Origin of the sequence: Ochrobactrum sp. Q0168, assembly GCF_016427605.1 — a bacterium.
GTDB lineage: Bacteria > Pseudomonadota > Alphaproteobacteria > Rhizobiales > Rhizobiaceae > Brucella.
This window is the reverse complement of sequence record NZ_JAELXQ010000011.1, coordinates 1-114279: the sequence shown is the minus strand read 5'-3', so window position 1 is coordinate 114279 and position 114279 is coordinate 1. Positions and strand designations below refer to the sequence as shown.

Here is a 114279-nt window from a genome sequence, read left to right as displayed (position 1 = left end):
GAGGCGCTTCGGGAGCGAATCTATGCGGGCGTATATGCGCCGGGCGCGATCCTCCGGCAGGAGCACATAGCCACAGAATTCGGCATCAGCCGCACGCCTTTGCGTGAGGCTCTGCGCGTTCTGGAACGTGACGGGCTGGTCATCCATCTGCCGGGCCGCGGGGTGCGTGTCGCCTCCGCCGATCTCACCCGCCTGATCGATGCCTATGCTGTGCGTGAAGTGCTCGACGGTGTGGCTGCGCGCTTTGCCGCCGAGCGGGCGAGCGATGCGGATATCGCCCGGCTGCGTACCCATGTTGCAGGCCAGTCGGCGGTGGTCGATCCATGGGATGCCAAGGCCTATACCCAGTCCAATGTCGATTTTCATATGGCGGTGATGCACACGGCGGGCAACGCCTCGCTGATTGCTTTTGTGCCGCTGCTGCGTATGACATCGCAGGGTTTCGCGCCGTCCTTTTCGCTGTCGGTAGACCGTGCGCGCGACGCCATCCGCGAGCATGGCGCCATCGTTGAGGCCATCGCCGCGCGCGATGGCGAACAGGCTGAGCGGCTGGCGCGGGCGCATATTCGCGCCACTACGGCAAGATTGGAGGCGGAACAGCCTCTCCGGGAGAATCAACATGAAGCATGAGAATCAGACGGGAGGAGCGGGTTTGCTCCGTTATGGCAATTTTATCGCGGGTCAGTGGCAGGATACGGCTTCCGGCGAGCATATCACCGTCAAGAACCCGTCCGATGGCAGCGATCTGGCGCTGATCGCGCGCGGCACCAAGGCTGATATCGATCAGGCCGTGGCGGCTGCCCGCAAGGCGCTTTCCGGCGATTGGGGCAAGCTGACCGCAACGGAGCGCGGCCGCGTGCTGCACCGCATTTCGGAAGAAGTGTTGAAGAACATCGACCTTCTGACCGATCTGGAATCGAAGGACGTTGGCAAGCCGGTCAGCCAAGCCCGCGCCGATGTGGTGGCGCTGGCGCGTTATCTCGAATTCTACGGCGCATCCGCCGACAAGGTGCATGGCGACACGTTGCCCTATCAGAACGGCTTTACGGTTCTGTCGATCTATGAGCCGCATGGCGTTACGGGCCATATCATTCCGTGGAACTATCCGATGCAGATTCTGGGCCGCAGCCTTGGCGCAGCACTGGCCATGGGCAATGCCGCCGTGGTCAAGCCTGCCGAAGAAGCTTGCCTGACCATTATGGAATTTGCGCGTATTGCCGAAAAGGCCGGTCTTCCGGTCGGCGCGCTCAATGTCGTCACCGGGCTTGGCGCGGAAGCGGGCGCAGCGCTTTCCGAGCATCCCGATGTCAACCACATCTCGTTCACGGGGTCGGTGCGCACGGGCGAGGCGGTGCAGGCCGCAGCGGCGAAGAACACCGTGCCGGTGACGCTGGAACTCGGCGGAAAGTCGCCACAGATCGTTTTCGCCGATGCCGATCTCGACCGCGCCTTGCCGTTTCTGGTGAATGCGGGCATCCAAAATGCCGGTCAGACCTGCTCGGCTTCGTCGCGCATTCTCGTCGAGCGCAGCATTTATGAAGATGTCGTGGCGCGCATGAGCGAACGCTACCGCGCGCTGAAAGTCGGCCCGGCTAGTGCTGATCCGTCGGTCGGTCCGGTCGTGTCGCAGCGCCAGAAGGCGATTGTCGAGAGCTATCTTGATCTCGCCAAGGAAAGCGGGCTCGCCATTGCTGCGCAAGGCGTGCTGACGGAAGACGCGCCGGAAGGTGGGGCCTATGTGTTGCCGACGCTGATCCGCGACGTGCCTGCCGATCATCGTCTGGCGCAGGAGGAAATCTTTGGTCCGGTGCAGGTCATCCTGCCCTTCGATACCGAGGAAGAAGCCATCGCGATTGCCAATGGGACTTCATACGGCCTCGTCTGCGGCATCTGGACCAATGACGGCGGACGCCAGTTCCGCCTGGCGCGGGCCATCCATTCGGGTCAGGTCTTCATCAATAATTACGGCGCTGGCGGTGGTATCGAACTGCCCTTCGGCGGCGTGAAGAAATCCGGCCATGGCCGCGAAAAGGGTTTTGAGGCGCTCTACGGGTTTGCCTCGCTGAAGACGATCTCCGTGTATCACGGTTAAGGAGAAGCATAGTGTCGCTTGAAGGTAAGGTCGCGCTCATCACGGGAGCAGGTTCGGGGTTTGGCGAGGGCATGGCGAAGCGCTTTGCCGAGGGCGGCGCAAAGGTTGTCATCGTCGACCGCGACAAGGCAGGCGCTGAGCGCGTCGCAGGCGAAATCGGCGATGCGGCGCTGGCCGTGGCCGCCGATATTTCCAAGGAAGCCGATGTGGATGCGGCGGTGGAAGCCGCCTTGTCGAAATTCGGCAAGGTCGATATTCTCATCAACAATGCCGGCATCGGTCACAAGCCGCAAAATGCCGAACTGGTGGAGCCGGAAGAGTTCGACCGCATTTTGGGCGTCAATGTGCGCGGCGTCTATTTGATGACGCGCAAGCTCATTCCGCATTTCAAGAGCAATGGCGAAGGCGTTATTCTGAACGTCGCTTCGACCGGCGCTGGTCGTCCGCGTCCGAACCTCGCCTGGTACAATGCCACCAAGGGCTGGGTCGTATCGGTGACGAAGGCGCTCGCCATTGAACTCGCTCCGTCGAAAATTCGCGTTGTGGCGTTGAACCCGGTTGCCGGTGAAACGCCGTTGCTCACCACGTTCATGGGTGAGGATACCGAAGAAATCCGCAAGAAGTTCCGCGATTCCATCCCGATGGGCCGCCTGTTGAAACCCGATGATCTGGCTGAAGCGGCGGCTTTCCTTTGCTCGCCCGCTGCCTCTATGATCACGGGGGTTGCGCTCGACGTGGATGGCGGGCGCTCGATTTAAAAGTTGGAGGGATAGGGGAACCCATGGGTAACTTACTGAAAGCCGGGCTTATAACGGCTACGATGCTGGCATCGATCAACGGTGCCTTCGCGAAAGACACGCTGGTGGTCGGCGAAGTGCTGGAGCCGCCGGGTCTGGACCCGACCGCCAATGCCGCCGCTGGTATCCGGCAGGTTACCTATGCCAACCTTTATGAAGGTCTTGTGCGCATTGTCGAGGACGGCTCGGTGAAGCCGCTTCTGGCTGAAAGCTGGACCGTCTCCGACGACAAGAAGACCTATACGTTCAAGCTGCGTCAGGGCGTGAAGTTTCACGACGGCACGCCGTTCGACTGCTCGGTGGTGAAGTTTTCCTATGAGCGCGCCGTCGCTCCGGATTCCACCAATGCGCAGAAGGGCCTGTTTGCGCCGATTGAAAGCACGCAATGTCCTGATCCGGCGACCGCCGTTGTCACGCTGAAGCGCCCGACCTCGAACTTCCTGTTCAATATGGGCTGGGGCGACGCCGTGATGGTCGCGCCGAATTCGGCTGGCGAGAACAAGACCAAGCCGGTTGGCACGGGTCCGTTCAAGTTCAAGCGCTGGGTGCAGGGCGATCGCGTCGAGCTGGAACGCAATGCGGATTACTGGGGTGAGCCTGCAAAGCTTTCCGCAGTCACGTTCCGTTTTGTCAGCGATCCATCGGCTGCGGCTGCTGCCATCCTGGCCGGTGACATCGACGTGTTCCCGATGTTTCAGGCGCCTGAGCTGATCGGCCGCTTCAAGAGCGACGACAAGCTGCAGGTTGAAGTGGGCGATACGGCGGGCAAGGTTCTCTTGTCGCTGAACAATGCGAAAGCGCCGTTCGACAATGTGAAGGTGCGCCAGGCGCTGGCCCATGCCATCGACAGCAAGGCGCTGATCGAAGGCACCTATTCGGGCTTCGGCACGCCAATCGGTTCGCATTACTCGCCAGTCGATCCGGGCTATGTCGATCTCTCGCAGACCTATCCTTATGATCCGGCCAAGGCCAAGCAGCTTCTGGAAGAGGCTGGTGTTCCGGCAGGCACGTCGATCACCATCACGCTTCCGCCACCGGCCTATGCGCGTCGCGGCGGCGAGATCATCGCGGCGATGCTGGCCGAGGTCGGCATTCAGGTCAATCTGGTGCCGATCGAGTTTGCACAGTGGCTGGATCAGGTGTTCAAGCGGTCGGATTTCGACGCGACGATCATCGCCCATACCGAAGCGCGCGATCTCGATATCTATGCCCGCGACAAGTACTACTTCAACTACAACAACCCGGATTATAAGGCGCTTTACAAGTCTTATGCCGAGGCTGGCAGCGACGAGGAACAGCTCGCACTCGTCAAGAAGTTGCAGGAAAAGCTGGCCGCTGATGAACCGAATGTCTTCCTCTATGCGCTGCCGAAAATCGGCGTCTGGAACAAAAACGTCAAGGGTCTGTGGAAGAACATGCCGATCCCGGCGGACGATCTGACACAAGCCTATTGGGCTGACTAACAAAGTTCGCCCCGTCGTCTGTTCGGCGGGGCGATTTCATGCGGATGGCCGTGCACCCCAATAAGATAAGGGGAGGGCGTGCGGCGAGTTGGAATGTGGAAAGCGGATATCCGTCTTTTCAAGGAGGTCGCTTTGCTGGCTTACATATCCGGGCGGTTGGTCTCGCTCTTGCTGACGACGCTTGCGGCTTCCGTCATCGTCTTTCTGCTGATGCAGGTGCTGCCGGGCGACCCGGCAGCTGTGATCCTTGGCATCAATGCGCAGCCTGAAACACTCGCTGCGCTTCATACCCAGCTTGGCCTCGACCAGCCGATCTGGTGGCGCTATCTCACATGGATCGGCGGCTTTCTCAAAGGCGATTTCGGCACGAGCTATACCTATTCCGTGCCGATCAGCGAGTTGCTCGGACCGCGCATCATGGTCACGCTGCCGCTGGCGCTGTTGTCCATGGTGCTGTCGGTCGCGGTCGCCATTCCGGTAGGCGTCTATGCGGCGTCGAAGCGCGGCAAGACCGGTGATGTGCTTTCCATGGGCGTGGCGCAGGTCGGTGTCGCCATCCCGAATTTCTGGCTTGGCCTGCTTTTGATCCTCCTGTTTGCCTTGCAGCTCGGCTGGTTTCCGGCCTCGGGTTTTGCGGGTTGGGAAGGCGGTTTCTGGAATGGTATGCGCTCGCTGTTTCTGCCCGCACTGGCGCTGGCGCTCCCGCTTGCCGCCATTCTGGCCCGCGTGACGCGCTCCGCCGTCATCGAAACATTGGGTGAGGATTTCGTGCGGACCGCGCGCGCCAAGGGCCTGACACGCAAGGCGGCACTTTGGCGTCATGCGGTGCCCAATGCGCTGATCCCGGTTGTCACCATCATCGGCCTGCAATTCTCCTTTCTGCTGGCGGGAACCATCATCATCGAAAACGTCTTCAATCTGCCCGGCCTTGGAAGGCTGGTGTTTCAGGCCATCGCGCAGCGCGATCTCGTCACCGTGCAGTCGCTGGTGACGCTGCTTGCCGCTTCCGTGATCGCGGTCAATTTCATCGTCGATCTCGTCTATGGCTTCATCGATCCGCGCCTTTCGACGGGAGGCAGCCGATGAGCCCAGCAAAGCAAGACGCGCAAATCCTGCCGAAGCCCGGTATTTTCCGAACGGTGCTCTTGAGCCGCAGCCTGACCATCGGCACGCTGATCACCGTTATCCTGATCGCGATGGCGCTCATCTCCTTTTTCTGGACGCCCTATTCGCCGACGGGCATGAATTTCCGCGACAAGTTGCAGGGGCCAAGCCTCAACCATCTCTTCGGCACGGATAATTTCGGTCGCGACGTGTTTTCCATGATCATGGTCGGCGCGCGCAACTCCATCGCCGTGTCGATCATCGCTGTGCTGGTCGGCGCGGGGATCGGCATTCCGCTTGGGTCGCTTGCAGCGGCACGCGGGGGCATGGTGGACGGTTTCGTCATGCGCATGACCGATTTGGCGTTTGCCTTTCCCGCGCTGCTCACAGCCGTCATCATCACGGCTGTTTTCGGTCCCGGTGCCGTGAATGCGATGATTGCCATCGGCATTTTCAACATTCCGGTTTTTGCGCGTGTCACGCGCGGCGCATCGCTCGGGCTATGGAAGCGTGAATATGTGCAGGCGGCGCGTTGCGCCGGGCGTGGCGATGTGTCGATCACGCTTTTGCATGTACTGCCCAATATCAATCATGTGCTGATCGTGCAGGCGACGATCCAGTTCGCGCTCGCCATCGTCGCCGAAGCGGGCCTTTCCTATGTCGGCCTTGGCACCCAGCCGCCGATGCCAAGCTGGGGCAAGATGCTCAATGACGCACAGACCTTTATTTACGACGCGCCTTGGCTCGCCATTTTCCCCGGCCTCGCCATCACATTCGCCGTGCTTGGCCTCAACATGCTGGGTGACGGATTGCGCGATGTGCTCGACCCGCGCGTCAGGAGGCAGAGATGACAGCTCCCTTGCTTGAGATGGACGATATGTCCGTCGAGCTGCCCTTTGGCGCTCGTACGGCAGACATTGTCTCCGGCATCACGCTCACGCTGAACCGTGGCGAACGCCTCGGCATCGTGGGTGAATCCGGCAGCGGCAAGTCGATCACGGCACTTGCCGCCATGGGCCTGCTGCCCGAGCGTATGCGCGTGCGCGGTCGCTTGCGTTTCGACGGCGAGGATCTGGCGAACAAGCCGGAAGCGGAACTGTGCAAGATGCGTGGACGGCGCATGGCGATGATCTTTCAGGAGCCGATGACGGCGCTCAATCCGGTCAAGTCCATCGGTGCGCAGATTGCCGAAGGTCGCCGTCTGCATCTGGGTGAAAGCCGCGCCGATGCGGAGCGGGAAGCACGCCGCCTTCTGGATCGCGTGGGACTGCCAGCGCCGCGCTTCAATCTCGATCTTTATCCGCACCAGCTTTCTGGTGGGCAACGCCAGCGCGTGATGATCGCCATGGCGATTGCCTGCGAGCCGGACCTGCTGATCGCCGATGAGCCGACAACGGCGCTTGATGTGACCGTGCAGGCGCAGATCCTCGATCTGATGGATGAGCTGATCGACGAAACAGGCACGGCTTTGATGCTGATCACCCATGATCTCGGCGTGGTTTCGGAAATGACCGACCGGATCGCCGTCATGTACGCGGGCCGCATTGTCGAGACGGGACGCACGGAAGCCGTGTTCCACCGCATGGCACATCCCTATGCCCGTGGCTTGTTTGCAGCCTCGCCCCATGGTGCGGCGCTGGTGCGCAACCATGGTACGGGGCGTCAGCGCCTTGCCGCCATTCCGGGTGTTGTGCCGGACCCGCTGGCGCGCCCGCCGCATTGCACCTTTGCCGATCGCTGCGCCTTTGTGCAGGACGATTGCCGCGAGGCGATACCGGGTCTGGACTTCATCGCGGAGAATGATGGCATCGTGCATCGCGCCGCCTGCCTGCATCCGCGTGAAGGCGAGGTGGTGTCATGAGCAAGATGATTTTGCAGGTGCGCGATGTGGTGCGCGAATATCAGCTTCCACGCGCATCGTTCTTTTCAAAGCCCAGCGCGTTGCGCGTGCTGCATGGTGTGAATGTCGAGATCGAAGCAGGCCAAAGCCTTGGCATTGTCGGCGAAAGCGGTTCAGGCAAATCCACGCTGGCGCGTGCCGTGATGGGGCTGGAACGCCCGCAATCGGGTCAGATTCTCATCAACGGGCAGGATATCTATGCGCTGGATCGCTCTGGCCTGCGCGAAGCGCGCAAGGGTTTTCAGGCGATCTTTCAGGACCCTTACGGTTCGCTTGATCCGCGCCATACGGTGAAGCGGATTATTTCCGAGCCGATTGTATCGCTGGAAAGCGGCACCAGTTCCAAAGAGCGCGATGACCGCGTGGCGGAAGTGCTGGAAGCGGTTGGTCTGCCCAAAGCATCGGCGGAAAAATATCCGCATGAATTTTCCGGCGGGCAGCGCCAGCGCATCGCCATAGCGCGCGCGCTGATCACCAAACCGGCGCTGATCGTCGCCGACGAGCCGGTTTCCGCGCTCGACGTTTCCATTCAGGCGCAGGTCTTGAACCTGATGATGGATTTGCAGGAAAAGTTCGGCCTTTCCTATCTTTTCATCAGCCATGACCTCGGCGTGGTGCGCGCGATTACCGACCGTGTTGCGGTGATCTATCGCGGCAATATTGTCGAGCAGGGGCCGACCAATGCGGTGTTCGACAATCCGCAGCACGACTATACGCGTGCGCTGGTCGATGCCGTGCCAAAGCCTTTCTCCGGTCGCCGCAAGCGCGTGCGGCGATCCGATGCCACACTGAAATTGCCTGAGTGATTTGAGGAAATATCCAATGTCGAATCTTGCCGATTTGTCAGCCGTCGAACTCGTGGCCGCCTATAAGGCGAAGTCGCTTTCGCCGGTCGAGGTCACGGAAGCCGTCATCAGCCGCATCGAGGCCTATGAGCCGAAGCTGAATGCGCTTTGGGCCTATGATCCGGATGCGGCGCGTGCGGCGGCCAGGGCCTCGGAAGCGCGCTGGTCGAAGGGGGAGCCTGCCGGTCCCATCGATGGTGTGCCGCTGACGATCAAGGAAAATATCGCAACCGAAGGCACGGCGGTTCCGCTCGGCTGCGCCGCCCTGCCGTTGAAGCCTGCTAGCGCCGACGCGCCGCCTGCGGCCCGCACGCGCGAGGCTGGGGGCGTGCTGCTCGCCAAGACGACGATGCCCGATCTCGGCATGTTGTCATCGGGCCTGTCGAGCTTTCACAAGCTTGCCCGCAATCCGTGGGATTTGAACACCAATCCGGGCGGTTCAAGCGCCGGTGCTGGCAGTGCGGGTGCCGCCGGTTACGGCCCGCTGCATATCGGCACCGATATTGGCGGTTCCATTCGTCTGCCTGCCGGCTGGTGCGGTCTGGTCGGTCTGAAACCGTCCTTCGGGCGCATTCCGATCGATCCGCCGTTTCTCGGTCGTGTTGCCGGTCCGATGACCCGCACGGTGGCCGATAGCGCGCTTTACATGTCGGTACTGTCGCGGCCAGACCGTCGCGACGCCATGAGCCTGCCCTATCAGGACATTGACTGGATGAACCTTGATATCGACGTCAAGGGTCTGAAAATCGGCCTTTGGCTCGATGCCGGCTTCGGCGAACCGACCGGCGATGAAACCCGTGCTGCCGTTGAAGCTGCCGCGAAAGCTTTTGCCGATGCGGGCGCGATCATCGAGCCGGTTGCGCCATTCCTCAATCGCACCATGATCGACGGTCTGGATCGTTTCTGGCGCGCGCGGTCGTGGTCGGATATCAAGAAGATGACGCCGGAAAACCGGGCGAAAATCCTGCCGTATATCTATCAATGGACCGAGACGGCGGAAGGACTTTCCGGCGAGGAAGTTTATCTCGGCTTCGCGCAGATGGACGCCATGCGCAATGCGGCGCTCGCCGCATCGAAGGATTTCGACTTCATCATTTCGCCGACTGCTCCAATGCCGACCTATCCCGCGGAATGGGCGTCTCCGATCAACGATCCGCAGCGTCCGTTCGAACACATCGCCTTCACCGTCGCGATGAACATGTCGGAACAACCGGCGATCTCGATCAATTGCGGTTATACATCGACGGGGCTGCCGATCGGCTTGCAGATTTTCGGCCAGCGTTTCGACGATCTGGGCGTGTTGCGACTGGCAAAGGCTTATGAAGATATGCGGCCTGCGCAGCGCCCTTGGCCGATTTTATAGATTCCGCCTCTGGCTGCCTGCAAATGGCGTCGCTCTGTGCTTCCGGTGCTCATGTACGTTAAGTACACTCCGCTCCGGTTCTCGAGCGCCACCATTTTCGGCTACCCATAGACGGAATCATTCGCGTCGCAAAAAAAAGGCCGCTGCACGCGGCCTTTGCTATTTACCGGGCCTGAGCGGCGCGCGTTCCTTATAGCGATCTACCGCCGTCAGCTTCTGGATCAGCGGCTCGGCGTCGCGCCAGCCGTAGATTTCGGTGCGCAGATAATCGAGTTCGGCGTCGAGTTCCTCTTCGCCGATTTCGGTCCACCATGATTTCGGGCGACCGTCGCTGCCATCCGACCAGCGATAGCGGCGCTCCTTCAGCTTGTCCTTCATCTCGAAGGGGCTGTTTTCCGCATAGATGCGCAGGCGCGATTTCTGGCTGGCTATCAGCAGTTCGGCAAAGGGCGTGGTCTCGCCCGACTGTTCCTTCAGCACGGCGAGCAGCGCGTGGCAATCATCTTCGGCGCGGTGTCCATTATGGAAATAACCGCTCTGGCCGATCAGATAGCCAAGCTTGGTGCCTTCGAAGCCGCGCGCCGTCCAGTCGATTTCCTTGACCGAACAGGCCCATGGCTTGTTGGCGAAGACCCGCGAAAACCGCTCCAGAAAGGGGCGGTCGAAACCGGCATTATGCGCGATGATCAGATCGGCATCGGCAATCAATGCTTCGAGCTTCGCCAGCGGAATTGTCTGGCCCTTCACCATTTCGTCGGTGATGTTGGTGATGCGGGTAATGTCTGCCGGGATCGGCTTCGACGGTTCCTGCAAGGCACTGATGGTGGCGCAGACATCGCCAATCGAACCATCGTCGGCATAGCGAAAGGCGACGGCGCCGATCTCGATGATTTCTTCCTGCGCGGCATTCAGCCCGGTCGTTTCCGTATCCACCACGACGCCGAGGCGCGGAAAGGCTCTCGTGTCGGCATCGGGCACGACGGGCAGGGGATCAAGGCGGCGCAAAATGCGATAGCGTCCGCTCTCCTTCAGCTGACGCACCATTTCGGCTTCGTTCAGCGCGGGTGCCTTGCCTATCTCCCGCTTGGGCTTCGCGCGGGCAGGACGCAGCTCCGCCCGTTCTTCTCCTGCCTTCGCAGCGGGAGCAAAAAGGTCGAACTGGTGGCGCATCGAAATTCTCCGCGAGAGCATTACCAGCGCGTCTGTCGGACGGCTTTGCGTTGGAAATGCAGGACAACAAACAGAGCGGTGCCAAGCCGAATTTGGGCTGGGGGCGTTCGCATAGCATGGCTATAGGATGGCATCTAGCCTTTTTCAGACCAAGCCTTCATTCGCATTAGTAACAGGTAATAATGGCCGGAAATCGCTTCAAGCGCCCGACGCTTGACTTCGACGAGCAATATCTGGGGATAAATATCATGCGCTTATCTAACAATAGAATTCAGCTTCTGCACCGAGGTCATTGTTTACAATTTTTTATTAGCGGTTCCTTTATTTCAATATACGAATAATTTATTCTGTAACCATTAATTGAGCGACAAAAGTTAATTTGACTTATATGTGCAATTGCACTTCCAGATGGGCGTCACTACTTGTTGAATTATAATTCAATCGATTATTGGTTCGGCTACTCGTGAAAATTGTTCCCTCTTTGCTGATCATGCTGTTTGCGGTCGCGATGACGAGTCTGTGGGTGCTCGACAGGCGGCGAAAGCACATGCTGCTGTTCGGCCTGAGCTTTGCAGCATTTTCGCTTGGGCATTTCGTGCAGGTTTCTCCGCTTCTGCCGGATCTGCGGCGGACATTCCTCTTGGCGACCCTGCTGCAACTCGCTGCAGGCTGGCTGTTCTGTCAGGCGGTGATGGTACGGCTCGGGCGCAGTTTTCCGCCGAAGACCGCGTCGCTGATCACCGTTTCGACACTGGCTGCCGTCAGCCTTCTTGCTTGGCAGGGCGCGATCTACAGCTATCTTGTCGTTGCCGCCAATATCGGTCAGGGAACGCTGGCCGCCGTTCTGTGCTTGAAAGCCCGTCGCATGCCAAGTGACCGGTGGATCGAAACGGCGTTGCGTCTGGTTCTGGCGGCGCTGGCGGCGCATTTCTTCCTGCGCAGCATCTTCACGATCCTCATGCTCGATGATGTGATGAGTTCCAGAGAATTGCTGTCCTTGCACTATTGGTCATGGGTCACGGTTGCCGCGTCGATGGGCGGTGTTCTGCTTGGTCTCTTCATTCTGACCGTCGCCGCACTCGATATTATCGACAAATTGCGCAATGAACGGGATGCCGATCCGCTGACGGGTCTTCTCAACCGGCGCGGCATGGAACTGCGCGCAAGACGCAAGCTGGCGAAGGCTCCGCCGGACGCGACCCATGCAGTCATCATTGCCGATATCGATCATTTCAAGGCGATCAACGACCAGTTGGGCCATGCAGTGGGCGACCGTGTGCTGATCGAATTCTCGCATCTGCTTCAATCGCTGGCCGGAAAGGATGCGCTTGTCAGCCGTGTCGGTGGAGAAGAATTCGTTCTGCTGATCACGGGCAGCGCCCAGCAATGCGAACGCTTTGCAAAGCGGCTCTGCAATCAGGTCAGTCGCCATGCATTTGCGGCGTTGCCGAGTGACCGCCATGTAACATGCAGTTTCGGCATTGCCATGCTGCGTCACGACGAAAAGCTATGGGAAACGGTGTCCCGCGCTGATCTGGCGTTGATGCGTGGCAAGCATCGCGGGCGCAATCGCGCGGTGACCGAGGGCAATGAATTCCCCGAATTGTCTGGCAATGCGCCGACCACTTTTCGCCTGACGGGCTGATGCTGTTTTCCTCTTCCGAAGAGGAATTATCAGTCAGACGCCGTTCGTAAAGACTTTGGTTACCATAATTCGCCATGCTGGAAGCGACCATTGCGGTCACTGCTTCGCTTCGGCCACTGCTTTGCCATGTCCTCTTCGCTTTTTTGCCGAACTGACATGCGAGGCGAGGCCAGAAGTGGGGCCGCGAAGTCGAATTCCAGTCGGGTTAGTATCATGGCGTGTGTGACAGAAGTGTATGGCCACGCGGCTCCGCGTAGCAGCCGCATCAGCGTTCCGTTCAGTTTGCGTGGCTTTCTGCGTGTAACGGCTTTTGCCGCGACAGGTCTTGTCGCAGGCGGCTGGATGCTGACCACTCTCGGCACGCTTGAAACGGTCATTCCCGCATTTGCGCCGGTCGCTCCGGTCATGCGGCGCATTCCGGCAGCCATGCCGCAGGCGCTGGCTCTTGTCGACCAGACCCGAACGCCATCGCGCAAAATGCGCGAAAGTTTCATCAAGGCTTATACGGCGGATGCTGCTTATTCCAACCTCGACTGGCGTCGCAACAAGGTGACCGATGATCAGCCGATCATTGCCGATATCGGCCCGAATTCGGTGATCGAGCCAAAATCCGTAGACGTTGCTTCGCTGATCGAACCCCGTGCGGACCGGGTTAAGCTGCCAGAGCCGGTTGCAGTTGCTTCTGCTGCCACGGTGACGGACAAAATGGGTGGTGCGGGGGAACCTTCGACAGCACCCGTTGCGGCGCTTGGCTATGCCAGCGCGCCGCAAACGCCTGCCGCACTTGTCGCGTTGGCCCAAATCCAGCCGCAGAGCCAGTCCGGCATTTTGCCACTGTCGCAGGCTGAAGAAGCCGATGCGGAAGGCGCTGACACGCCAAATCTACCGGTCGGCAATGCGATACCGTTGCCGCAATCCGCGCCCGACCAGAAAACGGATATGGCAGCTGACGACGACACCGATCGCGATATGTTCGTGCCGGACGATGTGCCTTTGCCGGGCGCCAAGCCGCCACTGCGCGCCTCGCGGATGCATCCGAAGACGCAGCTTGCCTATGCGCCAGAAAGCGGCCAGACAGACACGCCAGAGCCAGGTCTTTTTAGCCCGCTCATCAATCAGGCTGCGCGCAGCCGCGTAGCCATTTATGACATTTCCGCCGCGACCGTCTATTTGCCGAGCGGCGAGAAGCTCGAAGCCCATTCGGGCATCGGTCGCATGCGCGACAATCCCACCTATGTGAACCAGAAGAACCGCGGCCCGACGCCGCCGCATAGCTATAATCTGCGCATGCGCGAGGCGCTGTTCCACGGCGTTGAGGCGATCCGCTTGACACCGGCTGACGGTAACAACCGCTACAATCGCGACGGGCTTCTGGCGCATACATTCATGCTGGGACGCAACGGCGATTCCAATGGCTGCGTGGTGTTCCGGGATTATCCGCGCTTCCTGCGCGCCTTCAAACGCGGCGAGTTCAACAAGCTCGTCGTGGTGCCGCGAATGTCCTCGTCCAAGCCGGCGCGCATCGCTTCACTTTTCTGATCGAGGCATTTTCGCGCAAAGAATTTCCGGTATCGGCGGAACGCACGAAAAATTGCCCCCTATAATATTGCAGGGGCAGCGGGAACTGATAGAAATCCCGCGTTGCAATTCTTCGGAGACATCTTTCAGTGAAGCTCTATTACAAAGCCGGTGCCTGCTCGCTCGCACCGCATATCGTTCTCAGCGAAACCGGCCTGCATTACACGTTTGAAGCCGTGGACCTGAAAACCAAGGTCACCGCCGGCGGCGCTGATTTTCTGGCGGTCAATCCGCGTGGCGCCGTTCCGGCCCTGGAACTCGAACCGGGCGTCGTGATCACTCAGAACGCGGCCATTCTGCAGTATATCGGCGATCATTCGGATGTTGCATCGTTCAAGCCGGCCTATGGCACGATGGAACGCGCACGGCTGCAGGAAGCGCTTGGCTTTTGCGGCGATCTGCACTCTGCTTTCGGCGGTTTGTTTGCGCCGAACCTGACCGAAGAAGCGAAGGCGGGCGTGCTCGCCAATATCACGCGCCGGATGGGCCAGTTTGAGGCTATGCTGGTGGAAGGCCGCAGCTATTGGCTGGGCGAAGAACTGACCCAGGCCGACGTCTATGCATCCGTCGTGCTCGGCTGGGGAGTGGTGATGCAGGTCGATCTAAGCGCCTATCCGAAGGCGCTCGCCCTGCGCGAACGCGTCATGGCGCGTCCGGCGGCGCAGAAAGCGCTGAAGGAAGAAGACCTAATCTGATCGCCTTCCACAAAGGGCAGACAGTAACGCGATTCCCGTGGGTTACGGCTCACGGGGGTCAGAAAGCATAACCGAGCTGATGAGCTCAGGGTGCTTTCATCTCTGCTTTTGAAGTCGGGGAACTAAATGGCGGAGAGAGAGACTGTCGGATTCATAGAATCTCCTAAAATATTCAATAAAATCAACAATATAAAAATCACCCCCATAAAAAAATTGTAGCAAGTTTTGTAACAATTGTTGAGAGCATGATTTGCAGAAAATCGCGTCTCTAGAATTTGATTTTGGTTCAAAAATAGTGGTATTAAAAAACGTGGTTTAAACCGCGTTTTCTTTTGATTTTTAATTCGGTGGGGCGATGACTCGATTCAGTTTTGTAATGTCAGTAGCGGTTTCAATGGCTGCATTCTCAATCTCGGTTCCGGCTTTTTCAGCCGAATTGGACAAATCCATTATAGGTACATGGAAGGGACCGCACGTTGAGAGCTGCCAAGCTTTACGCGATCAAACAGCGGATGATTATCTCATTTTGGGCAAAAAGAGCTTAGAACGCCACGAGGGTAGCTGCGTTGTTATGAATTATTCCCGGAAGGGAAAAAGCCATGCGCTTCAATTCCTATGCGAGACGGAAGGCGAGTCGGTTCGCGGCAGCATGAAAATAACCGTCCTGAATGCGAACAAAATCTCGATAGCGGGAGCCGGTCAGTATGGTCGCTGCAAGTAAGCTCATTTGGTCAATCGGATTGGCTGCGATTGGCATTGTGATCACGGGTTCGGCCCATGCGCAGTTTTTCTCAAGTGGAGGTCGTTCCGGCTACGCATCGGAACTGTTTCTTCAAAAAGTCGAAAAGGCAGGAATAGAAGACAATTATATCGCGACGGTGATCACCTATGACAATCGTGCGCAGAAAAAGACCAGCGATTTCGTTGTCAATTGCAATCAATATATGCCGCAGGTTCTGACCAGTGATAATATCAATCATTCCATTGATATAAAGAATGACCCAAGCAGCGCCGGAAAAACGATTTGGGAGTTATGGCATGCCGTCTGCAAGAAAGACTTTGCCAAAATCTCAAAGAGGCCACCCCTTCAGGATAATCTTGCAAAGGTCGATATAACGACAGAGCCCGAATTCAACGGCACTCCGTATTCCCTGCATTATCAGTCGTTGGATTATTCAAAAAATCTGTCGAATATGGTGAAGGTGGACGCTTTTGAGGCTAGAAAGAAGCTCTTCGATACCGCCTACATTCATTGTGACGAGGACAGCGCCACCGTCTATTGGAAGCGGCAAAAACTACTGATCGGCGTTAATGATGCTGTCGAGTATGATCTGAATTCCAAGATCAAAGACGAAGAACTGATCGCGCTTTCAAAAAATCTCTGGAATGGTGCCTGTAAAACCGTCTCGACCAATGTCACAGGTCAGGGATATACGCCACAAGAGGTCTCATCAGACGAAGGTAATGAGCCTGAAATTGCGGCTCCGCGACCAGAAGCCATTTCCAAACCCTCTAGAAACAAAACTCCGAAGAACGCGGAGAAAGCTATCTCCGAAGCTTATGAAACCTACATGCTCACGAAACTGTTTTGTGAGTATCACTATGCAGGTGACAGGCAACTTGCCCCGCTGAAGACGAAACTGAAGCAACTTGATGCGGTCGCAAAATCACAGAAAATCGACGTTGACGCGCTTTGGCAAAAGGCCACGAAGACGTCTGAAAATGATGCTAACTACAAGCTTATGCAGGCCTACAAGGCGTTTCCAATCGAATATCAAGATCGCATCAAGTTTTCGAATGGTTGCGAGCAAATGACTCGGTTGCTTTCTGCGGGAATTGACCGCTATCTTGCTGAAAGCAGCGGCGGGAAAAAAACGGATACCGAGAAAGACTTCTAAAATTCTTCCTTCTCCCGGAAGCCCTTTCTTCCGGGTGGCAGCGTACTTCTATCGTATTCCATTCCTTCGACATCTTCGAAAAAATCGCGAACCCGACATTGCAGGCCAATGGAAATCTTCTCCAAGGTCTTCACTGTCGGGTTTTTTGCGCCTCTTTCTAGATGACCGACATAAGCACGCTCAACACCTGAAATCAGCGCGAGCTCATCCTGCGAGATTCCACGCGCTACGCGGATACGCCTCAAATTGATTGCGATTTGTTCCTGAATTTCCATTGGCGAACAAAAACACCTTGGATTTCCAATCACCACGTATTAATAAACGTGGTGTTTTCAAACGTGTTTTAAAAGAACACATTGATTTGACGTTTGCTTTTGGGGGATAAATGTACAGGAGATTTGCAGGCATTTGCCTTGCCGCAATTGCATTAACTGCATGTGATCAAAACGTTTCCGCGAAACTTTATGTCCGCGATGTCCAGGATATCACGTCGTCTACAGCCGCAACTGGGATACCGGTCGATCTAACAATCGAAATCCTTGAATCTGGATTGGTTCAGAAGTGCGAAAAGGCAGAAGGACAAGAACTGGTTGAGGCTGTCGCAGCGGTGTTTGAGAAGGCTTCTCTGCTCGGCTGTGAAAGAGTTTCCGGAAGTCTGAACGACCGAATGACAATCAAGGCGACGACCTCCCTTTTCTCCGTAAATGGGGATCAAAACATGCCGATTAGTAACCTATTGGCTTTTCAGGCTGCAAAAGCGGACGATGGGTCATCCTCAGTGCATGTTCGATTCAATCCCGAAAAATATGAAGAAGTCCAGAAGCGGTTGCGTCGGGTGAACTCCATGGCGAGCATTAAACTGACAGATGCTTCTCTTTCAATTGTGGTTACAAACGACCTTCGAGAACCCGCGACCATTATCTATTCCCGGGGCGTTTTTATCGATGGTCATCCAGCGGATATCCCTCTGCAACAGCAACTGAATCCGCGTCAAGAAGCCACGATTAAGCTTGGAGATGTCAAGTTCACGCACCTTGCCCAAAAAGGCTTTGCGCTTGTCTTCGGCATCGATAAGCAAAGCAATCAATCTACCTCAAACTAAAGGAATTGAAGAATGCAAAAAGCAGGCGGCGTAATTGCGCTTGTTGCGGGGATTTTTGGTGTCTTCGCAGCTATTATTACACTACTAATTGGTGGTGTCGGTGCTGGTCTAGAAGCAGAAGGCGCTTCGCAGGTTGTCGGGCTTGGCTGGGGTGGCGTTGGATTCTCATTTCTAATCATCGTTCTTGGTGCCGTTGCTCTCGGTGCAAAGGGCAGACTTCCCGGTATTCTGCTGATGGCCTGTGCTATCGCAGGCGCTATTCTTGGCGGCACTATCGTCGCCATCTTTATGGCTCTGGCTTTCGTTGGCGGGCTTATTGCGACTTTCGGAGCGAAAAAACAGGCCCCGAAAGCCGTCGCCTAAAACTGTATGTAAATTGATAACTGCCCGCGAGGTAATCGGGGGCGGTTTTTTTTAATAATTGTGCTCAAAGCAGTCAATGCGCTGGTGAAATCTAGCAATACGGATAAGCAGGCAGTCGTTGAGTTTATCTGGAGAGATTTGCGGATGTCTTCTCGAAGGCGAAAGCGAAGTCCAGAGGCGATTGTGCGTCCTTATGGGTTTAAAGCGATTTCGACAGTCCAGTCATCAACAGACGATGCAAAGATCGTAAAGCTGTGGGGACGCGCAACAATCGCTGCTATGGCCTAGCGGTGCTAGTATTGATCATTGGAAGCATTGATGTTGAATATTAGTTCTGCAGACTGCTGCTCGTTATTCTGTTCGTCGCGATGGCAAAAGAAATAAAATCGACCGACAAGAAGCTCAATCATGTTTTATATAAAGTAAAAATTATCGTATATTGAGTTAAATATTGAAAAAAGATAACAATAAGAACTTATGAAATATACTAAAAATTTCGTCAGGTGTGATAATGTCGTCATTAATTTATAATTTAACGCTTTCTATATTAAATTATTATTTATCTTAATTAATGGAGATGGTTTTATTGATGGAGAAATATATCTATTTTACAATTAATGCGCACCGTCCAAAAAAGAGACGGTGCGCAAAAAAGGGTGCCTTGAATGAGAAATAACATATTAAACAATTGCGACTTCAGTAGCCTTCAAGGCCGCCAACTGCTGATTGCATTCGTTTAGGAATTCAACCCATTGTTTTTGCTCTGGAATTTTACACTCTTTAACTGCATTAAAACACTCCTCATAAAATGTATTAACCTTTGCGGTATCGCCATGACGGCCAAAAACCCCGCTTGGCTTGTCCAGCAAAAGGTGGAGAAAGGTGCTATCTGATAAGATTTCCTTTGTTTTGGGTGCGTTCGGACTTGGTGCCGGATCAAAGTATAAATCTTTATTATCAGAAGCATAAACGAAATAGAATACCAAATCCATCAATCTAGCTATCATTAAATATGGGTCTATTTGAGATTTATATGGATGTTCTGGAAAGCCATTGTCTATAATTTCTTCAGGGCAATCCCTTTTATAAGCTTTCGCTATAATCAAGAATTTCATAGGATCGGTTAATATCTTGGGAGCGCTCTCAATAAAGCCATCCGAAAGATATTCGAATGTACATAAACCGCACCAGAGTACTATAGAAAGTTCTCCTTCTAGGTTTTTCCAGTCTCCCGGTCGGGCATAGTTTTCTCTGTACATTATATCGACAAAGTCTAAAATATCAGAAAACAAGGAACCAACCGACTTGAGTCGAAACACGGGAGTAAGCTCTCTCGGAATATGAGAGGAACCGGGTCCTGAATTATAAACTATATTAATATCTGAGGTGTCATTGTGTAGTTCACCGCCGGGCTTAATGCCCGCGTTGAGAATTCTCCAGAATTCGGAGCACACCCAATTCCGTTCAAGAAAGCGACGTCTCTCAAGTAATAGCCCGCCAGCGACTGCGATATCGCCTAGACTTCTTCGGTTCTCGATAAAGTTCTGAACATCTAGCTTTGCTGCAATACCTGCCCAAAGAAAGACAACTGTATTCCAACGGTCTGAAAGGCAATGTTGGTCCAGCGTAAATCGATCCATACGTGTCCCGTTCACTGCGATTTGGATACCATCATTGCACGCTTGTGCAACTAAGAACTCCCCTATGGATTTGTGGGCAAATGTGTATTGTCCTGGTCCAATCAGAAGTCCAGAGCGCTCCCGCAAATGATCTAATACAGCGCGCGCGTCTGACGCAATCGCTTGATCAGAAATATAGTTGGATACCCAATCAAATACCTCTTCTTCATCCGCAGCATCTATTTCAAGAGAAATCATATTCACGGCTATAAGTTCGAGAACTTTCTTCTTCTGCTCTTTCGTAAGAGCTACTTTGGGTTCGTCTAACTCTTTATTGATCTCCCAGAGACCAAGCATCCCGTCGATATACCTTTCATACAGCTTTGATCTATCGTCTGGCAATTCCCCGTCCATATGATGGACGATCAAAAGCGTTGAGAGTAACAATGGGTTGCCGGTTAGAGGTGCGAGAGTCGTATCACTCAGCCATTGTGCAGCCAGTTCCTCTGGACGCTGTTTCTTGGCACCTGTCATAATTGCAGGGCCATACTCCTGAAAATTTGAAATGTACTGAACGACCCGACTTTGATCGAAAGCCAAGAGCTTCATAGATCGCCAGTTCTCAAATCCATTTAGCCGGTCTAAATGATCCGTAGAAAGTGGGCGTGACGTAACAATAACCATTAAACCTGGATGAGCTTGAGGGAGCGCGGTAATCCACTCTAAGTATTTTTCCCGTTTAGATTCGCTAATCTCATCAAACCCATCGAGTATTAGTATAATTTTTCCTTCTGAAGCCCACATTCCTACTTTTTGCGTTGATACACGGTCCTTGAATGCTGGCGATATTACAGACAGAATACTATCTGTTAGAGTTGGAAAATCTCCCTTTCTGTTTATTTGACGCAACGGCATTACGATAGGCAAAAACGTATCTGTGGAGCTAAGTAGTTTGGAGTTTATCCAAGCAGAGAAAGTCGATTTTCCTGCTCCTGCAGGTGCTACAATCGTAAAGCTATTTCCAGAAAATAACTGCCTTTTAAAAGAATCAAAATCATTGTACTTTATTATATCTATCCCTTTAACCTCTCTTTCCATGGATAAATCCATTTCGTTACATTTATCTTCTAAAAGCAATTTGCTTTGCTTAATAATACTCTCGTCAAATGCAGGAAATACGAAAAGTTTGTCCAGCTCGGCTTGTGGAACGGCAGACTGTCTCAGGCCATGGATGCTTGTTTTGAGTGCAATACTTGCAGCGCAATGATTTCGTACGATATCGAATACATCGTCCGATTTGCTTTGCGTCGAGACGACTTTCTGCATCAAACTGTAAACTGATCCTAAAGTTGCCTTGATATCTTCGGTTTGAGAGAAAATGGTCTGGAATGATGTTTTTTCCCAGTTCTTAAGTACTGGGGGCACCGAGACGGCTAAATCGACCAAAGCACGTAATAATGTGTCTAAAGCGGCGGAATGCGGCTGAGTGTTCGCAATGCACTCCAATCCTGCCTCCGTTTGTAAAAGGTCGTTTACAATTTTCTCAGTGATCAATCCTCGAGCAGCCGCAAAATTTGGATTCTCGATCAGCCATTCCACCAGTCCTTTCGCGGAGCTTCCAACTCTCTCTACATCTTCCGTTGACATTCCTTCTGCACTGAAGAAAACAGACATTGGCTCCATTACGGCAATTACAATTTCGTCGATTTTCGAGGCAAGTTTGCGCTTTTCGAAATAGTCCAGCGCTTTGTCCATTTGTCGGTCAAAAGCTTTATTTGCTACTGCTGTACCAAGGAATAGTAAGCATTCGGCTATAGTGATCGCCATAGAATTTACCCCCGCCTAACCCGTTTTGTCGATTCTGGGCCGATATTGAAACAAGACGCTTGAATCACACAAGATTAATCATTGTTTGCGCGGTCGTTTATGATCCTAAGTTGTGGAGGAGGGCAGAAGACTCAATTTTTCATCGGGAATAAATTGAGCGCGTGGAGGGTATACCTCTAGCGAACCAGCTCTATGCTGGTTCGATAATTGCCATTTACAACTCAAAACGAACCGAATATAAAAGAACCACCTAGAACGAACTAATGGTGGTTCAATGTTCCTGCGCGCCTATCTGAGAGCCTCTACGAAAGAACAAGACGCTAACCGGGCAAAGGACGATCTGATTGCCTTTGCCAAAGAGCGCAGTTTGAAGGTCGCTGCATTTTATATCGAAAATGAAAGCGGCGCGTCGTTGGATCGTCCGGAATTGTTTCGACTGCTTTCCGATAGTCAGCCGGGTGATATCCTTCTCATTGAGCAGGTAGACCGATTGAGCCGCTTGAACGCCAGTGATTGGGAAAAGCTGAAGGTAGAAATTCGAGCTAAACAAATTCGGGTTGTCGCGCTCGACCTGCCAACATCATGGTCAATGGCTTCGGAAAACACCGATGAATTTACAACTCGGATGTTTGAAGCGATTAACGGCATGCTGCTGGATATGATCGCTGCCATTGCCCGTAAGGATTATGATGACAGGAGGCGGCGACAGAAGCAGGGTATCGCCAAAGCTAAGGCGGACGGCAAATACAAAGGCAGGCCTGAAAACACGTCTCGGAATGCTGCACTTTTAAAGATGCTCGAAAGCGGCCAAAGTTGGAATAGCATAATTGCGGCTACAGGTTGCAGTCGCTCAACACTTTCAAAATTACGGAAATCGGTGTCAGCTTAGAGGCGGAATTGAGGCCCGATCCGCAATCTCTGGAATACTACGACGGTGGACTAGACATTCATTCGATTTTTGTAGGCCTTTCGGAGACTTAATTAGCGATAGGATTTTTCTACTGACTGTTCGGTTCGATGTCGGGAAGTATCCATGTTTTGTCGAATAGCGGCTTTTTCGGCTGATAAAGGCGGAAAAGTACTTCGAAATTGCGGCCCGCCTTGGTCGGTATCCAGTTGGATTCGTGACCTTTCGGAGCTACCGGGCCAAAATAGATGTTTACCGCCCCGTCAGCACCGAGTTGAAGATCCGGCGTGTTTGAGGCTCGGCTGAAACGATCAACATCCCGTATTAATGCATGGGTTGTTCCGTCATAGACGGTAGCCGACCAATATTGTCCCACTGGCGCTTTGGCGGGAACCGTCAGTCGATAGTTTAGAGCGCCCTGCAGCGGCTCGCCTGCTTTGTCGCGTGAGGTCATCAGATAAAACTGCCCCGCGCCAAGATGCTTGATACCGACATAGCCCATTGAATAGGTGATTGCGCGTGCATCGGTCGGGTAGTTTTGCTTGTCGGCAAAATTATCCGATTGCGCCTCCACCGCTGCCGCTGAGGCCGGGACGAACCATCTGGCGCTGTCGAAATACGGCGCAAAGGCCGTTGCCCGTTGATGTTCCAGCCACGCAGTCGCATCCTGTGCGCCCTTCTCCAGCGCAGCCTTCGTCTCTGCATTCGGGCTAAACGGTTTGCCTTTTTCGATGCCCAGCGACTTGAGCGCATCGATCATCGCCCGGTCGCGTTCAAGCCAAGGTTCGGTCTGGACCACACGGTCGAGCGATTGGAAAAACCGGATATCGTAAGGTATCGTCGCGTCGAACTCGTCATCGATCACATCGATGAACTTTGTCGCTTTCGTTTGTCCAGCCTGTGACAGCGGATAGAGTTTGACCCGCTTGCCATAGGCGACTGCCTTCGCAATGTCTTCCTCGCTCGCGGTTTTGGGTGTCGAGCGGATAAGCGCGTAGCCGGTATAGGTATCGGATTTGAGTGGAATATAACCTTTCGGAATTTTCTTGGAATAGCCCGGGGGCAGGATCAGATATTTGCCGCCTTTGCCCTTGTCCGCACCCGATGGACCCGCATCTTCAAGCGCGACCTGCCAGACATTATCGATGTTGCCTGTGATAGACCCAGTGTCGGCTGGTGGAATCTCGAGCACCACCGGGCCGACCTCCTTCGTATTGAAGAATGGCATCAAATAGATGGTATCCGGATTGGGCGTGAGCGTCTGATTCTTCCATGAGGGCAGACGTGACCAGACGGCGATTTGGTTTGGACCGCCGCCCGCCTTTAAAAATGCCTGATACATGAGATCGGTATTGACCGCCGGCATCGCCCAGATCGTCGCTTCCGTAGCTCTTCTTTCGATGATCTGGCGCGTCATGTCGTCCATAGAATGCGCGACACTCGGCGCAAAGATGGCGATTGCTAATCCTACACCCAACAACGACTGCTTCATGGCCCGCTTCCTCGCGAAAACTCCTGCAGCTAGATTACCCTTGGCAACAGGCGTTCGGAAGTACGTAACAGTAACTTCGATCATCAAGCGCGATCAATGACCAAAGCAGACTGATGATCGCATCGTGCGCGTTGACTTGAGCGTCCGTTATTGGGCGTAAAGCGGTCGTTTAAGCAATGGTGACGATAACCCCATCCGCGACCGAGATGGCGGGAAAATTTGTATCATCATCTCCACGCCGAAAAAGTGTCCATGCTGGTTGCCCGTCAGCAGTTATAAATGAAACCAAATATCTATCGCCGCTTAAAGTGATAGATAACTCAGGTAACCGCCCAAAGAGTGTGATATCGCTCACCGTTTGTCCGATTATCGATTTGAAAATCGTTTCCCATTCTTTTTCATCGCTGGAGCTGCCGGTAAGAATTGCAGTCTGACTTTCAATACGCCAACTCCATTCAAACATAATGGTGAATTCACCTACCGGATTTCCTTTTGTGCTGTCACCTCCTCGGGTTGAAGATAGCTGGCCAAATTCTAGAAAGATCGCTGACCCATAACCGCGCCAGATCGATGACAAAGGTAATCCGACAATCGCGCGTCCATAGTTTCAAAATTTTCCAAACCTATCCGGCACATCCTTTAAGATCGCGCTGTTTTCAGTGATTAGAATAGCTATTTAACCCTGTTACCGGTATTATCATGGAATTTCATCCGAGTAGTGTTTCCATTTTAAAATTACATGAAAAATGCCCCGGAATCTCTCCCGAGGCACTCGATAGTAGCTGTAAGAGTAGCTCCATCGGGCTTCTCTTAGCCGGACTAGCCTCATGCATACCAACGGCGTCTTCCACGCCATTTCCTGACACGTCTGTCATGGTATTTGCGTAAATGCTCAAATTTAACCCCAAATTCCTTCGGAATCACTTTTTTTACATTCCAGTTCGCTGGTTGTGTAAAGTCATCAGCAATCCATGGGTGTAGACTAAGCCATTTATCTCTGTCTTTATCGGCCTTGAAGCCGGATCTCTTAATAGCTGTTGGTCCAATTTCTTTTGAAACGCGACCGCGTTGACCGTAGATAGGTCCTTGGTAACAAGCAATATTCTGCAAATGCAGAAACTCGATATACTCCTCGTCTATACCCTTGACGTGGTAGTTTGCAAGTTTCTTATCCGTATAAGGATTAATATACTTGATACAGATGGAATTATTTTCAATTGAGCCTTGAAGTTTTTTGAGCCATTTTTCAAGTTTAATTTTAAACTTATCTATCTGCTCTTTCCTAATATTTAAACACCAATGAACGTGGGGATTATGTTTAGGATTTTCAAAGACATACAACCAAACAGGATTCTGTTTAGATAATCCATGTTTTTTCGAATATTCGTTGTTCCATCTTGTATTCCGATTTATGATCTTTCGAAAAATTCTGTTGATTTTTATGAGATCATATCGTTCTTTAAAGCTAATTGTTACAAAGAGATTTAGTGGTCTTCCAATAAATTTAGCGTAATCAAATGCTCTTACAATATTCCAACTCGTATTTGCACGAAGTTTCTTTGTTACTCTCGAATTTAAATATTTCATTATTCCTTTATTCTTTAAAAATAAAATGTCGCTATCGCGATACATAGACTCAAAATAAAATGTTAAATATTCAAATGGATGCTACCCTGAATAGACAATAATTATGTGTAATATATAATTACCACGGTGTGATTTTTGCCTTCTTTTTTGCTCTCTCATAGGCGGAAACTATTTCATCAAATTCAGCATCCATCCCAAATTTCAATGCGATTTCTCCGAGGTATTTTAAATCATCCATATACTCTTCGTTAGTTATCATTCCTATACTATTTCCATATATACTTAATTATTCATAGGTTTGTCTTTCGACTAGTGTTAAAATATTCGAAAAGGCCCAAGAGGGAATTCGACGGGCCTTTTTTAGCGTTGTATGAAAGGCGCTATGTAGCTCTAATTTGCATCAGCGACCGGTAGGTTGTCGGTCAAATATCCCCTGCAACCCGTTCGAGAGATTCTTTAATTTTCTCAAGGGTATAGCCCCTGCCGTAATGCGCACCCATACCCGGACTTCTATGTCCCATAAGATAATCCTGCATTTCGGCGGGAATATTATGTTGTCTTAAGCGGTCCTTGAAGCAGTGCCTTATGCTATAGGCGGTCTGACCGGTGGTCTGAAATAGATTGTTTTCCTTCAGATATTTGTTGATGGTAGCGGATGCATTCGAGGGGCCGTTGGCGTGTCGATATCGCTTAAACCCTTCTGGTGAATTGCTAAATGCTTCCAAAGCGAGGCCGACCAGTGGAATACGTCTCTCGCGGAATGGTGTTTTCAGATCACGGTACTTGTTTTTGCGAAGAATAATATACGGGATTTCGTCCTTAAGTCGGATGTCTTGCTCTGGATCCAGCCCGCACAGTTCCGTGAAATTTGCGCCTGTGTCGATCATTGCATACACAAGATATCGCAAGTCATCATTGAGTTGTGCCAAAGAGTTTTTGTTAATCCAAGTATTTTTAATATGTTCGACGTCAATAGTTGGTCGCTGCTTTTTGTCCTCCTTGAATCTCATTCCGGTAAATACACACTTAGTATCAATATCATTCTCCTTGTAATAGTCATTAATTAAAACTCGCAGATGAGTTAGGTATTTGTTTGCAGTATTAGCAGTTATATCGTCGCAATAAATTCTATCCCGGAGTGCATCATAAAACGACTTCGCGTCTTTCTTGGTTAGGTCGCCTACTGCCTTGTTTTCGTTCAAATGGCTCGTTAGTTGTTTACATGCATTTCTTAATGGATCAATTTTCCTTGAATACTTTCGTTCATCGAGAGATTTCATTTCGTAGTTATGATAATTTTCATAAAGGCCCGGAAGATCCTCAATCCTTGGATCGTTGTCTCTCTTGCAAATGAAGCTTTTTACAATGATTTTTGTAACCCGCTTTCTTCCTTTGAGAGCCTGAACTGCTTCTCTTACTGCAATTGGATTGTCGATCATTTCGCGAACATCTTTAAGTTCTCGACCTTGCATCTTTGCTCTGCTTTGGGATTTAGCAAAGCTGTCTCGCTCGTTCGAGCGGGTATAATCTTTGTCCTGCATCTCTCTAAGCGCTTCTTCAGCGAGCAATTTTGCTTCTGCATAGCGAAATAATGCGATATCTTTGTTGTCTGTTTTGAGAGATTCAAAAATTTCCCACGGCCCATCGGGCCCGCGTAAGTGAGGTGGGATGACTTTACGAAAATAATAAATGCCGTTTCGGCAGTAAAGGCCTTTGGACGATATTTCAGATTTTTTCATTTTTATATTAAACTTTCCTTTGGTAATTATTTTTAAGCTTGCATTGAGAAACACTCGCCAGTGAAAAGTAATATTCGAATATTCAATTATAGCTTAGGACCATAAAACGTCGTTCGGCTAAGTTTGAATACTTGAACGTTGAAAAATACCGACTCGCTTACTCGATTGAGCAAGATTGACGGTATGTTTATTGAATTTTGTGTTTTGTAAAGTAGTGATCTAAGGTACACCGAATGCCGTTCTGGGCGAACGTCAAAAAAATCATTCGTACCGCGTGCAGGCGGTCAAAATTTTAAATACGACTAAAAACACACGATCAAATCAGATAAACATGTACTTTGACATTAATATATGACATAATAAACGTCGAATTGCTGATTCGATTCGATTTTTGAATCATACATAACTTTCATGTATGTTGCAATATAGAAAACGAGATTGGTGTAATTTTTATTTTATAGACTGATCGCGTTGCTGCTGAAGTGCGATTTTTAGGGCGGATACGGCCAGATATGCATGAGATGGTGGGCTTGGACCTCACGAATCTGACAATAAGCAAAACCATTTCGATCTGCATAAAAGGCTAGGTCCATAGAGAGGCGGCGCGGTTTGCGGCGCTGATCTATTTAGGGCAATAGCGGCAGACCAATCCGAAGGCTATTTCTAAATCTTTCTCGGACGGGTTTGGGCCAGCTCGCCGAATTGAAGTGTCGATACCGGTGTTCTGGTTTTCTGTGGACCCTATGAGCTTGGGATTGATAGCGTTTTTTAACGTTGAAGCTCTGCGGGATGTCACCCTAACATTAAGCGAATTATTGGCCGAACAGCGCTATGTTCCAGTGCCACAAAATCGGGAATTTTGTAGCACAGATTGTAACAAATCAGGACCGAAATCCATAATTATACAATAAAAACAACTAGTTATATGGATATTTTGGCGGAGAGAGAGGGATTCGAACCCTCGATACGGTTTCCCGTATACACGCGTTCCAGGCGTGCGCCTTCAACCACTCGGCCACCTCTCCGTCTGCCTTGCTGTCGGGGAAAACCGCGTTTCACGGTGAAAACTGACTGCAAACGAGTTACCACATTTCGTCTGACGCTGGTTATTCGCCAACATGTGGTAGCGGCGCGCAATATAGCCAGAATACGCACATGATCAATAGCTCTTTGCAAGTTTTTACGCTAAATCTGCCGAACCTGTGAAAACAGTTTGGGTTGGATCGTAACCTTATGTTTTTAAAGGATATATTTGGAAGTATCATTTTGTTGCACGCGGGATTGAGGGGCAATGCCTTCCTTATGTCGGGATTTGGCGGTATGAAAAGGTGCAGGTCAGCGACGTTGGGGCGTGCCCGACGCGTTTGAATATGCGCCTAAAGGTCTGGGGCAGGGAATCGTGATCCGGTTTGTGTTGCGTAGTTTCGCGGTTATTTTTCTGGCATTGGCGGTGATCTTCGCCATTCTCGATGGCGCTCGTTCGGTCGGCGCGTCGAAGCTGGTTGCCAAGCCGCTGCTTTCCATGTGGGCGCGCAACGCGCCGGAAACGCTGGCTGATGCAGAAGCGCTCGTGACGCACTATATAGGCGCTACATTCTGGAACGCGGTCTGTGTTCCAGCGCTCGGGCAGCCCGGATGGCTCTTCTTCGGCGTGCTCGCATTGTTGTTCTATGTGATTGGTCATCGGCGCGGACGTCCCCTGGGGCGCTTCACGGCCTGACGGTCAATCCCGTCACAGGGCCACAGGAGGTAGAATCCATGAGTTTCCTCGACAGCTATCGCAAGAAGGTACAGATGCCCTCCACGGATGAGGCTTTACCGGGCCGCGCAACAGCCATCCCGACATCCGCGACACATTTCGTCTCGGGCCATCCATTGAAAGGCCCATGGCCGGAAGGCTTCAAGCAGATCATGTTTGGCATGGGTTGTTTCTGGGGGGCGGAGCGGCTGTTCTGGCAGGTGCCGGGCGTCTATGTGACGGCGGCAGGCTATGCGGGCGGGATAACGCCAAACCCGACCTATGAAGAAACCTGCACGGGATTGACCGGCCATGCCGAAGTGGTGCTGGTGGTCTATGATCCCAAAGTCGTGAGCCTCGATGAGCTGCTGACCCTGTTTTGGGAAGAGCATGATCCGACGCAGGGCATGCGACAGGGCAACGATATCGGCACGACCTATCGCTCGGTGATCTACACCTTCGATGACGCGGATAGGGCGGCGGTTGAAAAAAGCCGCGATGCTTATGGAAAGGCGCTGGCAGCGCGCGGTCTTGGCCCCATCACCACGGAAATCGAAGATGCGCCGGTGTTCTACTATGCCGAGGATTATCACCAGCAATATCTGGCGAAAAATCCGAACGGATATTGCGGCCTGCGCGGGACTGGCGTGAGTTGCCCGATCCCGCTGGCACAGTAAAGCGGTCCATAAAAATCGCGCGGATTATCGCGCGATTTTCTTGTTCAGGATCAGCATGCCGGCATAATCGCCGTCGAGCTGTTCGAAATCCTCCCAGCCGATCTGCCGGTAGAGGTCAGGCTTGTTCGTATAGAGATAGGCCTCATCATGGCCAAGCTCTGCTGCGGCCTTCTCAACGGCGCCGACAAGGCTCCTGGCGATGCCCCGGCCACGATAGTCGGGCGAAACGAAAACGCTCGCAACCCATGGCTTCAGATGCTGGTGCGTTTCCAGATCATTGTCGATCAGCAGTGCAAATCCGGCCAGTTCTCCATCTGAAAGTGCTGCGCTCGCGATCTGTCCGTCGTCGGCCTGCACGACCGCGTGGAAACCTGCGATGGTCTGTTCCAGCGTTCCGCCGTGGAATTCGCCCCATTCGCCAAAGTTCCATGTGGCGCAGGCGGCAATGAGGTCGGGACGGTCGGCGAGGTTGATGATTTCCAGCATGTTTTTACCAATGGGGAGGTTTGGTGACCGGCACATCAGGCGCGGTCTGTTCTTCCAGTTCCAGAAAACGGTCGGTCAGCGCGCCGAGCTTCTTGGAAAGCTGATCGATGAGCTTCCACTGCTCGGCCAGCACGGATGACAGTTCGTCGATGGTTTTTTCCTGTTCGGCGACGCGAATTTCTAGCTCGGTCAGGCGTTGGTCCGCGGTCATAGTTGGGTTCCGTTTCGATAAGAATCTGAAGCATGCAACTGTAGTGCTAGCGGAGAAACATGTCACTGCGTGAGGATAAGCGCTCCATTTGCCACTTCATAATGGCGCAGGCGCTTGAGAAAACTCATGCCGAGCAGGATATCGGAAAGCGCTTCGTCGCGCAGCACGATGGCCTCGACATTTTCCACGCGAATACGCCCGATTTCCACGCTGCTGAGCACGGCGCGCGCCGCCGGTGTTTCGCCATTGGCGGTCGAAACGCGATAGCGAAAATCATCGGGTCGCAGCGATATTCCGATGCGCCGGGCGGTGCTGGCATTGATCGCAACCGAGCTTGCGCCCGTATCGATCATGCCGCGCAGGTTCTGGCCGTTGAAACGGATATCGGTGATGAAATGCCCGCGACTGTCGGGCGCGATTTGTGCGCGGCGTCCGCTATAGGCGGATGTGTTCTGTTGGGATGATGCGGAGGGTGTTGCCGTCGCGGCTTGCTCGACGGTTGCCGACTGGTATCTATCGAAGAGAATCGGAAAGGCCGTGGCCAGTCCCGCCAGCATCAGAACAATAAAGAAAATCCGCGCCATGCTTACCCCGCTTTAAAGGCAGAGTATCCGGCGCGGATTACTGTCTGGTTACGTTATAGCTTATTTCGTGCCGTACATGCGGTCGCCGGCATCGCCGAGGCCCGGAACGATATAGCCCTTTTCGTCGAGGCGCTCGTCGATGGAAGCGGTGTAGACATCCACATCCGGATGCGCCTTGGTGAAGCGCTCGATGCCTTCGGGTGCGGCCAGCAGGCACAGGAAGCGGATATTGGTCGCGCCGCGTTCCTTCAGCTTGTCGATGGCGGCGATGGCCGAATTGGCGGTGGCGAGCATCGGATCGACCACGATGATGAGACGATTGACGATGTCTTCCGGCGCCTTGAAGTAATATTCGACCGGCTGCAGCGTGTCGTGGTCGCGATAAAGGCCGATATGGGCGACACGGGCTGCGGGCACCAGATCGAGCATGCCTTCCAGCAGGCCGTTGCCTGCGCGCAGGATCGAAGCGAAGACCAGCTTCTTGCCTTCGAGGATCGGTGCATCCATCGGCATAAGCGGGGTCTCGATCTCCATGGTTGTGAGTTCGAGATCGCGCGTCACTTCATAGCAAAGCAACAGCGAAATTTCTTTGAGAAGCCGCCGGAAGCTGGCCGTGGAAGTCTCGCGCTTGCGCATGAGGGTGAGCTTGTGCTGGACAAGCGGATGGCTGACGACTGTAACGCCCATGATCTTTCCACTTTTCTTGTTATCGTTTTGAACTTTAGCGGCAGATTGCGCCGGAGAAAACGCGTGGCAAGCGCACACGCACAGTTTTATGTCTCTTTGGCCATTTTTCAACGTGAGCGCAAGCTGCGATCACAAAAGGGGTAGAGGGAAAAGGTCTGTGCTTGTATCGTCCAGCACAAGCTTTATATGCATAACCGAAAATCGTTTTCGTCAGACTATCAAAAGCAGGATGAGCTATGAGCCAGCAGAACGGCAATGCGGACCGCGTGGGCGCACAAGGCGGCATGGAGCATTCATTCGGCTTCAAGTCGGTGGACGAAAACGAAAAGCAGACACTCGTCAACGACGTTTTCCATAAGGTCGCCAACAAATACGACGTGATGAACGATCTCATGTCGGCGGGCATGCACCGCGTCTGGAAAGATGCGATGATCGCCTGGCTCGCGCCATCGAAGCGCCCGGGCTGGACGTCGCTCGATGTGGCTGGCGGCACCGGCGATATCGCTTTTCGTATTGTCGAGGCGTCGGGTCGTCAGGCGCATGTGACCATTCTCGACATTAACGGCTCGATGCTGGGTGTCGGTCGCGAGCGCGCGATCAAGAAGGGCCTTGCCGACAATCTCGAATTTGTCGAAGCCAATGCCGAAGAACTGCCCTTCGAGGATAACAGCTTCGACGCCTATACGATTGCCTTTGGCATTCGCAACGTACCCCATATCGACAAGGCCCTGTCGGAAGCCTATCGCGTGCTGAAGCCGGGCGGGCGGTTTATGTGTCTCGAATTTTCCGAGGTCGAACTGCCGATCCTCGACAAGGTCTATGACCAGTGGTCGTTCCGGGCCATTCCGCGCATTGGCAAGATGATTACCGGCGATGCGGATTCCTACAGCTATCTGGTCGAATCGATCCGCAAATTCCCCAAGCAGCAGGATTTCGCCGCCATGATCGAAACCGCCGGTTTCGAGCGTGTGAGCTATCGTAATTTCACCGGCGGTATTGCGGCGCTTCATTCGGGCTGGAAGCTGTGATCGTGCCTGTCATGAATTCGGGCTTGGATGCAGGGGCGGGCATTGTCGCATGAGTAATCTTTCCGCCGCTTTCCGGTTGGCGCGCGCCGGATGGATTTTGACGCGTGAAGGCGTGATCAGCGCGCTTCCGGTAGAAGGGCTATCCGGCCTTCCGGCTTTCGGCCACAAGATTGCGGGCATGCTGGCGCGTCCGCGCGCGCGGCACATGCAGCGCTCCGAGCGCATGTCGCGGGCGATGAACAAGCTTGGCCCATCCTATGTGAAACTTGGCCAGTTTCTGGCCACCCGTCCCGATATTGTCGGGCGCGATGTGGCTGCCGATCTGGAGCTTTTGCAGGATCGGCTGGATTTCTTCCCGCAGGCTGACGCGATTGCCGGTATCGAAGGATCGCTCGGGCGCAAGATCGACGATCTTTACCTGCATTTCGATGCGCCTATAGCGGCGGCGTCGATGGCGCAGGTGCATCCGGCGGAAGTCATGAAGGACGGCAAGCCGAAGAAGGTTGCGGTCAAGGTGATCCGCCCCGGCGTTCGCCAGCGTTTCGCCCGCGATCTCGAAGGCTTCTACATGGTCGCGCGCATGCAGGAGCGCCATGTGCCCTTCACGCGCCGCCTGCGTCCGGTTCAGGTTGTCGAAACGCTGCAGCAGACCACCCGGATCGAGATGGATCTGCGACTGGAAGCGGCAGCGCTTTCCGAGATTGCCGAAAACATCAAGGGCGATGAAGGTTTCCGCGTTCCGAAGGTGGATTGGGAGCGCACCGGTCGCGATGTGCTGACGCTCGAATGGATCGACGGCACCAAGATGTCGGATGTTTCGGCGCTGGCTGCTGCTGGTTTCGATCTGAAGAAGCTTGCCGAAACGCTGATCCAGTCTTTCCTGCGCCACACGCTGCGCGACGGCTTCTTCCATGCCGACATGCATCCCGGCAATCTGTTTGTCGATCCGCAGGGCATCATTGTTGCGGTGGATTTCGGTATCACCGGGCGGCTCAACAAGCAACAGCGCCGCTTCCTTGCCGAGATTCTCTATGGCTTCATCACACGCGATTATATGCGTGTGGCGGAGGTGCATTTTGAAGCAGGCTACGTGCCGCATACGCACGATGTGGCAAGCTTTGCGCAGGCCATCCGCGCCATCGGCGAGCCGATCCACGGCCAGCCTGCGGAGACCATTTCCATGGCCAAGCTTTTGACGCTGCTGTTCGAAGTGACCGAACTTTTCGACATGGAGACTAGGCCCGAACTGCTGATGCTCCAGAAAACCATGGTTGTCGTGGAAGGCGTGTCGCGCACGCTCGATCCGCATTTCAACATGTGGAAAGCAGCGGAGCCGGTTGTCGGCGACTGGATCCGGAAGAATCTCGGGCCACAGGGCATGTTGCTTGACGCGAAGGACAGCGCCTATGCGCTGCTGCATTTCACCCGCAAGACGCCGGAACTGGTGGCGCGTGTAGAGCGCGTTTCGGTTGCGCTCGACGATATGGCTGCCAATGGCTTGCGCTTCGACGCAGCGACAGCGGAAGCCATCGGTCGCGCCGAAGCCAAGCATTCGCGTTGGGGCCGTATCGCCCAGGTGGTGATTGCAATTGCGCTCGCTGCGATAGCGATCAAGCTCTATCTCTGGCTGTAATTGCACTTTTAAAGTGACAAATCGCCCAAAATGTGATTGCATTGATTGCACTTGCAATAGCTTGGTGCAATCAAATGGCCAGTATCACTATCCGCAATCTCGACGATGCCGCCAAGGAAAAGCTGCGTGTGCGCGCTGCGCGCAACGGGCGTTCCATGGAAGAGGAAGCACGGCTTCTTCTGAACGCGCTGGAAGAAACGGCGCAGGTCACGCCTGCGCCCGCCGGTCAGGGTAAGGTTGGCGCGTCACTCGCCGGCAAGCGTGTTTTGCTCATCATCGGCGGTGGTATCGCCGCCTACAAGACGCCTGACCTGATCCGCCGTTTGCGTGAGCGCGGCGCGCAGGTTCGCCCCTTGATGACGGCTGCCGCACAGCAATTTGTGACGCCGCTGACTATCGGCGCGGTTTCCGCAGATCATGTCTTCACCGATCTGTTCTCGCGTGAGGATGAGCAGGATGTCGGGCATATCAGGCTCGCCCGCGACGCCGATCTGATTGTGGTTGCACCTGCGACCGCCGATCTGATGGCCAAGATGGCCAATGGTCTGGCCGACGATTTGGCCAGCGCTGTGCTGCTGGCGCGCAAGGTTCCGGTTCTGATTGCGCCTGCCATGAACCCGGCCATGTGGGACAACCTGGCGACCCGGCGCAACCGTCTGACACTGGAAAAGGACGGCGTGCATTTCATCGGTCCCGAGAAGGGCGAGATGGCGGAAAGCGGCGAGGCAGGAACAGGCCGGATGAGCGAGCCGCTGGCCATTGTCGCGGCAGTGGAAACGCTGCTGGCGCCGCGCGCACGACCACTGGCTGGAAAATCCATTGTCATGACGTCCGGGCCAACGCATGAGCCGATTGATCCGGTGCGCTATATCGCCAACCGCTCTTCGGGCAAGCAGGGCCATGCCATCGCCGCCGCTCTGGCGCGGCTCGGTGCGACGGTGCATCTGGTGTCGGGCCCGGTGAATATTCCAGATCCCCAAGGCGTCGATGTCATTCATGTCGAGACGGCGCGGGAAATGCAGGCGGCTGTCGAGCGACATCTGCCCGCCGATGCGGCGGTCATGGTGGCCGCCGTTGCCGACTGGCGCACGGCCAATGAAGCGGGACAGAAGATCAAGAAGAAGCCCGGAGAAGGCGCTCCAACGCTTGCCATGATCGAGAACCCCGACATTCTGGCCGGTGTCGGTCACAGCGACAAGCGCCCCGGTCTGGTGGTCGGCTTTGCGGCGGAAACGCAGGACGTGGCCGAAAATGCGAAAGCCAAGCTTGAGAAAAAGGGCGCGGACTGGATCGTCGCCAACGATGTGTCCTATGGCTCCGATGGCAGCAGCGTCATGGGCGGCGATCACAACCGCGTGCGGATATTAAGCCGCTCCGGCATCGAGGATTGGCCAGAAATGAGCAAGAGCGAAGTGGCCGAAAGACTGGCGGAGAAGATTGCCGCCAGCCTTCTGGGTTAACTCTGATATCAGTCCTTGTCGCGGACCTGATAGTCCTTGATGGTTGCGAAACGGATATCCTTCCAGCGCTCGGCCTCGTAATTGAGCGAAAAGCCGTTCTGCGCCAGGAAAACCGGATCATTGTCGAGATCATGCGCGATATCGGCGCGATGAGATGCGATGAAGCGGTCAAGTTCGACCGGGTCGTCGGCGGAAATCCACCGGCAGACCGAAAAGCGCGACATCTCAAAGCCGACCGGTAGAGAATATTCCACTTTCAGGCGTTCGGTCAGAACGTCGATCTGCAGAGCGCCGACGACACCGACAATCGCCGGAGAACCGTCATCGGGCACGAACAGCTGCACGACGCCTTCTTCGGCCATCTGCTGCAGGGCTTCGCGCAGCTTCTTGGCCTTCATCGCATCGTCCAGACGGACGCGGCGGAGAATTTCCGGCGCGAAGTTCGGCACGCCACGGAACAGGATATCTTCGCCCTCGGTCAGCGTGTCGCCGATGCGCAGCGTGCCGTGGTTCGGGATGCCGACCACATCGCCCGCAAAGGCTTCATCGGCGATCTGGCGCGAACGCGCGAAGAAGAATTGCGGCGCAGACAGGCTCATCGGTTTGCCGGTGCGCACCAGCTTGGCTTTCATGCCGCGCGACAGTTTTCCGGAGCAAACGCGCAGGAAGGCGATGCGGTCGCGATGGTTCGGGTCCATATTGGCCTGAATCTTGAACACGAATCCAGTCATCTTGTCTTCGGTGGAGCCAACCATGCGCGTATCGGCCTGCTGGTCGCGCGGCGAGGGGCCGAAATCGCAAAAGGCTTCGATCAGGTCGCGTACGCCGTAATTCTTCAGCGCCGAGCCGAAATAAACCGGCGTCATATGGCCTTCGCGGAAGGAAGCAAGATCGAACGGACGGCAGACGCCGCGCGCAAGTTCCACGCCTTCCAGCCAGGCTTCGCGTTCGTTTTCAGGCAGCAATGCGGCTGCTTCTTCCGGACCGCTGACCTTGGTCGGCTGCTCTTCATTGTCCTGACGGCGCATCGTATTATTATGCAGGTCGAAAGTGCCGGCAAAGCTCTTGCCCGAGCCGATAGGCCAGGTGATCGGCGCCGTGTCGAGCGCCAGCTTTTCTTCGATCTCGTCCAGAATTTCAAGCGGATCGCGTGCTTCGCGGTCCATCTTGTTGACGAATGTGACGATTGGAATGTCGCGCATGCGGCAGACTTCGAACAGTTTTAGCGTGCGCGGCTCGATACCCTTTGCGGCGTCGATGACCATGACGGCGCTGTCCACTGCGGTCAGCGTGCGGTAGGTGTCGTCTGCGAAGTCTTCGTGGCCCGGCGTATCGAGCAGGTTGAAGATGCAGTCCTTATATTCGAAGGTCATCACTGAGGTGACGACCGAGATGCCGCGGTCGCGTTCGATGTTCATCCAGTCCGAACGGGTCTGGATGCGGTCCTTCTTGGCCTTCACTTCACCGGCAAGCTGGATCGCACCGCCAAACAGCAGCAGCTTTTCGGTCAGCGTGGTCTTACCGGCGTCCGGGTGCGCGATGATCGCGAATGTGCGGCGCTTGGAAACGGGATTGTCAGCAGGCATGAAGAAACTCGTAATGGCGAAATGTTGGGCCGCGCAAATACGCGCCGCGAAGATGTTGCGCTGCATCTAGCAGTCATTGGGCAAAATCTCAACAAGCGCCGCGTCCCGCATAGGGCTGGAAAAGAAAAAGCGGCGCTGAACACGCCGCTTTATAGAAAATGTCGCGCTTTATTAGCGGCTTTTGATGCCAAGACCGAAGGCGATATAGGTCCAGCCCTGGAAAATCAGATCGATGGCCAGGAAAAGGCCGAGGATGAACAGGCTGTTGACCGGCCATTGGATGGCGATGATGAGGCCGAGCAGCGCGGTGATGACGCCACCGGCCACAATCCATCCCCAGCCGGAGGCCGGTTTCGACTTGAAGCCCATCCAGATGCGGAAAAGGCCGGAGCCGAGAAGGGCTGCCGCCAGCAGGAACGTGAGGACGCCCGCCGCCAGTACGGGATTGATGAAGGTGACGACGCCTGCTGCCGCATAAAGCAAGCCGCTCAGGAGCCAGAAGAAAAACCGGCCCCAGGTCTTCACACCGAAAGCATGGATGATTTCGATCACACCGGCGATCAGCATCATCAGGCCGACATAATAGACCGAAACGACCGTGGCTAGCACCAGATTGCCGAAGGCGATGCCGCCCAGAATGAGAAGCGCCACGCCGAGCGCCACGAACCAGCCCCACTTGGACGTCAGCTCTGTCGGTAACACCGGATTGTCGAAATCTTTGTTCGTCGTTGCCATCGAATAACCCTCTTGTCCCTCGAATTGTCGTGACCCAATTTTCGTAACCCACGCAACAATATAAGGCATGTGGAGCGTTTGACCAGCTTTGGCCGCAAATGCCGGGCTAGGCCCGGCTGTCAGGGGCGCGAAACCGCAGCGGTTTTCGGCGCAGACAGCCATATCTCTTTGTTTTTGCGCATAAACTAATTCGCGGCTGTTGCGCATTTTTAGCCCGTTGGGCTCTATCTCTTTGCCGTTACACCTGTTTTAATCTCTACCGGCTACATACTTCAAGAACTTGACGCGGGGGCGCTGCCGGTTTCCCGGTACTCAATTATTGTTGGAAAAGTCTGTTCGATGTTCGATCTGGTTTCCCATTACTGGCCGCATATTCTGGCTGTTCTGTCGATTGTGCTGGGCACCATAGCGGCGATTCATGCGACCATGACCAAGGATGAAGTGCGCACCGCACTGGGCTGGGTTGGTGTGATCGTGCTGTCGCCTATCGTCGGGGCGGTGGTCTATGCCATTGCGGGCGTCAACCGGATCAGGCGCTCGACACTCACGCAGCAGCGCGCGCTGGGGCATATCGCACTTTATCACCTCTCGCATTTCGATACGACCAACGACCTCGTGCGTGCTGCTTTCGGGCGGCAGTTCGGCGCGATGAAAATTCTGGGCGACGCCGTCAGCCTATATGATTTCACCAGCGGCAATCGCATCGAAATGCTGGAAACCGGCGACGAGGCCTATGCCGCCATGCTGGAGGCCATCGGCAGGGCCGAGCGCAGCATCCTGCTCGAAACCTATATTTTCGACCGCGACGCCATCGGCATCCAGTTTGCCGAAGCGCTTGGCGAAGCCGTCAAGCGCGGTGTGGAAGTGCGGGTGCTGATCGATGCGGTCGGCGCGCGTTATTCCATCCCGAGCATTGTCAGCCTGCTCAAGGAAAATGGCGTGACGGTGGATGTCTTCAACGGCAACATCATCATCGGCCTGCGCCTGCCTTATGCCAATCTGCGCACCCACCGCAAAATCCTCGTCGTGGACGGGCGATACGGCTTTACCGGCGGCATGAATATCCGCGCCGGTTTCGTGCGGGCGATTGCTGGCGATGCGGTGGCCATCGACACGCATTTCCGGCTGGAAGGACCGGCCATTGCCGACCTTTTTCACATCGCTTCCGAGGACTGGCGATTTGCAACGGGTGAATTGCTGACCGGCGACGCATGGCGCATCGCCCCGCCGGAAAATCCGCCCGGCACCGGCACGCTGGTGCGCGTGGTCGGCTCCGGCCCCGACAAGAATGTCGAAACCAACCACCGCATGATGATGGGCGCCTTCTCGATAGCCGAGCAGCATATCCTCATCATGTCGCCCTATCTTTTGCCGGACCGCGAACTGATCAGCGCGCTGGTCACGGCGGCGCGGCGCGGCGTCTCGGTGGATATCGTCGTGCCGGGGGTCAATAATCTCAAGCTTGTCGACCGAGCGATGCGCGCCCAGTTCGACCAGCTTTTGAAGGATGGCTGCCGCATCTGGCGCGCGGGCGGCGCGTTCAACCATTCCAAGCTGATGACGATTGACGGCACATGGTCCTATGTCGGCTCTTCGAATATCGACCCACGCTCATTGCGGCTCAACTTCGAGATCGATCTGGAAATTCTGGATCGCGATGTGGCGCGTCAGGTGGAAGAGCGGATCGGCAAGGTCATCGAGGAAAGCCGCCAGGTCAATCTCACACGTCTCAAAAACAGCCCGTTTCTGGTGCGCCTCATCGACCGGATCATCTGGCTCGGTTCGCCCTATCTATGAGCCGGTTCTGCTTTCCGGAATCTCTGGATTGAGATTGTGCAACAGGTCGATGGCCGTCTTCAGGTCAAGATGCGCTTTGATCGGCAGATGGTCAGACGCCATGCGCGCCAGCGGCGTGTTGTGAACTTCCACCGAGGTCACGAGATTATGCGGTGCGCCCATTACGCGGTCGAGCGCGAAGACCGGAAAGCGTGATGGAAAACTCGGCACTGCTGTTGCCACATGGTTGAAGGTCGGCATCAGCGCGGCCAGCGACGAACGCTTTCCGATACGCCATTCATTGAGGTCACCGATCAACAGCGTCGGGAGCGTGTCGGCTTCCTGCAAGGCGGTGAGGATGCTTTCCGCCTGCTGCTCGCGGGAGCGTTTCAGGAGCCCCAGATGCGCGGCAATGACGCGCAGCGGACCGGCGGGAAATTGCAGGTCGGCAACGAGCGCGCCGCGCGGCTCTACGCCCGGCAGTTTCAGCTGCTGCACATTGCGCACAATGCCTTCGCGAAACAAAAGCACATTGCCGTGCCAGCCGTGCCCCTTGGGCATTGTAGCATTGATCGGGACAGGGATAAGGCCGTGGCGGCGCTCCAAAAGGCCAAGGTCGAGTAGCCCAGACCGCTCACCGAAACGCTTGTCGGCTTCCTGCAACGCTATAACATCCGCGTCGATTTCGCTGATCACGTCTGCGGTACGTTGCGGGTTGAACTGCTTGTCGATGCCGATGCATTTGTGAACATTATAGGATGCGATAACAATATCACCGCCGGTGATATTGGCGTTGAGAGGCCTGAAGCCAGGCCTGTTGCGGATCGCCGTCAGGATCGACTTCGATATCCGGTTTGCTTCCTTTTTCTTCTGCACCCTTTTCACCCGTAAGGTCGTCAGTTCAAGATGAATATTTCAAATCTATACGCGTCTATATAGGTAGTTTGCTATGCAATTTGTACAGAGCGGCCACGCACAATTGAGTGTTTGAAGGCTTTTAGCGAGCAATGAAACGAACCAGCCGATCCGTCAGGCCGCTATAGGGCGGCTTGATGAGGTCGCTTGGGGCAGGCGCATATTTCGTCAATATCGGCATGGCCTTGGAAAAGGTCAGGAAACCGTCATAGCCGTGATACTGGCCCATGCCGCTGGCCCCCACGCCGCCAAAGGGCAGGCTGGTACAGGCAAAATGATAGAGCGTGTCATTGATACAGACCCCGCCTGCGACCACATGGGCGAGGATGGTTTCGATCTCGGCGGTATTCTCACTGAAACAATAAAGCGCCAGCGGGCGGTCATGGCCAAGCACATGGGCAATGGCGTCATCGGTCGAGCGGTAGCTGATGGTGGGCAGCAGTGGCCCGAAAATCTCCTCGGCCATGATGGCGCTGGTCGCGTGCGGCTCAAGAATGAGCGTCGGCGTCATCAGGCGCGGTTCGGTGGATGGCGCGAGCAGCTCGACGATGCCTTCGCTCCTGTCCTTCGCATCGGCCAGCAGGCCGGAAAGCCGCTGCAACTGCGCATCGTTGATGATGGTGGTACGGTCTGGATCTGCGGACGCGCCTCCAAAGCGGGCCTGCATTTCGGCTTTGAGCAGGGCAATGAATTCATCGCGTTTGCTGTGGTGGATCAGCACATAATCCGGCGCAATGCAGGTCTGTCCGGCATTGAAGAACTTGCCGTTTGCGATGGCACGCGCAGCGCGCACCAGATTGGCGTTTTCGCTGACGATGGCCGGAGACTTGCCGCCAAGTTCCAGTGTCACCGGCGTCAGATTGGCCGCAGCCGCTGCCATGATCTTGCGCCCGACGGCGGTGGAGCCGGTGAAGAACAGATGGTCGAAAGGCAGGCTGGCAAAGCGGGCGGAAAGCGCTGCATCGCCTTGCACCACGGCAACGCGATTGTCCGGAAAGACCGTACTGATGAGCTTTTGCAGAAAGGCTGCCGTCTGTGGCGTGTGTTCGGACGGTTTGATCAGAACATGATTGCCCGCCGCGATGGCCGCCACCAGCGGTGCGAGCGCCAGATTGACCGGATAGTTCCACGGCGCGATGACGCCCACGACGCCCAGCGGCACGAAGCGGACTTCGGCTTTCGCTGGCCATAATTTCCAGCCCGCCTTGCGGCGCTTTGGCTTCATCCAGCGCTTGAGATGGTGCAGCGCATCATCGATTTCGGCAAAGACCACGCTGGCTTCGCCGAGCAGGGTTTCATGGGCGGAGCGGTTTCCAAAATCGGCGCTGATTGCTTTCGCCATGTCGTCAAGCCGGGCCGCGAGGCCAGCGCGCAGGCGCTTGAGGTCATCGATGCGCTGCTCATAGGGCGGGCGATGATCCAGCCATGCCTGACGCAGACGCGCGAAAACCGCGTCGAGATCATCGCTCATGGGTGAAATCCTCCGTCGAGCGGGCGAACAGGAACTGCGCCAGATAATAGGTGGCGAGCACCCATAGTCCGCTCAGCGGAATATCGAAGCGGAAACGGTCATAGGCCAGTAGCGTGTCGCTGACCATGAAAAACAAACCGCCCCATGCCGCGAGCCAGGCGGCGTAGTGTTGCGGCGTTTCCGGTTCGGTGCCGCTTGCCCGGCTGAAAGCCTGCGCGGCCATGATGCCGAGGGCGGCGGCATAGACGATAACGGGGATTTTCATAGGCCCCGGCAACGCGGTCCAAAGGCCGGTGATCAGCGCAATTGCCGCAAGCCCGAAGACGATGAAGGGAGCTTTGTGCTGCGCAAAGCGGGTATGGCCCGACAGGGCGTAAATATAGGCGCAATGGGTGATGAGAAAGCAGATCAGCCCGGCCATGAAATAGTCACCCGGCAGCATCAGGAAGAAATCGCCAAGTGCTGCGAAGGCAAGGCCGAAGGCCACGGCAAGACCATAGGATTTCGAGCGCGGCTTGCCGGAACAAAGAACCGCCGCCAGCAGAAGCAGCGTTGCGGTCGGCTTGGTGAGATAATGCAACCAGCGCCAGAACGAGGTCTCGCCATTAAAGCTCAGCAGACTGCCCGCGATGGCGCAGACCGCGCAGAACAGGAAAAGACCATAGAGCGTCCGATTCCGCCCGAATTCCAGCAGACCCTTGTGCCGCATCTCAACTCCCCCGTTTATGATGTCGGTTTATTCTTGTGTCGCCGCCGCTTCGCGCCGCCTTTTGCGGCCGATGCGCTCAGCACGGGTGGAAAGCTCCGTATTGCCCTCAAGATCGGTTTGCAGGATCAAGCCTTCCTGCTTCAGCCACCGGATAATCTCGCCGAATGCGCGGTCGTAATCGGGCTGTTCCATGGCGAACCTCTTGACCATTCTACCGGGACGGGCGATACCAATTTTATTGCTAACTAATTGTTTTTACGCATATCAAACATAAAACCATTTTACACTTTTGCCGGAAATGCGTCCCGTTGCAAGGCGGAAAATACCGGCGTCACCCACGGTTCAAATCCTGCTGCTATCGGACAGGCTTGGTGTCGGAATTTACTTGGTTTTCCATGTTTCAACATGATGTAGAAGAAAATTGAATTAAGCCTGAAATATAAAATAATTAAGTAAGAATATTGATTGTTTTAAATAAAAAGGCAATTACCAGAGGTGAGCCTATCCGTCCTTAAGCTGTTCAAAATATTGTGTTTTATGAAAATTATGGCTCGATAGCGAAAATGTGACATCAGCCTGTCGTCAAATCGATTATATATTCGCCCTTCGCTTTTCATATTCACCATTCATGAGGGAATACATGCTGTCACAAGCCAAGGTAGACCAACTCGGAATCACGATCGATGTATATCAGAAAGCGGCGAAGCAGTGGGTTGCTTCCGGTATTTATGAAGGCCATCACATCGTCGTCGAAAATCAGACACAGGGTACCGCCGTCAGCGCATGGCGTGACCGGGCGCTTTCCTTTTCGGATTGCGGAACCGCTCAATAGCATTTGAGTTTGTTTCAAGGGGCGGCCAACGGTTGGCCCGCCGCCTATTTCTTTTCAAAGCCGGGCTGTTACAGTCGATTTTCAGATGACTGCAACAGCCGTTACGATCAAATTCCTTGGGGGTAGAGCAGTTCCGTTTAGTACGGAATCCTGGAACCGCTCTATCTATTTGTTTTGACGCATTATCCGACGCAAAACCGCTACGCACTTTTGCTGGAAATGCTCTAACCCCCGCGTTCCTCGAACCCTTCGGCATTACCTTCGTCCACTTTGTGACGCAGATATTGCTTCAGCCGGTTGATATCATCGCTCTGCCAGTTTTCGGCGCCGGTGATGTCACGCCAGGCTTCCAGATAATGCTCCGGGGCATAGACATGTCCATGCCCCATGGGCGCGCTGTCGGCAAATGCCATGTCGACCACCAGTTGCAGTGCGGTCACGATCGGATACCAGCGTAAATCGGCTGATACATCGGGACCGCGCGGCTCTTTCATCCAGTCCGGCTCGCGATAGAACATGCTGCTGTTGAAGAACACGATGGCATCGCTGGCATATTGCAGATAGATCGTGCGCATCACGCCCCATTCGGTGCCATTGCCGGGCGCTTCGCCATTCTGGTTCATGAAGCGCACGAAGGCACCGTCGCGCACCACAGGCAGCCATTCCGGCGTATCGGCATTGCGGCTGCGCGTCAGCGAACGCCACAGCGCGCTGGGGAAGGGCGGGCCGCTCCACAGGGCGCCGTTCAGGGGCGCATCCAGTATTTCAAACAGCGATACAGAGCTTTGCGAGTTGAAAGCGCCGAGGCTGAGACCATGCAGATAAATCTTCGGTCGTTTGTCGACGGGCAGGCTTTTCCAGTAATCATAGACCGTTTCGAATAGCGCGCGCGCCGACTCCGCGCCATATTCCGGCTGGAACAGCAGCGATAGCGGGCTGTTCAGATAGGAATATTGCACGGCGATGCTGGCCACGTCGCCCTCGCGCAGATATTCCAGTCCGATCATGGCTGAGGGATCGACCCAGCCCGTACCGGTCGGCACGATGATCACCAGCGCAGACCGGTCGAACCCGCCTTGCCGCTTCAGTTCCTCCAGCGCCTGTCTGGCCCTTTCCTCTGGCGTGCGGCTGACATTGAGCCCGGCATAAACGCGGATCGGGTCCATGGCCGCGCGCCCGGTAAAGGCGGAAATCTCGGCGGCGGTCGGCGCAGAGGCGATATATTCGCGACCGGCGCGGCCAAGATCCTCCCAGCGGATCAGCGAGGCGGCGCTGCCTGTCTTGCCGGCGGAGGAGGGTTGCACGCGGTCTGGCTCCATCAGGGCGTCATAGCGCTTGAAGGACGCATCGAGCGATTTGAACGCCGTATTGATCAGCACGCCGTTGGCGACGGTCCAGATCAGAAAAGCCGTCACCGAGGCCGCAATGACGTTTGCAACGCGCCTTGGCATGATGCGGCGCATCTTCGACGAGAAATAGCGCCCAATGCGAATGAGAATGCGGGCAATGACCAGCAGCACCAGAAAGACGGCAATGGCAATCGCGGTCAGGGTTGCGGGATAGGCGGAGGGCACCGGCGGCATATCCATGGCCGTGCGGATCGAATTTTGCCAGCCAGCGGATGAGCGAAGCGCGATCAGCGCCACGGCAAGGCAGACAATGCCGACGCCGATCTTCAGGAGCGCGCGCTTGCGGCCCTTGATCTCCGGCAGTTCGAGATAGCGCCACAGCGCGCCGAAAAGCACGCCGATGCCATAGCCGATTGCGAAGACCAGCCCGCACAGCGCGCCCTGAATGACATAGGTTCGGGGAATGAGGCTCGGCGTCAGCGCGGCTGCAAAGAATAACGTGCCGAACGCCAGTCCCGTGGCGCTGAAGGAACTGGTGGCGCGAAAGAGGGCGAGGACAAAGGCGCGCATCGACACTTGCTCCAACAGAATTGCTTAGTCTTTGGATATAGTTCGCACAGGGCAGAGTAAAGGCCGTTGGCAGGATTGCCGGTCGCACGGCAATCTCCGCGAGACAAATCAACTGAGCAGGATTACCAATTGCAGGGGGCTGCTTTGCGGCGGTCCTTCGCTCTTTATGGTCAGGGTGCCCACGACGAATGTTCAGGCTTCTCAGGAGCTAAAGGTCGTGAGGCCGTCACTACACGGTTACGAACGCCCTGACCGCCAAGGATCATGAAGTGGACCGCCACGCGGTGGTCCACTGTTCTGTATGGTCGGGGAGCCTGTGGCGTATACAACAGGTTCGAAGAACCAAAGGCCGCAGGGGCCGTCTTGAACGGCTTTTCCAACTCCCCGGTCACCAAGGTTCACGCGCAGGCTCAGCGTGCGTGCTTCCCGCGCAAAACTGCCGCTTAATATTACTTCATTCTAAAACAGAGATATCGTATGGTCGCTGCGATTAGCCAGCCATCGATTTCGCTTGTTTGACAGTGCGTTGGGATCATCCGGCAGAAGCCTGTCGCTTGGCAGATTTTGCGTGTGACAAGCTGTCAAAAATCCTCTACGCCTAAGGGTGGACCGCTACGCGGCGGTCTGGGGCTTCGCAACCTCGATTTCGTGGCTGGTATCGCCGAAAGGTACCGAACCTTCGTTCTTTATGATCGGGGTGCCTGTTGCTATGTACAGGTTCACCCGAGCTAAAGGCGCAGGGCCGTCGAAATACGGTTGCGAACACCCCGATCACCAGAGATCGAAGGGCACAACGCGGGGGCGTACCGCGAGAGTGCACCGGGGTGGAGACTGATCGTGACGAAAATGCTCAGTTATTATGCAATCACCGATGACAAGATGACGGAATGGGATGACGTGTTCTTTGTGGACTTGGCAGACGCCGAAGCTGCAATACAGAGGACACTGAAAGAAGCCGAAGAACAGCTCGTCTTCTGGCCCCGTCCTATACGATGTCCTACGGTGCTTTACCTTGAGCGGGTCAGCGTTCCGTTCACCGAGGAAACGCTGTTTGCCTTGCTGAATGACAAGGGGCCGCCCAGCGTTTTTGCAGAGCGGGAAGTCCTCAACATGTATTACACGAACGGAGAAACTTGGCTGGGGTCGGGCTTCTGTTCGTAAATTGAATCAGCAGGAGCGCCAGTCGGTCCTGCTGTTTTCCTGCCAGCCGCATTTGTGCAGCAGCGGCGTGTCGTCGGTGAAGCTCGGCCAGCCGACGCACAGATAAAGGCTGAAACGCCAGTTTGCCGGCACGTCGAAAAGCCGTTCCATGGCCAGCGGATCGAGTATCGACACCATACCAACGCCAAGGCCCAGCGACCGGGCGGCGAGGTTGAGGTTTTGCACGGCCATCGCCGTGCTTTGCTCCAGCGTGGAAGCCATCGACTGTCGCCCGAGGCCGTGCCCTTCCGCCGGATCCGTTTCCGTGAAAATGGCAAGCTGCAACGGGGCGACGGCAAGCCCCTCCAGTTTCAGGTCGCGATAGGCCTCGGCGCGCGCACCATCATAAATCTGCGCCGCTTTGCGGTTGGCCTGCCTGAAGGCATCGTGGACCGCCTGACGCTTCCCAAGGCTTTCCACGGCGAAGACGCGCCAGGGCCGCGCATTGCCGACAGAGGGCGCATAATCCATCGCCTGCCGCAGCGTTTGAACCATGGCTTCGTCTATCGGCTCGCTGCGAAAATGACGAACATCCCGCCGCCATTTCAGAAGCTCGAAAAAGGCGTCGCGATCAGCGTCGGTGAATTGCATATCTGTCTTCCTGAAGCGCAGGCCGAGGTTTGGACGCATGGGGAATGCGACAGGCCCGGATAGCAAAAAAGCCCGCTTGCGCGGGCTTTTTGGGGTGCTTCTGAACCTTGGTAGTGGTCCGAAGGCTTAGGAATGGTGCCCAGAAGAGGACTCGAACCTCCACGCCCTTGCGAGCGCCAGCACCTGAAGCTGGTGCGTCTACCAATTCCGCCATCTGGGCGACGAGGACCCATCTAAGGGGTCGGCTTGCCTCTGTCAATCGCGTTTTCGAAATAATGTCAGCTTTTTTTCAAGCTGTCGGTTTTCCGTGTTGAAAACGTTATCGGGCGCGGTGTCGCGCCCGATAAATTTGCCGCCAACTGCGTGTCAGGCTTCCAGAATTTCCTTCGAGGCCACAGTCGAATCAGCATTAAGCCGGTAAATGATCGGCACGCCGGTATTCAGTTCCTGCTTGAGAATCTGTTCCGGCGTCAGGCCGTCGAGCGCCATGATGAGCGCGCGCAGCGAATTGCCGTGTGCAGCCACCAGAACGCTCTCGCCGCGCAGCACATGCGGCTGGATCTGATGCAGATAATAAGGCCAGACGCGCGCGCCCGTATCCTTCAGGCTTTCGCCGCCCGGAGGAGGCACGTCATAGGAACGGCGCCAGACATGAACCTGCTCTTCGCCCCATTTGGCGCGGGCATCGTCCTTGTTGAGACCGGAGAGATCGCCATAGTCGCGCTCGTTCAGGGCCTGATCGCGGATGGTTTCGAGGCCAGACTGGCCCAGCTCATCCAGAATGTGCTGGCAGGTGGTCTGCGCGCGGGTCAGCACCGACGTATAGGCGATATCGAATTTGAGACCAGCAGCCTTGAGGCGCTGGCCAGCGGCCTTGGCTTCGGCGTGGCCCTGTTCGGTCAGGCCCGGATCGCGCCAGCCGGTGAAAAGGTTTTTCAGGTTCCATTCGCTTTGGCCATGGCGAACCAGGACGAGAGTACGAGACATATGCAAGGCTCCGTTGGTGGGTAAATCAAAGCGCATCCCGAAAAGTGTGAAACGGTTTTCGGAAAAGATGCGCGTTCAAACAAAATAGTGGAGCGCCGATCTGATGCAATCAGATCGAAACGCGCTCTAGTCACTCAGCCCGAGCACGTCGAGCATGGAATAGAGGCCGGGCTTTTTGCCATAAGCCCAGAGCGCGGCCTTGACCGCGCCGCGTGCGAAGATGGTGCGGTCCTCGGCATGGTGCGACAGCACAATGCGTTCGCCGGGGCCAGCGAGAATCACCGAATGGTCGCCGATCACCGAGCCGCCGCGCAGCGTGGCAAAGCCGATGGTGCCTTCTTCACGCGGGCCGGTATAGCCGTCTCGCGCCCGCACGCTGTTGTCTTCAAGGCTGATGCCACGGCCTTCGGCTGCCGCTTGGCCGAGAAGCAGGGCGGTGCCGGATGGCGCGTCCACCTTGTGCTTGTGGTGCATTTCGAGAACTTCGATGTCGAAATCGTCCGGTCCCAGTGCCTTTGCAGCCTTCTGTACCAGTACGGAAAGCAGATTGACGCCAAGACTCATATTGCCCGACTTGACGATGGTGGCATGGCGGGCGGCGGCGCGGAACTTCTCTTCGTCTTCCGCCGAGCATCCCGTGGTGCCAATGACGTGGACGATGCGGGCCTGCGCGGCGAGACCGGCAAAGGCGACACTGGCGGCGGGGCTTGTGAAATCGAGCACGCCTTGCGCCTTGGCGAAGACCGGCAGCGGATCATCGGTGATGGTGATGCCAAGCGCGCCGACACCGGCCACTTCACCGGCGTCTCTGCCGATCAGCGGCGAGCCGGGGCGCTCGATGGCGCCGCTGAGTTTTGCGCCGTCAATCGACTGGATCGTCCGGATGAGGGTCTGGCCCATGCGGCCACCGGCGCCGACGACGACGAGGCCCATTTCGCTGTTTCGGCTATCCGGTTCACCGGTCATTCTGTCCTCCTGTGCCCGCTGGCACATCATCCGCAGTCAGTTCTTCGATGGTCGGTTCGGTCATATTATCAGCGCTGCCGCTCTGCAATTGATAGAAGCGGGCATAGACGCCGTTCGGTACGGCGATCAGCTCTTCATGACGGCCTTCTTCCACCACGCGCCCCGCTTCCATGACCACAATGCGGTCGGCATTGACGACCGTGGACAGGCGATGGGCAATAACGATGGTGGTGCGGCCCTGCATGATCGTTTCCAGCGCCTGCTGGACGCGCTTTTCCGATTCGTTGTCGAGGGCAGACGTTGCTTCATCGAGAAGCAGCACCGGCGCGTTGCGCACGATGGCGCGCGCAATCGAAATGCGCTGGCGCTGGCCGCCCGAAAGCGTTGCGCCGTTTTCGCCAATCGGCGTGTCATAGCCCTGCGGCTGTTGCAGGATGAAATCATGCGCATGGGCAAGCTTGGCCGCCTTGACGATTTCATCATCGGTCGCGTCCGGGCGTCCATAGCGGATATTGTCGGCAATGGTGCCTTCGAACAGATAGGGCTGTTGCGACACATAGGCGACTGCGTGGCGCAGCGAGTGCTTGGTGACCTTGGAAATATCCTGTCCGTCAAACAGGATCGTTCCTTGGTCGAGATCGTAGAACCGCTGCACGAGATTGATGAGCGTTGACTTGCCCGCACCCGATGCGCCGATGATCGCCGTGGTTTCGCCCGCCTTGGCGATAAAGCTGACGCCATGCAGAACCGGCGCAAGCTCGCTATAGGAGAAGTACAGGTCTTTGAACTGGATTTCGCCGGGGCCGGGGTTCAGCGGCGGCGCATCGGCGGCATCGCGCTGGTGCGGCTTGATATCCAGCACTTCATAGATCATGCGGGCGTTGACGAGCGCCTTTTCCAGCCCGACCTGAAGGCGGGCGAGACGACGTGCCGGATCATAGGCCAAAAGCATCGCGGTGATGAAGGCGAAGGTCGCGCCCGGCGGCTGATGGTCGAGAATGGCGCGATAGCCGCTATAGGCCAGCACGCCGGAAACGGCGAAACCAGCCAGGATTTCGGAAATCGGCGTGGTGCGTTCGGACACTTTGGCGATCTTGTTGCTGCGGCCCTCCGACAGATCGATCAGATTGCCGATCTTGGCGCGCAGCTGGTCTTCCATGGTGAAGGCTTTCACGACGGCGATGCCCTGCACGGATTCCTGCATGGCGCCGAGAAGATGCGAATTGAGATGCACCAGATCGCGCGTGACCGAGCGGATGCGGCGCGAAATATAGGCGACCGCCAGAATGAGCGGCGGGCCGATCAGGAAGATCGCAACCGACAACATCGGGTCCATGTAGAACATCATGGCGACCAGACCGATCAGCGAGATGAAATCGCGCGCAATCGACGAAATCGTCATGTTCAGAAGGTCGCGGATGCCGGACACATTCTGGTTGATCTGCGCCGCCAGATGGCCGGAGCGCGTATCATTATAGAAGTCGAGGCCGAGCTTCATCAGATGGTCGAAAATGCGCTTCTGATAGCGCGCGACCAGATTATTGCCGATCTTGGCAAGCTCGACGGCCTGCACATAGCCAGACAGACCGCGCAGGATGAAGATCGCCAGCAGCGTGCCGCAGATGATCCAGATCAGCGGCAGGTTCTGCTCATAGAAGATCTTGTCGATCATCGGCTTCATCATATAGGCGAGCGCGGCGTTTGATCCGCCGACGATCAAAGATGCGATGATGGCGACGATATAGTTCTTCTTATATTCACCGATATTCTCCGACATCATGCGCCGGATTACGCGGGTGGCTTCGCCCGTGTCGATTTTTTTGTTTTTCTTCTTGAATAAGCTCACGTGCAAAAGCGCTTCATTCCTGAGCTCGGTCTGTCCGAGACTACCGTTGAAAATGCGTTGGTATTAAAACCAAAAACGCGGCGGTGAAAAGGCCGAAAGCCAATTCCCGCCGCGTTTCTATAGCTTTAACTCGCGTAATTATCCATCCCTGGTATCTGATCCAAAAGTCGCCATGCCGGGCTGCAAATGGCAATTTGAGTTTTGTATTCGCATAATCTGATCCGAAAAGTCTGCAACTTTTCGGATTATGCGAGGCTTCCGGTGCTCACGTACCCAAATGTACGGCTCAAGCTCCGGTTCTCGAAATCACCATTTTCGCCATGGCCTGCCGCTTTTTGATTCAGACACCCCGATCCTCTTGCTGGTGGAACTTAGCCGATGCGCCAGCGGCGTCCATCCGTCGAGACTTCGAAGCGCGACGGTGCGCAGGCAAAAGCCGACAGGCCGCTCAACGCCGCCAGCGGATAGGTGATCACATGGATCGGAATGTCATGCATGATGGCCTGATGCGGTGCTTTATCCTCAAAGGCCGCGCGGAAACCGCCTGCCCGCAAGGCAGGCAGAATGCGTTGCGGAATGCCGCCCGACAGGTAAACGCCGCCATGCGCCATGAAGACAAGCGCCATGTCGCCCGCCACACGGCCAAGATAGGTTGCAAACAGGTCGAGCGTTTCGCTGGCTTGCGTGTTGCTGCCATCAAGACCGGCGGAGGTGATGTCGGCGGGGGTTTCCAGCGTCGGGGTCACGCCGTCAGCGGTGCAGATTGCCACATAGAGATTGTGCAGGCCGCGTCCACTCAGAATCTGTTCGGCGGAAACGCGCCCGTCGATCTGCTCGATATGCGGGAAAATCTGATAGTCGCGTTCGCTGCGCGGGCCGACATCGACATGGCCGCCTTCGCCGGGAACCGGTACCCAGGCCTTGCGGGTGCGCACCAGACCGGCCACGCCGAGGCCCGTGCCCGGGCCGAGCACGACGCGGGTTGCGATCACCTCGTCCGGCTTGCCGCCGATCTGCTCCATATGATGGCCTTCGAGCGACACCACGGCCAGCGCCTGCGCCTCGAAATCGTTGAGCACGGTCACGTCCTTGAAGCCGAGATCAGAGATCAGCTTCTTCGGGCGCACAACCCAGTCGCAATTGGTGAGATCGATTTCATCGCCTTCGACGGGGCCTGCTATGGCCAGAATGACCGAGCGCGGCTGCAGCGACGTCTGGTCGAGAATGGCCGTCTGAATGGCTTCATCGATGGTCGCATAATCCGCCGTCTGAAGAACCGGGAATTCCTTCGGTTCGGAATTGGCATCGACAAGGATTGCAAAGCGGGCATTGGTGCCGCCAATATCGCCGACGAGGACTGGAAACTGGAAACTCTGTTCGGCGTCGATCATGGCTTGCATTCTCTCTCCCTGTCGTTTCTTGTGGCCCTTTTGAGTTTTGGGGGCTTGCCCATGGGCTTGTATATCTTCGCTCGTATCAGTCCAAAGCCTTGATGAGCCTTTCCGCCGTGGCACGGTTTAGCGCCATCGGTATGTCATAGACGCTGCCAAGCCGCGTCAGCGCCTTTACGTCCACATCATGCGGCAGCGGCGACAGCGGATCGATGAAGAAGATCAGCGCTTCGACAGTGCCTTCCGCAATCATCGCACCGATCTGCTGGTCGCCGCCGAGCGGACCGCTCTTGACGCGATGGATCGTCAGCGAAGGGCAGGCGTCGAGGATCAGCCCGCCGGTCGTGCCCGTGGCCACGATATCGAAACGCGACAGCGCCTTTTCATGCGCGCGCGCAAAGGCCACCATGTCGTCTTTCTTCAAATCGTGGGCGATCAATGCGATGCGCAGGCGCTTTGTCATGAAATTGATAACCTTGTCATCAAGCTCTAAATCGTTTGAAACCTATAGCTGAGCTATAAGCCGGTGAAAAGAGGGCTTAGAGCCTGTTCCAAAAGTCGTCCTGTGCGGCTGCAAATGGCAATTTTCTGCGTTCCGGTGCTCACGTACCTTGAGTACGCTCCGCTCCGGTACTCGAAAATCACCATTTTCGCACGCACATGCCGCTTTTTGATTCAGGCTCTTAGAGAGAATGCCCCGCCGCCAAACGGCGGGGCACGATACTCGATTACTGCACACCATAGGTGACGTCGGCGACCGAATTGGGCGCGGGACCGGCCAGCACGGCGGCACATGCCTTTGGAAGATCAGACACCATCACGGGACGCGGCTTCTTCGGCGGTTCCTTCGATGGCTTTGCTGGCTTCCACGGCTCGTCGGTGAACCACCAGGCGAGCGACTTGTCACAGCCGTCGCCAGCCGCGACCTTGGGCTGCGCCTTGCATTGCGGCGAGCCGGGCTGGCAGGTCAGACGCACATGGAAATGGTAGAAGTGACCCCAATAGGGACGAACCTTGCCAAGCCAGCTTCTATCGCCGGTCACCGTATCGCAAAGCTGCTTCTTGATGCCCGGATGCACGAAGATGCGCTCGACTTCCGGATAGCTCGCGGCGTGTTTGATCAGCGCGGTGCGGGCAGGGGACCATTTCTTGGGATCGACATAAAGGGAATCCCCTTTCAACATCGAGACGGCGGAAACGCTTTCGCGTTCCGCATCGGTGAAACGCTTCTTGGGCATTGGTGTCAGCCAGATATCGGCATCGAGCCCTACCTGATGCGAAGCATGGCCGGTTAGCATCGGACCGCCGCGCGGCTGGGAAATATCGCCGACGAGCAGGCCCGGCCAGCCATCCTTGGCGGCATGGCGGGAGAGCTTTTCCAGCAAGCCGATCATGCGCGGATGGCCCCAGCGGCGATTGCGCGAGAGGCGCATGACCTGCCAGTTTGGACCGTCTGTCGGCAGCGCAACAGCGCCTGCGAGACAGCCCTTGGCATAAAAGCCGATCGATTGCGGCTCCTGCGCCAGCACGGGGAGGCGTTCTGCACCGAATGCCTGCTTGGCGGGCATGTCATCCGCCATGGCCATGGGCACGAAGTCAGGCGCGATCATCGCCGCCAGACAGGTTGCGAGAACAAGACGCGACCAGAATTTCGAAACAGATTTCAGAGCCATCGGCAAACTTCCCGGAAACTACACGGACCCGAATCATTCAGGCGTGACGCGGCGATTATGCTTTGCGCCGTCAAAATCGGCAATCAGCGCCAGTTCCCGTCTCGCCACATGGCCGAAAAGGCAGCTCTGTAATCGGGATAGATGAAAGAGTAGCCCAGCGCCTCGATACGCTTATTGGAGACGCGCTTGTTCTCGCCATAGAAGGAGCGCGCCATCGGCGTCAGCTCCGCGTCTTCAAACGGCACTTCCGGCGGCGGCGTGACGCCCATCAGTTCGACCGCATAGGCAACGACATCCTGCGGCGGCGATGGCTCATTATCGGTAATGTTGAAAATACCGCCCGTATCGGTGCCTGCGAGAAAGCGCAAAGCGCCCGCAATGTCTTCCACATGGATGCGGTTGAACACCTGATCCTGCTTGACGAGACGTCGCGCCGTGCCACGCTCCAGATTGACGAAAGCATTGCGGCCGGGACCGTAAATACCCGACAGCCGCAGAATAGCCAGCGGCGTTCCATGCCGCTCGCTCAATTCTGTCCAGGCCTGCTCCGCTTCGACGCGTTCTAGGCTGCGGCGCGAAACCGGTTTGCATTGCGTGGTTTCATCCACCCATTCGCCCTTGTGATCGCCATAAACGCCAACGGTCGAGAGATAGCCGATCCAGCGAATCGTATTGTCGGGACGGCTCAGCGCTTCCTCGACCCAGGCAAGCGTCGGGTCGCCCGCTTCGCCGGGGGCAATTGAAATCACCACATGGGTTGCCTTGGCGAGTCGCTCCAGAAGTTCGGGCGAGGGCGTTTCGCCATCGAACAGCAGCGGCGAAATGCCGGATTTCTCAAGGATCGGGAATTTCTGCTCGTGGCGGGTGGTTCCGTCGATGCGCTCTGCTTCTCCCGTCACCCGCTTGGCAAAGGCTTGTGCCGAATATCCGGCCCCGAACAGGAAAATGCGCATGTCAGACTGTCTCCGTATTCCACTCTTTCTGCACCGTAGCATCCTCTTCCGCAGAGGCCAGACGTTTTTGCAAGGCATCGACATGGCTGGGTGCGGCCAGCTGCTTCAAGGCCCATACCGCCGCCCCACGCACGACAGGTGCACCATCCCCAAGCAGCAACTCGATCTGCGGCAGCAGCGCTGCATCGCCGGAATTGCCCGCCGCGATCAGCACATTGCGGATGAAGCGGTCGCGCCCGATCCGCTTGACCGGCGAGCCGGAAAAAAGCGCGCGAAACGCTGGATCGTCCAGCGTCAACAGGTCGCTGAGACGAGGCGCTTTCAGATCGTCGCGCGCCTTCAGCTTCATTTCGCTGGTCGCCTGCGCGAATTTGTTCCACGGGCAGACCGAAAGGCAGTCGTCGCAACCATAGATTCGGTTGCCCATGGCCTTGCGAAACTCCGCCGGAATGGGGCCCTTGTTCTCGATGGTGAGATAGGAAATACAGCGGCCCGCATCGATACGATAGGGCGCTGGAAAGGCCTTGGTCGGGCAGGCGTCGAGACAGGCGCGGCAGGAGCCGCAATGGTCGCGCTCAGGCTCATCCGGCGGGATTTCCGCCGTGGTGAAGATCGAGCCCAGAAACAGCCATGACCCAAGCTCGCGGCTGACCAGATTGGTGTGCTTGCCCTGCCAGCCAAGGCCTGCAGCTTCCGCCAGCGGCTTTTCCATGACGGGCGCGGTATCGACGAAAACCTTGACGTCCTGCCCGGCGCGCGCGGCAAAGCGGCTCGCCACGTGTTTCAGCTTGCCCTTGATGATGTCGTGATAATCGCGGTTCTGCGCATAGACCGATATGGCCGCGCGATCTTTCTGATCGAGCACAGCCAGCGGGTTGGTGTCCGGCCCGTAATTCATGGCCAGCATCATGATGGAACGAACTTCCGGCCAGAGCACGCCGGGATTGGCCCGGCGTTCTTCGGTCTCTTCCATCCAGAGCATGTCGGCGTGATGGCCATCGGCAAGATATTGCCGCAGGCGTTCAGGCGCCTGTGGAATAGCACCCGGTGTGGTGAAGGCGACAGCGTCGAAGCCCACGGCTTTGGCTTCTTCGATGAGGAAGCGCTTCAGCCTGTCTGCCTTTGTCTCAGAAATCGAGGTCGCCATAATGGGCCACCGGGGCAAGTCCGCGCACGCGATCGGACAAAAGCGGGCGGAAGGCGGGGCGCGACTTCATGCGCGCATACCAGTCGCGCGCGGCACGGGTTTCGCCCCATTCGATTTCACCGAGATAGTCGAGCACCGAAACCGCCGCTGCTGCCGCCATATCGGCATAGCTTGGATGCGCACCTGCCAGCCAGTCGCGCGTGGCGGCCAGCCAGTCGATATATTTCATATGCTGGCGGATATTGGTGCGGGCTGCGCGGATTGCGGTGGAATCCGGCGCGCTGCCGCCCATTTCAGCCGCCATCTGCAATTTATAAACGCGTTCGCGCGTGATGTGGCGGGTGACTTCGTTTTCGAATTTCAGCAGAAACCAGTCCACGAGGCGGCGCACTTCGGCGCGCTCCATCGGGCTTTCCGGCAGGAGGCGACGGTTGCGCTTCAACGCGCCGCGCGTTTCATCGAGATATTCGGCGATCACGGTTGCGCCCACCACCGGCAGGTCGTTTTCCGCCAGCAGCACGGGCAGGGTGGCAGCCGGATTCAGCGCCAGAAATTCCTTGCGGCGCGACCACGGCCTTTCCTCGATCAGTTCCGCTTCCACGCCATATTCGCCGAGGATTAGCCGCACATAACGCGAGCCTGAAGACATGGGATGATGAAACAGCGTAAGCATGATCGACGCGGTACTCTCGACTGACACAGCTTGAATTGAACGTCCGGAGATTGGCATGGCGTTTGCGCATGCAGCAGGCTATTTCTGCTGCCAAGCGATTCGACGCCGCATCAACGGAATATAAAGTCTATAAGACCTATGTTTGCGGGAGACAAGCAATCGCTGGAAAGGCCCGTCTTAGCCGCCATAACCGCTCCTGCGAGCCGGTTCAGATGTCTCCACTGTGCCAACCATTCTAAGGTACTGACTTCATGGATATTTTTAATCTGCTGGAAGCCGCGTTTCTCGGTCTCATCGAAGGTCTGACCGAGTTTATCCCGGTTTCTTCCACCGGGCATTTGTTGTTGGTCGGACATTTTCTGGGCTTCGAATCCACAGGAAAGACGTTTGAGGTGCTGATCCAGCTCGGCGCTATTCTGGCTATTTTGACCGTCTATTCGGCGAAATTGCTCAAGCTTCTGGCGGATTTTCCCCGTGACGCGCGCACGCGTCATTTTGTCTTCGGCATTCTGGTCGCCTTCCTGCCCGCCGCTTTCATCGGTGCGGCTGCGCATGGCTTCATCAAGAGCGTGCTCTTTGAAACGCCGATGCTGGTCTGCGTCATGCTGATCCTCGGCGGTCTGATCCTGCTCTGGGTCGATCAGCTCAATCTGCGCCCGCGCTATCATGATGTAATGGATTATCCGCTGCCAATGTGTCTTGCCATCGGCTTCATCCAGTGCCTTGCCATGATCCCCGGCGTGTCACGCTCGGGTTCCACGATTGTGGGCTCCCTGCTTCTGGGTGCCGACAAGCGCTCGGCTGCGGAATTCTCGTTCTTCCTCGCCATGCCGACCATGGCCGGGGCCTTCGCCTATGATCTCTACAAGAGCCGCGACATGCTCACGATGAATGATGGCGCGCTGATCGCCGTCGGTTTCGTGATGGCCTTCATCTCGGGCGTGTTCGTCGTGCGCTATCTGCTCGACTATGTCTCGCGCCACGGCTTCAAGCTCTTTGCCTGGTGGCGTTTGATCGTGGGGTCCGCGGGGCTGGCGGCTTTATTGATTTGGGGTTGAACAAAAGAAAAGGGGCCGCGAGGCCCCTTAGTCATTTCCGATTACGATGTCTCACGCAAAGCCGGTCTTGGTGTACTGACCGGCCACGCGGTAGCGCCAGAGATAGGCTGGCAGCACGGCGTCGACGCCTTCCGGCGTAATGCCCATGCCCTGCAATGTGCGGCCTTCCTTGATGGCTGCTTCCGAAACGACATTGTCGTATTTCAGGAGCGTCACCTGATCCTTGGTGATCGGCGGGTTCGGCAGCAGGCTCAGAACCGAAGCCTGCAGGCGGGCGACCCACCACGGCAGCGAAATGAGAACGCGCTTGCGGTCGATAACGCGCAGCATGTCCTTCATCCAGTTCTTGAACGGCTGCACATCCGGGCCGCCCAGTTCATAGACGCCGCCCGGCATCAGCTTGCCATCGACGGCGCGGGCAACGGCTTCCGCAACATCGCCGACATAGACCGGCTGGAGCTTGGTTTCGCCGCCGCCGATAAGCGGCAGGAAGGGCGAGAAGCGCGCCATATTGGCGAAGCGGTTGAAGAAGCGGTCTTCGTGACCGAAAATGATCGACGGACGCAGGATAACGGTTTCCGGCAGCACGGAAAGCACGGCGTTTTCGCCTTCAGCCTTGGTGCGGGCATAGTCCGAAGCAGAGTTCACATCAGCAGCGAGCGACGAAATATGCGTCATCGGAATGCCGGCGGCCTTGGCGGCTTCGGCGATGTTCTTCGCGCCCAGCACCTGAACCGTGTTGAAACGCTGGCGACCGCCTTCGGCCAGAATGCCGACAAGGTTCACGACATGGTCGGAACCCTTGACGACCAGCTCGACCGAAGCGCGATGGCGGACATTGGCCTGCACCATCTGGATCTGCCCGACATTGCCGAGCGGCGCCATGTAATATGCCACTTCGGGCTTGCGCACGGCAACGCGCACGCGATAGCCGCGCTTGGTGAGACTTGCCACGACCGCGCGCCCGACAAAGCCGGAGCCGCCGAAAACGGTGACCAGTTTCGGCCTGTTGTGGACTTCGTTCGGTTCGGTCTTCATCCTAAACTCCTGCATGAAAGCCAGTTGCGCCGCTTGCGAGCAGCAGCCGCAATGCGTCTGTATTGCCGGTGATTTATCGCCTTTTTGCAACAAGGCAAAGGGGACTTGTTGTCACGATCATGATAGCAGGGCTTTTTCCCGTGTTCGTTTTTTGTGTTTCAGCATGATCTTATCCGAAAACCGCTTCACACTTTTCGGGATCATGCTCGAATAGAGCTTTGAGATTCCGCTGCTTGCTGTTAAATCGCGCGCATGAGCACACCACTTGACCATATTCGCAATTTTTCGATCGTCGCCCATATCGATCATGGCAAATCGACGCTGGCCGACCGCCTCATTCAATTGACCGGCGGTCTGGATACGCGCGAGATGAAGGATCAGGTTCTCGACTCGATGGATATCGAGCGCGAGCGCGGCATCACCATCAAGGCGCAGACCGTCCGTCTCACCTATAAGGCGAAGAACGGCGAAGATTATGTGCTGAACCTCATCGACACCCCCGGACATGTCGACTTCGCCTATGAAGTCTCGCGTTCGCTCGCGGCGTGCGAGGGTTCGCTTCTCGTGGTGGATGCTTCCCAGGGCGTGGAAGCGCAGACGCTGGCCAATGTCTATCAGGCCATCGACAACAACCACGAAATCGTGGTCGTGCTGAACAAGATCGATCTGCCCGCCGCCGAGCCTGAGCGCGTCAAGCAGCAGATCGAGGAAGTCATCGGCATCGATGCGTCGCAGGCCGTGCATATTTCGGCCAAGACCGGCATCGGCATCGAAGACGTGCTGGAAGCCATCGTCACCCAGCTGCCCGCGCCGAAGGAAGGCGACCGCAATGCGCCGCTCAAGGCCATGCTGGTCGACAGCTGGTACGATTCCTATCTCGGCGTCATCGTTCTGGTGCGCGTCATCGACGGCGTGCTGAAAAAGGGCCAGACCATCCGCATGATGGGCACGGGCGCGAAATATCCGGTGGAACGCACCGGTGTCTTCACGCCGAAAATGGTTCAGATGGACGAACTCGGCCCCGGCGAGCTTGGCTTCATCACCGCTTCCATCAAGGAAGTGGCCGATACGCGCGTCGGCGATACGATCACCGAGGATCGCCGCCCGACCGAGAAAATGCTGCCCGGCTTCAAGCCCGCGCAGCCGGTGGTGTTCTGCGGCCTGTTCCCGGTCGATGCGGCGGATTTCGAAGATCTGCGCGGCGCGATGGGCAAGCTGCGCCTCAACGACGCTTCGTTCTCGTTCGAAATGGAAACCTCCGCAGCGCTCGGTTTCGGTTTCCGTTGCGGTTTCCTCGGCCTGCTGCATCTGGAGATCATTCAGGAACGTCTGGAGCGCGAGTTCAATCTCGATCTCATCACGACGGCCCCTTCGGTTGTCTATCGCCTGAACATGATCGACGGTTCGCAGAAGGAACTGCACAACCCGGCCGATATGCCGGATGTGGTGAAGATTTCGGCCATTGAAGAGCCGTGGATCAAGGCAACCATCATGACGCCGGATGATTATCTCGGCGCGATCATGAAGCTGTGTCAGGAACGCCGCGGCATTCAGCTGGACCTCACCTATGTCGGCCCGCGCGCCATGATCACCTACGAACTGCCGCTCAACGAAGTGGTGTTCGATTTCTACGACCGCTTGAAGTCGATCTCGAAGGGTTATGCCTCGTTCGACTATAATCTCTCGGAATATCGCGAGGGTGATCTGGTCAAGATGTCGATCCTCGTCAATGAAGAGCCGGTGGATGCGCTTTCGATGCTGGTGCACCGAACGGCTGCGGAAAAGCGTGGCCGCGCGCTCTGCGAAAAGCTGAAAGAGCTGATCCCGCAGCACATGTTCAAGATTCCGATTCAGGCGGCTATCGGCGGTCGCATCGTGGCGCGTGAGACGATCTCGGCGCTGCGCAAGGACGTGACGGCCAAGTGCTACGGCGGCGACGTGACGCGCAAGCGCAAACTTCTGGAAAAGCAGAAGGAAGGCAAAAAGCGCATGCGCCAGTTCGGCAAGGTCGAAATCCCGCAGGAGGCCTTTATTCAGGCGCTCAAGATGGGCGATGATTGATTCTTCGTTCGGCTGAAGGGACGGTGTTTGTGTTAAACACGTTATCCTAAGCCCAGATTACTGCATTCTGGAAGGGCACTTCGGTGCCCTTTCTTTTTGAGCTTTGATGATGCCAATCTCGTCCTCATCCTGAGGAGCCTCCTGAACTTGTGAAGGAGGCGTCTCGAAGGACGAGGGCGACAGCGCTCCCCCTCAGCCCTTCGAGACGGTTCCCTTCGCTATGCTCAGGGCACCTCCTCAGGATGAGGGGGGACGCGTTTAATATCCGATCTCATCCCCGCTTTGAAAGTTCGGGTAGGCCCTCATAATTGCGTGCAATTAATGCTTCTTTCTTTGCACGAGACCAACCTTTGATCTGTCGTTCGCGCGCAATGGCGTCCACGATCCGGTCATAGCTTTCCGTGAAAACAAGCTCGACGGGCCGCCGCTTCTTTGTGTATCCGTCATAAATGCCCTCATTATGCTCCCATAACCGGGCTTCGATATTCTGCTTGGTGAGCCCGGTATAATAAGACCCATCTGCGCAATGCAGAATGTAGACTGTTACTTCCATGACTTGCCCCCGCGCGTCTTTGGAAGCTAAATGTTGCTGCAAATTTGGCTATCGAACAAGCCACGGCGACCGGCTTCGGGATCGCTCGCGCTCGGAAGGTTGAAATCAGTGTCCGCACATCCTCGCATCTCCATCACCTACTGCACCCAATGCAACTGGCTGTTGCGCGCTGCGTGGATGGCGCAAGAGCTGTTGCAGACGTTTGGGCAGGATCTGGCGGAAGTGGCCTTGCGTCCGGGCACCGGCGGGGTTTTTGAAATCCGCGTGCTGATGCCAGATGGCAACGAGGAACTGATCTGGGAACGCAAGCGCGACGGCGGTTTTCCGGAAGCCAAGGTTTTGAAACAGCGGGTGCGTGATCTCGTCTGGCCGGAACGCGATCTCGGTCATTCCGACCGGCCAGCCAATTCGTGAGCGGCTTCTGACCACCGATCCTTCGATCCTTCGATGAACTCAGGATGAGGTGCTGCTTCGCTCCGCACCTCAGGATGAGGGCGGCAGCACCCTTATTTTGAGCTTCCCTCGTCCTTCGAGACGGTGCTTCGCACCTCCTCAGGATGAGGGAAAACACGGTCAGTCCTCTTCCACCACGCGCAGGCGCATTTGGGTGGGAGCGCTTTCCGCCGGTCGTGATTGCGGACGCGCGCTTTCCTCCGCAGGTTTTTCGCCGAATTCCAGCGCTTCGATCTTCGCGCCGCGTCGGGTGACCTTGTTGGACGACACCAGAATATCGTCAATATCCTTGTTGGCCTGCACAAAATGGGTTTGCAGCTTGCGCACGCGCTCGTCCAAACGGCCCACATCTTCCATCAGGCGGATCACTTCGCCCTGAATGACATGCGCCTGCTCGCGCATGCGGGCGTCTTTCAGGATCGCCTGAATCACTTGGATGGACAGCATCAGCAGGGAAGGAGAGACGATCACGATCCGCGCCCGGTGCGCGCGCTGGATCAGCGCTTCGAAATGCTCGTGAATATCGGCGAAGATCGATTCCGACGGCACGAACAGAAAAGCTGTATCCTGCGTTTCGCCGGTAATCAGATATTTATCGGAAACATCCTTGATATGGATTTCCATATCGCGGCGAAACTGCGCGACGGCGTTCTTTCGCGCTTCCGGCTGTTCCGTCTCGCGCATGGCGTTCCATGCTTCGAGCGGAAATTTGGCGTCGATCACCAGCGATGGTGCATTGTTGGGCATGCGCACGAGGCAATCAGGGCGGGTGCCGTTGGACAAAGTCGCCTGAAATTCATAGGCGCCCTGCGGCAGGCCGTCGGCAATGATCGCTTCCATGCGCGACTGGCCGAAAGCACCGCGCGTCTGCTTGTTGGCGAGGATCGCCTGCAACTGCACCACCTGTCCGGCGAGCGACTGGATATTGTTCTGCGCCGTGTCGATGACGGCCAGACGCTCCTGCAATTTGGCGAGATTTTCATGGGTCGAGCGGGTCTGCTCGGTCATGGTCTGGCCGATGCGATGCGTCATGCCGTCGAGCCGTTCGCGGATCGACTGGTTCAATTCCGCCTGTCGCGACCCGAACACTTCCGCCATGGTCTGCATGCGGCCCTGCATCTCGGCCTGCGCCTTCAGGATTTCCGCCATGCGATGTTCCGCATCGCGGGCGCGGTCTTCTGCCTGTGCTTCAGCAACGGCGCGCAAACGTGCAGAGCGTGTCGCCGCGATCAGAAAAATGACGAGGCAAAGAACGACCACCACGATGCCCGCCAGCAGGATATTCCCCAGCGTGAGCGATGTAGCGCCGAGCTGCAAAAGCGGCTCATTCAAGAGGTTTTGGTTTTCCATGCGGCAAGCTTAGCTGATTCGGATGGGCTTGAAGAGATCAAAACGAGAACATTTTGCAAAGCGCAATTGACGATTCTGTCACAAGCGATTACGTGAAGCGCATGTCAGTAAAACCGCTTGTCATCCTTCCCGATCCCGTGTTGCGCCTGGTTTCCAAGCCAGTGGAGCGCTTTGACGATCAGCTGCGCAAATTCGCCGGCGACATGTTCGACACCATGTATGACGCGCCGGGCATTGGCCTTGCCGCCATTCAGGTTGGCGAGCCGATCCGCATGCTGGTCATCGACCTTGCCAAGGAAGGCGAGGAAAAAGCGCCGCATGTCTTCATCAATCCCGAGATTGTCGGCGTGACGGATGAAGTCAGCACCTATGAAGAAGGCTGCCTGTCCATTCCGGATTATTATGCGGAAGTGGAACGGCCAGCCGCCATCAAGGTCAATTACTTCGATGTCGATGGCAAGCCGCACGCAATGGAAGCCGATGGCCTGATGGCCACCTGCCTGCAGCACGAGATCGACCATCTCAACGGCGTGCTCTTCATCGATCATATTTCCAAGCTGAAGCGCGATATGGTCATCAAGAAGTTTAAGAAGCTCGCCAGCCAGCGGGCGTCGAAGAAGGTTCTTTAATGCGTATCGTCTTCATGGGCACGCCGGATTTTTCCGTGCCGATCCTGACCGCCATTATCGGGCAGGGCTATGAGGTGGTGGCGGTCTATTCGCAGCCGCCGCGTCCGGCCGGGCGCAGAGGCTTGGAGCTGACCAAGTCTCCTGTCCATGAAAAGGCCGAGCAGTTCGGTATTCCCGTCTTCACGCCGAAGAGCCTGAAGGGTGCGGAAGAGCAGGAGGTTTTTGCGAGCCTGGAGGCCGATGTCGCCATCGTCGTCGCCTATGGTCTGCTTTTGCCCAAAGCCATTCTCGATGCGCCGCGGCTTGGCTGCTATAATGGCCATGCCTCGCTTCTGCCGCGCTGGCGTGGTGCCGCGCCCGTCCAGCGCGCCATCATGTCGGGCGATAGCGAAACCGGTATGATGATCATGAAAATGGACGAAGGGCTCGATACGGGACCGGTCGCCATGGCTGAAAAAGTTGCGATCACACCGGATATGACGGCTGGCGAATTGCATGATCGTCTGAGCATGATCGGCGCGGACCTGATGGTGCGGGCACTGGGCGCGCTTGAACGCGAAAGTCTGACATTGCAGCCGCAGGCGGAAGAAGGCGTCACTTATGCCGCCAAGATCGACAAGGCCGAAGCACGCATTGACTGGTCGAAGCCTGCCCGTGATGTGCACAATGCCATTCGCGGCCTTGCGCCTTTTCCGGGTGCATGGTGCGAGATGGAAATCAATGGCGTTGTCGAGCGTGTGAAACTTCAGCGCTCGACGCTGGGCGAAGGTTCTGGTGCGGCGGGTACCGTGCTGGACGACCGGCTGACGGTTGCCTGCGGCGAAGGTGCTGTGCGGCTCGTCACCTTGCAGCGTTCGGGCGGCAAGTCTTTGCCTGCGCAGGAATTCCTGCGCGGCGCAACGGTTACGAAGGTTTTGTAGGCCCGTGCCGCGCTACAGGCTTCTGGTCGAATATGACGGCACCCCCTATGCGGGCTGGCAGCGTCAGGAAAACGGCCACACCGTGCAGGGCGCTATCGAGCAGGCGTTCAAGAAATTCTGCGGCGAGGATCTGGCGTTAAGCGCAGCGGGTCGCACCGATGCAGGCGTGCACGCGACGGCGCAGGTTGCGCATGTCGATCTGACCAAGGATTGGGGTGCGGGTAAGGTGCGCGATGCGGTCAATGCGCATCTCGTCATGGCCAATGAGCGTGTCAGCATTCTCAATGTCGAGAAGACGACAGACAGTTTCGATGCGCGTTTTTCGGCGCAGGGGCGTCATTATCTCTACCGCTTCCACAATCGACGTGCGCCACTGGCGGTTGATTATCAACGCGCGTGGTGGGTGCAGAAGCGCCTCGATCACGAGGCGATGCACGAAGCGGCGCAGCTTCTTCTGGGCGAACACGATTTCACGACCTTTCGCGCCACGCAGTGTCAGGCCAAAAGCCCGGTGAAGACGCTTGACCGGCTTGATATTACGCGCGACGGCGAGATCATCGAGATGCGGGTTTCGGCGCGCTCTTTCCTGCATAATCAGGTGCGCTCCTTTGCAGGCAGCCTGATGGAAGTGGGCGTCGGGCGCTGGACGGCGGATGATTTGCAGGCGGCCCTTGAAGCGCGCGACCGCAAGGCCTGCGGTCAGGTCGCGCCGCCTTACGGCCTTTATCTGATCGGCGTCGATTACGCGTTTCCATTTTAATACGCGTGCGGGTCGAAGCCGATGCCGAAGATCTGCTGCAGCAGCACGGTGAGGAATAGCGAGCCGAAGAAGACGCAGGCGAAGAATGGTGCCGCAAAAGCATGCGGACGTTGCAGCGCCACATGGGTCAGCCGATAGCTCAGCACAATCGAAGCGCCGAACATGATCAGCGCGAACAGCGTCGCGACATCAAAACGTCCGGGAAAAAACAGCTGTAACAGCGTGATCGGCGCAAAGACCCAGGCCAGAAGCGCGCTGCCCCAATTGGTGGCGATCACATAGGCTGCATAGCGTTTGACGATGCCGATCCGCTTGGCCAGCATGCCGATGATGGCCAGTGGCACTACCCATGCCGCAACATCGACGAACGCGGCCCGCAGCACGATGGCAAAGCGAATGCCCGCTTCCTCGCGTCCGGCGGTGAGATCGGCGGCATAGGCCACCCAGCTGGCAAAAAGCGGCGGCAGAGCCACCGCTATTGCGTAAAAGGAAGACCAGAAGCCCTCGGCGGTTACATCGAGATAATCGAGACCGTCGCGGCGACCGAGCATCATTTTCCAGACGCCCCGAAAATATCTGAAAATATCGTCCAGGCTCGGCATGAAGACCCTTATTTACCCAAAGAAGTCAGCGATGAAGCGCTCATAAATCTGTGTCAGACCTTCAAGGTCGGCAAGGGCCACGCGTTCATCGACCATGTGCATGGTCTGGCCCACAAGGCCAAATTCCACCACTGGGCAATAGTCCTTGATGAAGCGGGCATCCGACGTGCCGCCGGAAGTCGACAGTTCCGGGCGCTTGCCGGTGACGGCCTCGACGGAAGCAGTCAGCGTACCGATGAGCTTTTCATCGCGGGTCAGAAACACATGGCTGGGGCTCTCGCGCCACGTCAGTTCGTAACTGATCGGTGTTTCGCGGCCGGGGCGCAGGCGATTGTCGCGGGCGGCCTTTTCGAGGCGTGCGCGGATTTCGGCCTGCAGACTTTCCGCCGTCCAGCTGTCGTTGAAGCGGATATTGAACGAGGCCGTCGCCTTGTTCGGGATGACATTGGTGGCCTTGTTGCCCACGTCGATGGTGGTGACTTCGAGATTGCTGGCCTGAAAATCCGCCGTGCCCTGATCGAAGGCCGGGTAAAGTAGGCTGTCCACCAGCGTGGTGATGCCGCGCACCGGATTTTCCGCCAGATGCGGATAGGCCGCATGGCCCTGCACACCCTGAACGGTGATCGTGCCGGAGAGCGAGCCGCGACGGCCGATCTTGATCATATCTCCAAGCGCGTTGGGATTGGTCGGTTCGCCGACAATCGACGCGTCCCAGCTTTCGCCGCGCTGCTTCGCCCAGTCGAGCAGTTTTACCGTGCCATTGACCGCCGGGCCTTCCTCGTCACCGGTGATAAGGAAGGAGACGCTGCCCTTTAGGCTGCCATGCTTTTCCACATGACGCGCCACGGCCGCGACGAAACAGGCGACGCCGCCTTTCATGTCGACAGCGCCGCGCCCATACATGACGCCATCTTCGATGGCAGCGGAGAAGGGCGGGTGTTTCCAGTCGTTTTCATCGCCGGGCGGAACAACATCCGTATGGCCGGCAAACATGAGATGCGGACCGTTGCCGGATTTGCGGGCATAGAGATTTTCGATGTCGGGTGTGCCGTCTTCGCTGAAGACGGGCCGCTCGACGGAAAAGCCCATTGGCTTCAACATCGCTTCCAGCGCCGTCAGCGCGCCGCCTTCGGCGGGCGTTACGGATGGGCAGCGGATCAGGGCGGCGAGATTTTCGGCGGGATTAACGGCTAAACTCATGATTTCGGCTTCTTACTCAAGAATCGTCTGTTGTGGGAGACTAGATCGGGATGCGTTCGGATGGAACCACAAACCTTGGTTCTTACCGTGGCAGAAAATTCACTTATCACGCGCTTTTCCACCCCGGTTGCAATTTGGAAACGAAATTTTCTTGACCGGAGGGCCTTTGTCATCGTTAGGTAAAAAAAAGTTGATAACGAGACCCGGAAAACGGGCCGATCAGCGGGAACTTTCTTAATAATGGGAAACTGTGCATGCGTTTAATCACCACAACTGTAGCAGGCATGATGGCGCTCTTCGGAGCAACGATGGTCCCAGTCAAGGCTGCACAGTGGAGTGAAGCGGGCGGACTGACAAGCATCCCTTACGGACACAAGGACTATTGCGAGCGCAATCCGCGCGATTGCCGTAGCCATAGCGTATTGCCGCCGATGCAGCTGACGCCGCAGCGCTTAAAGCTTTTGCAGAGCGTCAGCAGCTCCGTCAATCATCGCATCAAGCCGGTTTCCGATCAGGATAATTATGGCAAGCGCGATTATTGGACCATGCCAGTCAATGGGAAGGGCGATTGCGAGGATTATGTGCTGATGAAGCGTGCGCAGCTGATGGCGCGTGGCATAAGCGCGTCGCAGCTCCTGATCACTATGGTGCAGGGCAGCGAGGCGCATATCGTGCTGACCGCTCGTACCGATCATGGTGATTATATCCTCGACAATATGCGTGACGAGGTTCTGCCGGTCGAGAAAACGTCCTATCGCTATATCAAGATGCAGTCGCCGTCCAATTCCGGCCAGTGGGTTTCCATTGCCGGTCGTTCGGTGGCCGTAGCGAATAACTGATCATTGCCGGAGCGATAGCCGAGGCTCTCGCAAACCGAGCCATTGTTGAAAGCCGCATCCTTGATGCGGCTTTTTGTTTGCCGGGTCTGCGGTGGATTGAAGCGTCTTTTTATGGGCCCGTTGATGATTGGGAGCATATGCAGGAGCCGATCCCCCTGCGGCGCGATGAGCCCTTGCTTCATTAAGAAGCGCTCATTGTTCACGTTTATTATACAATAAGTTCAAACACACTGTTCGAGTTCGGTGAACAAATTACGGGCTGTAACACAGCGGTGAGAACGCATCAAAAAACTATCCTTCTGTTTTTAATTATTTTTTTTGAATTAATTGCAATATGTACGATGGACGGCGTGCACAAACCTGTGATCAATTAAAAATTTTCGTGACTGGAACTTTTCCCCATTGTTACCCATTTCAGATGTATCGGAACGACGAATTCATACGCCGCTCCATTTATTTAGGAGATAGAAAATGAAAAAATTCGCTCTTGCCGCCCTTGCAGTCGCTCTTAGCGCCGGTGCTGCCTATGCCGAAAATCCTTATGTCGGCATGCCTGACTCTCAGGTCGTTCAGGAAAAGGCCTTCAAGGCTCCGAATACGGCTCCGCTGATCGGGACGTCGGGTCCTGTCGATTACACCTCCACGGCGACCATTCGCCAGTCGACCCCGGTTTATCAGGACGGTTCGGCCAATCGCTTCGGCGATGCTTCGCCTTCCAGCTATGAGAATTAATGGTTCGATAGCATAAGAATCTCCCCGGAGGATGGCTGCAAAGCCTCCCCGGACAGATGCCCGGACCAGAGGCTTTGCGCCATCCGAAGGGAGCGACCGATTCAGATGTCGGTTGCATAAAAATAGTGCCGAATAAAAAAGGCGAAGCACGGGCTTCGCCTTTTTGTCATTTCTGGTGGCTGTTAGCCCGTCAGTCGCGCAGCAATTCGTTGATTGAGGTCTTCGAGCGGGTCTTTTCATCGACGCGCTTGACGATAACGGCGCAATAGAGGCTCGGGCCCCAGTTTTCACCCGGCACATTCTTGCCGGGCATAGTGCCTGCGACGACGACCGAATAAGGCGGAACTTCACCATAGAACACTTCGCCGGTGGCGCGGTCGACGATCTTGGTCGATTTGCCGATGAACACGCCCATGCCCAGCACCGAGCCTTCGCGCACGATGCAGCCTTCCACGACTTCTGAGCGCGCACCGATGAAGCAATTGTCTTCGATGATGGTCGGCCCCGCCTGCATCGGTTCCAGCACGCCGCCAATGCCGACGCCGCCCGAAAGGTGGACATGCTTGCCGATCTGCGCGCAGGAGCCGACGGTTGCCCAGGTGTCGACCATCGTGCCTTCATCGACATAAGCGCCGAGATTGACGAAAGACGGCATCAGGATGGCATTTGGTGCGATATAGGCCGAGTGGCGCACGATGCAGTTCGGCACGGCGCGGAAGCCGGCTTTTTCGAACTCGTTGGCCGTCCAGCCGTCGAATTTGGACGGCACCTTGTCCCACCAGGAGGACTGGCCGGGGCCGCCCTTGATGACTTCCATCGGGTTAAGGCGGAACGAGAGAAGCACGGCTTTCTTCAGCCATTGGTTGACTTGCCAGTTGCCGTCCGCCTGTTTTTCTGCGACACGGGCCTCGCCGCGATCGAGCAGGATAAGCGACTGTTCAACGGCATCGCGGATTTCGCCGCGGGTGGCCGTGTTGACACCGTCGCGCTCGTCAAAAGCCTTGTCGATGGTCTTTTCAAGGGAGGCGAGGTCTGGCTTGGTCATGGGGTGCAGTCTCCGTCAAAGGGCAGCAGATGGCAGACCGGGCGCTTGGGCCGGCCGATTGTCATGAAAGTGATTAAGCGAAGGCGCCAAATGGGTCAATGTAGATCACGGCGCAATTGCGCGCTCTTGATCTTCATTCTCGAAGAATGTCCGACATGTTTGAGACAGATTAAACATTTGGCGTGACAATGCGTTTGGTAAATAGGTTGTAAGGAGCAGGTGACGCATGAACCCGATGGAGAAGTCCGGCTGGACGCCTTTCCCGCATTCCGAGGAAGCGATCAAGCAGGCAAAAACCGTACCGCAGACGCCCCAGACGGAAGCGCCAGCCTATCGCCTTGCCTTTACGGATGACGATTTCCTCACGCGCCGCGACCTGCGCCCGGTGCGCCTGCAACTTGAACTGCTCAAACCGGAGCTGATCCTTGCCGACCGCGGTATCAAATCGACGGTGGTGATGTTCGGTGGCGCGCGCATTCCGGAGCCGGGCGGCGAGGCATGGGCTGCGAAAAACGAGGTGCAGAAAAAGAATCTCGAAGCCAATGCGCATTATTATGAGGAAGCCCGCAAATTCGCGCGGCTTTGCTCGGAATATTCCGCCACGACCTATTATCGCGAGTTCATCGTGGTGACGGGTGGCGGTCCGGGCGTGATGGAAGCGGGTAATCGTGGCGCTGCCGATGTCGGTGCGCCGACCATCGGCCTCAATATTGTGCTGCCGCATGAGCAGGCACCGAATCCCTATGTGACGCCGGAGCTCTGCTTCAACTTCCATTATTTCGCGATCCGCAAGATGCACTTCCTGATGCGCGCCAAGGCGATCTGTGTGTTTCCGGGCGGCTTCGGCACGATGGATGAACTGTTTGAGGCGATGACGCTGATCCAGACCAACCGTATGGAGCGCATGCCACTGATCCTGTTCGGCAAGGAGTTCTGGACCAAGGCGATCAATATCGAATTTCTGGCCGAGCAGGGCACAATCTCGCCAGCCGATATAGAGCTCCTGAACTTCGTTGAAACGGCAGACGAAGCCTGGGACCAAATCAAGGATTTTTATAAGCTCTGATTGAGTTGCTCACGGAGTATAAACCATACCTCGCGCCCGATCTTTTCTAAGGTCGGGCGTTTTCTTTGAAATGCAAGAAAAACCCTTATAAGTTATTATATTATTTAAAAGTAATAATAAATATAAATCATATTTTCTAATATGAAACAATTTATATTGCCGTAGTTAAAAATAAATTTATAATAAAGATGCATGGTTTTGTGAGGGGTATCATGTATTCGACTATTATAAATAGCAGATATATTCCCATATCATATCGAAACTGTATTTAAGAGGTCGCTATGAAAGCGATCCTTAAAAGCGTTCCCGGGCTGCTGATCGGGACGATGGTTGGTGCTTGTCCGGCCCATGCCGCTGATGTGGCACAATCTGGTCCGCCTTTGGACTTTGGTGCGCTTGCGGGCGATGCCTCCGCCACGGCTGTGTCCGCCAACGGATCGGTCATAGCGGGCAAGGCGCAGACATCCGGCGGCGTTTCAGCGGTTTCCTGGGCCGGCGGAAGCGCCACGCCGACGGTTCTGTCCGTGTCGGGTGGGGGCAATTCTGTCGTCAACGCCGTCTCGGCTGATGGTACATTCATTGTCGGTCAGGCGACGATTGGCACATCCCAGCACGCTGTGTTCTGGGCAGGTGGCGCGACAGTGGCGACTGACCTTGGTACGTTGGGGGGCGGCTTTTCCGACGCCGTCGCCTTATCCGCGGATGGTAGCATCATTATCGGAAACGCCACGACATCTGCTGGCCAGAACCGGGCAGTGAAATGGACGAATGGCGCGACATCTCCGATTGATCTGGGAACGCTCAACAACAACACATCCTATGCCAAGGCCGTTTCCGCCGATGGTATGGTGATTGTCGGCTATGCGGAATATGCGCCCAATGTTTATCATGCGGTGTCCTGGACGAATGGTACGCTGACGCCGACTGATCTGGGTGCGCTCGGGGGCGCAACGTCCTCCGCAAATGTCGTATCCGCAAACGGGCGTGTCATCGCAGGGCAGTCGGAGACGAACAGCGGCGAACTCCATGCGGCATCATGGACTGACGGCTCCTTGTCGCCGGCTGATCTCGGCACGCTTGGCGGTTACTATTCCGATGTTCTCACCCTGTCGGCTGACGGTTCTGTGCTTGCGGGCATATCCAACAATGCGTTGGGCGAAATGCGTGCCGTCTCTTGGAGGAGGGGGGCGACCACGCCGACCGACCTTGGCACGCTCGGGGGGTATTCTTCCGAAGTTGCGTCCATTTCTGCCGATGGTTCGATCATTGTCGGGTCTTCCACTGCAACAGACGGCAATTCCCATGCGGTTTATTGGGCGAATGGCGCAACTGTACCGACCGATCTCGGCACGCTTGGCGGCGTGTCTTCGACAGCCATGGCCATGTCGGCCGATGGCACTGTCGTGGTGGGCGCCTCGACGCTGGCATCCGGAGTGTCGCATGCGGCGGTCTGGAAACTGCTGATTTCGTCTCCGCCCGTAACGACGCCGAAGCCTGATCCCGATCCGGGTGAGACGGGGCCGCCACCTGTCACCGGAACGCCTACCCCGCCGCCCGGCATTGGGGGAACCGAGCCAGAGACCCCGGGTTCAGAAACCGGGTCCGATTCTCAGCCGGGCCCGCCGTCCGATGCGCAAAACCCTCCATCGCCGCAAACAGAAACCGGGTCGCCGCCGCCCGTGCAATCGGTGGCCGTCGATGTGACCAACACGGCGAAAACTGTTGCCGCGCTGGCGGGGGATACATTCTCGGTAATGGAATCGCAGCGGGGGAAACTGGGAAGGTTACAGCGTTCTTGCGATGTCGCGAAAGCTGGGGAGAGCTGTTATTCGCTTTCAGGGGATATTGGGCGTTCGGGAGAGACCACCGATGCGCTTGGCTGGATCTCCATGGCGCACGCCTTTACCGATAATTTTCTGGCAGGCATCACCGTCGCGCATTCGTTCTGGCGCGATATGCCGGAGAGTTTCGACCGCGATAATGACAATATTGGCGGCGGCTTCTATGCCCGCTGGCGCGCGCCAACGGCAAATGGACACTGGTATCTGCAAGGTTCGGTCGCTGCCAGTCGCTACGATGTCGAGCGGACCCGGCATCTATTGGCCTATACGGAGGCTGGCATGGGCGAGAGCACGGTCAAAGGCTGGGGGGCGTCGCTGGAAGCCGGGCGGTCGCACGATCTCCCCGACAATGCCGTCTTCGGCTATTATGCGGGGCTGCGTTACAGCGATCTGAAGATGGATGGTTACACGGAAACCAACGCCTATTTCCCGTTCACCTATTCGGATGTGAGGTCACGCCGCACTGCGGTCTATCTCGGAGCAAACTATGCCATGCCGTTAAGCGACAAGGTGCGGTGGCTGATCAATGCGGAAATCGAACAGGATATAGCGCATGATGATCCGAGCGTGATGGCAAGTGCCGATTATATCGGGGCGCTCAGCTTCGATGCGGAGGCCGCGCATACACGCGGCAGCCTGTCGACCACCTTGTCCTACGCTTTCAGCGGGGCCTTGAGCGTGGGCGTGACGCCTTACCTCGCGCGCACCGTAAACCGGGATATGGCCTATGGTGCGAGCATTGATGTCACGGGCAGGTTCTGACCAGACGGTGCGGTCTATGCTTCTGCTTTTTCTGGAACGAGGGACTGGGCGTTCTCCTCTCCCTGATAGGGACGAGGGCGATGAACCAGCGTGACCAGCACGACGGAGATGATCATCAGAAGATACCATGAGCCGAGCTTGCCGAGCGAAACCGGCACCCAGCCATTTTGCTGGTTGGGGTAGAGCCAGGCCTTCGACCACGTGCCGATATTTTCCGCAAACCAGATGAAGAGCGAGGTCAGCAGGAAGGCGACGAGCAGAGGCATTTTGTGCCGAAAGCGGAACACGCGATAATGCATGCTGGTGCGCCAGAACAAGGCGAATGTCAGGGCAAACAGCGGCCAGCGTATGTCCCAGATGAAGTGATGGGCGAAGAAATTGACATAGATTGCCGCCGCCAGCACCAGCGTTGTCCAGAGCGGCGGATAATGGTTCAGCCTTATATCGAAGATGCGGTTGATGCGCGCCATATAGGAGCCGACCGCCGCATACATGAAGCCTGAAAACAGCGGCACGCCGCCAATACGGAAGAAGTTTTCTTCCGGATACACCCATGAACCGGCATGGGTCTTGAACACTTCCATGGCCGTGCCGACGACATGGAAAATCAGGATGACCTTGGCTTCTTCCCATGCCTCCAGCTTGAAGACCAGCATCGCAAGCTGGATGGCGACAGCGGAAAGGAACAGGAAGTCATAGCGGGTTACGATATTGGCGATACCGCCGATGCCGCTTTCCGGCCAAAGCCAGCGGGTGAGGATGATGAGGCCCAGCATCGCGCCGCCGAACAGGCATGCCCATGCCTGTTTCAGCCCGAAGACCAAAAATTCAATCAGCCCATCGGTCAGGCGGTTCCGCGGCAGCCGGTCGAGAATGCGGTGGGCCGCCGCATCGATTGACTGTTCGAGGCCAGTAAAACGCCTATCTGCCTGCAATGATCTGTTCCAGAAACTGGGTCAGATTATCCGTCACATAGTCCACCTGATCGGTAAATTCCGGGTCGCTTTCCCAGATTTCCGAGAAGGTCGGCTCGAAATTGTTCGGCACCACCAGAACGGTTTTCATGCCGAGCGCCTTGGGCACGACGAGATTGCGCGCCAGATCCTCGAACATCACGGCCTTGCTGGCATCGACGCCGAAAGCGCCGAGAAAACGGTCATAGGTGCCGCGTTCCGGCTTTGGCAGCAGGCCAGCCGCTACGATGTCGAAAATGTCGTCGAAATTATCCAGAATGCCAAGCTGGCGCGCTGCGCGTTCGGCATGGCCGCGATCACCATTGGTGAAGATAAAGCGGCGGCCCGGCAGCGACTTGATCGCTTCGCCGAGCGCCGGATCGGGCTTCAGCCAGCTATAGTCGATATCGTGCACCTTTTGCAGAAAGTCGTCCGGGTCGATCTGGTGGCATTCCATCAGGCCTTTCAGCGTGGTGCCATAGTCGAGATAGAACTGCTTCTGGATGCGGCGTGCTTCCTCGCGCGGCAATTGAAGCAGATTTTCGACATAGCTCGTCATTCTCACGTCGATCTGCGAAAACAGATTGGCGGCGTGGGGATAAAGCGTGTTGTCGAGGTCGAACACCCAGTCGGTGACGTGCTCAAAAGCTGGGGTGAAGGTCGGTGCGTTGGAACTATTGGTCATGGGTCTTTATGGCACGATCAACGTGCCGGCGCCATGTTCGGTGAAGAGTTCCAGCAGGACGGAATGCGGCGTCTTGCCATTCAGGATGACAACGCCTTCCACGCCACGGCGGATGGCTTCGATGCAGGTTTCGACCTTCGGGATCATGCCGCCGGAAATCGTGCCGTCCTTGATGAGCGCCTGCGCGTCGGCAACCGAGAGTTCCTTGATCAGGTTCTTGTCCTTGTCCAGCACGCCTGGAACGTCGGTCAGGAACAAAAGACGCGTTGCGGCCAGCGCGCCTGCGATGGCGCCCGCAAAGGTGTCGGCGTTGATGTTGTAGGTGTGGCCATCGCGGCCCGGCGCCACCGGCGCAATGACCGGGATCATCTCGGAACGCGCCAGAAGATCGAGCAGGGTGCGGTCCACTTCCGCCGGTTCGCCGACGAAGCCGAGATCAAGCACCTTCTCGATATTGGAATCCGGGTCGATGACGGTCTTGTGCGCTTTCTGCGCGAAGACCATGTTGCCGTCCTTGCCGCACAGGCCGATAGCCCATTCGCCTTCGGCATTGATGAGGGCGACGATTTCCTTGTTGATGGAACCGGCCAGAACCATTTCCACCACTTCGACGGTCTTCTCGTCGGTAACGCGCAATCCCCCTTCAAAACGGGATTCGATGCCAAGCTTGGTCAGCATGGCCTGGATCTGCGGGCCGCCGCCATGCACGACGATCGGGTTGATGCCGGATTGCTTCAACAGCGCGATATCGCGGGCAAAAGCCTTGCCCAGCTCCGGATTGCCCATGGCGTGGCCGCCATATTTCACGACGACGTGCTTGTTCTCGTAGCGCTGCATATAGGGCAGGGCGGCGGAGAGGAGTTGTGCTTGCTTTTCGGAATTTTCAAGGGTCGTCATCGCGGGCTCCATGGCTGGCGACAGGGCAGAAGAGGCAGGCTTTTCTAGACTGGTTTTGATTCAAATGGAATCCGCGAAAGCGGTCTCGCCGCTTATTTTTCACGAATAGTTGGCTGGAAACGGCGTCGTATGTTTGCTCTATCCAGATGTGATTTTATAGTTTCGCTGTTCCATGAAGAAAGTTGTTTCAATGCGTCGGTTGATTTTCACCACTCTGATTTCGCTCGTTGCCTTTAACGCCGCCCAGAATGTTGCAATTGCGGCATCCTCCACCCAAACCGTGATCTTTGTCCGCCATGGCGAAAAGCCGGAAGCAGGGCTGGGGCAGCTGAGCTGTCGCGGCCTGAACCGCTCGCTGAAACTGCCAGCGGTCATCGCAAAACAGTTCGGCAAGCCGGCGGCGATTTTCGCGCCCAATCCGTCTGAGGAGAAGGACGACAAGGGCGAGACCTATGCCTATGTCCGTCCGCTTGCGACCGTCGAGCCGACCGCGATTGCGCTCGGCCTGCCGGTCGATACGCGCTTTGGCTTTGAAGATATCGACAAGCTGGAAGAAGCGCTGGACGCGCCTGCCTATCGCAATGCGACCGTTCTGGTCGGCTGGGAGCACAAGCAGATCGTCAAGCTGGTGCGCGACATCGTCAAGGAGAATGGCGGCGACAAGCATGACGTGCCCAAATGGTCGGGCGACGATTTCGACAGCATCTATGTGCTGCGCATTACCCGCGACGGGGACAAGACCGACGTGCAGTTCGATCGTGGCAATCAGGGACTGAACAACCTGCCGGAAACCTGTCCTCTCTGAGAGCCTGTTCCAAAAGTCGCCCTATGTGGCTGCAAATGGCAATTTGAGATTTGCTTTCGCATAATCTGAACCGAAAAGTCTGCAACTTTTCGGGGTTATGCGAGGATTCCGGTGCTCACGTATCTTGAGTACGCTCCGCTCCGGTACTCGAAAATCACCATTTTCGCACACACAGGCCGCTTTTTGAGCCAGGCTCTCAGGACAGGCCCGGCTGAAATCAGGATTCCTTGATCACCAGAGCGATAGCGGCGCGCAAATCATCGAGGCCGAGGCCCTTTTCCGACGAGGTGGCGATGATGCCGGGGAAGCAGGCTGCGCGGCGAAAGGTGAGCTTGTGCGTATCCGCCATCAGGCGCGGCACGCCCGCCGGTTTGATCTTGTCGATCTTGGTCAGCACGATCTGGTAGGACACGGCTGCCTTATCGAGAAGGTCGAGTACTTCGGCATCGTTCTTCTTAATGCCGTGGCGTGCGTCGATCAGCACATAGACGCGTTTCAGCGTGGTGCGTCCGCGCAGATAGTCGAACACAAGCCGCGTCCACGCATCGACATGGGCCTTCGGCGCTTCGGCAAAGCCATAACCCGGCATGTCCACGAGGGCCAGCGGCGGCAGGTCGCCGTTTTCTCCGGAATAGCCGTCCGGCACGAAATAATTCAGTTCCTGCGTGCGGCCCGGCGTATTGGACGTGCGCGCAAGGCCCTTCTTGTTGACCAAAGCATTGATGAGCGATGACTTGCCGACATTGGAGCGTCCGGCAAAGGCGATTTCCACCGGGCCTTCCGGTGGCAGGAACTGCATCGACGGCACGCCGCGGATGAATATCCACGACTTCTTGAACAGCGCACGGCCTTGCTCGACCAGTGCCGCCTGCGCCGCGCGGGTTGCATCTGCCGCCGCCTGAGCCGCATTGATTGCCGCCTGCTTCTTATCCTGCTCGCTCAATGTTTTTATCCTGGTCCGTGTATTCTGTTGAATACACGCATCAATGGTATGGGCCGCATTGTCAACATGACGGCATAAAAAACCCCAAAAGTGCCCCAATTCTGAAATTCGCCGGCGCTTGATATCAAACCCGATGCGAATTTCAGAATTAAAGGGGCACTCATAATTTTTGGGGTTCTAGTGTCGTTTTGATCGCGAAGTTCGCTGTCGAGCGAGATATCGGTCTTTGGCGAACTTCGCGATCACGATACTAGAGCGGGGTTCTTCAGTTCTATTTCTTCGCCTCATTGGGCTTTCGCTTGAACATGCCCTTGAGGTTATCGAAGAGCTCGATCTTGACGCCCTGACGCTTCATGATGATGCCCTGCTGGGTGATCGAGAGCAGGTTGTTCCATGCCCAGTAGATCACCAGACCAGCCGGGAACGAAGCCAGCATGAAGGTGAAGATGATCGGCATCCAGGTGAAGATCGCAGCCTGCGTTGGGTCCGGCGGGGTCGGGTTCATGCGCATCTGCAGGAACATGGTGATGCCCATCAGGAGCGGCCAGACGCCGATCATCAGGAAGTGCGGCACGGCGAAAGGCAGAAGGCCGAACAGGTTGAAGAGCGAGGTTGGATCGGGCGCTGCAAGATCCTGAATCCAGCCAAAGAACGGCGCGTGGCGCATTTCGATGGTGACGTAGAGAACCTTATAGAGCGCGAAGAACACCGGAATCTGCACCAGCACCGGCCAGCAGCCTGCGAGCGGATTGATCTTCTCTTCCTTGTACAGCTGCATCATGGCCTGCTGCTGCTTCATCTTGTCGTCCGCGTATTTTTCGCGGATTTCCGTCATCTTCGGCTGAACCAGCTTCATGCGCGCCATCGACTTGTACGACTTGTTGGCGAGCGGGAAGAACAGGCCCTTGAGCAGAACGGTGACGACCAGAATGGCGACGCCGAAATTGCCGGAGAACTTGTAGATCCAGTCGATGAGGTAGAACATCGGCTTGGTGATGAAATAGAACCAGCCCCAGTCGATCAAAAGTTCGAACTGCTTGATGCCGAGCTGCTTTTCATAAGCCTGAATCTGGGTGACGACCTTTGCACCGGCAAAGACGTGGTTCTTCAGGGTCTGCGACTGGCCAGCCTCAATGGTCATCGGCGCGCCGAGGAAATCGGTCTGGTAGCGCGGGCGATCATTGGTGAAGTGCGAGAAGCGGCCGGTGAACTTTTCGTCCTGCGGCGGTACGAGCGTTGCGGCCCAGTACTTGTCGGTGATGCCGAGCCAGCCGCCATTCACGTCCTTGAACGAGATGTCCTTGTCGTCTTCGACCTTGGAATATTTGATTTCCTGCAGGCCGTCCTGACCCATGACGCCGATCAGACCTTCATGCAGAACATAGGTTGCGCTGGCATGTTCCGGCTGGTTGAAGCGGGTAACGCGGCCATAGGAGGCCAGCGAAATCGGCGCACCGGTATTGTTGGTGATCGTGTCGTCAACGGAGAACATATAGGCGTCGTCAACCGAGATGACGCGCTTGAAGGTGATGTTCTTCTCGTTGGTATAGGTCAGCGTGACCGGCGTGGTCTGGGTCAGCTTGTTGTTGCCTTCCACGGACCAGACCGTGTTCGGTCCCGGAACCGGGCCGGTGGTGTCATTGCCGGTAAAGCCGAGTTCAACGAAATAGCCCTGCTTCAGCGCGGATGGCGCGAGCAGTTCGATATTCGGAGAATTGTCGTCGACCGTCTCGTGATAATTCTTGAGGAAGAGGTCATCAAGACGCGCGCCGGTCAGATTGATCGAACCGCGCAGCGAAGGCGTGTCGATCTGGACGCGCTCTGTTTGAGCGATTGCGGCTTCGCGGGTCAGCGCGCCGCCTGCGGCTGCCACATCGCCATGGCCGGGAATTGTGCCCGACGCGGGTGGCGCCTGTGGCGTATCGCCGGCACCATTGCCTGCCTGGCCACCCTGGGCTGCCTGCTGGGCCTGCCGCTGCTGCTCCTCAATGCGTGCCTGCTCCCGCTGGGCTTCCGTTTTCGGACCCAGATAAAACACTTGCCACAGCGTCAGTATGAGGATGGACAGGGCAATGGTGATGAAGAAATTGCGTTTATTTTCCATTGACGGGTCCTGATTCCGGTCTTTCCGTTCGGCGTTTCCCTTCGCCTTTCCGCTCAGCCTTCGCCTTGATGCGGCGGGTGAGTTCCTCGGTCAGTCGCGAAAAGGGCGCAGTGAGAGCTTGCTCGCGCGCTACGATCACATAGTCGGTCGAAGGCGCCATGTCACGTCCCGCGTGACAACGTACCGCTTCTCTCAACCTGCGACGGATGCGGTTTCGTATCACGGCGTTGCCGTTCTTCTTGGTGACGGTGAAGCCGGCGCGCGGCTTGTCGCCGATCTTCGCCGCTGCCGATTCCTCTTCAGTCCGTTCGCGAACTTCGAGAAGAAACAGCGGCCCGCGCCGCTTTTCACCGTTCCTTAAAGCCAAAAACTCCGCTCTCTTGCGAAGGCGGAGTATTTGTTTCGGCTTTTTCATGTTTCTAATCACCGCGCTAGTAAGAATCTCAACAGACCCACTTTGCGCGGGAAAAGATTAAGCGGAAAGCCGCTTACGGCCGCGCGAACGGCGAGCGGCGAGAACCTTGCGGCCGCCGGTGGTAGCCATGCGTGCACGGAAACCGTGACGACGCTTGCGGACGATCTTGGATGGCTGATAAGTGCGCTTCATTTTTTTAATACCGCGGTGTGCGGCCCTTCTTAATTCTGTTTTTCAGTGGAACATGATCTGGCCCGAAACCGGTTTCCCTTATGCGGGATCATGCTCTATTGAACAGGAGCTGGTTCTTTTCCCGTGCGGCGGACAGCACAAACCATCCGTAAACCCGCGCGGGCGAACGTGACGCGGCTTATAGGGGGAGGGGCCTCAAGAGTCAATCCGCAGATGCGATCAAAGCTGCGCTTCGATGGCTGCTTTGTCGATGATCGACCAGACGCTTTTGATAAGGCCATTTTCGAAGGTGTAAAAGACATTTTCCGCGAACTGGATTTTGCGGCCATTGACCGGCAAGCCGAGAAAGACGCCGGCGGGCGTGCAATCGAAAGCCAGGCGCGCGGCGACAGTCTGCGCTTCGCTGACGAGCAGGTCTATCTTGAAATGGAGATCGGGGATCGCCTTGAAATCCTGCTCCAGCATGGCGCGATAGCCAGCCAGTCCGAACGATCTGCCATTATGCGAGACCGTCTCATGGACGAAGCGCCCGAGATTGTCCCAGTCCTGTCCGTTCAGGCAGGCAATATACTCCCGGTAGATGTCGGCAAGCGGCTTCTCCATATTCGTTCCTCCTGTTTCGAAATTAAGCGATCACGCATGGCAATGCCATTGCCAAACGGCACTTGGGCTTCCATAAGGGAGCGCACATTTTTTCCAATGCGGAGCACTTTCCGCAGCAGCATTCAGAGGAGTTCACCATGAGCATCCGTCGCATCGGAGTCGGTCCGCGCATGAGCCAGGCCGTGGTTCACGGCAATACTGTTTACCTCGCCGGTCAGGTAGGCCTGCCGGGCGCCAGCGTGACCGAGCAGACCAAGGCCGTTCTGGCTGAAGTGGATCGCCTGCTCAAGGAAGCCGGTTCGGACAAGACCAAGATCCTTCAGGCCATCATCTGGCTGGCCGACATGAAGGATTTCGCCGAAATGAACGCGGTCTGGGACGCATGGGTCCATCCGGAGCACACGCCAGCCCGCGCTACGGGTGAAGCAGCGCTTGCAACGCCCGACTACAAGGTCGAGATCATCATCACCGCTGCGATCTGATCCCAGCGCGAATGATATCAGAAAGCCCCGCTGCGAAGCGGGGTTTTTTTATTCGCGGATGCGTTGCGAAAAGCCGTCGCGTCCGCCTGCCTGTGCTTTTGCATCGATGGATGCGCGCTGGCGTACTTCTTCCAGCGAGCCGCCATTCTCGATCCAGTGATTGTCGTAAAGGTAGCCGGGCAGATAGCCCGACAGCAGAATGCGGTAGTCGAACGGGAATGTCGGATCGAGCAGGCGCGCCATGTCGAAGATCATGGTCGTGCAGTTGGTGGTAAGAGTGTTGTAGAACTCCGCATGGGCGGCCAACTGGTTGCCGCGCTCGACATAGGACAGGAACAATTGTCTCGCCGGTCCGGGCGGCAGTTTGACCTGATAGCGATAGACGTCTTCCTTGCGGATATTGGTGCGCAGATAGATGATGTCCCGTTCCTCGGCGGCGATCATCGCCAGCTCGAATTCGCGGAAAAAGCCGCCAATGGAAGAGAAAACTTCATGATGCTCGCGGCGTATTTCGCCGGAGAAAACCACATGACGCCCGTCCGCGAAGCCGAATGAAAGCAGCGTGTGGGCGATGGCCGGGCTCGACCAGTAGGAGAGGTAGATATCGACCGAGGTGATCTTGCCGAGATCGTAGGTTTCGTCTTTCCAGTTCTCGGTAAAGTCTTCAGTGGTGCGCCATTCGAAATCGCGGACATTGGTGAGCGTGACGAGATCGCCATCCACCTTGCCGGTAACGATGCGCGCGACATCGGGTGCCCAGATGCGGTCGAGTGAAGGGCGGATAGTCGTCCACCAGCCGAGAATGAGGAGGGCGAGGAGGCAGAAGAACAGCCGTTTGCGCCAGCAGAAGAAGCGGCGTTCCCCGGCTATAGTCCAAAGTGTGATGAGCAGCCACAGCGCGATGACTGCCTGGCGAACAACAGTGCCGAACGGCAACTGGTACCACATCGCAAAACTTGCCCAGATCGCAAAGATAAGAGCGAATAGGATGAAGATAAACTTGCCTGCAATGCGAACGGGCGTCGATTTTAAAATAGACGTCATGTGCCTCAGTGCTCGCCGGTTGCGGTAATCAATGCGGAATTGGCGGCGATACTGACATGATTTGCGGCACTATGTCAGTGCCTATCCAGAAAATGGATAAATTTATCTCGATAGACTGGAAGCTGTAAAAAGTAGCTCTTCTATGAGCTGTTACTTCTTAAAGGCCACTGCATCCCCGCGCGGGCGCGGCGCGGTGGTCTTGCGGCTGCGCCTGTAGGGGCGCACGACGCGCCAAAGGAGCAGCGTTGCGACGATGGCGGCGTAGATGACGGGCTCTGCGGGCCAGCTTTTTACCGACATGATGAAATGGATCGCACCGCCTGCAATGGCCACATAGACGAGCTTGTGCAGGCTGGTCCAGCGGCGTTCGAGCCGACGGATCGACCAGTTGTTGGAGGTGAGCGCCAGCGGCACCAGCAGCGCGAGGCTGATCATGCCGATGGTGATGAAAGGGCGGCGGAGAATATCGGCGAGGATAACCTGCAAATTCAGCGCCTGATCCAGCACCATATAGGTCGCGAAGTGCATGAGCGCATAATAGAAGGCGAGAAGACCGAGCGCCCGGCGATAGCGCAAAAGGCTGATGCCGGTCAGGTCACGGATTGGTGTTACGAGCAGTGTCAGGATCAAAAAGCGCAGCGCCCAGAGACCGAGCATATGTTCGAATGTCTTGACCGGATCTGCGCCAAGGCCGCCGGTCGCGCCCAGATAGAAGGTCCAGACCGCGGGAACGAACCCGACCGCATAGAGCAGCAAGACCTTCCAGCCATCGGATTTGCGACCGGACGGCTTTTTCACGCGCGCGTCGGTTGCTGCCCTCATGTCAGTAATTCGCTTTCAGATCCATGCCGGCATAAAGCGACGCGACTTCGTCGGCATAGCCGTTGAAGGGCAGGGTCGGGCGGCGGCTGGAGGCGAAGAAACTGTCCTCGCCGATGCGCCGTTCCGTCGCCTGGCTCCAGCGGGGATGATCGACTGCCGGGTTCACATTGGCATAGAAGCCATATTCATTGGCGGCCTGCCGCTGCCAGGAGGTGGGCGGCTGCTTCTCGACAAAGGAGATACGGGTAATGGCCTTGATGCCCTTGAAACCATATTTCCATGGCACGACAAGGCGGATCGGCGCGCCATTGGCGTTGGGTAGCGTCTCGCCGTAAAGGCCGACCGCCAGAATGGTCAGCGGATGGCGGGCTTCATCGAGCCGCAGCCCTTCGACATAGGGCCAGTCCAGCACCTGAAACAGCCCTTTCTGGCCGGGCATTTCCTCCGGGCGCACGACACCGGTAAAGGCGATATATTTGGCGGAGCCGAGCGGCTCCACCTGCGACAGCAGGCTTGCCAGCGGAAAGCCGATCCACGGGATCACCATCGACCATGCCTCGACGCAGCGCATACGATAGATGCGCTCTTCCAGCGGCATTGTGGCGATCAGATCGCGTATGTCGAATTCTTTCGGCTGCTTTACCAGCCCATCGACGGTCAGCTTCCAGGGCAGCGGCTTGTAATCGGCGGAATTGGCGGATGGGTCGCTCTTGTCGGTGCCGAATTCGTAGAAATTATTATAGGTCGTGACGTCTTCCTTCGGCGTCAGCTTCTCGTCAACCTTATAGGCCGAGGCTGCGGCCTTAAGCGGGTCCGCAAAGGCCGACGACGCAAAGCCTGCGGTAGCAAGCGCGCCGAGACCTGCCATAAACTGGCGGCGATGCAGATAGATGTTTTTCGGTGTCACCGCATCATGCGTGAGACGGGCATGTGATAGGCGACCGGGTTTGAAGCTCTTCATGTCCGTTAATCCATACTGCTGGAATATTACCCTATTTTGCCGCTGAACGCGTCAGAAACATGGTGCTTTCTCCACTTGTTGGTGGCTCACGCATTGTTGATCCTTTACGCGATTTGTAACAGAATTGTAACAGGTCGTAATTTTTCGTGCATTTCGCCACATTCCTGCTAAATCTCTGCTGTTAAGAGAGTTCCGTTCGCCGCGAAGGCAGCGCTTTATCGCCTTTGTTGAGGGGCCGCTTTCAAACCTTCGTTAACGTCTCGTTGGCTATGTTGAGATCATGGTAAAGAAGATGTTTATTGCCGCCTTTGCGGCTGCGCTTATGGTGTCGACCGGCTCGGCTTTTGCTGAGGGGCAGCCTGTGGCTGCTTCCGCGAAGGGGCAGGGTAAGGCCTTGAGCGGCATTGCCGCTTCGATGAAAGAAGAAGAAGGCGCGCCCAAGCTCGGTGAAGGCGTCACCATGCGCGAGAAGAAGATGGATACGGAAATCACGCCGGAACAGAATTTTTCCCGCAGCAAGCAGTTCATTCACCGCTTCTATACGCCGGAAAAGGCGTCCAACGAGCTGGTTATCCTGCTGCACGGGTCGGGCGGCAATGAAACGAGCCTTGTCCCGCTCGCATCCAAGATCTGGCCGCGCGCCACGCTGCTGGGCATTCGCGGCCGTGTCATGCAGGATGGCGGCACGCGCTGGTACAAGCGCATCACGCCGGTCAAGTTCGACCAGAAGGATATCAAGCTCGAAGCCAATGCTTTCGTGACGTTCCTGACGCGGCTTGCCGATGACAAGGACCTCGACCTCACCCACGCGACTTTCGTCGGCTATTCGAACGGCGCCAATCTTCTGGCGGCAACCATGATGCTGCATCCCGATCTGGTGAAGCGCGCGGTGCTGATGCGCTCGATGCCGGTGCTGGACAATGCGCCGGTCGCCAATCTGAGCAAGACGCGCGTGCTGACGATCACCGGCGAGGAAGACAAGCTCTATTCGCCGTTTGCGCCTGCGCTGTCCGCGCTTCTGCGCTCCAGCGGCGCGCGCGTCGATGCGCGCACGATCGATGCCGATCACATGCTCGGCGACAAGGATGCCGCCGCGATCAGCCAGTGGGTCGCATCGCTCGGACCGGACGGCGCACCTGCGGTGTCGATGAAGAGACCGTGAGGTTAGGGGAGTAGGGGAATAAGGGAATAGGGGAGTATGTTTTACAACCTATTCCGCTACTGCCTTACTCCCTTATTCCCCTAATCCCTTAAAGAAACGATGCCGCAATCCCCCGCTTCCGAACCGAAGGCGAGGCGGTGGCCCTGATCGTCCCAGCCCATGCTGGAGATCGCGCCTTTGCCGGGGCGGCGCAGCAGAACTTCCTTCTGATCGGCAAAACGAACCAGCATGATCATGCCGTCATTATAGCCGATGGCGACAATATCCTCGACCGGATGACAGGCAACCGCCGTCACCATGCTGTCGCCGCGCAGGCCAAGCTCCAGCGGCGCCTTGCCCATCGGGCCGTCCTTGCCCGCAAAAGGCCAGACGATGGCCGCAGGCGCACCGGATGTCGCCAGCCACTTGGCCTTCACGCTCCACGACCAGTCCTTCACCTTTGCCGGATAGCCGGTCATGCGCATGTGTTTGGTGTCTTCGAGACGCCAGCCATGCAGGGCATTTTCCTGCATCGAGGTGATGAGAAAGCGGCCATCGGGCGAGAAAATCACGCCGATATGCGCGCCCTTCCATTCCAGTTCGACCGGCTTGGCTGCCGTGCCGGTCCAGATCAGCGTCGCGCCGTTGTAGCGGGCAATCGCAAGCCGCTGGCCCTTAGGCGCAAAGGCAATGCCTTCGACGCTGCGTTCCTGCGTGTATTCCTGTACCTTGCCGTCAGAGCCGCGCACCCAGGCCGAACGGCCCGAGGCAAAGCCGACCGTGCCGCCGGGACCGGCTGCAACAGCCGTCATCCATTTGCGCGGGACCTTGGCGAGCTCGGTCACCGCGCCGCTGGCATCGGTGCGGCAGACGCGACCGTCTTCGCCGCCGGTGATGAGCGATTTGCCGTCGACGGAAACCGCAGCGCTCAACAGCCCGTCATGGGCCGTTGAACTCTGGCTGCCGTTATCGAGCCGATGGATCGTCCCATCGGCCATAGCAAAGAAGGGAACGCCGCCGATGAAGCGCGCAAGGAGACAATGACCTTCAAGGTCAAACGGGGCAACTGTAGGCATCAGTGTCCAGTATTTCTTATTTGACTTGGCAGTTTTCGAAGCCGGCTTTCAGCGCAGCCGGGTCGAGTTCGCGTCCGATGAAGACAAGGCGGCTTTCCCGCTTTTCTTCCGGCTTCCAGGCGCGCTGGTGATCGCCTTCGATAATCATGTGAACACCCTGAACCACATAGCGGTCCGGATCGTCCTTGAAAGCGATGATGCCCTTGAGGCGCAGAATATTCGGCCCCTGGGTCTGGGTAATGTTTTGAATCCACGGGAAGAATTTCGCCGGATCGATGTCACCGGCCCGCAGCGAAACGGATTTGACGGTAACATCGTGGATCGGCGAGGCGTGGTCATGATGGTGATGATCGTGGTCACAGTCCGGGCCGCAGACATGATCGTGGTCATGGTGATGGTGATCATGGTCGTGATCATGCGCATGGTGATCGTGTCCGTGGTGGTCATGATGATGGTGGTCGTGTCCATGATCATGGTCGCAATCCGGTCCGCAGACATGATCCGGGTGATCGTGATCGAGGAAGGTCGGGTCGTTTTCCAAAACGCGCTTCAGGTCGAAGGCGCCCCGGTCGAGAACGCGGTCCAGCGGGATCGAGGCGCGCTCGGTGCGGTGAATGATGGCATGGGGGTTGATGGCGCGAACGGTGGCTTCGATGGCGGCCAGTTCCTGCGGCGTCACCAGATCGGTCTTGTTGATCAGCACCACATCGGCAAAGGCAATCTGGTCTTCGGCTTCGCGGCTGTCCTTGAGGCGCAGCGGCAGATGCTTGGCATCGACCAGCGCGACCACGGCGTCGAGGCCGGTCTTGGCGCGCACGTCGTCATCCATGAAGAAGGTCTGCGCGACGGGAACCGGATCGGCAAGGCCGGTGGTTTCCACGATAATGGCGTCGAAACGGCCCGGACGGCGCATCAGGCCTTCCACCACGCGGATCAGGTCGCCACGCACGGTGCAGCAGATGCAGCCATTGTTCATTTCGTAGATTTCTTCATCCGACTCGACGATCAGGTCGTTGTCGATGCCGATCTCGCCGAATTCATTGACGATGACGGCATAACGCTTGCCGTGGTTCTCGGTCAGAATGCGGTTGAGAAGGGTGGTCTTTCCCGAGCCCAGATAGCCGGTCAAAACGGTAACGGGAATGCGGCCAGCTTCAGTGGTCGCCTCTGCTGTGGTTTGGGCTTCAGCCTGGCTCATGGTCTTGCCTCTTGAAGTTAAAGCATAATCCCGAAAAGCTATTCGATCTTTCGGACAAGACTATGCCCATAAACATAGGAGCTAACCTCGCACCGGTCCGTGCAGCTCGACAGTGCGGAGGTTTAGAATTCGACCCTTCATATAAGGGAAGGGCCGCATGAATGCCATATGCAATGCTATATTATTACGTTGGCGGGCTTCACGATTTCGGCAGCATCCCTTTTGATGATAGGCGGACGGTTTCCGCGGAGTTAGACGCTTGAAACAGTGTTCAAATTCAATCTGCTAAAGCGCTTTACGATAGAAAATAACTCTCTCCGTTTCGTCGAATCCGATAGCAGCGTGAAAGCGCTGGCTTTCGGTATTGTCCAGTGCAACGTCGGAGGCAAATTCCTTGCAGCTTCGTGTGCGCCCCCAATTGGCGATTGCCTCGCAAAGCAATCGCGCCACGCCGTGCTGGCGATAGTCGGGGGATACATAGATGCCCTCCAGATAAAGAACCGGCGAGGTTGAGCAACCATTGACATAGTCGTGCCGGATTGCGGCTTCCGCAAAGCCAACGATCTCGCCCGACGGGCTTTCAGCAAGGTAGGTCACGGCTTCCAGATTGTTCTCGTCGAGCCAATCGTGAATGTCCTTCAGATGGCTTTCGAGGCTCGTGTCCGGCCATAGCGCGTGGCGCAATTGCGCCCAAGTCTTCGCATGTTCAGCTTCTGCGATAATCGTATGCATCAGGCGCTACCCAAAATTCCGGTCAGGTGATCTGGCCGGCCAGTTGTTGCGATGTAAGAGCCTGTTCCAAAAGTCGCCCTGTGTGGCTGCAAATGGCAATTTTCTTCATTCCGGTGCTCACGTACCTTGAGTACGCTCCGCTCCGGTACTCGAAAATCACCATTTTCGCACACACATGCCACTTTTTGATTCAGGCTCTAAAGCGGGAAAGGTCAAAGCGATCCACATCGCGCAGCAGGTCGATGAAGCCTGTCACCGCGTTGGCGATCAGCTTTTCGCCTGCTTCCGCCGTTGCGGCGGCGGCATTGCCTGCAACGCCTTCCGGGTTGAGATCGTGCATCTTCCAGCCGAAGGCATGCGGGCCATAGGCCCGCAGGAACTTGAATTCCTCGGCGTAGCGTGACTGCGCATTGCCGAAATTGCGTGCTTTCGACATATCCACCAGATCGGGCCGCAGCGCCAGCATTACCGAGGTTTCGATAAAGCCGCCATGGATGTCGAGCGCCTTTTCCTCCGGCGTGATCAGGCCTTCCGGCAGGCCGAAGCGGGTCCAGCTGGTCGCGACCGCAAGCATGCCGAGCCGAACGCGCAATTCGGTGGCAACGATGGTCATCAAAGGGGAGTTGCCGCCATGGGCGTTGAGCATGACCAGCTTGCGGATGCCGCCCGCATGCAGGTTTTCGCCGATGCCGATCCACTGGTTGACCGCTTCCGAAAAGGCGAGGCTCTGGGTGCCCTCGGTATCCATATGCTCGATGGAATAGCCGACCGGCTGCACCGGCAGGAAATTGACGTTCAGATCAGCCGGTATCGCCTCGCCAACCCGCGCGACGATGCCTTCCGCGATGATCGTGTCCGTTTCGAACGGCAGGTGAGGGCCATGCTGTTCGTGAGCGCCAAGGGGCAGGACGACAATCATATCGCTGTTCTGATCGCGCAGTTCCGTCATGTTTTCCTCACTCTTTTATCAATCTGGCCGAACCTAACGTCGGTTCGCCGCAGGGGCAACCCGACCGGTAAAAAGTCTGCTTTTAATTTAGCCGAACGTTTTTAACCTTGTTGTTTCATAAGTCGGACAATATTTTACGCTATAAACATCTCGGGCAATGTCGATCGAGCGACAAAATGAAGTCGCAACAAAGGGTGAGGTGGCGATGAACAAGGACAATAAAGCGGTTGTACTTTATCGGTTGCAATCCGTTGCGCGTCTTTCAAGAACAGTTCTGGCCACACGGCTTCTGGAACAGGGACTTTATGCCGGGCAGGATGCCGTCATGCTGCAACTGGCCGCCGAAGACGGCCTCACGCCGGGTGTTCTTGCGCAGCGGCTTGGCGTGCGCCCGCCGACCATCACCAAGACGATTGCTCGCCTGCAAGGACAGGGATTCGTCGCAAAGCGCGCTTCCGATACCGATCAGCGCCAGTCGCATGTCTATCTGACCCAGGCGGGGCTTGAGACGATCAAGGCCATCGAGAAGTCCATTCGCAAGACCGACAAGGACATGATGAAAGGCCTCGACAAGAAGGAACGCAAGACGTTCCTGAAAATGCTAGGGCGCATGGAAGGCAATCTGGCGCTGCGCGGTCTGTCGTCGCGCGCGGTTGAAGAACCATCCACCGATACCCTTGACGACGACGAGGCCGAATAAGCATTGCGGGCTTTGGGTTGATGCCAAAAAAACTTTCAATTCAATAATTGCAATGGCATAACCGTTTTAATGATGACGCCCTTGTGACAAGAAATGTAAGGGTGTTCGTGGCATGGACCGTTGGGGGAGGCGACTTGGCCCAGAAAATCAAGCTTTCGACCATCGCTGATGCGCTGGGTGTTTCGACGGCTACCGTTTCGCTTGCGCTGCGCGACAGCCCGCTTGTTGCCGACCAGACCCGTGAGAAGATCAAGGAACATGCTCGCGCCATCGGTTATATCTATAACCGCAGGGCAGCGAGCCTGCGCACGTCGCGGTCGGGGATTGTCGGCGTCGTGGTGCATGACATCATGAACCCGTTCTTCGCGGAAATTCTCAAATCCATCGAATCGGAACTCGACCGGTCCCGCCAGACCTTCATTCTGTCCAATCATTACGACCAGCTGGAAAAGCAGCGCACCTTCATGGACACGCTTTTGCAGCTTGGCGCCGACGGGGTGATCATGTCGCCCGCCATCGGCACACCGCCGGAAGACATTCAGATCGCCGAGGATAACGGCCTGCCGGTCGTTTTCATCGCCCGCAGTGTCGAGGGCGTGCACGCCCCGGTGTTTCGGGGCGACGATGCCTATGGCGTCGGTCTTGCCACCAACCACCTGATTTCGCTCGGCCACAAGCGCATCGCGATGATCGGCGGCACCGACCAGACCTCGACCGGTCGCGACCGTTATCGCGGCTATGTGCAGGCAATGGAGAAGGCCGGGCTTGAAGTGCGCGACGACTGGCGCATTGCAGGCCCGCGCACCAAGCAGGGCGGCTTTGAAGTCGCGCCGCAGTTCCTGGCCCTGAAGGACAAGCCGACCGCCGCCGTCTGCTGGAACGATCTGACCGCAATCGGCCTGATGAACGGCATTGCGCGCGCCGGGCTGGTGCCGGGCGACGACATTTCCGTCACCGGCTATGACGATCTGGAAGAGGCGGCGATTGCGACGCCCGCGCTCACCACCGTCTGGAACGGCCAGCGCGAGGTCGGACGCCGCGCCGCCCGCGCTTTGCTCGATCAGCTGAACGGTGTCGAGGTTGCCTCGACGCAGGAACTCATCAAGCCGGAACTGCATATAAGGCAGTCGACGTCCAAACCCAAAAATCCCTGATTCCCCCGTTCCGGGTCCGGTTCAAGCTGACTGGCCCAGATCTCCCACGAACTGCGAAATGCCCAGAGGACTATTGTCATGACCAAGCGCGACGCAACCGTTCTGGTGCTCGGTAACTTCAACGATTATGCCGTCGAACGCCTGTCGGGTGAGTTTGCGGTGCGCCGCATCCCGCGCGGCGACGCGGCGCTGGTCGATGCGGCCTGGGCAAAAGATGTGCAGGGCATAGCCAGCATGTCCACCGTGGATGCCGCGCTGATCGATGCTCTGCCCAATCTGAAAATCATCGGCAATTTTGGCGTCGGCTATGACGCAGTCGATGCCAAACATGCCGCCACCCGCAACGTGATGGTCACCAACACGCCGGACGTGCTGACCGACGAAGTGGCCGACACGGCGCTCGGGCTTTTGATCGATACGGTGCGCGAATTGTCGAAGTCGCAGGAATTTTTGCGTGCCGGGCGCTGGGAAAAGGAAGGCCGCTATCCGCTGTCGAAGCTGTCGCTGCGCGGACGCAAGGTCGGCATTTTCGGCCTTGGCCGTATCGGCAAGGCGGTCGCCCGTCGTGTGGAGGCTTTCGGCCTGCCGGTTTCCTACCACAACCGCCGCAAGGCGGAAGGCGTCGCTTACGATTATTATCCAAGCCTGCTTGAACTGGCCAAGGCAGTCGATACGCTTATTCTGGTCGCGCCGGGTGGTGCGGAAACGGCCAGGGCGGTCAATGCCGACGTGCTGCAAGCGCTCGGGTCCGATGGCGTGCTGATCAATGTCGGTCGCGGCTCGCTGGTCGATGAAGATGCGCTGGCTGCAGCGCTGAACGATGGCACTATTGCCGCCGCAGGTCTCGACGTTTTCTCGAATGAACCGTCCGTGCCGCAGGGTCTGCTCGATGCGCCCAACACGGTTTTGCTGCCGCATATCGCATCTGCATCGCACAAGACCCGTCAGGCCATGGCGGATCTCGTGATCGACAATCTCATTTCCTGGTTCGATACCGGCAAGGCAATTACGCCGGTGCCGGAGACGGAGCATGTTAAGGGAGTAGGGGAGTAAGGCAGTAGGGGAGTATGTGAAGAAAGGGCTTGATAGACGCCACCGCGTCAATCACCCTATTCCCCTATTCCCCTATTCCCCTATTCCCCTATTCCCCTATGCTCCCTCACCGCCTCGCCAAACGCCTCGAAAATCTTGCGGGACGGGGCATCGGACTGGACCCAATATTCCGGGTGCCACTGGACTCCGACGACAAAGCCCTTGGCGTCCTTGACGGAAACGGCTTCCACGGTGCCGTCTTCGGCCACGGCTTCCACTTCAAGGCGTGACGCAAGCCGGTCGATGGCCTGACGGTGCACCGAATTCACGCGGACGCTGTCTTCTTTCAAAATTGCGCCAAGGCATGAATCCGGCTTGATCCGGATCGGGTGCTGGATCGCGAAGCGCTCTGCCTGACTTTCGGATTGCGGCGCGCGATGGTCCATGCGGCCCTGCAATTCCTGGATTTCGGTGGCGAGCGTCCCGCCCAGCGCGACATTCAGTTCCTGGATGCCGCGGCAGATCGCCAGCACCGGCACGCCTTTTTCAATGGCTGCGCGGATCAGCGGCAGCGAGGTCGCGTCGCGGGCATCGTCATAGGGTTCGAAAGCCGCACTCGGTTCAACACCGTAAAGGGCAGGGTTGACGTTCGATTTCGAGCCGGTGATCAATACGCCATCCACCGCGTCGAGAATGGCATCGAGGTCCATCTTGTCGCCGAAGCTTGGCACCAGCAGCGGCGTTACCTGCGCGACATCGATCGCCGCAGCCAGATATTGATCCGGCGCTGCGTGCCAGGTGTAGTTCTCGAAAGGTTTGACGTCGGTTGGAACGGCAATGAGGGGGCGGGACTTCGACATGGCACTCGGATCCGTTGATTTGGCTCTTATCTGGAGCGGCGTTCAGCGTTCTGCAATAGAGCACATCCCGAAAGGAGGGAAAGGATTTTCGGATAAGATCTGTGTGAAAGAAGGCTTCTGCACTTGGCAAAAAGTGTCGTCTTTTCATCACGCTCGCGCGCCTTTTGTGTATTGTCTTGATTTGAGGCGGTTTTTGCCTCTGTGCACGGTTCAAATGCCGCTATGAATATCTTAGTAGGAGTGAAGAGTACGGGAAGATGGATTGGCAGTTGAGGGGATGCATGACTGACGATCAGCTTTTTTCCGTCCGGGGCAAGGTCATTGCCGTGACGGGAGGCTCCTCGGGTCTGGGCTTGCGCATGGTGCATGTGCTGGCGGACCACGGAGCAAAAGTGATCTCCATTTCGCGAACGCATGCAGGCGAAAGCCTGTGTCCGTCGGGCGGCGAAGTTCTGGAAATCATGGCGGATGTCACTCATCCGGATGAAATCATGCGCGCCTTCGATGAAGCCGAGCAGCGTTTCGGGCCGATTTCGACCCTGTTCAACAATGCCGGTGTGGCGCATATGGCGCGGGCGCTCGATACGACACGCGATATGCTCGAGCATATTTTCGAGGTCAATGTGGCGGGCGCTTTCTTCGTGGCGCAGGAAGCGGCGCGCCGCATGATCACGCAGGGCGCGGGCGGCTCCATCATCAACACCACCAGCATTCTGGGCGACCGGCCGCAGAAGGGTGCAGCCGCCTATTCCATGTCGAAAGCCTGCATCACCCAGATGACGCGGGCGCTTGCTCTCGAATGGGCCGCGCATGATATCCGCGTCAACGCGATCTCTCCGGGCTGGTTTCCCACCCGAATCAATGAAGAACAGCTGAGCGGACCTGCCGCAGGCTACTTCAAAGGACGTAACCCGCTGCGCCGCCTCGGGGAACCGCAGGATCTCGACGGTGTGGTGCTGATGCTGGCCTCTGATGCCAGCCGTTACATGACCGGCACCATCGTCAATGTGGATGGCGGACACAGTCTCTAAGCGCTTCCGCAGAACAGGGATTTTTCCCGTCTCGGCGTGGTTTCCTCTGCGTTTTCCCTGTCGGCTATCCTTATCCGGGGATATTCTCTAGTTTTGTTGTAGAGTACCATAGAAGACCACGCACGCCGGTAGGTGTAGTACAGGGTGTTTTGCCACTGTGCTTTCACGGGTAAATTGTTTGAACGCCTTCGTGTCGAAAGCCTATGGTTGTATTGTTATTTCGCAGGTTGCTGTTAAGTTGTTTCCTTGAAAAAATTGGGATACATCTTATGGTGGCGGAGGTAACAGCTTGTGGTTTTATTTTGCGAAAGATATTTTTAAGTCATTAGTGCCATAATCGCCCTCACGATAGGGATACAAGCAAGGACATGTGGCGAAGCCGTAAACCTGACATACCTGCAGACGTGCGGCTTTCTTTCATGCGATCGCTTTATGGTAATCGCACCACGCTCTGGTTTGGCTTGCTGGCCCATGTGGTGGCGTGTGTCGTCATTTACGTAAAAACGCTCGACTGGCATTTCATCGGCTTTGCCGGGCTTTTTGCCGTGGTCGCTCTTGGTCGTCTCTACGACATGCGGCAGTTCGATCGCGCCAGGCTCACCCAACTCACAACCGCTGATCTCGACCGCTGGGAATTGCGCTATCTCATCGGCGCTTCGCTGGTCTGCGCGACGCTTGGCATGTTGTGCTTCTTCTCGATCTTCGTGCTGCGCGATCCCTTTGCCGAACTGGCGAGTCTGACCATTTTGCTGGCTTCCGTCGTTTCCATCGTGGGGCGCAATTATGCCTCGGCGAAGGCGGTCGTTCTGATGTCGATCTGCACGCTCATCCCGGTTCTGGCCGGGCTCGTGCTTGCGGGGACTCCCTTTCACATCATCATCGGCCTGCTGCTGATCCCGTATTTCCTGTCCAATATCGAGATGGCGAACGGCTTGCGCGAGTTTCTCTTCGCTGCGGTCATGGGCAAGCGCCGCCTGTCGATTGTGGCGGGGCGGTTCGACGCCGCACTCAACAATATGCCGCAGGGCCTGCTCATGCTCGATGGTCAGAGCCGCATCGCGGTGATCAACAACAAGGCCAAGGCGATGTTGCGGATCGCCGAACACACCAAGCTGCACGGGCGTCAGCTGGAAGTGCTGCTGCGTTATTGCGCGCGGGAAGGGCTGTTTCCACATAACGACATGACGAATGTTCGCGCCCGCATGACCGACCTCGTTGCCGGGCGCAAAACGCGCGATATTTTCCAGCTTTCCGGTGAGCGTTATATAGAATGTATCGGCAACCAGACCGTCGGCGACGGTGCGGTTCTCATGTTCGAGGATGTGACGCAGCGTGTCGAGGCGGAAGCCCGCATTCAGCATATGGCGCGGTTCGACGGACTGACCGGCCTTCCGAACCGTAATTATTTCGAAACCATGGTGCGCACATTGCGCGCCCAACAGTCTCCGGACAGCTTTGCAGCGCTGGTCGTCATCGACATCAATCACTTCAAGCATGTCAACGATACGCTGGGGCATCATACGGGCGACGTGCTGCTGCGGCTGTTTGCGGAGCGGCTTTATTCGCTCGATCAGCAGCGCTTTGTGGTCTCGCGCTTCGGCGGCGACGAATTTGTGGTGTTTGTGTTCAATCTCCAGACGCAAGCCGAGATTACCGGTGTGATGGACCATATCACCTCGGTCGTGTCCGGCGTGTATGATCTCGACGGCGATCATGTTCATATCGAGATCAGCGCCGGTATAGCGATTGAAAACATCGCGAGCTGCGATGTCGGTAATATGCATATCAATGCCGATCTGGCCCTTTACGAAGCGAAAGGTCATGAAGACCGGCAGTGGGCGGTGTTCGTCGGCGCGATGGATACCAAATATCGCAGCCGCCAGAAGCTGAAGGCCGATCTCCGACAGGCCATTGGCAACAATGAAATCAAGGTTGTCTATCAGCCCATCGTCAGTGCACAGTCTTTGCGCATTGTGGCCTGTGAAGCGCTGGCGCGCTGGGTGCATCCGGAACTGGGTTCGGTGCCGCCTGCCGAATTCATTCCGCTGGCCGAGGAAATGGGCATCATAACCGATATCACCCGCTTCATGCTGGATCAGGCCTGCATGGACTGTCTGACATGGGGCGATCGTATCGGCGTTTCCGTCAATCTTTCTGCCATCGATCTGAAAAGCAGCGAGATTGCCCGCGATATCGCCTCTGCCTTGCAGAAATCCGGTCTTCCGGCGCATCGACTGGAAGTGGAAGTGACGGAAAGCGCGATCATTGCGGATCGCAACAAGACGTCCATGGTTCTGCAGCGGCTGAAGAATGCGGGCATCAATATAGCACTCGACGATTTCGGCACGGGCTATTCCAGCCTCAGCTATCTCAACACGCTGCCGCTGACCAAGGTGAAGGTGGACCGTTCCTTTGTCCGCGATATCACCACCGACCGCCGGTCGCTGATGCTGTTGCGCGGTGTGACGCAGCTATCGCACGAGCTTGGTCTCGGCGTGACTGTCGAGGGCGTGGAGACGGAAGAACAGCTGGCGCTGATCCGCGTTGCGGCCGGCGCCGATCTGGTGCAGGGCTATCTCCTCGGCATGCCGCTGCCAGCCGATACAATCGGCTCGATGACGACAAAATCCGTCACATGGCGCGAGGGCGGTCGCACCGTCGCCTGACGTTTTGCCTCCTCCCTTTTCGGACCAGACCGTGCGCGCCCCGTGACAATTGCGCGCGATGGATGCGGGCAAGGACGGGCTGAACTGCAGTTAGGTCTATCAGGGCGCTCCACCAAATTACGGCAAATATGGCAAAAGGCCCTAAAATGCGGATCAAGGCGCATTTCTCGCGTGGTGCGTCGAAAAAACGCTGTTTGCATGCGGCGAATCTGTGGCAATACTATGGCAGAAAAACGGCGCGGGGGCGTGTATGCAGTTCAACTTATACCTTTACATGAAGGGAAAGCTGCTTATTCTGCGCGCAGAATTGAAATGCATGATTTGCATGATTTGATGGTGCGGAAATCGCTTATATGACTGACTCAGCTGTCTCGGGGGAGAAACCGCCGCTATCCAATTTTGCGCGACAGCTGCTGCATTTTCTGGATCGTGTGGAATATCGACGGATCGTCCATGCGGAAGATCTGGAGGAGATCGGTCGGCTGCGTTATCGCTCCTATCGCACCCGCAATGTGATGGATGAGTCCGAAGTGCCGTCCATCATCGATGATATCGACCGGGACAGCCACGCTTTCGTCTATGGCGTGCATGTCGACGGGCAGCTCGTGAGCACATTGCGCATCCATCACATCACGCCCGACCATCGCAGGGGAACGAGCTATGCGCTGTTTCCCGATATCCTCGATCCGCTGCTCAATAGCGGCATGCATTTCGTCGATCCGACCCGCTTTGCCGCCGATCCCGAACTGTTGAGCGAATATCCGGCGATCCCCTATATCACATTGCGCATCGCGGCGATGGCGTCCGAATTCTTCGTGGCCGATCAATGCCTTGCCTCGGTCAAGCCCGAACATATGGCGTTTTACAAGCGCATTTTCGGCACCGCGATGATGGCCGATGCGCGTGAACATGCGGGCTATGGCATCAAGGTCGGGCTGGGTGCCGCACCCATCCGCAATATTCGCGATGCGGTTGCTGTGCGCTTTCCATTCTTCAAGTCGTTGCCGCGCGAGCGCCAGGCGATGTTTGCCGACAGGCGCAGCGCTGTCGTGCCGCTGACCATATTGCCGACGGCGAAATATACCGGACTTGGCGTATAAACTGTTCTAAACATTTAAATGTAGCGCATCGCGAGAATTCGATTTACGAAGACTGCGGAACCGCTTCACGCGGAGAGAGGGTTGGCTGCGACGAAAAGACTTGCCGTTGAGGCCGGGCTTTTGGGTGCGGACACGTTGAAGATTGCAGGTGTTTTCGCTTAACATCATCGATGTTGGGTGGAAAATCTGAATGGGTGGAACAAAAATGGCAGAACATCATACGACGGCTCCGGCTGAACTTGGCGCACCGATGGACTATGCTGAGCATGAGAAAACTTATGCCGGTTTCACGGGCCTGGTTAAATGGGGCACGGTGGCGCTCGTCGCCCTTATGATTGCCATGGCGTTCGGCTTTTTCGCTGGTGGTTTCTTTTCCGCGACCATTCTTTTTGTCCTAGTCTGCGTCGCCGCCTGGTTCATCCTCTAGCGCATTGACGCGGGCTGGATGACGACACCCGGCCTTGCGAAAATGCTGCAAGATCTAAGAGCCTGAATCAAAAAGCGGCATGTGTGTGCGAAAATGGTGATTTTCGAGTACCGGAGCGGAGCGTACTATTGGTACGTGAGCACCAGAATGTAGAAAATCGACATTTGCAGCCACACAGGGCGACTTTTGGAACAGGCTCTAAGGGCGAACCGGGATTAACCCCGCATAATTTGATCGAATGCCTTGGCATGGGTTACCATGCCGGGGTTTTATGCATGTCTATATCTAAGCCTATTTCGAAAGAGCATCCACCGAAGCTCGCAATTCTGCCCGACCGCAAGGCCGGATCAAGCCCGGATCAAGACCATGAAAGGGAAACCAGCTTGGCCCAGACGTTATTTATCCCGCTAGAGAGTGACCCCAACGAGACACGCGTTGCGGCATCGGCGGAGACGGTGAAGAAATTCATCGCGCTCGGCTTCGATGTTGTCGTGGAAAAAGGCGCGGGCGAGAAATCGCGCATTCCCGATGCCGAATTTGCGGCAGCGGGCGCCCGCATCGGCACTACGGCAGACGCCAAAACGGCAGACGTCATTTTGAAAGTGCGCCGTCCCACGGATACGGAACTCAAAGGGTATAAATCGGGCGCAGCCCTGTTTGCCATGCTTGATCCCTATGGTCATGAAGATGCGGTGGCGGCTTTGGCCAAGGCCGGAATTTCGGCTTTCACGATGGAATTCATGCCGCGCATCACCCGTGCGCAGGTGATGGACGTGCTGTCGTCACAGGCAAACCTTGCCGGTTATCAGGCCGTGATCGACGCGGCGGAAGTTTATGATCGCGCCATGCCGATGATGATGACGGCAGCGGGGACGGTTCCCGCCGCCAAGGTTTTCGTGATGGGGGCGGGCGTTGCCGGTCTTCAGGCCATCGCAACGGCACGCCGCCTCGGTGCTGTCGTGACGGCAACCGACGTTCGCCCCGCCGCCAAGGAACAGGTCGCCTCGCTCGGTGCGAAATTCATCGCCGTCGAGGATGAGGAGTTCAAGGCTGCCGAAACCTCCGGCGGTTACGCGAAGGAAATGTCGAAGGAATATCAGGCGAAGCAGGCCGCACTCGTTGCCGATCATATCGCCAAGCAGGATATCGTCATTACCACGGCGCTCATTCCGGGCCGTCCGGCCCCGCGTCTTGTGTCCAAGGAAATGGTTGCTTCCATGCGTCCGGGCTCCGTGCTGGTCGATCTCGCGGTTGAGCGCGGCGGCAATGTCGAAGGCGCTGTCCCCGGTCAAATTGCCGAAGTGAATGGCGTCAGGATTGTTGGTCATCTCAACGTCTCGGGCCGCATCGCCGCAAGCGCGTCGCAGCTTTATGCGCGCAATCTGATCGCTTTCCTTGAAACGCTGGTCGATAAGGAAACCAAGCTTCTCAAGATCGATCCTGAGGACGAACTGGTCAAGGCGACGCTTCTGACCCATCAGGGCAAGATTTTGCATCCGGCCTTCGCCAAGGCTGACGCCGCGCCCGCTGCTGTCGCTGAAAAGCCCGCTGCCAAACCGAAAGCTGCGCCGAAGCCGAAAGTGGCAAAGGCAGAAGTCGTTGGCGATGCAGCGAAACCAGCTGCCCCGAAAACAGCGAAGGAAGCAGCGAAAAAAGTGTCTGCAAAAGCACCGAAGGCTGCCGCAAAGTCTTCGTCTTCCCCCAAATCTCCAGTTGATGGAGGAGAGGCATAATGGCCGAAACTAGTCTCGATAAAGCTCTTGAGAGCCTGAACCAGGCCGCAGATGCCGTCCGTCAGGCTGCGGAAAATGCAGGCGGTCTGGGTGATGCCGCGGCGGCTGCCGCGCACGCCGCATCGGGCGGGGCGATTGACCCGTTCGTGTTCCGCTTTGCGATTTTCATCCTGTCGATTTTCGTCGGCTATTATGTCGTGTGGTCGGTTACGCCTGCGCTGCACACCCCGCTGATGGCCGTTACCAACGCCATTTCGTCGGTGATCGTGGTGGGCGCGCTTCTGGCGGTCGGCCTTTCGCTTTCGGGCTGGGCAACCGGCTTCGGTTTCATTGCGCTCATTCTGGCGAGCGTCAACATTTTCGGCGGCTTCCTGGTCACCCAGCGCATGCTCGCCATGTACAAGAAAAAAGAAAAGTGAGGCTGAACCATTATGAGCGTTAATCTCGCAGCCTTCCTTTATCTCGTCTCCGGCGTGCTGTTCATTCTGGCGCTGCGCGGCCTGTCGCATCCCACGACCAGCCGTCAGGGTAATATGTATGGAATGATCGGTATGGCGATTTCCATCGTCACCACGCTTCTGCTGGCGCGTCCAAGCTTCGGCGGTCTGGCGCTGATCGTCGTCGGCATCGCCATTGGCGGCGGTATCGGTGCGGTTATCGCGCGCCGCATCGCCATGACGGCCATGCCGCAGCTCGTCGCCGCGTTCCACTCGCTGATCGGCCTTGCTGCCGTTCTGGTGGCCGCTGCCGCAATTTACTCGCCGCATTCCTTCGGTATCGGCGAAGTGGGCCAGATCCATGGTCAGGCGCTGATCGAAATGTCGCTGGGCGTTGCCATCGGCGCGATCACCTTCACTGGCTCGATCATCGCGTTTCTCAAGCTTGACGGCCGCATGTCGGGCAAGCCGATCATGCTGCCGGGTCGTCATGTCATCAATGCCGTACTGGCCGCAGCCATCGTGCTGCTGGTTGTTGTGCTGGTGAACACTGAAAGCCATTTCGTGTTCTGGCTGATCGTGCTTCTGTCGCTGGTATTTGGTGTGCTGATCATCGTGCCAATCGGTGGCGCAGACATGCCGGTCGTGGTTTCCATGCTCAATTCCTATTCGGGCTGGGCAGCGGCAGGTATCGGCTTCACGCTTGGCAATCTGGCGCTGATCATCACCGGCGCGCTGGTCGGGTCGTCGGGCGCGATCCTGTCCTACATCATGTGTAAGGGCATGAACCGTTCGTTCATCTCGGTCATTCTGGGCGGATTCGGTGGCGATACCTCCGGCGGTCCGGCTGGCGAGGTTGAACAGCGCCCGGTCAAGCAGGGTTCTGCCGACGATGCGGCCTTCATCATGAAGAACGCGTCCAAGGTCATCATCGTGCCGGGCTACGGCATGGCGGTGGCGCAGGCCCAGCACGCGCTGCGTGAAATGGCCGACAAGCTGAAGGCGGAAGGCGTGGAAGTCAAATACGCCATCCATCCGGTGGCCGGTCGTATGCCGGGCCATATGAACGTGCTGCTGGCGGAGGCCAACGTGCCTTACGATGAAGTGTTCGAGCTGGAAGACATCAATTCGGAATTCGCGCAGGCCGATGTGGCTTTCGTGATCGGCGCGAATGACGTCACCAATCCGGCCGCGAAGACCGATCCGAAGTCACCGATCTTCGGCATGCCGATCCTTGATGTCGACAAGGCAGGCACGGTTCTGTTCATCAAGCGCGGCATGGGCTCCGGCTATGCGGGTGTGGAAAACGAACTGTTCTTCCGCGACAACACCATGATGCTCTTTGCCGATGCGAAGAAGATGGTCGAGAGTATTGTGAAGGCGTTGGATCACTGAGGGAAGGGAATAGGGGAGTAGGGGAATAGGGGAGTATGTTTTTTGTTGCGGAAGCTCAGGCCGACCGTATCATCTCCCTTACTCCCTTACTCCCTTACTCCCTTACTCCCTTACTCCCTTACTCCCTTACTCCCTTACTCCCTTACTCCCTTACTCCCTTACTCCCTTACTCCCTTACTCCCTTACTCCCTTACTCCCTTAACATCGCATCCTGCAAAGCGCGCAGCTCAGCGATCTTCGAGCCGGGCTGCGGCGCAGCATTGGCGTAGGTGATGAGTTCGCCCTTCTTGATCGGCGCGATGACCGAGCCGTTCTGGAGCAGGCCGCAGGGGATGGCCTTGGCCGCGCGGGCTTCAGGCGTCGTCATGATCCACGAGCGATAGCAATATTGGCCAATGGCATCGAGCCGGTCGCCGGGCTGCAAATCCTTCTTGGCAACCGCGCAGACTTCCGCCACGGGCTTTGGCAGCGGCACCATATCGGTCTTGCCGTGCAGAACCACGCGCGCCACAGTCAGCGGCACTTCCAGCGAGGTGAGGTGGAACGGGCGGTGGAAGGTGAAATAGGGGCCTTTCCCCATCTTCAGATCTTCCAGACGCTCGACCAGACGGGGATGCTCCATCTTGGCGATGACGAAGACGCCCGGCGATACGCCGCGCCCGATGGAATAATCGACTACGCCCGACTTGTTGAGAACGCCGCCGTCTTCCTTCGGGATCAGGGTGCGGTTCAGCTCATCGATTGCGGCCTTTGGGCCGTGCATGCCCGCAATGTCGGGCACAAGACCGGTGGCGTTGGCGATGGCCGCCATTTCAACCATGGTTTTGGAGCCGTCGACGAATTCCACCAGCAGGCGGACATTCATGTTCCGGCGGTCAGCCTCTTCCTGATAATCGTCGGGGATCGCATCGAAATTGAGCGGATTGTTCTTGCCCTTGCCAGCCGCCACAACCTTGTGGCCCATGGCGGAAACGAACTCGATCAGCTCCATGCAGGATGACGGCTCATCGCCTGCACCCAGCGAATAGATCACGCCCTGTTTGTCGGCCTCGGCCTTGAGATAGGGGCCGATGGTGACATCGGCTTCGACATTCATCATCACGAGATGCTTGCCGTTGCGGATCGCCTTGATGCCGGTTTCCGCGCCCACTTCCGGAATGCCGGTGGCGTCGATGACGACATCGATCAGCGGGTTGGAGAGGATCAGGTCATTGTCGCCCGTGACGGCGATCTTGCCGCTCTCGATGGCGCGGGTCATCGCCGCTTCGCTATTCGTTTCCTGCGCGTTGTCTTCGTCGCCATAGGCGGTGCGCACGGCTTTGAACGTGTTGGGCAGCCTGCGGGCGGAAAGCGCGCCGACCTCGATGCCCTGCATCCGCGCCACCTGCGTGACGATGTCGGTGCCCATCTCGCCAGCGCCAATCAGTCCGATGCGGATCGGCTTGCCGGTTTCGGCCCGCGCTGCAAGATCGCGCGCCAGTCCAACCAGTGCCACATTTGTCGTCATGAAACTCTCCGCAAAATGTCAAAGCCACACAGGCGAGATAAATTTGTCACGCTTGTGTTGATATAGGTGCGTAATAGACCAACAGTCTCTATATCAACACCGACAGGCGCGCATCCCCAATCTGCGCGACAAAATATGCATCCCTTTATAGGCCACTGGAGCCAAAATGAGCAGTGTATCCCCCTTTGAACTTGTGATCTTCGATTGCGACGGCGTTCTCGTCGATAGCGAAGTTCTGTCCTGCCTCGCTTTCGAGCGCGTCTATGCCAATCACGGCATGGAACTGCCGCAGGGTACGGTGGCCAAGGGCATCGGCATGAAACAGGCCGATATCATGAAGATGATCGAGGATATGACCGGGCATCGTCTGCCCGATGGCGTCGATGGCGAATTCTGGCCCGCGACGCGAACGCTGTTCGCGGAATCGCTGGAGCCGACGGTTGGCATCGCCAATTTCCTGCGTGAACTGCCGCAGAAGCGTTGCGTGGCCTCGTCCTCGCATCCGGAGCGCATTGCGTTCAGTCTGGAGAAGACCGGCATCAGCCAGTATTTCGGCGATGCGGTTTATTCGTCAACCATGGTGAAGCGCGGCAAGCCTGCGCCCGATCTGTTTCTCTTTGCCGCCGACAAGATGGGCGTCGATCCGTCGCGCTGCGTGGTGATCGAGGATTCGCCCTTCGGTGTCGAAGGCGCGATTGCAGCGGGCATGACCGCCTTTGGTTACACCGGCGGCGCGCATAGCTATGACGGCCACGCCGAGCGCCTTTCATCCAAGGGCGCGCATCAGGTTTTCACGCATTGGGATGATATTGCGCGAGAAATTCTGGTTGCCGCTTGATTTTTCTGGGTTAAACAGAAGGCAAATCAGTTCAGCAGGAATGGCCAGCGAATGAAAGACGCAATCACGCTCGATCAGTTGCGCGATGCAATCGGCACGGAAATCGGATGTTCCGAGTGGCGCGAAGTCACGCAGGAAATGATCAACCAGTTTGCGGATGCGACGGACGATCATCAGTTCATCCATGTCGATCCAGAACGCGCTGCCAATGAAACGCCTTTCGGCGGCACCATTGCGCATGGCTTTCTGACGCTGTCGCTATTGTCGACGCTGGCCTATGAAGCGCTGCCGATGCTGGAAGGCGCAACCATGGGCATCAATTACGGCTTCGACAAGCTGCGCTTCCAGTCCCCGGTCAAGACCGGCGCACGGGTGCGCGCGCGCTTCAAGCTGGCCAATGCGGATATTCGCCCATCGGGACGCGTCGTCAATTATTACGATGTGACGCTCGAAATCGAGAACTCGCTGAAGCCCGCGCTAACGGCCACCTGGCTGACGATTGCCGTCGTGGAGCCGCCCAAGGATCAAGGCTGAACGGCATCAAGCCGCTTCGTGATAGGATATCGGAAGCCGTCCCTCTTCATCGAGAGGGGCGGCTTTTCCTTTATGCGCAGTCATCAGCTCGCGGAAGGAAAACGGGCCATGCAGGAACATGCCGAGATCGTAGAAATTCTTCTTTTCCGCCCCGCGTATATAGAGAAGATGCATCAGGAAGAAGTTGCCCTTGGAGCGCTTGTAGCGGTTCTCGCTGTGCACATTCTTGAAGCGGATGCGATGAATGAGCGGCGGGTTCGCCGTCTTGATCTTGAGGGCGCTGGCAGGATCGGAACCATAGAAATGAATGATATCCGTCAGCACCTGGAATTCCGACCACAGGACGGGGCTGTCTTGAAGCACCACCCGCACATCTTCGCGAAGCGCTTTCGCTTTAGGGTGCAGCGCAATCATCATCAGGCAGGAGCCGACGGCCAGCAGCGATACCGGCTGCCGCTTCAAGAGGTCAGGGCGGTGACGCTGAACGGCGGCAAGCGCCTCGACAGCTGGCACCGTGCCGAGACTATGGGCGACAACGATAACCTCATCGGCCTGGCTTTCTTCGATCTTGCGCATCAGTGCGTTCGCGAAGGCGGTTCGGCGCTGGTTCAGCTTCGCATTGCGGTCATGAATGCGGTCATAGGCTGCCGACCAGTCGTCAAGGAGATAGGACATGAAGAACCTGTCGCCGGGTTTGCGCACCAGAAGCGTGGCAAGGACGGCGGCGAGCGGCGCGGACCACAGGAGATGCAGCGCTGAAAAGCCAGCCAGCACGGGTGCTGCGGCGACAAGGGCTGCAACGCCCAAAATGGCAAGCGACAGCAGAAAGGGCCACAGAAAGAACAGCACAAAGCGCCAGCTCGTCGTGAGATAGCGCCAGAGCGTGCCCGTAAACAGGATGTTCAGGAAGGCGAAGAAGCCGGTCAGCATTCGTTTGGGCGTTGAGCGCGCGGCATAGTCGTCAAAGATATCAGCCGTGCCGAACTGGCAGAACTCGGTTTCCGTTCGCCAGCCATTGCCCTCAGTGACAGCCAAGGTCGTGCCGCTATCGTTCGGCTCGTCCGTCATGGGCGGCAGCTTGGTCTTGGCGTTCCAGAGTTTGTCGAAGTCTTTCAGCACTTGCGCATGGCGCACGCGGACGGCTTTGGGGTGCAGGCCTTCATAGCCTGTGAACTGGATAACGAGTCGCTTGCGGAGGGACATGAAACAAACAAATGGAATCAAAAACAGGAAACGCGCCGGATAATCCTGCAGGGGGCCGAAGCGGGGTGGGGCGTCTCCATTGGACGGCTATTGAGGCCGAATTATGCGGGAAACGAGCGGCTCATTAACGCATTTGTCTGACCGGAACCATAGTCAATTGGTGTAAAGATGGTATTTCACAGGGCGAGATGGCCAAATTTGCATGTTGAGGTGGACAGCCCGGGCTCTTTCTGGTAATAGCCAGCACCAATTTGCAGCGTTTCCGTTGCGAAGCTTGGGAGCCTTAGGGCGTTGCTCGGCCGGTCAGACCGGCTGAAATCGTTAAAAGACCCCCGAACGGCCTCAGGCTTAACCGAAATTCTAACCGATACGGGAATACACGTGCAGGTACTCGTCCGCGATAATAATGTTGATCAGGCTCTCCGCGCTCTCAAGAAAAAGATGCAGCGCGAAGGTATCTTCCGCGAAATGAAGATGCGCGGCCACTACGAAAAGCCATCTGAAAAGCGCGCTCGCGAAAAGGCAGAAGCCGTTCGTCGCGCCCGCAAGCTCGCTCGCAAGCGTGCACAGCGTGAAGGCCTCGTTGGCGGCGCCCGCGGCGCTCGCTGATCGACCTCAAAACAGGCGCTGCTTTTGTAGCGCCTTTTTGCTTTCCGGTGCTTCCCTCGGTTGCGCCGGTTTTTGCATGTCTTGATTTCAGAATTTTTAGTTGCCGAAACAGCTCGGTTTCATCTTTTTATTAAAGTTTAGCGCGGGACCGAAAAAAGTTTCTAGACTTTGCCGGGCCAGTTATGTGTAAAAACAAATGATTAGGATGTTCAGCTTTCGGGCTGGATATTGGAAGGCGACGCAGATTGTTTGCTGCCGCCTTTTCGCTGTTTTTATCTGACAGTTCCAGGGAGCCCCGCCGGGCTGGCTTGGACTGAAATAAACAAGGCGGTCCCGCGAGACTCTTCGGCTCTAAAGCGCCATGCGTTGAACAAGAGCCGGGACGGGATGGAGAAGAAACGGGTCGTAACTGCCCGGTTTCGATGGAACTAAAAGGAACACTGTCGTTGCCAACACGCTTGAAGGTGATGCAATCGTCCGGGACAAAGGTTTCGGGAATTGAGACATTCGGTGGAAACCGTGAGGCCGGAATCGGTCGTCAGGGTTTTTTGATTGCCGCCACGTTCTTGGCTTTGACTGTGGCTGGCTGCCAAAGCTCGACCACGACGGCGCTGAGCACTGTTGATCGGGCGCAGGGTTCGAGCGAGAACATCAGCTCGCTCACCAGCGTGATCCAATCCAATCCGCGTGATCCGGAAGGCTACAATGTTCGCGGTTCTGCTTATGGCAAGGCCGGGCGTTACAAGGAAGCGATCCGCGATTTCGATCAGGCGATTGCACTCAATCCGAATTTCTATCAGGCCTATTCCAACCGCGCGCTGGTCTATCGCTATATGGGGGATACCAACAAGGCCGCGCAGGATTACAGCAAGGCCATCCAGCTCAATGGACAATATGACGCCGCCTATATCGGTCGCGGCAATGTGTATCGTCAGGCGGGCCGTCTCGATCAGGCTCTGAGTGATTTCAATCAGGCCATCGCTTTGCAGACGACTGACGGTCGCGCCTATCACAATCGCGGGCTGATCTATCAGGCCAAGGGCCAGCACAAGCAAGCCATCGAGGATTTCTCCAAGGCGATTTCGCTCAATTCCACCGCGCCGGAGCCATATAATGGCCGCGGCCTTTCCTATGTGGCGCTGAACGACTTCGATAATGCCTTCGATGACTTCAACACGGCGATTACGCTGGATCAGAACGTGGCGGAAAGCTGGGCCAATCAGGCGCTGGTTTACGAACATCGCGGTGAGAAGGCAAAAGCCGCCGGCTCCTATTCAAAGGCTGTGCAGCTCGATCCGCGATACCAGCCCGCGAAGGACGGTCTTTCACGCACACGCGGATAATCTGCGAAACCATTTCCAATTCTACGGCGGCGCGCTCCAAAATCGGGCGCGCCGCTTTTCTTTATATCTGCCCGCGATATATTACTGCCTATGTCGCTCTTCGATCACATAGGCTTCAAAGCCAAAGATATTCGCCGCAGCCTTTTATTCTATGAAAGCTGTATGCCTGAGCTTGGGCTGGAAGTTATTGCACGTTCGGGCAGCGGCTTCTTCGTCAGCGGCGGGGAGAGGGGGCCCGTCCCCTTCCTCTGGGTACATGGCGCGGGAACCGGTGCTGCTGCGGGCGCAGCAGACGCGAAGCCCGGCGAACATCTCCACCTCATGTTCACAGCTGGAAGCCGCGATGCTGTGGAAGCCTTCCACCGCGTGGCGCTCAGCGCTGGCGGCGTGGATAGCGGTGGTCCCGCCTATCAGGGGCCCGAAGAGATGGGCTATTACGCAGCGCTCGTTTTCGATCCCGACGGAAACACGCTGGAAGCGGGTTTCCGTGAGAGGAAGCGGTAAGCGGGATTGATCAGGCGCGCAGGTTGCGCTTGTCGAGGCGGCTGACCAGACGGTCGCCGATCCACTGGATGCCGCAGACCATGATGATCAGGATGATGACGACGGCGATCATGATCTGCGTTTCAAAACGCTGATAGCCGTAGCGGATGGCGAGATCGCCCAGACCGCCTGCGCCGATAGCGCCAGCCATGGCCGATGCGCCCACCAGCGTGATGATCGTCACGGTGAAACCCGCAATGATGCCGGGCAGGGCTTCTGGAACCAGCACTTCACGCACGATTGTCCAGCGGCTTGCGCCCATCGAGCGCGCGGCTTCCACCAGACCGTGATCGACCTCGCGCAGCGATACTTCCGCGATGCGCGCATAATAGGGGATGGCCGCAATCGAGAGCGGCACGATGGAGGCCCATGTGCCGATCGACGTGCCGACGATGAAGCGCGTCACGGGGATCAGCGCCACCAGAAGAATGATGAACGGCACCGAACGGAAGCCGTTGATGATCGCGCCCAAAAGCGTGTTGACCGTCAGGTTCTGGGCAAGGCCGCCGCGCTCGGTCAGGATCATGATGAGGGCGAGCGGCAAACCGACCACGAGCGAAATCAGGCTCGAAAAGCCGGTCATGATGATGGTCTCCCAGAAGGAGCGCCAGAGAAGATCAAGCATCGCCTGAGACATAGCCGAGTACCTCCGTGGCGTCTGCATGGGTGTTGAGATAGGTGATTGCGGCGTCGAGTTTCGCCTTGTCCTGAGCGGGCAGGCTGATGAAGAGCGTACCGACCGGCTCGCCCTGGATCGTGTCCATGCCGCCATGGATCAGCTGCGGCGCAAGGCCGGTGGCCGCTGCCACATCGTTGAAGAAAGCGCCGCGTGCCGCTTCACCCGAAAGCTTGATGCGAAGGATGGCCCGATCACCCGCCTTTTCCGTCAGGCGCGCGCGCCACGAGGCTGGCAGTTCCGGTGTCAGCACCTGCAACATGCTCTGCGTGACGGGCGATTGCGGATTGGCGAAGACTTTCCAGACCGGACCTTCTTCGGCAATCGCACCATGATCAAGCACGATAACGCGGTCTGCGATGCGGCGGATGACCTCCATCTCATGGGTGATCAGCAGGATGGTCAGGCCGAGCTTGGTGTTGATGTCTTTCAGCAGCGCCAGAATGGACTGGGTGGTTTCCGGATCGAGCGCCGAGGTCGCTTCGTCGGAAAGCAACACGGCAGGCTCTGCGGCAAGGGCGCGCGCAATGCCGACGCGTTGCTTCTGGCCGCCGGAAAGCTGGGCCGGATAATGGTTTGCCTTGTCGGACAGGCCGACGAGTTCGAGCAGTTCGGCGACACGACGTGCGCGCTCCGCCTTGGGCTTGCCCGCGATTTTCAGCGGCAGGGCGATGTTATCCGCAACGGTTTTGGCCGAGAGCAGATTGAAATGCTGGAACACCATGCCGATGCGGCGGCGCAAAGGGCGCAGCTCGGTTTCGCCGAGGCTGGTGATTTCGCGACCCTCAATGCGGATCGAGCCTGAGTCGGGTTTTTCGAGGCCGTTGACGCAGCGGATCAGCGTGGACTTGCCCGCGCCGCTGCGACCGATGATGCCGAGAATTTCGCCGCGCGAAACGGAGAGCGACACGCCATTGATGGCTGCCGTTTGGCCGAACATTCGGCGCACGTCTTTCATATCGACGATGGGCGCTGATGTGGCGGGTGGCGGTTCAATGGTCGTGGGGGTCGCGGGTGTCACGGTCGTTTCTTCTATAGTTTGATGCGCCCCTGCGAACAGCGGCAAACTGCAATCGAATTAGGCTTCAAGAAAGGATGATGCCTGTTCAGGCTAGGACCTGTTCTGGCCAGGCGTGGCCTCTTGCCGATGCTTTTGGGCAATTTTTTTCCATACGTCAATAAAAGCCGCGCCGGAAACACGTTCCGGCGCGGTGTTTTGCGAATGGAAAACTTAGTTCCAGGCCGGGATGCCGGTGCCCTTATAGGCGCGGTCGAGTTCGGCCTTCACGGCGTCGTTCTGGAACGAAGCGACCAGATTCTTCACCCAATCAGCCTTTTCATCTTCGGTGCGGACCGCGATGAAGTTGTTGTAAGGATTGTTTTCCTTCGACTCCCAGCCGATGGCTTCTTCCTTCTTCAGCTCCGCCTTGGCAGCCCAGTCATTGTTGACGATGGCAGCGTCGAGATCGTCGATGGAACGACCAACCACGCCTGCGTCGAGTTCCTTGATCTCAAGCTTCTTCGGGTTTTCGACAATATCGATCGGCGTTGCCAGAATGCCTGCGTCCGGCTTCAGCTTGATCAGGCCCTTTTCTTCGAGAACGCGCAGCGCGCGGCCTTCGTTCGACGGATCGTTCGGCACGCCGATGACAGCGCCTTCCTTGAGTTCGTCGAGGCTCTTGTGCTTGCGCGAGTAGATGCCGATCGGCCAGACGGCGGTGTAGCCGGCGATGCTGATCTTGTAGCCGTGCTGCTTGATCTGCTCATCGAGATAAGGCTTGTGCTGGAAGGCGTTGGCGTCGATTTCCTTGCGCTCCAGAGCTTCATTCGGCTGGTTATAGTCGTTGAAGGTCACGCGCTCGATATTGAGGCCGTGCTTCTTGCCTTCTTCGGCAACGACTTTCCAGACGTCTTCGTCTTCGCCGCCCATGATGCCGACCTTGATGGTCTTGTCTTCTGCATGGCTCGGAGCCGAGGCAAAGCCAACGGTCAGCGCGGCAGCGGTGAAAAGAAGGGCTTTCAGACCGGCGCGGCGGCTCAAAGCGATACGGGAAAGGGCTGACGACATTTTTGTTTTCCTTAGCTGAACATTTTGGAAAGCCGGTCCCGGATTGCGATCATTAGATGATCATTCTCCCCAGCCCTCCCTGATGCCGATAATTCCCGTTTGCATGGAATTAAACAAGGAAAATTTTTTCTGAAAATAGCGTGAGTGGAAATCTGAAATTGCGTTCACAGGCGCGTGAGCGGATTGCCATTTCCGCTCACTATTCGATCAGGAATCTGGTTCTATCGATTATCCGCAATAATCATCTGCGCGGCCTTTTCGGCGATCATCAGAGTCGGCGAATTGGTGTTGCCGGAGGTGATCGTCGGCATGATGGACGCATCGGCGATACGCAATCCTGCAATGCCATTGACCCGCAGGCGCGGATCGACAATCGCCTCCGCGTCCTGTCCCATGCGGCAGGTGCCGACGGGGTGGAAAATGGTGGTGCCGATATCGCCTGCCGCCTTTTCCAGCTGTTCCTGCGTTTCGTAAGCAGGGCCGGGCTTGAACTCTTCCGGGCGGTATTGCTGCAAGGGCGCCTGCGCCACGATATTGCGGGTGAGGCGGATTGCATCGGCGGCGACGCGACGGTCGCTTTCCGCTGCCAGATAGTTCGGCCGGATGGCGGGTTGCGCCCGGTGATCCGGCGATTTGACGTGGATCGAGCCGCGACTGTCCGGGCGCAGATTGCACACGCTGGCCGTGAAGGCCGGGAAGGGGTGAACGTTTTCTCCGAATTTTTCGAGGCTGAGCGGCTGCACATGATATTGCAGATTGGCGGTTTCGTAAGACGGGTCAGACCGGGTGAAGACGCCAAGCTGGCTCGGCGCCATCGACATGGGGCCGGACTGGCGCAGCAGATACTCCAGCCCGATCATCGCCTTGCCGAAAAGCTTGTTGGCCTTTTCATTGAGGGTGGGGATGCCTGTGACCTTATAGGCGCAGCGCAATTGCAGGTGATCCTGCAGGTTTTCGCCAACCTGTTTGCGTTCCAGCGTAACCGGAATGCCTGCCTGTTGCAGCACGTCGCCGCGTCCGATGCCCGACAGTTCCAGCACATGCGGCGAGCCGACCGCGCCGGCGGCCAGAATCACTTCGCGCCTTGCCTTGACGGTGCGGGTCGCGCCGTTCTGGTCAAAGGCCACGCCATTGGCGCGCAGTTCCGCTATCTCGATGCGGCGCACATGCGCGCCGGTTTCAACGCGGAGGTTTTTGCGGTTCAGCGCCGGGCGCAGAAAGGCCTTGGCGGAATTCCAGCGAATGCCGCGCTTCTGGTTGACCTTGAAATAGGACACGCCTTCATTGTCGCCGCGATTGAAGTCGTCGGTGGCAGGAATGCCAGCGGCAACGGCGGCATCGCGGAAGGCATCGAGAATATCCCAATGCAGGCGGGCATTTTCGACACGCCATTCGCCGCCGGTGCCGTGCAATTCGCTGGCACCTGCATAATAGTCTTCGGATTTCTTGAACAGAGGCAGCACGTCGTCCCAGCCCCAGCCTTCGCAACCCGCCTGTCGCCAGAGATCATAGTCGCGCGCCTGACCGCGCATATAGATCATGCCGTTGATCGACGAGCAGCCGCCCAGCACCTTGCCGCGCGGATAGCCGAGCGCGCGACCGTTCAGGCCGGGTTCGGCTTCCGTCTTGAAGCACCAGTCGGTGCGCGGATTGCCGATGCAATAGAGATAGCCGACCGGGATATGAATCCACGCATAATTGTCCTTGCCGCCCGCTTCGAGCAGCAGGACGGAACGGTCCGGGTTCTCGGATAGTCGGTTCGCGAGGGCGCAACCTGCCGTGCCCGCGCCAACCACGATGTAATCGTAGGTGTCGGTCATGATTGTATATCCAGTAAAATGCGGAGCCGCGATCAGCGGATACAGCGGCTCATTGAGGGATACTTACCCGAACAGTTTCTTTCCTAGACGAGAGGCATAGAACTCACCGACGATACCTTTCCGGAAGAGGATGACGCATGCCATGAAGATGATGCCTGTGACGATTGTGACGGGGAAGTCGGAGGTTGCGAGATAGTTCTGGAGGGCGACGACGAAGGCGGCACCAACGATGGGCCCGATCAGCGTGCCGATGCCGCCAAGCAGCGTCATCAGGATCACCTCGCCCGACATCTGCCAGCCGACATCGGTGAGTGTCGCAAACTGGAAGACGAGCGCCTTCAGGCCGCCCGCAAGTCCGGCAAGGGCTGCCGACATGACGAAGGCGGCCAGCTTGTAGCGATTGACGGAGTAGCCCAGCGATATGGCGCGGTTTTCGTTCTCGCGCACCGATTTCAGGATCATGCCGAAGGGCGAGTTGATGATGCGCCAGATGGCAAAGACGCCCAGCACGAACAGCGCCAGCACGAAGTAATACATGTTCATCGGATTGTTGAGATCGATGAAGCCAAACAGATATCCGCGCGGCACGCCCTGCAAGCCGTCCTCGCCATGGGTGAAGGAAGCCTGCAGGC

General features: G+C 56.8%; 111 protein-coding genes, 2 tRNA genes and 1 pseudogene (1 of these 114 only partly in view). 54 read left to right on the top strand and 60 right to left on the bottom strand.

Annotation, left to right across the window (positions count from 1 at the left end):
- The 9 genes from JAU75_RS17615 to JAU75_RS17575 all read left to right on the top strand — a co-directional run.
- Window positions 1–630 carry the 3' portion of a GntR family transcriptional regulator gene (locus tag JAU75_RS17615; RefSeq protein ID WP_199057771.1) on the top strand. 51 nt of this gene lie to the left of the window's left edge, so 630 of the gene's 681 nt are visible here — the last part of the coding sequence; its start codon lies beyond the left edge, outside the window; it ends in the stop codon at window positions 628–630.
- Window positions 620–2092, top strand: a complete 1473-nt coding sequence (locus JAU75_RS17610; RefSeq protein WP_199057770.1) for an aldehyde dehydrogenase family protein — start codon at window positions 620–622, stop codon at window positions 2090–2092. The genes JAU75_RS17615 and JAU75_RS17610 overlap by 11 nt, the downstream gene beginning before the upstream one ends.
- 11 nt (window positions 2093–2103) lie before the next feature.
- Window positions 2104–2850 (top strand): SDR family oxidoreductase, encoded by a 747-nt coding sequence (locus tag JAU75_RS17605; protein ID WP_199057769.1) that lies wholly within the window; start codon window positions 2104–2106, stop codon window positions 2848–2850.
- 23 nt (window positions 2851–2873) lie between these two features.
- Window positions 2874–4352, top strand: coding sequence for an ABC transporter substrate-binding protein (locus tag JAU75_RS17600; protein ID WP_199057768.1), 1479 nt, complete (start codon window positions 2874–2876; stop codon window positions 4350–4352).
- Window positions 4353–4484: 132 nt separating this feature from the next.
- Window positions 4485–5438, top strand: coding sequence for an ABC transporter permease (locus tag JAU75_RS17595; protein ID WP_199057785.1), 954 nt, complete (start codon window positions 4485–4487; stop codon window positions 5436–5438).
- A complete protein-coding gene (locus JAU75_RS17590; RefSeq protein WP_199057767.1) occupies window positions 5435–6307 on the top strand; it encodes an ABC transporter permease in 873 nt (290 codons plus the stop codon). Before JAU75_RS17595 ends, JAU75_RS17590 begins: the two co-directional genes overlap by 4 nt.
- A complete protein-coding gene (locus JAU75_RS17585) occupies window positions 6304–7317 on the top strand; it encodes an ABC transporter ATP-binding protein (RefSeq protein ID WP_199057766.1) in 1014 nt (337 codons plus the stop codon). Before JAU75_RS17590 ends, JAU75_RS17585 begins: the two co-directional genes overlap by 4 nt.
- On the top strand, window positions 7314–8162 hold the full coding sequence (locus JAU75_RS17580) for an ATP-binding cassette domain-containing protein (RefSeq protein ID WP_199057765.1): 849 nt from the start codon (window positions 7314–7316) through the stop codon (window positions 8160–8162). The genes JAU75_RS17585 and JAU75_RS17580 overlap by 4 nt, the downstream gene beginning before the upstream one ends.
- A 16-nt stretch (window positions 8163–8178) precedes the next feature.
- Complete coding sequence (locus JAU75_RS17575; protein ID WP_199057764.1) at window positions 8179–9564, top strand: amidase; 1386 nt, start codon at window positions 8179–8181, stop codon at window positions 9562–9564.
- Window positions 9565–9723: 159 nt separating this feature from the next.
- Here the strand turns inward: JAU75_RS17575 and JAU75_RS17570 are convergent, their stop codons facing one another.
- Window positions 9724–10734, bottom strand: coding sequence for a 3'-5' exonuclease (locus JAU75_RS17570; protein ID WP_199057763.1), 1011 nt, complete (start codon window positions 10732–10734; stop codon window positions 9724–9726).
- Window positions 10735–11197: 463 nt separating this feature from the next.
- Between JAU75_RS17570 and JAU75_RS17565 the strand changes: the two genes are divergently transcribed.
- The 4 genes from JAU75_RS17565 (at window position 11198) to JAU75_RS17550 (ending at window position 16550) form a co-directional block, all read left to right on the top strand.
- On the top strand, window positions 11198–12379 hold the full coding sequence (locus tag JAU75_RS17565; RefSeq protein WP_371836199.1) for a diguanylate cyclase domain-containing protein: 1182 nt from the start codon (window positions 11198–11200) through the stop codon (window positions 12377–12379).
- Between the two features lie 213 nt (window positions 12380–12592).
- The gene (locus JAU75_RS17560; protein ID WP_247880527.1) at window positions 12593–13918 is read left to right on the top strand and encodes a tlde1 domain-containing protein; all 1326 of its coding nucleotides are present in this window, start codon (window positions 12593–12595) and stop codon (window positions 13916–13918) included.
- A 128-nt stretch (window positions 13919–14046) separates the two neighbouring features.
- Window positions 14047–14652: a glutathione transferase gene (gene gst, locus JAU75_RS17555; RefSeq protein ID WP_199057761.1), complete on the top strand. Its 606-nt coding sequence runs from the start codon at window positions 14047–14049 to the stop codon at window positions 14650–14652.
- A 704-nt stretch (window positions 14653–15356) separates the two neighbouring features.
- Entirely contained in the window at window positions 15357–16550 is a 1194-nt protein-coding gene (locus JAU75_RS17550; RefSeq protein WP_199057760.1) for a hypothetical protein, read from the top strand.
- Here the strand turns inward: JAU75_RS17550 and JAU75_RS17545 are convergent.
- Window positions 16547–16825, bottom strand: a complete 279-nt coding sequence (locus JAU75_RS17545; protein ID WP_199057759.1) for a helix-turn-helix transcriptional regulator — start codon at window positions 16823–16825, stop codon at window positions 16547–16549. The two genes, JAU75_RS17550 and JAU75_RS17545, sit on opposite strands and share 4 nt — an antisense overlap.
- Before the next feature lie 110 nt (window positions 16826–16935).
- On the opposite strand from JAU75_RS17545, the gene JAU75_RS17540 reads away from it, so the two are divergent.
- Together JAU75_RS17540 and JAU75_RS17535 are read left to right on the top strand one after the other, a co-directional pair.
- Window positions 16936–17652, top strand: coding sequence for a hypothetical protein (locus JAU75_RS17540; protein ID WP_199057758.1), 717 nt, complete (start codon window positions 16936–16938; stop codon window positions 17650–17652).
- A 12-nt stretch (window positions 17653–17664) separates the two neighbouring features.
- Window positions 17665–18015, top strand: coding sequence for a hypothetical protein (locus JAU75_RS17535; RefSeq protein WP_199057757.1), 351 nt, complete (start codon window positions 17665–17667; stop codon window positions 18013–18015).
- 680 nt (window positions 18016–18695) lie between these two features.
- Here JAU75_RS17535 and JAU75_RS17530 read toward each other — a convergent pair.
- A complete protein-coding gene (locus JAU75_RS17530) occupies window positions 18696–21461 on the bottom strand; it encodes an NACHT domain-containing protein (protein WP_199057756.1) in 2766 nt (921 codons plus the stop codon).
- A gap of 274 nt (window positions 21462–21735) precedes the next feature.
- Here JAU75_RS17530 and JAU75_RS17525 point away from each other — a divergent pair, with 274 nt between their 5' ends.
- Window positions 21736–22350 carry a recombinase family protein gene (locus JAU75_RS17525; protein WP_199057755.1) on the top strand — a complete coding sequence of 205 codons (615 nt, stop codon included), beginning with the start codon at window positions 21736–21738 and terminating at the stop codon, window positions 22348–22350.
- Window positions 22351–22459: 109 nt separating this feature from the next.
- On the opposite strand, the gene JAU75_RS17520 is transcribed toward JAU75_RS17525, so the two are convergent.
- The 6 genes from JAU75_RS17520 to JAU75_RS17495 all read right to left on the bottom strand — a co-directional run bounded on the left by JAU75_RS17520 (window position 22460) and on the right by JAU75_RS17495 (window position 28211).
- A complete protein-coding gene (locus JAU75_RS17520) occupies window positions 22460–23860 on the bottom strand; it encodes a DUF1254 domain-containing protein (protein WP_199057754.1) in 1401 nt (466 codons plus the stop codon).
- 169 nt (window positions 23861–24029) lie between these two features.
- On the bottom strand, window positions 24030–24437 hold the full coding sequence (locus JAU75_RS17515) for a hypothetical protein (protein WP_199057753.1): 408 nt from the start codon (window positions 24435–24437) through the stop codon (window positions 24030–24032).
- Window positions 24438–24685: 248 nt separating this feature from the next.
- Entirely contained in the window at window positions 24686–25492 is an 807-nt protein-coding gene (locus JAU75_RS17510) for a hypothetical protein (protein WP_199057752.1), read from the bottom strand.
- 73 nt (window positions 25493–25565) lie between these two features.
- Complete coding sequence (locus tag JAU75_RS17505; RefSeq protein WP_199057751.1) at window positions 25566–25706, bottom strand: hypothetical protein; 141 nt, start codon at window positions 25704–25706, stop codon at window positions 25566–25568.
- A 163-nt stretch (window positions 25707–25869) separates the two neighbouring features.
- Complete coding sequence (locus JAU75_RS17500; RefSeq protein WP_199057750.1) at window positions 25870–27186, bottom strand: DUF6538 domain-containing protein; 1317 nt, start codon at window positions 27184–27186, stop codon at window positions 25870–25872.
- A 935-nt stretch (window positions 27187–28121) separates the two neighbouring features.
- Window positions 28122–28211: transfer RNA gene (locus JAU75_RS17495), tRNA-Ser, on the bottom strand.
- Window positions 28212–28585: 374 nt separating this feature from the next.
- Between JAU75_RS17495 and JAU75_RS17490 the strand changes: the two genes are divergently transcribed.
- Together JAU75_RS17490 and msrA are read left to right on the top strand one after the other, a co-directional pair.
- Window positions 28586–28906 carry a hypothetical protein gene (locus tag JAU75_RS17490; RefSeq protein ID WP_199057783.1) on the top strand — a complete coding sequence of 107 codons (321 nt, stop codon included), beginning with the start codon at window positions 28586–28588 and terminating at the stop codon, window positions 28904–28906.
- A gap of 38 nt (window positions 28907–28944) precedes the next feature.
- The gene (msrA, locus tag JAU75_RS17485) at window positions 28945–29601 is read left to right on the top strand and encodes a peptide-methionine (S)-S-oxide reductase MsrA (RefSeq protein WP_199057749.1); all 657 of its coding nucleotides are present in this window, start codon (window positions 28945–28947) and stop codon (window positions 29599–29601) included.
- A 24-nt stretch (window positions 29602–29625) separates the two neighbouring features.
- Here the strand turns inward: msrA and JAU75_RS17480 are convergent, their stop codons facing one another.
- From JAU75_RS17480 to upp, 4 genes are all read right to left on the bottom strand, one after another.
- Entirely contained in the window at window positions 29626–30087 is a 462-nt protein-coding gene (locus tag JAU75_RS17480; protein ID WP_199057748.1) for a GNAT family N-acetyltransferase, read from the bottom strand.
- A 4-nt stretch (window positions 30088–30091) separates the two neighbouring features.
- Window positions 30092–30298 (bottom strand): SlyX family protein, encoded by a 207-nt coding sequence (locus JAU75_RS17475; protein ID WP_078339885.1) that lies wholly within the window; start codon window positions 30296–30298, stop codon window positions 30092–30094.
- 62 nt (window positions 30299–30360) lie between these two features.
- On the bottom strand, window positions 30361–30882 hold the full coding sequence (locus tag JAU75_RS17470) for a TIGR02281 family clan AA aspartic protease (protein ID WP_199057747.1): 522 nt from the start codon (window positions 30880–30882) through the stop codon (window positions 30361–30363).
- A gap of 60 nt (window positions 30883–30942) precedes the next feature.
- On the bottom strand, window positions 30943–31569 hold the full coding sequence (gene upp, locus JAU75_RS17465; RefSeq protein ID WP_199057746.1) for a uracil phosphoribosyltransferase: 627 nt from the start codon (window positions 31567–31569) through the stop codon (window positions 30943–30945).
- Between the two features lie 236 nt (window positions 31570–31805).
- On the opposite strand from upp, the gene ubiE reads away from it, so the two are divergent.
- The 3 genes from ubiE to coaBC all read left to right on the top strand — a co-directional run bounded on the left by ubiE (window position 31806) and on the right by coaBC (window position 35690).
- A complete protein-coding gene (ubiE, locus tag JAU75_RS17460; RefSeq protein ID WP_199057745.1) occupies window positions 31806–32597 on the top strand; it encodes a bifunctional demethylmenaquinone methyltransferase/2-methoxy-6-polyprenyl-1,4-benzoquinol methylase UbiE in 792 nt (263 codons plus the stop codon).
- A gap of 49 nt (window positions 32598–32646) precedes the next feature.
- Window positions 32647–34230, top strand: a complete 1584-nt coding sequence (gene ubiB, locus JAU75_RS17455; RefSeq protein ID WP_199057744.1) for a 2-polyprenylphenol 6-hydroxylase — start codon at window positions 32647–32649, stop codon at window positions 34228–34230.
- 74 nt (window positions 34231–34304) lie between these two features.
- A complete protein-coding gene (gene coaBC / locus JAU75_RS17450) occupies window positions 34305–35690 on the top strand; it encodes a bifunctional phosphopantothenoylcysteine decarboxylase/phosphopantothenate--cysteine ligase CoaBC (protein WP_199057743.1) in 1386 nt (461 codons plus the stop codon).
- An 8-nt stretch (window positions 35691–35698) separates the two neighbouring features.
- Here the strand turns inward: coaBC and JAU75_RS17445 are convergent, their stop codons facing one another.
- Together JAU75_RS17445 and JAU75_RS17440 are read right to left on the bottom strand one after the other, a co-directional pair.
- On the bottom strand, window positions 35699–37276 hold the full coding sequence (locus JAU75_RS17445) for a peptide chain release factor 3 (protein WP_199057782.1): 1578 nt from the start codon (window positions 37274–37276) through the stop codon (window positions 35699–35701).
- 171 nt (window positions 37277–37447) lie between these two features.
- Window positions 37448–38011, bottom strand: a complete 564-nt coding sequence (locus JAU75_RS17440) for an HdeD family acid-resistance protein (protein WP_199057742.1) — start codon at window positions 38009–38011, stop codon at window positions 37448–37450.
- 339 nt (window positions 38012–38350) lie between these two features.
- Here JAU75_RS17440 and cls point away from each other — a divergent pair, with 339 nt between their 5' ends.
- Window positions 38351–39808 (top strand): cardiolipin synthase, encoded by a 1458-nt coding sequence (gene cls, locus JAU75_RS17435; RefSeq protein ID WP_199057741.1) that lies wholly within the window; start codon window positions 38351–38353, stop codon window positions 39806–39808.
- On the opposite strand, the gene JAU75_RS17430 is transcribed toward cls, so the two are convergent.
- The 4 genes from JAU75_RS17430 to JAU75_RS17415 all read right to left on the bottom strand — a co-directional run bounded on the left by JAU75_RS17430 (window position 39803) and on the right by JAU75_RS17415 (window position 43074).
- Complete coding sequence (locus JAU75_RS17430) at window positions 39803–40663, bottom strand: endonuclease/exonuclease/phosphatase family protein (RefSeq protein WP_199057740.1); 861 nt, start codon at window positions 40661–40663, stop codon at window positions 39803–39805. The two genes, cls and JAU75_RS17430, sit on opposite strands and share 6 nt — an antisense overlap.
- Window positions 40664–40784: 121 nt before the next feature.
- Window positions 40785–42173, bottom strand: a complete 1389-nt coding sequence (locus JAU75_RS17425; RefSeq protein ID WP_199057739.1) for a coniferyl aldehyde dehydrogenase — start codon at window positions 42171–42173, stop codon at window positions 40785–40787.
- Window positions 42163–42882, bottom strand: coding sequence for a lysoplasmalogenase (locus tag JAU75_RS17420; protein ID WP_199057738.1), 720 nt, complete (start codon window positions 42880–42882; stop codon window positions 42163–42165). The genes JAU75_RS17425 and JAU75_RS17420 overlap by 11 nt, the downstream gene beginning before the upstream one ends.
- A 27-nt stretch (window positions 42883–42909) precedes the next feature.
- The gene (locus JAU75_RS17415; protein WP_162762703.1) at window positions 42910–43074 is read right to left on the bottom strand and encodes a hypothetical protein; all 165 of its coding nucleotides are present in this window, start codon (window positions 43072–43074) and stop codon (window positions 42910–42912) included.
- A gap of 448 nt (window positions 43075–43522) precedes the next feature.
- Between JAU75_RS17415 and JAU75_RS17410 the strand changes: the two genes are divergently transcribed.
- The gene (locus JAU75_RS17410; RefSeq protein ID WP_199057737.1) at window positions 43523–43714 is read left to right on the top strand and encodes a hypothetical protein; all 192 of its coding nucleotides are present in this window, start codon (window positions 43523–43525) and stop codon (window positions 43712–43714) included.
- A 224-nt stretch (window positions 43715–43938) separates the two neighbouring features.
- On the opposite strand, the gene JAU75_RS17405 is transcribed toward JAU75_RS17410, so the two are convergent.
- Window positions 43939–45633, bottom strand: coding sequence for an alpha/beta-hydrolase family protein (locus JAU75_RS17405; RefSeq protein WP_199057736.1), 1695 nt, complete (start codon window positions 45631–45633; stop codon window positions 43939–43941).
- An 837-nt stretch (window positions 45634–46470) separates the two neighbouring features.
- Between JAU75_RS17405 and JAU75_RS17400 the strand changes: the two genes are divergently transcribed.
- Window positions 46471–46794: a hypothetical protein gene (locus JAU75_RS17400; RefSeq protein ID WP_199057735.1), complete on the top strand. Its 324-nt coding sequence runs from the start codon at window positions 46471–46473 to the stop codon at window positions 46792–46794.
- A gap of 6 nt (window positions 46795–46800) precedes the next feature.
- Here JAU75_RS17400 and bluB read toward each other — a convergent pair whose 3' ends face one another.
- The 7 genes from bluB to JAU75_RS17365 form a co-directional block, all read right to left on the bottom strand.
- Complete coding sequence (bluB, locus tag JAU75_RS17395; protein ID WP_199057734.1) at window positions 46801–47424, bottom strand: 5,6-dimethylbenzimidazole synthase; 624 nt, start codon at window positions 47422–47424, stop codon at window positions 46801–46803.
- 133 nt (window positions 47425–47557) lie between these two features.
- Window positions 47558–47644, bottom strand: a tRNA-Leu gene (locus JAU75_RS17390).
- Between the two features lie 146 nt (window positions 47645–47790).
- Window positions 47791–48411, bottom strand: coding sequence for a 2,3-bisphosphoglycerate-dependent phosphoglycerate mutase (locus tag JAU75_RS17385; protein WP_171319625.1), 621 nt, complete (start codon window positions 48409–48411; stop codon window positions 47791–47793).
- 126 nt (window positions 48412–48537) lie between these two features.
- Window positions 48538–49377: a 4-hydroxy-tetrahydrodipicolinate reductase gene (gene dapB / locus JAU75_RS17380; RefSeq protein ID WP_199057733.1), complete on the bottom strand. Its 840-nt coding sequence runs from the start codon at window positions 49375–49377 to the stop codon at window positions 48538–48540.
- Window positions 49367–51223: an ABC transporter ATP-binding protein gene (locus tag JAU75_RS17375; RefSeq protein ID WP_199057732.1), complete on the bottom strand. Its 1857-nt coding sequence runs from the start codon at window positions 51221–51223 to the stop codon at window positions 49367–49369. Before JAU75_RS17375 ends, dapB begins: the two co-directional genes overlap by 11 nt.
- A 371-nt stretch (window positions 51224–51594) precedes the next feature.
- Window positions 51595–52623: a glucokinase gene (locus tag JAU75_RS17370; RefSeq protein ID WP_199057731.1), complete on the bottom strand. Its 1029-nt coding sequence runs from the start codon at window positions 52621–52623 to the stop codon at window positions 51595–51597.
- A 76-nt stretch (window positions 52624–52699) separates the two neighbouring features.
- Entirely contained in the window at window positions 52700–53077 is a 378-nt protein-coding gene (locus JAU75_RS17365; protein ID WP_199057730.1) for a methylglyoxal synthase, read from the bottom strand.
- Window positions 53078–53191: 114 nt separating this feature from the next.
- On the opposite strand from JAU75_RS17365, the pseudogene JAU75_RS17360 reads away from it, so the two are divergent.
- A pseudogene (locus JAU75_RS17360) lies at window positions 53192–53305 on the top strand (flagellar basal body P-ring protein FlgI); the annotation flags it as partial.
- Window positions 53306–53342: 37 nt separating this feature from the next.
- Here the strand turns inward: JAU75_RS17360 and mepA are convergent.
- The 4 genes from mepA to JAU75_RS17340 all read right to left on the bottom strand — a co-directional run bounded on the left by mepA (window position 53343) and on the right by JAU75_RS17340 (window position 57060).
- On the bottom strand, window positions 53343–54287 hold the full coding sequence (gene mepA / locus JAU75_RS17355) for a penicillin-insensitive murein endopeptidase (protein WP_199057729.1): 945 nt from the start codon (window positions 54285–54287) through the stop codon (window positions 53343–53345).
- An 83-nt stretch (window positions 54288–54370) separates the two neighbouring features.
- Window positions 54371–55240 carry an SDR family oxidoreductase gene (locus JAU75_RS17350; RefSeq protein WP_199057728.1) on the bottom strand — a complete coding sequence of 290 codons (870 nt, stop codon included), beginning with the start codon at window positions 55238–55240 and terminating at the stop codon, window positions 54371–54373.
- 1 nt (window position 55241) lies between these two features.
- Window positions 55242–56387 (bottom strand): tRNA epoxyqueuosine(34) reductase QueG, encoded by a 1146-nt coding sequence (gene queG, locus JAU75_RS17345; RefSeq protein ID WP_199057727.1) that lies wholly within the window; start codon window positions 56385–56387, stop codon window positions 55242–55244.
- On the bottom strand, window positions 56368–57060 hold the full coding sequence (locus tag JAU75_RS17340; protein WP_140026149.1) for a glutathione S-transferase family protein: 693 nt from the start codon (window positions 57058–57060) through the stop codon (window positions 56368–56370). The genes queG and JAU75_RS17340 overlap by 20 nt, the downstream gene beginning before the upstream one ends.
- Window positions 57061–57311: 251 nt before the next feature.
- On the opposite strand from JAU75_RS17340, the gene JAU75_RS17335 reads away from it, so the two are divergent.
- Window positions 57312–58118 carry an undecaprenyl-diphosphate phosphatase gene (locus tag JAU75_RS17335; RefSeq protein ID WP_199057726.1) on the top strand — a complete coding sequence of 269 codons (807 nt, stop codon included), beginning with the start codon at window positions 57312–57314 and terminating at the stop codon, window positions 58116–58118.
- 51 nt (window positions 58119–58169) lie between these two features.
- On the opposite strand, the gene JAU75_RS17330 is transcribed toward JAU75_RS17335, so the two are convergent.
- Window positions 58170–59156, bottom strand: coding sequence for a complex I NDUFA9 subunit family protein (locus tag JAU75_RS17330; RefSeq protein ID WP_199057725.1), 987 nt, complete (start codon window positions 59154–59156; stop codon window positions 58170–58172).
- A 252-nt stretch (window positions 59157–59408) separates the two neighbouring features.
- Between JAU75_RS17330 and lepA the strand changes: the two genes are divergently transcribed.
- Window positions 59409–61217, top strand: coding sequence for a translation elongation factor 4 (lepA, locus tag JAU75_RS17325; RefSeq protein WP_199057724.1), 1809 nt, complete (start codon window positions 59409–59411; stop codon window positions 61215–61217).
- 271 nt (window positions 61218–61488) lie between these two features.
- On the opposite strand, the gene JAU75_RS17320 is transcribed toward lepA, so the two are convergent.
- Window positions 61489–61770 carry a GIY-YIG nuclease family protein gene (locus tag JAU75_RS17320; protein WP_199057723.1) on the bottom strand — a complete coding sequence of 94 codons (282 nt, stop codon included), beginning with the start codon at window positions 61768–61770 and terminating at the stop codon, window positions 61489–61491.
- Window positions 61771–61878: 108 nt separating this feature from the next.
- Between JAU75_RS17320 and JAU75_RS17315 the strand changes: the two genes are divergently transcribed.
- The gene (locus JAU75_RS17315; RefSeq protein ID WP_199057722.1) at window positions 61879–62184 is read left to right on the top strand and encodes a SelT/SelW/SelH family protein; all 306 of its coding nucleotides are present in this window, start codon (window positions 61879–61881) and stop codon (window positions 62182–62184) included.
- Between the two features lie 159 nt (window positions 62185–62343).
- Here the strand turns inward: JAU75_RS17315 and JAU75_RS17310 are convergent, their stop codons facing one another.
- Window positions 62344–63573: a DNA recombination protein RmuC gene (locus JAU75_RS17310; protein WP_199057721.1), complete on the bottom strand. Its 1230-nt coding sequence runs from the start codon at window positions 63571–63573 to the stop codon at window positions 62344–62346.
- Between the two features lie 101 nt (window positions 63574–63674).
- Between JAU75_RS17310 and def the strand changes: the two genes are divergently transcribed.
- From def to truA, 3 genes are read left to right on the top strand one after another with little or no spacing between them, the layout of a single operon-like run.
- Window positions 63675–64202: a peptide deformylase gene (gene def / locus JAU75_RS17305; protein ID WP_199057720.1), complete on the top strand. Its 528-nt coding sequence runs from the start codon at window positions 63675–63677 to the stop codon at window positions 64200–64202.
- Window positions 64202–65122 (top strand): methionyl-tRNA formyltransferase, encoded by a 921-nt coding sequence (fmt, locus tag JAU75_RS17300; protein WP_199057719.1) that lies wholly within the window; start codon window positions 64202–64204, stop codon window positions 65120–65122. Before def ends, fmt begins: the two co-directional genes overlap by 1 nt.
- 4 nt (window positions 65123–65126) lie before the next feature.
- Complete coding sequence (gene truA / locus JAU75_RS17295) at window positions 65127–65882, top strand: tRNA pseudouridine(38-40) synthase TruA (RefSeq protein ID WP_151591684.1); 756 nt, start codon at window positions 65127–65129, stop codon at window positions 65880–65882.
- Here the strand turns inward: truA and JAU75_RS17290 are convergent.
- Window positions 65879–66484 carry a hypothetical protein gene (locus JAU75_RS17290; RefSeq protein ID WP_199057718.1) on the bottom strand — a complete coding sequence of 202 codons (606 nt, stop codon included), beginning with the start codon at window positions 66482–66484 and terminating at the stop codon, window positions 65879–65881. The two genes, truA and JAU75_RS17290, sit on opposite strands and share 4 nt — an antisense overlap.
- Window positions 66485–66496: 12 nt before the next feature.
- Window positions 66497–67684, bottom strand: coding sequence for a succinyl-diaminopimelate desuccinylase (gene dapE / locus JAU75_RS17285; RefSeq protein WP_199057717.1), 1188 nt, complete (start codon window positions 67682–67684; stop codon window positions 66497–66499).
- Window positions 67685–67971: 287 nt separating this feature from the next.
- On the opposite strand from dapE, the gene JAU75_RS17280 reads away from it, so the two are divergent.
- Together JAU75_RS17280 and JAU75_RS17275 are read left to right on the top strand one after the other, a co-directional pair.
- A complete protein-coding gene (locus JAU75_RS17280; RefSeq protein ID WP_199057781.1) occupies window positions 67972–68523 on the top strand; it encodes a transglutaminase-like cysteine peptidase in 552 nt (183 codons plus the stop codon).
- Between the two features lie 471 nt (window positions 68524–68994).
- Window positions 68995–69255 carry a hypothetical protein gene (locus JAU75_RS17275; RefSeq protein ID WP_199057716.1) on the top strand — a complete coding sequence of 87 codons (261 nt, stop codon included), beginning with the start codon at window positions 68995–68997 and terminating at the stop codon, window positions 69253–69255.
- 190 nt (window positions 69256–69445) lie between these two features.
- Here the strand turns inward: JAU75_RS17275 and dapD are convergent, their stop codons facing one another.
- The gene (dapD, locus tag JAU75_RS17270) at window positions 69446–70300 is read right to left on the bottom strand and encodes a 2,3,4,5-tetrahydropyridine-2,6-dicarboxylate N-succinyltransferase (protein ID WP_199057715.1); all 855 of its coding nucleotides are present in this window, start codon (window positions 70298–70300) and stop codon (window positions 69446–69448) included.
- Window positions 70301–70526: 226 nt separating this feature from the next.
- Here dapD and JAU75_RS17265 point away from each other — a divergent pair, with 226 nt between their 5' ends.
- Together JAU75_RS17265 and JAU75_RS17260 are read left to right on the top strand one after the other, a co-directional pair.
- Window positions 70527–71366 carry an LOG family protein gene (locus tag JAU75_RS17265; RefSeq protein ID WP_199057714.1) on the top strand — a complete coding sequence of 280 codons (840 nt, stop codon included), beginning with the start codon at window positions 70527–70529 and terminating at the stop codon, window positions 71364–71366.
- Between the two features lie 281 nt (window positions 71367–71647).
- Window positions 71648–73969, top strand: a complete 2322-nt coding sequence (locus JAU75_RS17260; protein WP_199057713.1) for an autotransporter domain-containing protein — start codon at window positions 71648–71650, stop codon at window positions 73967–73969.
- A gap of 14 nt (window positions 73970–73983) precedes the next feature.
- Here the strand turns inward: JAU75_RS17260 and JAU75_RS17255 are convergent, their stop codons facing one another.
- The 3 genes from JAU75_RS17255 to argB are packed head-to-tail and all read right to left on the bottom strand — an operon-like array spanning window position 73984 to window position 76504.
- The gene (locus tag JAU75_RS17255; RefSeq protein ID WP_199057712.1) at window positions 73984–74904 is read right to left on the bottom strand and encodes a DUF817 domain-containing protein; all 921 of its coding nucleotides are present in this window, start codon (window positions 74902–74904) and stop codon (window positions 73984–73986) included.
- Window positions 74891–75607, bottom strand: coding sequence for a pyrimidine 5'-nucleotidase (locus JAU75_RS17250; protein WP_199057711.1), 717 nt, complete (start codon window positions 75605–75607; stop codon window positions 74891–74893). Before JAU75_RS17250 ends, JAU75_RS17255 begins: the two co-directional genes overlap by 14 nt.
- A 6-nt stretch (window positions 75608–75613) precedes the next feature.
- On the bottom strand, window positions 75614–76504 hold the full coding sequence (gene argB, locus JAU75_RS17245) for an acetylglutamate kinase (protein WP_199057710.1): 891 nt from the start codon (window positions 76502–76504) through the stop codon (window positions 75614–75616).
- Window positions 76505–76694: 190 nt separating this feature from the next.
- Between argB and JAU75_RS17240 the strand changes: the two genes are divergently transcribed.
- Window positions 76695–77309, top strand: coding sequence for a hypothetical protein (locus JAU75_RS17240; protein ID WP_199057709.1), 615 nt, complete (start codon window positions 76695–76697; stop codon window positions 77307–77309).
- Between the two features lie 217 nt (window positions 77310–77526).
- Here JAU75_RS17240 and yihA read toward each other — a convergent pair whose 3' ends face one another.
- The 5 genes from yihA to JAU75_RS17215 form a co-directional block, all read right to left on the bottom strand.
- Entirely contained in the window at window positions 77527–78171 is a 645-nt protein-coding gene (gene yihA / locus JAU75_RS17235) for a ribosome biogenesis GTP-binding protein YihA/YsxC (protein WP_247880528.1), read from the bottom strand.
- 352 nt (window positions 78172–78523) lie between these two features.
- Window positions 78524–80356, bottom strand: coding sequence for a membrane protein insertase YidC (gene yidC / locus JAU75_RS17230; protein ID WP_199057708.1), 1833 nt, complete (start codon window positions 80354–80356; stop codon window positions 78524–78526).
- On the bottom strand, window positions 80346–80771 hold the full coding sequence (gene rnpA, locus JAU75_RS17225; RefSeq protein ID WP_199057707.1) for a ribonuclease P protein component: 426 nt from the start codon (window positions 80769–80771) through the stop codon (window positions 80346–80348). The genes yidC and rnpA overlap by 11 nt, the downstream gene beginning before the upstream one ends.
- A 57-nt stretch (window positions 80772–80828) precedes the next feature.
- A complete protein-coding gene (gene rpmH, locus JAU75_RS17220) occupies window positions 80829–80963 on the bottom strand; it encodes a 50S ribosomal protein L34 (RefSeq protein WP_006467565.1) in 135 nt (44 codons plus the stop codon).
- A gap of 219 nt (window positions 80964–81182) precedes the next feature.
- Window positions 81183–81566, bottom strand: a complete 384-nt coding sequence (locus JAU75_RS17215) for an ester cyclase (protein WP_199057706.1) — start codon at window positions 81564–81566, stop codon at window positions 81183–81185.
- Between the two features lie 137 nt (window positions 81567–81703).
- Here JAU75_RS17215 and JAU75_RS17210 point away from each other — a divergent pair, with 137 nt between their 5' ends.
- Entirely contained in the window at window positions 81704–82048 is a 345-nt protein-coding gene (locus JAU75_RS17210) for a RidA family protein (RefSeq protein ID WP_199057705.1), read from the top strand.
- Between the two features lie 48 nt (window positions 82049–82096).
- On the opposite strand, the gene JAU75_RS17205 is transcribed toward JAU75_RS17210, so the two are convergent.
- From JAU75_RS17205 to msrP, 3 genes are all read right to left on the bottom strand, one after another.
- Window positions 82097–83092 carry a DUF4105 domain-containing protein gene (locus JAU75_RS17205; protein ID WP_199057704.1) on the bottom strand — a complete coding sequence of 332 codons (996 nt, stop codon included), beginning with the start codon at window positions 83090–83092 and terminating at the stop codon, window positions 82097–82099.
- A gap of 150 nt (window positions 83093–83242) precedes the next feature.
- Window positions 83243–83914, bottom strand: coding sequence for a protein-methionine-sulfoxide reductase heme-binding subunit MsrQ (gene msrQ / locus JAU75_RS17200; protein WP_199057703.1), 672 nt, complete (start codon window positions 83912–83914; stop codon window positions 83243–83245).
- Between the two features lies 1 nt (window position 83915).
- Window positions 83916–84875 carry a protein-methionine-sulfoxide reductase catalytic subunit MsrP gene (msrP, locus tag JAU75_RS17195; protein ID WP_199057702.1) on the bottom strand — a complete coding sequence of 320 codons (960 nt, stop codon included), beginning with the start codon at window positions 84873–84875 and terminating at the stop codon, window positions 83916–83918.
- Window positions 84876–85155: 280 nt separating this feature from the next.
- Here msrP and JAU75_RS17190 point away from each other — a divergent pair, with 280 nt between their 5' ends.
- Window positions 85156–86037: an alpha/beta hydrolase gene (locus tag JAU75_RS17190; protein WP_371836198.1), complete on the top strand. Its 882-nt coding sequence runs from the start codon at window positions 85156–85158 to the stop codon at window positions 86035–86037.
- Between the two features lie 80 nt (window positions 86038–86117).
- Here JAU75_RS17190 and JAU75_RS17185 read toward each other — a convergent pair whose 3' ends face one another.
- The 4 genes from JAU75_RS17185 to JAU75_RS17170 form a co-directional block, all read right to left on the bottom strand.
- Window positions 86118–87092: a WD40 repeat domain-containing protein gene (locus JAU75_RS17185; RefSeq protein WP_199057701.1), complete on the bottom strand. Its 975-nt coding sequence runs from the start codon at window positions 87090–87092 to the stop codon at window positions 86118–86120.
- Window positions 87093–87108: 16 nt separating this feature from the next.
- The gene (locus tag JAU75_RS17180; protein ID WP_199057700.1) at window positions 87109–88290 is read right to left on the bottom strand and encodes a GTP-binding protein; all 1182 of its coding nucleotides are present in this window, start codon (window positions 88288–88290) and stop codon (window positions 87109–87111) included.
- A gap of 285 nt (window positions 88291–88575) precedes the next feature.
- Window positions 88576–89022 (bottom strand): aminoglycoside 6'-N-acetyltransferase, encoded by a 447-nt coding sequence (aac(6'), locus tag JAU75_RS17175; RefSeq protein WP_199057699.1) that lies wholly within the window; start codon window positions 89020–89022, stop codon window positions 88576–88578.
- A 190-nt stretch (window positions 89023–89212) separates the two neighbouring features.
- On the bottom strand, window positions 89213–89971 hold the full coding sequence (locus JAU75_RS17170) for a creatininase family protein (RefSeq protein ID WP_199057698.1): 759 nt from the start codon (window positions 89969–89971) through the stop codon (window positions 89213–89215).
- A gap of 205 nt (window positions 89972–90176) precedes the next feature.
- Between JAU75_RS17170 and JAU75_RS17165 the strand changes: the two genes are divergently transcribed.
- The 3 genes from JAU75_RS17165 (at window position 90177) to JAU75_RS17155 (ending at window position 92878) form a co-directional block, all read left to right on the top strand.
- Window positions 90177–90671 (top strand): MarR family transcriptional regulator, encoded by a 495-nt coding sequence (locus JAU75_RS17165; RefSeq protein ID WP_199057697.1) that lies wholly within the window; start codon window positions 90177–90179, stop codon window positions 90669–90671.
- A 134-nt stretch (window positions 90672–90805) separates the two neighbouring features.
- The gene (locus JAU75_RS17160; RefSeq protein ID WP_199057696.1) at window positions 90806–91825 is read left to right on the top strand and encodes a LacI family DNA-binding transcriptional regulator; all 1020 of its coding nucleotides are present in this window, start codon (window positions 90806–90808) and stop codon (window positions 91823–91825) included.
- A 78-nt stretch (window positions 91826–91903) separates the two neighbouring features.
- The gene (locus JAU75_RS17155) at window positions 91904–92878 is read left to right on the top strand and encodes a 2-hydroxyacid dehydrogenase (RefSeq protein ID WP_199057695.1); all 975 of its coding nucleotides are present in this window, start codon (window positions 91904–91906) and stop codon (window positions 92876–92878) included.
- A gap of 80 nt (window positions 92879–92958) precedes the next feature.
- Here JAU75_RS17155 and JAU75_RS17150 read toward each other — a convergent pair whose 3' ends face one another.
- Entirely contained in the window at window positions 92959–93717 is a 759-nt protein-coding gene (locus JAU75_RS17150; RefSeq protein ID WP_199057694.1) for a gamma-glutamyl-gamma-aminobutyrate hydrolase family protein, read from the bottom strand.
- Here JAU75_RS17150 and JAU75_RS17145 point away from each other — a divergent pair.
- The 8 genes from JAU75_RS17145 (at window position 93716) to JAU75_RS17110 (ending at window position 102506) form a co-directional block, all read left to right on the top strand.
- A complete protein-coding gene (locus tag JAU75_RS17145) occupies window positions 93716–93943 on the top strand; it encodes a hypothetical protein (protein ID WP_199057693.1) in 228 nt (75 codons plus the stop codon). The two genes, JAU75_RS17150 and JAU75_RS17145, sit on opposite strands and share 2 nt — an antisense overlap.
- A gap of 55 nt (window positions 93944–93998) precedes the next feature.
- Window positions 93999–94748, top strand: coding sequence for an SDR family oxidoreductase (locus JAU75_RS17140; protein WP_199057692.1), 750 nt, complete (start codon window positions 93999–94001; stop codon window positions 94746–94748).
- Between the two features lie 368 nt (window positions 94749–95116).
- Window positions 95117–97414 carry an EAL domain-containing protein gene (locus JAU75_RS17135; protein WP_199057691.1) on the top strand — a complete coding sequence of 766 codons (2298 nt, stop codon included), beginning with the start codon at window positions 95117–95119 and terminating at the stop codon, window positions 97412–97414.
- A 353-nt stretch (window positions 97415–97767) separates the two neighbouring features.
- Window positions 97768–98514 (top strand): acetyltransferase, encoded by a 747-nt coding sequence (locus JAU75_RS17130; protein WP_199057690.1) that lies wholly within the window; start codon window positions 97768–97770, stop codon window positions 98512–98514.
- 205 nt (window positions 98515–98719) lie between these two features.
- On the top strand, window positions 98720–98941 hold the full coding sequence (locus JAU75_RS17125; RefSeq protein ID WP_109370289.1) for an aa3-type cytochrome c oxidase subunit IV: 222 nt from the start codon (window positions 98720–98722) through the stop codon (window positions 98939–98941).
- Window positions 98942–99324: 383 nt separating this feature from the next.
- Window positions 99325–100674 carry a Re/Si-specific NAD(P)(+) transhydrogenase subunit alpha gene (locus JAU75_RS17120; protein WP_199057689.1) on the top strand — a complete coding sequence of 450 codons (1350 nt, stop codon included), beginning with the start codon at window positions 99325–99327 and terminating at the stop codon, window positions 100672–100674.
- Window positions 100674–101093, top strand: a complete 420-nt coding sequence (locus JAU75_RS17115; protein WP_021587083.1) for a proton-translocating transhydrogenase family protein — start codon at window positions 100674–100676, stop codon at window positions 101091–101093. Before JAU75_RS17120 ends, JAU75_RS17115 begins: the two co-directional genes overlap by 1 nt.
- Window positions 101094–101105: 12 nt before the next feature.
- The gene (locus JAU75_RS17110) at window positions 101106–102506 is read left to right on the top strand and encodes an NAD(P)(+) transhydrogenase (Re/Si-specific) subunit beta (protein ID WP_199057688.1); all 1401 of its coding nucleotides are present in this window, start codon (window positions 101106–101108) and stop codon (window positions 102504–102506) included.
- Window positions 102507–102696: 190 nt separating this feature from the next.
- Here JAU75_RS17110 and JAU75_RS17105 read toward each other — a convergent pair whose 3' ends face one another.
- Entirely contained in the window at window positions 102697–104013 is a 1317-nt protein-coding gene (locus JAU75_RS17105; RefSeq protein ID WP_199057687.1) for a 1-deoxy-D-ribulose 5-phosphate reductoisomerase, read from the bottom strand.
- Window positions 104014–104179: 166 nt separating this feature from the next.
- On the opposite strand from JAU75_RS17105, the gene JAU75_RS17100 reads away from it, so the two are divergent.
- Entirely contained in the window at window positions 104180–104851 is a 672-nt protein-coding gene (locus JAU75_RS17100; RefSeq protein WP_199057686.1) for an HAD family phosphatase, read from the top strand.
- 51 nt (window positions 104852–104902) lie between these two features.
- Window positions 104903–105385 carry a MaoC family dehydratase gene (locus tag JAU75_RS17095; protein WP_199057685.1) on the top strand — a complete coding sequence of 161 codons (483 nt, stop codon included), beginning with the start codon at window positions 104903–104905 and terminating at the stop codon, window positions 105383–105385.
- 6 nt (window positions 105386–105391) lie between these two features.
- Here the strand turns inward: JAU75_RS17095 and JAU75_RS17090 are convergent, their stop codons facing one another.
- Window positions 105392–106588 (bottom strand): alpha/beta hydrolase, encoded by a 1197-nt coding sequence (locus JAU75_RS17090; RefSeq protein WP_199057684.1) that lies wholly within the window; start codon window positions 106586–106588, stop codon window positions 105392–105394.
- 381 nt (window positions 106589–106969) lie between these two features.
- Between JAU75_RS17090 and rpsU the strand changes: the two genes are divergently transcribed.
- From rpsU to JAU75_RS17075, 3 genes are all read left to right on the top strand, one after another.
- Window positions 106970–107197 (top strand): 30S ribosomal protein S21, encoded by a 228-nt coding sequence (gene rpsU / locus JAU75_RS17085; RefSeq protein ID WP_078341232.1) that lies wholly within the window; start codon window positions 106970–106972, stop codon window positions 107195–107197.
- A 422-nt stretch (window positions 107198–107619) separates the two neighbouring features.
- On the top strand, window positions 107620–108540 hold the full coding sequence (locus JAU75_RS17080; protein WP_199057683.1) for a tetratricopeptide repeat protein: 921 nt from the start codon (window positions 107620–107622) through the stop codon (window positions 108538–108540).
- A 90-nt stretch (window positions 108541–108630) separates the two neighbouring features.
- Window positions 108631–109044: a VOC family protein gene (locus JAU75_RS17075; RefSeq protein ID WP_199057682.1), complete on the top strand. Its 414-nt coding sequence runs from the start codon at window positions 108631–108633 to the stop codon at window positions 109042–109044.
- Between the two features lie 10 nt (window positions 109045–109054).
- Here the strand turns inward: JAU75_RS17075 and JAU75_RS17070 are convergent, their stop codons facing one another.
- The 5 genes from JAU75_RS17070 to JAU75_RS17050 form a co-directional block, all read right to left on the bottom strand.
- Window positions 109055–109720 carry a methionine ABC transporter permease gene (locus JAU75_RS17070; RefSeq protein WP_151591167.1) on the bottom strand — a complete coding sequence of 222 codons (666 nt, stop codon included), beginning with the start codon at window positions 109718–109720 and terminating at the stop codon, window positions 109055–109057.
- Window positions 109701–110717: a methionine ABC transporter ATP-binding protein gene (locus tag JAU75_RS17065; RefSeq protein ID WP_199057778.1), complete on the bottom strand. Its 1017-nt coding sequence runs from the start codon at window positions 110715–110717 to the stop codon at window positions 109701–109703. The genes JAU75_RS17070 and JAU75_RS17065 overlap by 20 nt, the downstream gene beginning before the upstream one ends.
- A gap of 273 nt (window positions 110718–110990) precedes the next feature.
- The gene (locus JAU75_RS17060; protein ID WP_199057681.1) at window positions 110991–111827 is read right to left on the bottom strand and encodes a MetQ/NlpA family ABC transporter substrate-binding protein; all 837 of its coding nucleotides are present in this window, start codon (window positions 111825–111827) and stop codon (window positions 110991–110993) included.
- A 221-nt stretch (window positions 111828–112048) separates the two neighbouring features.
- Window positions 112049–113647 (bottom strand): GMC family oxidoreductase N-terminal domain-containing protein, encoded by a 1599-nt coding sequence (locus tag JAU75_RS17055; protein ID WP_199057680.1) that lies wholly within the window; start codon window positions 113645–113647, stop codon window positions 112049–112051.
- A gap of 63 nt (window positions 113648–113710) precedes the next feature.
- Window positions 113711–114279 (bottom strand): branched-chain amino acid ABC transporter permease (locus JAU75_RS17050; RefSeq protein ID WP_199057679.1); only part of this gene is annotated, 569 nt, incomplete at its 5' end.

Coding starts and splice junctions, on each gene's coding strand:
- JAU75_RS17180 (WP_199057700.1), bottom strand. CDS start 88,290: ATGAGCCAGGCTGAAGCCCAAACCACAGCAGAGGCGACCACTGAAGCT.
- JAU75_RS17280 (WP_199057781.1), top strand. CDS start 67,972: ATGGCGCTCTTCGGAGCAACGATGGTCCCAGTCAAGGCTGCACAGTGG.
- JAU75_RS17100 (WP_199057686.1), top strand. CDS start 104,180: ATGAGCAGTGTATCCCCCTTTGAACTTGTGATCTTCGATTGCGACGGC.
- JAU75_RS17410 (WP_199057737.1), top strand. CDS start 43,523: ATGCTGTCACAAGCCAAGGTAGACCAACTCGGAATCACGATCGATGTA.
- JAU75_RS17055 (WP_199057680.1), bottom strand. CDS start 113,647: ATGACCGACACCTACGATTACATCGTGGTTGGCGCGGGCACGGCAGGT.
- JAU75_RS17155 (WP_199057695.1), top strand. CDS start 91,904: ATGACCAAGCGCGACGCAACCGTTCTGGTGCTCGGTAACTTCAACGAT.
- dapD (WP_199057715.1), bottom strand. CDS start 70,300: ATGACCAAGCCAGACCTCGCCTCCCTTGAAAAGACCATCGACAAGGCT.
- rpmH (WP_006467565.1), bottom strand. CDS start 80,963: ATGAAGCGCACTTATCAGCCATCCAAGATCGTCCGCAAGCGTCGTCAC.
- cls (WP_199057741.1), top strand. CDS start 38,351: ATGTTCGATCTGGTTTCCCATTACTGGCCGCATATTCTGGCTGTTCTG.
- JAU75_RS17445 (WP_199057782.1), bottom strand. CDS start 37,276: ATGCCTGCTGACAATCCCGTTTCCAAGCGCCGCACATTCGCGATCATC.
- JAU75_RS17335 (WP_199057726.1), top strand. CDS start 57,312: ATGGATATTTTTAATCTGCTGGAAGCCGCGTTTCTCGGTCTCATCGAA.
- JAU75_RS17095 (WP_199057685.1), top strand. CDS start 104,903: ATGAAAGACGCAATCACGCTCGATCAGTTGCGCGATGCAATCGGCACG.
- JAU75_RS17125 (WP_109370289.1), top strand. CDS start 98,720: ATGGCAGAACATCATACGACGGCTCCGGCTGAACTTGGCGCACCGATG.
- JAU75_RS17570 (WP_199057763.1), bottom strand. CDS start 10,734: ATGCGCCACCAGTTCGACCTTTTTGCTCCCGCTGCGAAGGCAGGAGAA.
- JAU75_RS17060 (WP_199057681.1), bottom strand. CDS start 111,827: ATGTCGTCAGCCCTTTCCCGTATCGCTTTGAGCCGCCGCGCCGGTCTG.
- JAU75_RS17065 (WP_199057778.1), bottom strand. CDS start 110,717: ATGAAAGACGTGCGCCGAATGTTCGGCCAAACGGCAGCCATCAATGGC.
- JAU75_RS17415 (WP_162762703.1), bottom strand. CDS start 43,074: ATGGAACAGCCCGATTACGACCGCGCATTCGGCGAGATTATCCGGTGG.
- JAU75_RS17500 (WP_199057750.1), bottom strand. CDS start 27,186: ATGAAAAAATCTGAAATATCGTCCAAAGGCCTTTACTGCCGAAACGGC.
- fmt (WP_199057719.1), top strand. CDS start 64,202: ATGCGTATCGTCTTCATGGGCACGCCGGATTTTTCCGTGCCGATCCTG.
- lepA (WP_199057724.1), top strand. CDS start 59,409: ATGAGCACACCACTTGACCATATTCGCAATTTTTCGATCGTCGCCCAT.
- JAU75_RS17575 (WP_199057764.1), top strand. CDS start 8,179: ATGTCGAATCTTGCCGATTTGTCAGCCGTCGAACTCGTGGCCGCCTAT.
- JAU75_RS17545 (WP_199057759.1), bottom strand. CDS start 16,825: ATGGAAATTCAGGAACAAATCGCAATCAATTTGAGGCGTATCCGCGTA.
- JAU75_RS17475 (WP_078339885.1), bottom strand. CDS start 30,298: ATGACCGCGGACCAACGCCTGACCGAGCTAGAAATTCGCGTCGCCGAA.
- JAU75_RS17510 (WP_199057752.1), bottom strand. CDS start 25,492: ATGTATCGCGATAGCGACATTTTATTTTTAAAGAATAAAGGAATAATG.
- JAU75_RS17165 (WP_199057697.1), top strand. CDS start 90,177: ATGAACAAGGACAATAAAGCGGTTGTACTTTATCGGTTGCAATCCGTT.
- coaBC (WP_199057743.1), top strand. CDS start 34,305: ATGGCCAGTATCACTATCCGCAATCTCGACGATGCCGCCAAGGAAAAG.
- JAU75_RS17580 (WP_199057765.1), top strand. CDS start 7,314: ATGAGCAAGATGATTTTGCAGGTGCGCGATGTGGTGCGCGAATATCAG.
- JAU75_RS17610 (WP_199057770.1), top strand. CDS start 620: ATGAAGCATGAGAATCAGACGGGAGGAGCGGGTTTGCTCCGTTATGGC.
- JAU75_RS17265 (WP_199057714.1), top strand. CDS start 70,527: ATGAACCCGATGGAGAAGTCCGGCTGGACGCCTTTCCCGCATTCCGAG.
- JAU75_RS17105 (WP_199057687.1), bottom strand. CDS start 104,013: ATGACGACAAATGTGGCACTGGTTGGACTGGCGCGCGATCTTGCAGCG.
- JAU75_RS17260 (WP_199057713.1), top strand. CDS start 71,648: ATGAAAGCGATCCTTAAAAGCGTTCCCGGGCTGCTGATCGGGACGATG.
- JAU75_RS17115 (WP_021587083.1), top strand. CDS start 100,674: ATGGCCGAAACTAGTCTCGATAAAGCTCTTGAGAGCCTGAACCAGGCC.
- JAU75_RS17425 (WP_199057739.1), bottom strand. CDS start 42,173: ATGAGCGATGATCTCGACGCGGTTTTCGCGCGTCTGCGTCAGGCATGG.
- JAU75_RS17340 (WP_140026149.1), bottom strand. CDS start 57,060: ATGCTTACGCTGTTTCATCATCCCATGTCTTCAGGCTCGCGTTATGTG.
- JAU75_RS17405 (WP_199057736.1), bottom strand. CDS start 45,633: ATGCGCGCCTTTGTCCTCGCCCTCTTTCGCGCCACCAGTTCCTTCAGC.
- JAU75_RS17130 (WP_199057690.1), top strand. CDS start 97,768: ATGACTGACTCAGCTGTCTCGGGGGAGAAACCGCCGCTATCCAATTTT.
- JAU75_RS17320 (WP_199057723.1), bottom strand. CDS start 61,770: ATGGAAGTAACAGTCTACATTCTGCATTGCGCAGATGGGTCTTATTAT.
- JAU75_RS17135 (WP_199057691.1), top strand. CDS start 95,117: ATGTGGCGAAGCCGTAAACCTGACATACCTGCAGACGTGCGGCTTTCT.
- JAU75_RS17525 (WP_199057755.1), top strand. CDS start 21,736: ATGTTCCTGCGCGCCTATCTGAGAGCCTCTACGAAAGAACAAGACGCT.
- JAU75_RS17585 (WP_199057766.1), top strand. CDS start 6,304: ATGACAGCTCCCTTGCTTGAGATGGACGATATGTCCGTCGAGCTGCCC.
- JAU75_RS17215 (WP_199057706.1), bottom strand. CDS start 81,566: ATGGAGAAGCCGCTTGCCGACATCTACCGGGAGTATATTGCCTGCCTG.
- JAU75_RS17530 (WP_199057756.1), bottom strand. CDS start 21,461: ATGGCGATCACTATAGCCGAATGCTTACTATTCCTTGGTACAGCAGTA.
- queG (WP_199057727.1), bottom strand. CDS start 56,387: ATGGCGACCTCGATTTCTGAGACAAAGGCAGACAGGCTGAAGCGCTTC.
- mepA (WP_199057729.1), bottom strand. CDS start 54,287: ATGGCTCTGAAATCTGTTTCGAAATTCTGGTCGCGTCTTGTTCTCGCA.
- yidC (WP_199057708.1), bottom strand. CDS start 80,356: ATGGAAAATAAACGCAATTTCTTCATCACCATTGCCCTGTCCATCCTC.
- JAU75_RS17140 (WP_199057692.1), top strand. CDS start 93,999: ATGACTGACGATCAGCTTTTTTCCGTCCGGGGCAAGGTCATTGCCGTG.
- JAU75_RS17535 (WP_199057757.1), top strand. CDS start 17,665: ATGCAAAAAGCAGGCGGCGTAATTGCGCTTGTTGCGGGGATTTTTGGT.
- JAU75_RS17205 (WP_199057704.1), bottom strand. CDS start 83,092: ATGACGTCTATTTTAAAATCGACGCCCGTTCGCATTGCAGGCAAGTTT.
- argB (WP_199057710.1), bottom strand. CDS start 76,504: ATGACGACCCTTGAAAATTCCGAAAAGCAAGCACAACTCCTCTCCGCC.
- JAU75_RS17365 (WP_199057730.1), bottom strand. CDS start 53,077: ATGACAAAGCGCCTGCGCATCGCATTGATCGCCCACGATTTGAAGAAA.
- JAU75_RS17080 (WP_199057683.1), top strand. CDS start 107,620: ATGGAACTAAAAGGAACACTGTCGTTGCCAACACGCTTGAAGGTGATG.
- JAU75_RS17275 (WP_199057716.1), top strand. CDS start 68,995: ATGAAAAAATTCGCTCTTGCCGCCCTTGCAGTCGCTCTTAGCGCCGGT.
- JAU75_RS17310 (WP_199057721.1), bottom strand. CDS start 63,573: ATGGAAAACCAAAACCTCTTGAATGAGCCGCTTTTGCAGCTCGGCGCT.
- JAU75_RS17075 (WP_199057682.1), top strand. CDS start 108,631: ATGTCGCTCTTCGATCACATAGGCTTCAAAGCCAAAGATATTCGCCGC.
- bluB (WP_199057734.1), bottom strand. CDS start 47,424: ATGCAATTCACCGACGCTGATCGCGACGCCTTTTTCGAGCTTCTGAAA.
- JAU75_RS17070 (WP_151591167.1), bottom strand. CDS start 109,720: ATGTCTCAGGCGATGCTTGATCTTCTCTGGCGCTCCTTCTGGGAGACC.
- msrA (WP_199057749.1), top strand. CDS start 28,945: ATGAGTTTCCTCGACAGCTATCGCAAGAAGGTACAGATGCCCTCCACG.
- def (WP_199057720.1), top strand. CDS start 63,675: ATGTCAGTAAAACCGCTTGTCATCCTTCCCGATCCCGTGTTGCGCCTG.
- JAU75_RS17150 (WP_199057694.1), bottom strand. CDS start 93,717: ATGTCGAAGTCCCGCCCCCTCATTGCCGTTCCAACCGACGTCAAACCT.
- upp (WP_199057746.1), bottom strand. CDS start 31,569: ATGGGCGTTACAGTCGTCAGCCATCCGCTTGTCCAGCACAAGCTCACC.
- JAU75_RS17170 (WP_199057698.1), bottom strand. CDS start 89,971: ATGACGGAACTGCGCGATCAGAACAGCGATATGATTGTCGTCCTGCCC.
- JAU75_RS17330 (WP_199057725.1), bottom strand. CDS start 59,156: ATGAAGACCGAACCGAACGAAGTCCACAACAGGCCGAAACTGGTCACC.
- JAU75_RS17480 (WP_199057748.1), bottom strand. CDS start 30,087: ATGCTGGAAATCATCAACCTCGCCGACCGTCCCGACCTCATTGCCGCC.
- JAU75_RS17250 (WP_199057711.1), bottom strand. CDS start 75,607: ATGACCAATAGTTCCAACGCACCGACCTTCACCCCAGCTTTTGAGCAC.
- JAU75_RS17240 (WP_199057709.1), top strand. CDS start 76,695: ATGCGTCGGTTGATTTTCACCACTCTGATTTCGCTCGTTGCCTTTAAC.
- msrP (WP_199057702.1), bottom strand. CDS start 84,875: ATGAAGAGCTTCAAACCCGGTCGCCTATCACATGCCCGTCTCACGCAT.
- JAU75_RS17110 (WP_199057688.1), top strand. CDS start 101,106: ATGAGCGTTAATCTCGCAGCCTTCCTTTATCTCGTCTCCGGCGTGCTG.
- JAU75_RS17505 (WP_199057751.1), bottom strand. CDS start 25,706: ATGATAACTAACGAAGAGTATATGGATGATTTAAAATACCTCGGAGAA.
- JAU75_RS17520 (WP_199057754.1), bottom strand. CDS start 23,860: ATGAAGCAGTCGTTGTTGGGTGTAGGATTAGCAATCGCCATCTTTGCG.
- dapE (WP_199057717.1), bottom strand. CDS start 67,684: ATGAGTTTAGCCGTTAATCCCGCCGAAAATCTCGCCGCCCTGATCCGC.
- JAU75_RS17560 (WP_247880527.1), top strand. CDS start 12,593: ATGGCGTGTGTGACAGAAGTGTATGGCCACGCGGCTCCGCGTAGCAGC.
- JAU75_RS17210 (WP_199057705.1), top strand. CDS start 81,704: ATGAGCATCCGTCGCATCGGAGTCGGTCCGCGCATGAGCCAGGCCGTG.
- JAU75_RS17550 (WP_199057760.1), top strand. CDS start 15,357: ATGGTCGCTGCAAGTAAGCTCATTTGGTCAATCGGATTGGCTGCGATT.
- JAU75_RS17185 (WP_199057701.1), bottom strand. CDS start 87,092: ATGCCTACAGTTGCCCCGTTTGACCTTGAAGGTCATTGTCTCCTTGCG.
- ubiE (WP_199057745.1), top strand. CDS start 31,806: ATGAGCCAGCAGAACGGCAATGCGGACCGCGTGGGCGCACAAGGCGGC.
- JAU75_RS17600 (WP_199057768.1), top strand. CDS start 2,874: ATGGGTAACTTACTGAAAGCCGGGCTTATAACGGCTACGATGCTGGCA.
- JAU75_RS17370 (WP_199057731.1), bottom strand. CDS start 52,623: ATGCAAGCCATGATCGACGCCGAACAGAGTTTCCAGTTTCCAGTCCTC.
- JAU75_RS17145 (WP_199057693.1), top strand. CDS start 93,716: ATGGCACTCGGATCCGTTGATTTGGCTCTTATCTGGAGCGGCGTTCAG.
- JAU75_RS17420 (WP_199057738.1), bottom strand. CDS start 42,882: ATGCGGCACAAGGGTCTGCTGGAATTCGGGCGGAATCGGACGCTCTAT.
- msrQ (WP_199057703.1), bottom strand. CDS start 83,914: ATGAGGGCAGCAACCGACGCGCGCGTGAAAAAGCCGTCCGGTCGCAAA.
- JAU75_RS17350 (WP_199057728.1), bottom strand. CDS start 55,240: ATGCGCATTTTCCTGTTCGGGGCCGGATATTCGGCACAAGCCTTTGCC.
- JAU75_RS17090 (WP_199057684.1), bottom strand. CDS start 106,588: ATGTCCCTCCGCAAGCGACTCGTTATCCAGTTCACAGGCTATGAAGGC.
- JAU75_RS17385 (WP_171319625.1), bottom strand. CDS start 48,411: ATGTCTCGTACTCTCGTCCTGGTTCGCCATGGCCAAAGCGAATGGAAC.
- dapB (WP_199057733.1), bottom strand. CDS start 49,377: ATGACCGGTGAACCGGATAGCCGAAACAGCGAAATGGGCCTCGTCGTC.
- ubiB (WP_199057744.1), top strand. CDS start 32,647: ATGAGTAATCTTTCCGCCGCTTTCCGGTTGGCGCGCGCCGGATGGATT.
- JAU75_RS17190 (WP_371836198.1), top strand. CDS start 85,156: ATGGTAAAGAAGATGTTTATTGCCGCCTTTGCGGCTGCGCTTATGGTG.
- JAU75_RS17590 (WP_199057767.1), top strand. CDS start 5,435: ATGAGCCCAGCAAAGCAAGACGCGCAAATCCTGCCGAAGCCCGGTATT.
- JAU75_RS17290 (WP_199057718.1), bottom strand. CDS start 66,484: ATGCCGAGCCTGGACGATATTTTCAGATATTTTCGGGGCGTCTGGAAA.
- rnpA (WP_199057707.1), bottom strand. CDS start 80,771: ATGAAAAAGCCGAAACAAATACTCCGCCTTCGCAAGAGAGCGGAGTTT.
- JAU75_RS17540 (WP_199057758.1), top strand. CDS start 16,936: ATGTACAGGAGATTTGCAGGCATTTGCCTTGCCGCAATTGCATTAACT.
- JAU75_RS17470 (WP_199057747.1), bottom strand. CDS start 30,882: ATGGCGCGGATTTTCTTTATTGTTCTGATGCTGGCGGGACTGGCCACG.
- JAU75_RS17440 (WP_199057742.1), bottom strand. CDS start 38,011: ATGGCAACGACGAACAAAGATTTCGACAATCCGGTGTTACCGACAGAG.